Raw genomic sequence first — 111,558 nt, 5'->3', positions numbered from 1 at the left:
TTGCCGGCGCCAGCCTGCAGGTGGAGCCGGGCGACCGCATCTCGCTCGTCGGCCGCAACGGCTCGGGCAAGTCGACGCTGATGAAGATCGCCGCCGGCCTTGCCGAGGCGCAGTCCGGCGAGGTCTTCCGTCATCCTTCCGCGACGATCCGCTACCTGCACCAGGCGCCGGATTTCGACGGCTACGACACGGTCGCGGCCTATGCGGAGGCGGGCCTCGGGCCGAGCGACGATCCCTATCGCGTCACCTATCTGCTCGAACATCTCGGGCTCACCGGCAGCGAGGATCCGAAATCGCTGTCGGGCGGCGAGGCGCGCCGGGCGGCGCTGGCCCGGGTGATGGCGCCGGAGCCGGACATCCTTCTCCTCGACGAGCCGACCAACCATCTCGACCTTCCGACCATCGAATGGCTGGAAGGCGAGTTGCAGTCCACCCGCTCGGCTCTCGTCGTCATCTCGCACGACCGCCGCTTCCTCGAAAAGGTGTCGAACGCCACCGTCTGGCTCGATCGCGGCCAGTCGCGGCGGCTCAACCGCGGCTTCGGCCATTTCGAGGCTTGGCGCGACGAGGTGCTGGAGGCCGAGGAGCTGGAGCAGCACAAGCTCGGCAAGGCGATCGAGCGCGAGGAGCACTGGCTGCGTTACGGCGTCACCGCCCGCCGCAAGCGCAACATGCGCCGCCTCGGCGCACTGCATGATCTGCGCGCCCGCTATCGCGGCCACAAGGGGCCGCAGGGCAGCGTGCAGGCCAGCGCCTCGGATGCGCAGGAATCGGGAAAACTGGTCATCGAGGCGGAGAAGATCACCAAGGCCTACGGCGAGCGCAGCATCGTTGCGCCGTTCTCGATCCGCGTCCACCGCGGCGATTGCATCGGCCTTGTCGGCCCGAACGGCGCCGGAAAGACGACGCTGCTCAAGATGCTGACCGGGCAGCTGGCGCCCGACAGCGGCACCGTCAAGCTCGGCACGAACCTGGAGATCGCCACGCTCGACCAGCGCCGCGAGGACCTCAACCTCGACGACACGCTCGCCCATTACCTCACCGACGGGCGCGGCGAGACGTTGCTCGTCAACGGCGAGCAGCGGCACGTCACCGGCTACATGAAGGAGTTCCTGTTCCAGCCCGAGCAGGCCCGCACGCCGATCCGCAACCTCTCGGGTGGCGAGCGCGCCCGCCTGATGCTGGCGCGCATCCTGTCGCGGCCGACGAACCTCCTCATCCTCGACGAGCCGACCAACGACCTCGACATCGAGACGCTTGACCTCCTGCAGGAGATCGTCGCGGGCTTTGCCGGAACCGTGCTGCTCGTCAGCCACGACCGCGACTTCCTCGACCGCACCGTCACCTCGACCATCGCGCCCGCCGACCCGGAAAACCCCGATGGTCGCTGGATCGAATATGCCGGCGGCTATTCCGACATGATGGCGCAGCGCCGCGGCGCGATCGAGGAGAAGCGCAAGGCGGAAAAGGCCGAGAAGGCGAAGGCGGCCGAAACGTCCGCTGCGGTCCCGGCGGAGAACAAAGGCAAGGCGAAGCTCTCCTACAAGCAGAAGTTCGCGCTGGAGAACCTGCCGAAGGAAATGGAGAAGGTGGAGAAGGAGATCGCCGTCCGCGAGGCGAAGATGGCCGATCCCGCCCTCTTCACCAAGGATCCCGCCACCTTCAACAGGCTGGCGGCGGAGATGGAAAAGCTGCGCCATTCCCTGACGGCGATGGAAGAGGAATGGTTGGAACTGGAGATGCTGCGCGAGGAACTGGAAGGCTGAAAAGCCCGAGGGCGCGGGGTTTCAGCGGGTGTTCCATCCGAAACAGCGCCGCGCCCGGCAATATGGGACAGTCTGATCACTGGATGAGAGGAGCTCATCCTGTAACCCGGAAGAGATCAGGAGAGTCCCATGCGCAAGTTCGTCATTTCCGCCGTCGTCGCCGTCGTCGCCGCTGTTTCCTTCGCCGCCCCGTCCCAGGCCGGCTATTACGGTTATGGCCACAAGAGCTACGGCTGGAAGAGCTACGGCCACGGCCATCACGGCTACAAGAAGCATTACCGTGTCAAGCGCCACCATGGTCACTACGGCCATCGTTGGGGCGGCCATTGGGGCGGCAAGGTGTACTACAAGAAGCGCTACTACAGCTACTACTGAGCAGCCGTCTTCCTTCAGGAAGCAAGGCCCGGATGCCTGTCGCATCCGGGCCTTGCCCGTTTCCGGCAGTGGATTGATTCGTGGCGCAAGGAGCGCTATTTAAATCGCTCGTGGTGATTTGGCCGGCCGGCTTGCAGCCACGTTAAACAAGTCGCTAAAGGGCCGCGCGAGGAAAAACCTTCCGTGGACCGGTTGCGACACTGTTGCGGCCGGTTTTGTTTTTTCGATCGAGTGAGACATGCCCATCAAGATTCCCGATACGCTTCCCGCCTTCGAAACCCTCGTTCACGAGGGCGTGCGGGTGATGACCGAGACGGTGGCGATCCGGCAGGACATCCGCCCCTTGCAGATCGGGTTGCTCAACCTCATGCCGAACAAGATCAAGACGGAAGTGCAGATGGCCCGCCTCGTCGGCGCCTCGCCGCTGCAGGTCGAGCTGTCGCTGGTGCGCGTCGGCGGCCACCGCGCGAAGAACACGTCGGAAGAGCACCTGCTCGCCTTCTACGATACGTGGGAGGAGGTGCGGCACCGCAAGTTCGACGGTTTCATCATCACCGGCGCGCCTGTCGAGACGCTCGACTACGAGGACGTCACCTATTGGGACGAGATGAAGCAGATCCTCGACTGGACCGAGACCAACGTGCATTCGACGCTGAATGTCTGCTGGGGCGCGATGGCGGCGATCTACCATTTCCACGGCGTGCCGAAGCACACGCTGGAGGAAAAGGCCTTCGGCGTCTACCGCCATCACAACCGCAAGCCTTCGTCGGTCTACCTCAACGGGTTCTCCGACAATTTCGAGGTGCCGGTCTCGCGCTGGACGGAGATCCGCATCGAGGACATCCGGGCCGTGCCGGAACTCGACATCCTGCTCGATTCCGACGAGACCGGCGTCTGCCTCGTGCAGGAGAAGGCCGGCAACCGCCTCTATATCTTCAACCACGTGGAATATGATTCCACCTCGCTTGCCGACGAATATTTCCGCGATGTCTCGGCCGGCGTGCCGATCAAGCTGCCGAAGAACTATTTCCCGCACAACGATCCGTCGCTGCCGCCGCAGAACCGCTGGCGCGGCCATGCGCATCTGCTCTTCGGCAACTGGATCAACGAGATCTACCAGACCACGCCCTACGATCTGGAAAAGATCGGAACAGGAGCCTGACCCGTGAGCCGTGTCGTCATTCGCCCGCTGCATGAAGATGATGAAGGCGAATGGCGCCGCCTGTGGACCGCCTATCTCGCCTTCTACGAGACGGTGCTGCCGGAGGAGGTCTATGCCACCACCTTCGCCCGGCTGACGGGCGAGGCCGCGGAAGGCGAATATCGCGGCCTCCTCGCCACGCTCGACGGCAAGCCCGTCGGCCTTGCGCACTACCTCTTCCACCGTTCCTGCTGGACGATCGGCAATGTCTGCTACCTGCAGGATCTCTTTGCCGATCCCGACGTGCGCGGTTCCGGCATCGGCCGGGCGCTGATCGAGGGCGTCTATGCCAAGGCGAGGGAGGCGGGCGCGCCGGAGGTCTACTGGATGACGCAGGCGTTCAACGCGACGGCGCGCCGGCTCTACGACCGCATCGCCGACGAGACCCCCTTCATCATCTACCAGAAATCCTTCTGAGTTCGGATTTCGAAAAAGTATGACTTTTCCTGTTGCGAGTGACGAGGAATTGCAGCAGGTTGCCCGGAAAGATCGGCCGACGGAGGAGTGGAGCGTGGGTGCGGAAAATGAAGTGTTCGGCCGTCTGGGGACCGGCGAAGCGGTCGAGCGCGTCACGATCGCCGGCGGCGGGCTGACTGCCCGGGTGCTCACCTGGGGTGCCGTCATCCAGGACCTGCGGCTCGAGGGGCATGATGCGCCGCTCGTGCTCGGCTTCGAGGATCTTCCGTCCTATCTCGACCACTCCCCCTATTTCGGGGCGACGCCGGGCCGTTGCGCCAACCGCATCGACGGCGGCCGCTTCTCGATCGACGGCGCGGATTTCCAGCTCGAATGCAACGAGCGCGGTGTCACGCACCTGCACGGAGGCAGCGACGGCGTCGGCCGGCAGAACTGGCAGATCGCCGCGCAGGGCGCCGACTTCGTCACCCTGGCGCTGACCGACCCTGCCGGCCGCGCGGGGTATCCCGGCAATTGCGCCCTGACCTGCACCTATCGGCTGCCGGGCGACGGCGTCCTGTCCGTCCTCTACGAAGCCGCCACGGATGCGCCGACCCCCGTCAACCTTTGCCAGCACAGCTATTTCAACCTCGATGGCAGCGCCGATGCCCTCGGCCATGAGATTCGCCTCAAGGCGGAGCACTACCTGCCCGTCGACGGGAACCTGATCCCGACCGGCGAAATCCGGCCCGTCGACGGAACCCCCTTCGATCTTCGGCAATGGACGCCGCTGCGCCGGCAGACGGAGGAGGGCGGGATCGCCTTCGATCACAATTTCTGCCTCTCGCCGGGCCGGCAGGCGAAACGCCCGGTCGTCGAGGTCCGTAGCCCGCTTTCGGGGGTCTCGCTGGAGGTGTCGACCACGGAGCCGGGCGTACAGTTCTATACCGGCGCGAAGGTCAGGCCGCCGGTCCTGGGGCTCGACGGCCGCAGCTATGGCGCCTTTGCCGGCTTTTGCCTGGAAACGCAGGTCTGGCCTGATGCCGTCAACCACGGCGATTTCCCCGCTGCGGTGCTGCGTCCCGGCGAGACGCTGCGACAGGAAACGGACTACGCCTTCCGCAAGGGCTGACCTTCGCGAACGGCATTGCCGCAACGCAACAGAATCGAAACCTTTGTAGTGGACAAACTGTTCCATGAGCCTGGAATGATACCGGGACGTGCGGGAGCGAACGCGCCAGGACAGCGCCGGTCGCCCAGGAGCGTATCCGCCTTTCTTTGAATCGCGAAAACGCTCCAACCTTTTGTTTGTCGCAACTCCGCATGCAAAACCGCTTCGCGCCTTTGCCGGAATTGCTTTAGTGGGACCCTGTCCATGAAAATTTCGGATCTCTCCATTTCCCGGAAAGTCGGCCTTCTCGTGTTCCTGATGGGCATTGCCGCCGGCACCATCGCCGTCGTCGGCGGGGGCGGGCTCAGTTCACTCGGCTCGGCGCTTCAGGATACCGGCGCGCGCGAGGAGGTGGCCCGCGAGGCCATGGACCTGCGCATCGATGTCATCGCCATCAGCCGCATGACCTACCAGCTGGCGATCGCGCCGGAAAAGGCGGCGGACTTTGCCGTCGAGACGGAAAAGCGCGCCAAGGAAATGCTCGATCGCCTGCCGAAGATCGCCTCGACGGCCGATGCCAACGAGCAGAAGCTGCTCGATGGTGTCCGCGCGTCGCTGACGCCCTATTTCGAGGATATCCGCGCCATGGTGGCGATTGCTGGCTCATCGCAGGGCCAGGGCCGCGCCGTGATCCTCGCGGCGCTCGACAAGGCTCTGGAGGGCCAGAAGGCCGTTACCGCCGCGCTCAAGGAATATACGACCTACTCTGCCGAAACGCTGTCGCAGTCGCGCGCCGTCGCCATCTCGCGCTCGACGACGACGCAGGCCGTGCTGCTGGCGACCGCCTTCACCTGCATCGTCGCGGGCATGCTGCTCAGCATGCTGCTGGCGCGCAACGGCATCGTACGCCCGATCCAGCGCCTGACCGGCGTGATGTCCAACCTTGCCGCCGGCAAGCTCGATGACGCGATCCCCTATACCGAGCGCAAGGACGAGATCGGCGCCATGGCGCGTACGCTAGACGTCTTCCGCGCCAACGAGATGCAGATGCGCGAGATGGAGGCGCAGGAAGCGGCCCTTCAGGCGCAGAGCAAGGACCTGCAGACGAACATCAGCTCGATCGTGGCGGCCGCTGCCGCCGGTGACTTCTCCCGCCGCATCACCAAGGCCTACGAGGACGAGGACCTGCGCCGCTTCGCCACGAGCGTCAACGAGCTTGTCGAGAATGTCGACCGGGGCGTCAGCGAGGTGCGCCGCGTGATCGCCTCGCTCTCCCATGCCGACCTGACGCAGGAAATGGCCGGCCACTTCCAGGGCGACTTCGCCGAGCTCCAGGCGAACGTCAACGGCGCCATGCTGACGCTGCGCAGCACCATGACCGGCATTCTTTCCACCGCCGGCACCATCACCGGCAATTCGCGCGAGCTTTCCGCCGCCGCCGACCAGCTCGCCCACCGCACGGAGCAGCAGGCTGCCTCGCTGGAGGAAACCGCCGCCGCGCTCGAGGAAATCACCACCACGGTGAAGACCTCGACGACCCGCGCGCTCGAAGCCTCCGAGATCGTGCGCGAGGCGAAGGACAGTGCCGAGAAGTCCGGCGACATCGTCCAGAACGCCATCGACGCCATGGGCCGCATCGAGCAGTCCTCGCAGAAGATCAACCAGATCATCTCGGTCATCGACGAGATCGCCTTCCAGACGAACCTCCTGGCGCTGAATGCCGGTGTCGAGGCCGCCCGTGCGGGCGAAGCCGGCCGCGGCTTTGCGGTCGTCGCCCAGGAGGTGCGCGAGCTCGCCCAGCGCTCGGCCAATGCCGCCAAGGAGATCAAGACGCTGATCAACGCTTCGGCGGGCGAGGTGAAGGGCGGGGTCGCGCTGGTGCTGTCGACCGGCGACGTGCTCTCGGAGATCAAGGACCTCGTCAACCGCGTCAACGACCACGTCGTCTCGATCACCCGCGCGGCGCAGGAACAGTCCGCAGCGCTCGGCGAGATCAACACGGCCGTCAACCAGATGGATCAGATGACCCAGCAGAACGCCGCCATGGTGGAGGAGACGACGGCTGCCAGCCAGGTGCTCGCCAGCGAGGCCGCCCAGCTCCAGGCCGCGCTGTCGCAGTTCCATATCGGCGAGGAGCGCGGCAGCGCCGCCTACCAGCGCCGGGCCGCGTAGGGCACATTTATACCGCATGGCGAAGGGCCAGCGGCCGGAGCCGGCCGCTGGCCCTTCTTCCTTTGATCAGAACGAGCCCTTCAGGCTGCTCTGGAGGGCATCGATGATCCGCTGTTTCAGCTCGGCATGGATGTCCGCCCGGGTGCGGTTGCCGGGGTCGTCGCAGATCGGGTCCACCTCACCCAAGGATTTCAGCAGGTCGGCGCCACCCTCCTTGCATTCCGGCAGGAAGCTGAAATGCACGGCCTCCGCCACCGCCGCATAGGAGGCCTGCGGCACCAGCGCCGCCAGCCTGTCCGCGATCACCGCTTCGGGGATCGCGTCCGCATTGCCGAGATTGATGAAGGCGAGCGGGATGTCGATCGCCTTCAGGCTGTCCGCGGCATAGGCCTGGGCCAGCCCCGGGTCCACCGCGACCACTGCGCGCACCCGCGCATCCCGGTTCGACTGCTCGAAGCGGGCCTTGTCGAGCCTGCGCAGGTCGACCTTCTCCACCGCCACGGGCTTGTCGTCGACATATCCCCGGCCGCCGGAGAACCAGGCGCAGTCCCACTTGCCGTAGTCGTCGCAATAGCGGGCATAGGCTTCGAGATCCGCCCGTGCGCCGGCGATCTCCATCGCCGCCGCGCCGCCGAGCGAGAAGCCGACGACGCCCACGCGTGCCGGATCGATCGTCGCCCGCCAGGCGGCGTCCTGCGAAAAGGCGTCGATCAGGGCGGAGAGGTCGGCGGTGCGCTCCCAGAGTCTTGGCGTTGCGGCCGGCGTCGAATCGCCGCTCGTCGTGCCGGGATGGTTCGGCCCGGCGACGACGAAGCCGGCCTCGGCCAGCGCCGTCGCAAGCCAGCTCATGCCCTCCACCCGGCTGCCCGAGCCATGCGAGAGCAGCACGAGCGGAAAACGCCCTTCGGCGACGGGCGCGTCGCCATGCGCCGGTGCGCCCTTGAACAGCCGGTTGTCGCCGATGAAGAGCGGCGCGCCGCCGGCCTTGGCCGGATACCAGACCGTGACGTCGATATCGCGCCCGCGCTCCGGTGCGAAGACGGTGATCGTGCGGACGCCGACCTCGGCGGCATGGGCGGGTGTGGCAGCCACACTGGCAAGGAGGAAGGCGGAAAACAGGGAAAGGATGGACATCGGAACCTCGTTCGGTAGGACTTGACCGGCAGATCCTCGCCGCGACCTGCCCTTCGTCGCGTCCTCGATCGTGTTTGAGGTCGCCCTTGATCGCGATCGGGATCATGATGCCGGCCAACGCCAACCGATCCGTGCTGCCCCGTGCTCTTCGTTCCCCTGCCTTTCGTCGTCGCCCTCCTGCTGCTCCTGCGTTTCGTCGCGCTCCTGCGCCAGCAGGAAGGCGGCAACCGGCCGTTCCTCGCCTTGATCGGGCTCTGCATCCTGCAATCGATCGCCGTCGGCCTGCGCTGGGGCTATGACGTGACGGCAGTGCGTTATGTCCTGCCCGTGCTGGCGGGCGGCCTGCCGCCGCTGGTGCTGGCGAGCTTCCAGAGCCTCATGCATCGCGACCGGGCGGATCTTCCCTGGTTGAACGCCGCGCCGCCGGTGGCGATCCTCGCCCTTCTGGTGCTGGCGCCCGATCTCATCGACGGTGCGCTCGTCGTCATCTTCGTCGGCTACGCCGTCATCCTCCTGCGGCTCGCCAATGCCGGCCCCGATGGGCTGGACGAGGCCCGGCTCGACGGCGCCGCGGGGGCACACAAGGCGCTGCTCATCGCCGCCGGCTCGCTCTGCCTCTCGGCGTCCCTCGACATCGCCATCGCGCTGGATTTCGAGTGGAGCCGGGGCGAGAACGTGCCGATGATCGTCAGCAACGCCAACCTGCTCAGCCTCTTCCTGGCCGGCCTCACCGCGGCGGTCGCCGCGCGCGCCCGCGCCGTGCCTGCTCCGCCGGAGGAGGGCGACCGGGATGATTCGATGGCGGAACGGGATCGCGACGTGCTGGAGCGGGTCGACCGGCTCCTTGCCGACCAGAAGCTCTTCCGCGACGAAAACCTGACGCTCGCGCGCCTCGCCCGGCGGGCAGGCGTGCCGGCCCGGCAGATTTCCGGCGCGATCAACCGCCTGACCGGCAGGAACGTCTCGCAATACATCAATGATTTCCGCATCGCGGAGGCCTGCCGGCTGCTGCGCGGCACCGACATGCCCGTGACCTCGGCCATGCTCGAATCCGGCTTCCAGACCAAATCGAACTTCAACCGCGAATTCCGCCGGGTCACCGCCATGAGCCCCGCAACCTGGCGCGCCGAAAACCGCCCGCCCCCGTCTTGAGTGGGAATCCCCGCCGCAGAAACACAAAAGCCCCGGCGAACCGAGGCTTCGAGGTCTGGAAGAATGGAGCGGGTGAAGCGATTCGAACGCTCGACCCCAACCTTGGCAAGGTTGTGCTCTACCCCTGAGCTACACCCGCTCATCGTCGACGGCCTGGGGTAGTCGGTGGCCGAAGGTCGCTGCGTTGCGGCGACGGGCGGTATATGGCCCAAGGCTTTTTCAAATGCAACAGGGAAATGTCAGATTTTGGAGAAAAAAATCCGGAGACTTTCAAAGTCCCGGATTTTCAGGCGGTTGCGCTTGTGCGGTCGAAGCCCTATCAGCGGATGGACGTCAATTGAGCCGGGACAAGCAGGAAAATGACCGAAGCGCAGCCGAAGACCGACAGGGATCTCTTCCAGTTTCTCGACGATCTGGGCATTGCCCACAGCACGAAGGAGCACGCGCCGGTCTTCACCGTCGCCGAATCGGTGGCGCTGCGCGACGAGATTCCCGGCGGCCATACGAAAAACCTCTTCGTGAAGGACAAGAAGGACAATTATTTCCTGATGACCGTCGAGGAGCATGCGACGGTGGACCTGAAGACCGTGCATTCGGTCATCGGTGCCGCGAGCCGCGTCTCCTTCGGCAAGCCGGAGAAGCTGATGGAGTATCTCGGGGTCATTCCCGGCGCCGTCACGGCCTTCGGGGTGATCAACGACACGGCGGGCAAGGTGAAGATCATCGTCGATTCGGACCTGATGGCCTTCGACACGATCAACGGCCACCCGCTGCGCAACGATGCGACGACCTCGATCGGTTCGAAGGATCTCCTGCGCTTCATCGAGGCGACCGGCCACGAGCCGCTTGTCTTGAAAGTCACGGCCTGACATACGATCTGGGGCACAGACACGACATCGAGGCGCTTGGCGCCACAGGAGAGACCCATGAGTGCAGGCGACAATCCCTACGCATCGTCCTATGGCGGCCAGATGAACGTCTCGGCGAGCTTTGGCGGCGCGGCACCGGCGGATGATCTCATCAAGGACACGACGACGGCGAATTTTTCCCGCGACGTGCTGGAGGCCTCGCGCCAGCAGCCCGTGCTCGTCGATTTCTGGGCGCCCTGGTGCGGCCCCTGCAAGCAGCTCCAGCCGATCATCGAGAAGGTCGTGCGTGAAAGCGCGGGCCGCGTGAAGCTCGTCAAGCTCAACATCGACGACCATCCCTCCATTCCCGGCCAACTCGGCATCCAGTCCATCCCCGCGGTCGTCGCCTTCGTCGGCGGCCGGCCGGTCGACGGCTTCATGGGCGCGGTGCCGGAAAGCCAGATCCGCGACTTCATCGACAAGGTCGCAGGTCCCGCCGGCGCCGACGAGAAGGCCGAGACCGAGGCGCTGCTTGCCGAGGCGAAGACCCTGTTCGATGCCGGCGACCTTGCCGGGGCGGCCGACCTCTACGGCGCGCTGCTGCAGGCCGATCCTGAAAATCCGCAGGCCCTTGCCGGCATTGCCGAATGCATGATCGCCGCCGGCCAGCCGGAAAATGCCCGCCAGATCCTCGGCAACCTGCAAGGCCCCGTCGCGACCGACCCGGCCGTCGCGGCGGTGCTGAAGAAGCTCGACCAGATCGAGGAGGCGCGCAAGCTCGGCGATCCCGCGGCGCTCGAACAGGCGCTGGCGCTTGATCCGGACGATCATGCGGCGCGGCTGAAGCTCGCCAAGATCCGCAATGTCGAGGGCGACCGCCAGGCGGCGGCCGATCACCTGCTCTTCATCATGAAGCGCGACCGCGCCTTCGACGACGATGGCGCGCGCCGCGAGCTTCTGCAGTTCTTCGACGTCTGGGGCCCGAAGGACCCGGCGACGATCGCCGCGCGGCGCAAGCTGTCGTCGATCCTGTTCTCCTGAGCCTTTTTCCGGGAGAACGGCGCGGCATCCCTTGAGAAATGCCGCGCCTACCCCACATTCGAGGGGAAGCGCGTTGACGCGGGGCGGGAGACGGATCGCCGCGCCTTGCGCAATGGGAAGGCACTGTCATGCATGTGGGAAATGCGCGTTATCTGAAGCCGGAGGACCTGCCTGAGGCCATCCCCGTCTTTCCGCTGACGGGCGCCCTCCTCTTGCCCGGTGGGCAACTGCCACTCAACATCTTCGAGCTGCGCTACCTTTCCATGTTCGACGATGCGCTCGCCACGCACCGGCTGATCGGCATGGTGCAACCCGTCTTCGGCGCCGACCGGGTGGATGATGCCGCGACCGAAACGCCGGCCCTCTGCCAGGTCGGCTGCATCGGCCGCATCACCTCCTTCGCCGAGACAGGGGACGGCCGCTATATCGTCTCGCTCACGGGCGTCTGCCGCTATCGCCTGCTCGAGGAGATCGGTGGCGACAAGTCCTATCGCAGTTTCCGCATCGCTCCCTTCATCACCGACCTTTCGGCACGCGACGACGAGCAGAGCGTCGACCGCGAGGCGCTGCTCGCCGCCTTCAAGGCCTATCTCGACGCCAACAAGCTGGAGGCCGACTGGGAGAGCGTGGAGCGTGCCAGCAATGCGACGCTCGTCAACTCCATGGCGATGATGTCGCCCTATGGTCCGGCGGAAAAGCAGGCGCTGCTGGAGGCGCCGGATCTCAAGACGCGGGCGGAAACGCTGATCGCCATTACCGAGATCGTGCTGGCGCGCGGCTATGGCGACGTCGACACGATGCTGCAATAGGGCGGGCGTGATGAACTCCAGCACCAGCCGCGTCGATCCCAAGCTGCTCGAACTCCTCGTCTGTCCGCTGACCAAGGGGCGGCTGACCTATGACGCGGCCACGGGCGAACTCGTTTCGGAAAAGGCCAGGCTCGCCTATCCGATCCGCGACGGCATCCCGATCATGCTGATTTCCGAGGCGCGCGAAATCAAGGACTAGGCTGCGGCCTGCCTGCAAAGCGTAAACATTTGAGCTGAGCGAGGGTGGGACACAGCTTCGCCGTGCCTTGTCAATCAGATCGGCTGCCCGACCAGCATGCGCGGATGCCCGCTGCCGGCCGTGCCTTCCGCCTGGCGGATAAAGAAGGACTTCAAGCCCGGCAGGCGATCGACGACGCCGAGGCCGACATCGCGCAGCACGCGTAGCGGCGTCGCATCGTTGGAGAACAGGCGGTTCAGCACATCCGTGGTGATTCCCATGCGCACCGTGTCGAAGCGGCGCCAGCGCTCGTAGCGCTCGAGCACGGAGATCGCGCCGATATCGAGGCCGAGGCGGTCGGCCTCGACGATGGTTTCGGCAAGCGCCGCCACGTCCTTGAAGCCGAGATTGAGGCCCTGGCCGGAAATCGGGTGGATGCCGTGCGCGGCGTCCCCTGCGAGCGCGAAGCGCGGCGCGACGAAGGCGCGGGCGAGCGTCAGGCCGAGCGGGAAGGCACGGCGGCCGCCGACGACCTTCAGCGCGCCCAGCTTGTGGCCGAAGCGGCGCTCCAGCTCCTCCTCGAAGACGAGATCGTCGCTTTCGACGAGGCGGCGGGCATCCTCCGTGCGCTCGGTCCAGACGAGCGAGGACCGGTTGCCGGCCAGCGGCAGGGTGGCGAAGGGACCGGCGGGCAGGAAATGCTCCTCCGCCGTGCCTTCATGCGGGCGTTCGTGCTCCACCGTCGTGACGATGCCGGACTGGCCGTAGTCGAAGCGCACGGTCTTGATGCCGGCCATGTCGCGCAGTTTCGAGCGCACGCCGTCGCAGGCGACGAGGAGGCGGGTCCGGCATTCGGTTCCGTCGGAGAGGCGGACCGTCGTGGCGTGCTGGCCGGTCACAAAACCCTCCGCCGACGTCGCCCAGCGCACGGGAATGCCGAGCGCCTCGGCCTGGCGCAGCAAGCTGCTCGTCACCGCGCGGTTGGGCACCATATGGGCGAAGGGCTGGCCGTCGTCACCGGAGCCGGCGCCCTCGAAGGTGAGGAAGACGGGGCGCACGGGATCGGCCGTGCGCGAATCGGTGATGACCATGCGGCGGATCGGCTCCGCCTCGGGCGCGATCTCGTCCCAGACGCCGACGACATCGAGCAGGTTGCGGGCGGCCGCCACGATCGCGAAAGCGCGCTCGTCCCTCTGCCAGGCCTGTTCCGGCGCGCTGTCGACCACGGTGACGGCGAGGTGCGGGGCGGCCTTCTTGATGGCGACGGCCAGCGACAGGCCGACATAACCACCGCCGGCGACAAGAACGTCGAGCATGGTTGCTTCGGGCATGGTGCACTCCTGGCCGCTTGAGGTCTTCTGCCCCTCTATATAGAGGAGGAGGAACCGTATTCCTACCGTCGGAGCCACGTCCAAATGTCGCGTCAACCTGCGAAGAACCCCGCCATGGATGTCCTTCTGGAGACATTGGACCTGGAGCGGCTGGAAAGCCGGCTGTTCCGCGGCAAGAGCCCGCAGGTCGGCTGGCAGCGGGTGTTCGGCGGGCAGGTGATCGGCCAGGCGCTGGTCGCAGCGACCCGGACGGTGGAGAAGGCGGGGCGTTTCGTGCATTCGCTGCACGCCTATTTCGTGCGGCCGGGCGATCCCTCCGTGCCGATCATCTACGATGTGGAAAACATCCGTGACGGCGGCTCCTTCGCCACGCGCCGCGTCGTCGCCATCCAGCACGACAAGCCGATCTATTTCATGACGGCATCCTTCCAGGACGAGGAGGACGGTTTCGAGCACCAGACACCGATGCCCGACGTGTCGCAGCCGGAAGACCTGCTCGGCGAGGCCGAGCTGAAGGAGCGCTTCATGACCGAGGCGCCGGAGCATATCCGCGCCTACTGGCAGCGCCCGCGGCCGATCGAGCTGCGGCCGGTTTCGCTGACCCATTATTTTTCGGGGGATAAGCTGGAGCCGCGGCAGAACATCTGGGTGCGCACCACCGGCCCGGTGCCGGCGGAGCGTCACCTGCAGGCCGCCGTGCTCGCCTATCTCTCGGACATGACGCTGCTCGATACCTCGCTCTTCGCACACGGCACCTCGGTGCTCGACCGCTCGCTGCAGGTCGCGAGCCTCGACCATGCCATGTGGTTCCATCGCCCGCCGGTTCTCGACGACTGGCTGCTCTACAGCCAGGACAGCCCTTCGGCCTTTGGCGGGCGCGGCATGACCCGCGGCGCGATTTTCACCCGCAACGGCACCCTCATTGCCTCCGTCGCCCAGGAAGGGCTGATTCGGAAAAAGGCAATTGTCTAATTTTTACGCATTATTTTATTGTCGCCTATTTTTTGATCATGTGCGGTGATGATTTTTTGCACCGCAGCATGAGCGCCATTTTTATCCTTTTTATTTCAGAAGCTTAGCCGATCCGTTCGAATCTGGCACGCCCCTTGAATGTGTAGTTCCCAGTCGTGGTGGACGTGATGTCGCCAACGATGAGGAGAGATGGCCCCGGCTGGGGACAAGCACGAAGGATGGGAAACCAGATGAAAATTGTGATGGCCATTATCAAGCCGTTCAAACTCGATGAGGTGCGAGAAGCCCTCACCGCTGTCGGCATCCAGGGCCTGACCGTGACCGAGGTAAAGGGGTACGGGCGCCAGAAGGGGCATACGGAAATCTACCGCGGCACCGAATATGCCGTCAGCTTCCTGCCGAAACTGAAGATCGAGATCGCCGTGCCTGGCGATGTCGTCGACAAGGCCGTCGAGGCGATCGCGTCCGCCGCCAAGACCGGCCAGATCGGCGACGGCAAGATCTTTGTCTACTCGATCGACCATGCCGTGCGCATCCGCACCGGCGAAACCGATTCCGAAGCGCTCTAAGCAAACGGCAGATCAGGGAGCATTCTTACATGTCGTCTAATTCGATCCTCAACACATTCGCCCGCGTCGGTGCCGTCGCGGCAGGCCTGCTGGCGCCGGTGACGGCCCTTGCGCAGGAAGCGACGGAAGCGGCAACCGAAGCCGCACCGGCCGCAGCCGAGGCCGCGATCAACTCCGGCGATACCGCCTGGATGCTGACCTCGACCGTTCTCGTCCTCTTCATGATCCTGCCGGGCCTCGCCCTCTTCTACGGCGGCCTGGTGCGCAGCAAGAATATGCTGTCCGTCCTCATGCAGTGCCTGGTCGTCTCCGCCGCGATCATGATCGTCTGGGTGGTCTACGGCTACAGCCTCGCCTTCTCCAATGGCGGCGGCCTCAACACCTTCATCGGCGGCTTCGAGAAGCTGTTCCTTTCCGGCGTGACGGCCGACAGCGTCTCTGGCTCGATCCCGGAATATGTCTTCATCGCCTTCCAGATGACGTTTGCCTGCATCACGCCGGCGCTGATCGTCGGCGCCTTCGCCGAGCGCATCAAGTTCTCCGCCGTCGTGCTGTTCTGCATCCTGTGGGTGACCTTCGTCTACTTCCCGATGGCACACATGGTGTGGTCGGGTGACGGCGCCCTGATGTGGGACTGGGGTGCGATCGACTTTGCGGGCGGCACCGTCGTTCACATCAATGCCGGCGTGGCGGGCCTCGTGGGCGCGATCATGGTCGGCAAGCGCACCGGCTTCGGCAAGGACATGATGGCGCCGCACTCGATGACGCTGACCATGGTCGGCGCTTCCATGCTGTGGGTCGGCTGGTACGGCTTCAACGCCGGCTCGGCAGCCGCGGCAAACGGCGTTGCCGGCCTTGCGATGATCAACACCTTCACCGCCACCGCCGGCGCGGTCGTCGCCTGGTGCGTGATCGAAACCTTCGGCCGCGGCAAGGCCTCCATGCTGGGTGCGGCATCGGGCGTCATCGCCGGCCTCGTCGCCGTCACGCCGGCCGCCGGTGCCGTTGGCCCGATCGGCGCCATCTTCCTCGGCGCGATCGCCTCGGCGCTTTGCTACTTCTTCGTCTCCGTCGTCAAGAACAAGTTCGGCTATGACGACACCGCGGACGTCTTCGGCGTTCATGGCATCGGCGGCATCGTCGGCGCCATCGGTTCGGGCATCTTCGCGGCCTCCTCGCTCGGCGGCGTCGGCTACGCGGAAGGCATCGGCATGGGCGGCCAGGTCTGGATCCAGATCAAGTCCGTCATCGTCACCATCCTGTGGTGCGGCATCGGCTCGGCGATCCTCTACAAGATCGTCGACATGATCGTCGGCCTGCGCGTCACCGTCGAATCGGAACGCGAAGGCCTCGACCTCTCGTCCCACGGCGAAGCGGCCTACCACTCCTAAGCTGCCTGCGGCGGCTCCCAGCGGCCGCCGCCAAACATCCCGTCGCGGCCATAGGAAATCTATGCCGCTCCTGGCCCGGACCTGCGTGTCCGGGCCCTTTTCGTTTACCGGGCAGAAACCATGCCGCGGGGCTGCATGGTTAACACGCCATTAAGGCTTCCTTCGTAGGGTTCGCAGTCAGGCACAGTCCGCGATTCGGCGGAAAAGGTGCGATTTCTTGCGTGGACCATAGGCTGTAACCATGAGCAGAAGCATTTCGGCAGGACTGGACAACCGTCACGACCGCTTCGTTCTGTCGGCATTCGTCTGGCGGCAGGTGCAGATCCTTCTCGGGATCTGCGTCTTCCTCGGCCTTGCCTTCGCCATTGCCGCGCTCTCCACCTGGAATGTCTCCGACCCCAGCCTCTCCTATGCCTCCAGCGGCGAGCCGGCCAATATCCTCGGCTATCCGGGCGCTGTCTTCGCCGATATCTTCATGCAGTTCTTCGGGCTCGCCAGCGTCATCGCGCTGCTGCCGGTCGTCGCCTGGGGCCTGGCGCTGATCAGCGGCCGACGCTTCAACCGGGTGCCGCAGCGCGCCGGCGCCTGGCTCGGGGGAGCGATCCTCGCCTCCGCGGCGCTCGCCTGCGTGCCCGGGCCTGTCACCTGGCCGCTGCCGACCGGTCTCGGCGGCGTCTTCGGCGACATGATCCTGCGCTTTCCCGCGCTCTTCACCGGCGCCTATCCGACCGGCCTCTTCGCCAGCATCCTCGGCGGCATCATCGCCATTCCCGCCGCTTGGCTGATGGTCTTTTCCGCCGGCCTGATCGGCTCGGTGGCGATCGACGACGAGGAGGATTTCGCGCCCGTTCCCACGCCGAGCCGCGCCCGGACCATCGCCGAGGAAGAGGACGACGACGAGCGGGAAGGCCCGCTCACCGTCCTTGCCGGCGCCATGACCCATGCCTGGTACACCGGCCAGGCGCGGTTCCGCCGCGTCTTCGGCCTTGCCAACCAGCGCCGCAAGGCGCGCGGCATCGAGCAGCCCTACGATTTCAACGAGGACGAGTTCGGCACGCTGAACGAGCCGGCCCGCGCCCGCACGCCCTCCCGCTCCGCCGATCGCGTCGAGCCCTCCCTCGATGGCCGCCGCGCCGTCGCCGCTCCGCCGATGGTTGACGATGACGACGACCTGCCCTTCGACATGGACGAACCGATCGCCCGCCCGAACGGTCTCCTGCCGGACGACGACATGGACGACATCGCCGCCGACTGGGCGCCGCGCCGCGCGCCGGCCCGCCCGCCCATGCCGGCAACGACCGCGCGCGTCGTTCCCGCCGCCGCCCGGCCGAAGCCCGGCCAGCGCATCGAACGCGAGGCGCAGACCTCTTTCGTCGGTCCCGATGGCTTCGCCCTGCCGCCGATCCATCTGCTCGCCGAGCCGAAGGGCCAGGTGCGCGACATGACCCTTTCGGCCGACGCGCTGGAGCAGAACGCCCGCATGCTGGAGGGCGTGCTGGAGGATTTCGGCGTCAAGGGCGAGATCATCCATGTCCGTCCCGGCCCGGTCGTCACGCTCTACGAGCTGGAGCCGGCGCCCGGCATCAAGTCCTCCCGCGTCATCGGTCTTGCCGACGACATCGCCCGTTCGATGAGCGCGATTGCCGCCCGCGTCGCCGTCGTGCCGGGCCGCAACGCCATCGGCATCGAACTGCCGAACCAGAGCCGCGAGACGGTCTACCTGCGCGAACTCATCGCCAGCCGCGACTTCGAGACCTCGAAGGCCAGGCTCGCTATGGCGCTCGGCAAGACGATCGGCGGCGAGCCGGTCATTTCCGACATCGCCAAGATGCCGCACCTGCTCGTCGCCGGCACCACCGGCTCGGGCAAGTCCGTCGCCATCAACACGATGATCCTGTCGCTGCTCTACCGCCTGAAGCCGGAACAGTGCCGCCTGATCATGATCGATCCGAAGATGCTGGAACTCTCCGTCTACGACGGCATCCCGCATCTGCTCTCCCCCGTCGTCACCGATCCGAAGAAGGCCGTCGTCGCCCTCAAGTGGACGGTGCGCGAGATGGAGGAGCGCTACAAGAAGATGTCGAAGATCGGCGTGCGCAACATCGACGGCTTCAACAGCCGCGTCGAGCAGGCGCTGGCCAAGGGCGAGCAGATCAGCCGCACCGTGCAGACCGGCTTCGACCGCCAGACCGGCGAGGCGATGTACGAGACGGAGGAGTTCGATCTCCAGCCGATGCCCTATATCGTCGTCATCATCGACGAGATGGCCGACCTGATGATGGTCGCCGGCAAGGACATCGAAGGCGCCGTGCAGCGGCTTGCCCAGATGGCGCGTGCCGCCGGCATCCATGTCATCATGGCGACGCAGCGCCCCTCCGTCGACGTCATCACCGGCACGATCAAGGCCAACTTCCCGACGCGCATCTCCTTCCAGGTGACGTCGAAGATCGACAGCCGCACCATTCTCGGCGAACAGGGCGCCGAACAGCTGCTCGGCATGGGCGACATGCTCTACATGGCCGGCGGCGGGCGCATCCAGCGCGTGCACGGCCCCTTCGTCTCGGATGGCGAGGTGGAAGCCGTCGTCGCGCATCTGAAGACGCAAGGCGCGCCGCAATATCTTGACGCGATCACCGAGGACGATGACGATGACGGCGAGGGGGGCCATGGCCCGGCCGGAACCGCCAATCTCGACGATTCGGATGATCCCTACGACCAGGCGGTGGCTGTCGTGCTGCGCGATGGCAAGGCGTCGACCTCCTATATCCAGCGCCGCCTCGGCATCGGCTACAACCGCGCCGCCTCGCTGATCGAGCGCATGGAGAAGGAAGGGCTGATCGGCCCGGCCAACCACGCCGGCAAGCGCGAGATCCTCGTGCCGACGGAGGATGAAATTTCGGGGCGCTGACCGGGAACGGGCGCGCCTCCTGCGGCGTTTTCACCGGCAAGTCTCGCGTCAGGGCGAAACGCCATTATGGCGCCGCGTTTGGCCCGCATGAGAAACGCATGAAGGAGACCGACATGATCCGATCCGAGAACGGCCGCGCGACCGGAACGCTGACGCGCCGTAGCTTCACCTGCCTGATGGCCTTCACGCTGGCCGCCGGCCTTTCGGCGCTTGCCCCCACCGACGCCTCCGCGCAGGCGAGCGGCGCCGCCCAGAAGATCGCCGATCACTTCGCCTCGGTGAAGACGATGATGGGCGAGTTCGTGCAGTTCGGCCCGCGCGGCGAGCAGACAGGCGGCAAGTTCTACATCTACCGTCCCGGCAAGATCCGCTTCAACTACGAGGAGCCCTCGCCGATGCGCGTCATCGCCGACGGCAAGGCCGTCGTCATCGGCAATCGCAAGCTGAAGACCTGGGACCTCTATCCGCTCTCCAAGACGCCGCTCAACCTGCTGCTCGGCGAGAAGATCGACCTTTCCGCCAAGATGGTGCGCAGCGTGAAGGAAGAATCGGACCTGACGACGATCGTGCTCGGCGACAGGAACATGTTCGGCGATTCGACCATCACCATGATGTTCGATCCCAAGACCTACGACCTGCGCCAGTGGACGATCACCGACGCGCAGGGCAAGGACACCTCTGTGATGATCTTCAACGTCAAGACCGGCGTGAAGCTCGACGACAAGGTCTTTTCCATTCCTTACGACGAAGTGCGCAACAAGGGCGGTTAATTCGGTCCAAGGGCCTTTTCCGTTTCGCCCTTCATGCGCTAAGACGCCCCGACCGGCCCGTGAAAACGGGCCGGGTGTTTTTGAGGGCGATGGCATGGCACTTTCGATTGCGACCTGGAACATCAACTCCGTGCGGCTGCGCATGCCGCTCGTCGAGCATTTCCTGAAGACCTTCTCGCCGGACATCCTGTGCCTGCAGGAAACCAAGTGTCCGAACGATCTCTTTCCGTCCAAGCCGCTGAAGGCGCTGGGCTACGAGCATATCGTCATGCACGGCCAGAAGGGCTATCACGGCGTCGCCACCGTCTCCCGCCTGCCGCTGACCGAACTCGTCGAGCGGCGCGACTATTGCGGCGTCGGCGATGCGCGCCATGTCTCGGTGCTCTTCCATCACCGGGGTAAGTCGATCCGCCTGCACAATTTCTATGTGCCGGCCGGCGGCGACGAGCCGGATCGTTTGATCAACCCGAAATTCGGCCACAAGCTCGATTTCATCGAGGAGATGAAACTGCTGCACGCCGAGGCCGAGGCCGGCATTTCCTCGATCCTCGTCGGCGACCTTAACATCGCCCCGCTGGAGCACGACGTCTGGTCGCACAAGCAGCTCCTCAGGATCGTCAGCCACACGCCGATCGAGACGGAAGGCCTCATCGACGTCATGACCAAGGGCGCCTGGGTCGACCTCATGCGCCGCAAGGTGCCTGCCCACGAAAAGCTCTATACGTGGTGGAGCTACCGCTCGGCCGACTGGGTCGCCGCCAACAAGGGGCGCCGCCTCGACCATATCTGGTCCTCCGCTGACCTGGAGCCGCATCTCAGCAACATCGCGGTCATCCGCGAGGCGCGTGGCTGGGAACGGCCGTCCGACCATGTGCCGGTGATTGCGGAATTCGATTTTTAAGGGATTGCCCCTCACCCTAACCCTCTCCCCGCAAGCGGGGAGAGGGGACCTGCCTCACAAACGGGTATTTGTTGGGGAAATCGGTGCGGCATATCCCTTCGCCCCGTTTACGGGGAGAAGGTGGCCGGCAGGCCGGATGAGGGGCCTGCCTCAGGCAAACCGCCCGGCAAGCCCCCGCATCTGGCTGATCATCGCCGAAAGGTTTTCGCGGATGCGTGCGTCCACGAGAATGGCAACGTCGGGATATTCCTCCAGCATGCGGCGGAAGAGTGGGCGGTTGATACGGATGACCTCGCTGTCTTCCGTCGCCACGGCCGTATATTTGCGCTCCACGGCGGAAATCATCGCGAGCTCGGAAAGCAGCGTGCCGGCGCCGGCCGTGCCCTCGTCGCGCGTCGTTCCGTCCCGGAGCGTCGAGGTGAGCCGGAACGACCCATAGGCGACGACGAAGCCGCAATCGGCCGAGGTGCCCTCGCGAAACAGCGTCTGCCCCTCCACCAGCCGCCGGCGCTCGGCGCCGAAGGCCATCAGCCGCAGCTTGTCGTCGGCGAGGCCGGCGAAGAGCGGCACGCGGGAAAGAAGGGCGATGTCGTCGCTGAGACCCACGGCGGGCGTTCCTCAAAAGCACGTCCAGGAAAAGTGTAAAGCGGTTTTCCGTTCGGAGTTGCGTGAAAAGCTAAGGTACGATCTTGTAACCGCCGTTCTCTGTCACGAGAATCTCCGCATTGGAAGGGTCCCGCTCGATCTTCTGGCGCAGGCGATAGACATGGGTCTCCAGCGTGTGGGTCGTGACGCCGGAATTGTAGCCCCAGACCTCTTCGAGCAGCACGTCGCGCGTCACCACCTTCTGGTCGGCGCGGTAGAGGTAGCGGATGATCGCCGCCTCCTTCTCCGTCAGGCGGATCTTCTGGCCGTTTTCCAGCGTCAGCAGCTTCTGGCCGGGCTTGAACGTATAGGGGCCGACGGTGAAGGTGGCGTCCTCGCTGCTCTCGTGCTGGCGCAGCTGGGCGCGGATGCGCGCAAGCAGCACGGCAAAGCGGAAGGGCTTGGTCACGTAGTCGTTGGCGCCGGCCTCGAGGCCCAGGATCGTGTCCGAATCGGTGTCGTGCCCGGTCAGCATGATGATCGGCGCCTTGAAGCCGCCCTTGCGCAGCAGCTTCACGGCTTCGCGACCGTCCATGTCCGGCAGGCCGACATCCATGATCAGGAGGTCGATCTGATTGGCGCGGGCGGTCTGTATGCCCTTGCCGGCGGTGGTTTCCTCGAGCGTCGAGAACTCCTCGTAGAGCGAAAGCTGCTCGACGAGCGTCTCGCGCAGGTCGTTGTCGTCATCGACAAGAAGGATTGTGCGGGATGTCATGCTTTACCTCTCGGCATTCCTCTGGAAAGTAAGGGAATTGGGACTTTTGGCAAGCCCGCCCATGGCTTAGCCAGTCAGGTTACCACAAGGCGCGAATATGGCGGAGCGACATGAGCCGGATCACATCTGCTGAACATTGCGTGAAGACGATCCTGGTGCGCCCGGCGCCGGGCAGGAAGAGCCGCGCCATCGTCCAGGTCGGCCCCCTGCGCCTGCCCGCCGCCATCGGCCGCTCCGGGCGAACCAGCCGCAAGCGCGAGGGCGACGGCGCGACGCCGATCGCCGCCATGCCGCTTCTCTCCGGCTTCCTGCGCGGCGACCGGCTGCCCCAGCCGCAAAGCGCCCTGCCGCTCCGGCGCATCCGACCCGCCATGCTGTGGTGCGACGCGCCGAAGCATCCGTCCTACAACCGTCTTGTCCGCGCGCCCTTCAAGCCGAGCCATGAGGAGATGCAGCGCAAGGACGAGCTCTACGACATCTGCCTGGTGCTCGACTGGAACGTGACCGCGCGCCGCCGCCATGCCGGCTCGGCGATCTTCTTCCACCTCATCCGCCCCGGCTATGAGCCGACGGCCGGCTGCATCGCCCTTGCACAACGTGACATGCTGCGCATCCTGCCGCATCTGCGGCGCGGCACGGTCGTGCGGGTGCTCTGAGGATTTTACCGAGGTGGGCTGAAATGCTGCGATGCGGAACCTATATCAGCCTCGACCGTCGCCGGGCTTCAAGGCGCCACGGGAAACCCGCCCGGGTTCAAGCACGCCATTTTTTCACGGAGAGATTCTGATGAGCGATCAACCGACAATCCTGTTTCACGACGGCAACAGCATTCCCCAGGTCGGCCTCGGCGTCTGGCAGACCCCGAACGACACGGCCGTGACCGCGGTCAAGGCCGCGCTTGACGCCGGCTATCGCCATATCGACACGGCCGCGATCTATGAGAACGAAGCGGGCGTCGGCGAGGGCATCCGCGCCTCCGGCATTGCCCGTTCGGAGATCTTTCTCACCACGAAGCTCTGGAATTCCGACCAGGGCTACGATGCGACGCTGAAGGCCTTCGACGCCAGCCTGAAGCGGCTCGGCACCGACTATGTCGATCTCTACCTCATCCACTGGCCGGCGCCGAAGCGCGATCAGTATGTCGACAGCTGGAAGGCCTTCATCCAGCTCCAGAAGGAAGGCCGCGCCCGCTCGATCGGCGTGTCCAACTTCTATCCGGAGCACCTGCAGCGCCTGATCGACGAGACCGGCATCACCCCGGTGATCAACCAGATCGAGCTGCATCCGGACTTCCCCCAGAAGGAGGCCCGCGCCTATCACGACAAGCACCGGATCGTCACCCAGTCCTGGAGCCCGCTCGGCCAGGGCACGCTGCTGGAAAACCCGGTCGTCGCCAAGGTCGCGGCAAAACACGGCCGCACGCCGGCGCAGGTCATCACCCGCTGGCACATCGACAACGGGCTGGTGGTGATCCCCAAATCCGTGACGCCGTCGCGCATCGTGGAGAATTTCAAGGTATTCGACTTCAAGCTCGACGACGAGGACATGGCGACCTTCGCGAGCCTCGAAAAGGACGGCAAGCGCATCGGTCCCGATCCGATGACGGCGACGTTCTAAGCCAGCCAAACCGCAAAACCTCTCCTCCGTCATGCTCGGGCTTGACCCGAGCATGACGTGGAGGGTGGGGTGACGGGCGTCGCTGATACGCGCTGATGGCTGCATTGGGGCGGCTTGGCCGCCCGTTTCGTCTATGGCAGCGTCCTCGGCGTCACGAAGCTTTCGAGCCGGCCTGCTCCGGGCGCAATGTCCGTCCACGTCTCGATGTCGAAAGCGATGACGGCAAGCCCCGCCGTCGGGAATTTTGTCCGTAGCCGCGCCAGCGCCGTTGCCTCGCCCTGCGGCGCGAGCAAGGCCGCCACATCCTCGAAACCCGGATTGTGACCGATGACGAGCAGCGTCTCGCTCTCCGCCGGCGCTTGCCGGATCGCCGCGAGGACGGCCGCCGGTTCGGCTTCGTAGATCGACGCCACCGTGCGGGACGGGCAAGGCTTTGCGAGGGCCGGCGAGACGAGGGCCCAGGTTTCCTGCGTGCGCCGGGCCGAGGAGACCAGCGCGAAATCCGGCTCAAGGCCTTCCGACACAATATAGGCCCCCATGCGCGGGGCATCGCGGCGGCCGCGATCGGCGAGGGGGCGGGCGTGGTCTTCGACGCCCTCGGGCCAGGCGGACTTGGCGTGGCGGAGGAGGAGAAGGCGTTTCACGGGAATCTCTCCTTCAAACGAGAAGGCCGGGAGCATGCTCCCGGCCCTCTATCACGATGGCGATGAAGCCGTGATCACTTCCAGTCGCGGATATCGACGAAGTGGCCGGCGATCGCGGCGGCGGCGGCCATGGCGGGCGAGACGAGATGCGTGCGGCCCTTGAAGCCCTGGCGGCCCTCGAAGTTGCGGTTCGAGGTGGAGGCGCAGCGCTCGCCCGGCTTCAGGCGGTCGTCGTTCATGGCGAGGCACATGGAGCAGCCCGGCTCGCGCCAGTCGAAACCGGCTTCCTTGAAGATCCTGTCGAGGCCTTCGGCTTCCGCCTGCTCCTTCACGAGGCCGGAGCCCGGGACGATCATGGCATCGACGGTGGAGGCGACCTTCCTGCCCTCGACGACGGCGGCGACGGCGCGCAGGTCCTCGATGCGGCCATTGGTGCACGAGCCGATGAAGACACGGTCGATGGCGATGTCGGTGATCTTCGTGCCCGGCTTCAGGCCCATATAGTCGAGCGCGCGCCACTTGGAGGAGCGCTTGGTCTCGTCCTCGATATCGTCGGGGTTCGGCACGACACCTTCGACGGAGACGACGTCCTCCGGCGAGGAGCCCCAGGAGACGATCGGCGGCAGGTTGGCGGCGTCGAGCACGACGACGCGGTCGAAATGCGCGCCTTCCTCGGTGTAGAGCGTCTTCCAGTAGTCGAGCGCCATCTCCAGCGCCTTGCCCTTGGGCGCGCGCGGCTTGTCCTTGATGTATTCGAAGGTGGTCTCGTCCGGCGCGATGAGGCCGGCGCGGGCGCCGCCTTCGATCGTCATGTTGCAGATCGTCATGCGGCCTTCCATCGAGAGCGAGCGGATCGCCTCGCCGGCGAACTCGATGACGTGGCCGGTGCCGCCGGCGGTGCCGATCTCGCCGATGATGGCAAGGATGATGTCCTTGGCCGTCACGCCTTCGGGAAGCTTCCCGTCGACGCGCACCAGCATGTTCTTCGCCTTCTTCTGGATCAGCGTCTGGGTGGCGAGGACATGCTCCACCTCGGAGGTGCCGATGCCGTGCGCCAGCGCGCCGAACGCGCCGTGCGTGGAGGTGTGGCTGTCGCCGCAGACGATGGTCATGCCCGGCAGGGTAAAGCCCTGCTCGGGGCCGACGATGTGCACGATGCCCTGGCGCACGTCCTTTTCGGAATAGTATTCCACGCCGAAATCGGCGGCGTTCTTGGCGAGCGCCTCGACCTGGATCCGGCTTTCCTCGTTCTTGATGCCCTGATGGCGGTCCGGCGAGGTGGGAACGTTGTGGTCGACGACGGCGAGCGTCTTTTCCGGCGCGCGCACCTTGCGGCCGGCCATGCGCAGGCCCTCGAAGGCCTGCGGCGACGTCACTTCGTGAACGAGGTGACGGTCGATGTAGAGAAGACAGGTTCCGTCTTCCTGGCGGCTGACGATATGGTCGTCGAAAATCTTGTCATAGAGGGTACGGGGTGCGCTCATGGCTCTTCATCCGCTTGGCATGTTTAGGGTACAGGAATTTGGCGAGCGCGTGGCTCGCAGGATCGAGAGCGATCAGGATAGGCGGCTGATAAGCGCGCCGAAGACACGCGCAAAGAAGCGTGCCGGCAGGCGCTTGTGATCCTGCAGCACGACGACATGCTTTTCCGTGCATCCGAACTTGGATTCCATGCCCCGCATATAACGATTTTTTGACGGCACGGCAAGTTGATGCGCGGCGACCGTCTGATCATCCGTGCGCGCAGGGATCACGTCCGCCGGAGACGTCTTTCCAGCGCCCGCAGGGCCAGGGAAAGGCCGATCGTCAGGATGAGGTAGACATAGGCGACGATGGAATAAGTCTCGAAGAAGCGAAACGAGCCCGACGCGTAGACCTTGCCCATCTGGGTGATGTCCGCGACGCCGAGCACGGAGACGAGCGAGGAATCCTTCACCATCGCCACGAAGTCATTGCCGAGCGGCGGCAGGATGACGCGCACGGCCTGCGGAAAGACGACGAGGCGGAAGCGCTGGAAGCGCGACAGGCCGAGCGCCTTCGCGGCCTCGATCTGCCCCTTGTCGACGGACTGGATGCCCGCGCGAAAGACCTCGGCGATGAAGGCGGAATAGCCGATCATCAGCGCGATGATCGCCCGCCACATCAGCGAGAGGTCGCGCACCTGCACCGGTTCCAGGTAGCCGGCGGCAAGGAGCGGGCCGATCGCGAAGTTGATCACCGCCACCAGCGCCGGGGCGCCGACGAAGGCGATGTAGAAGAGCAGGACGAGCACCGGCACGCCCCGGATCACCTCCGTGTAGAAGCGGGCGATCTGGCGCAGCACCTTGCTTTCGGAGAGCGCCATCAGGGCGACGGCGAGGCCGAGCAGGGTGGCGAGCAGGAAGGCGACGAGGGTCACGAAGATCGTCACCCACAGTCCCTTCAGCACGACGCTGAACACCTGCCTGTAGAGGTCATTGGCAATGATGACGCCGGCAAGCGCCAGCGCGATGACGCTGAGGGCGACCAGCCACCAGGGATAGTCGCCCTTCGCCGTATCAGGGGAAGCGGGAGCCATGACTGCCCGTCACTCACCCATCTTGTAGTCGAGGAACCACTTCTTGTTGAGGCTTTCCAGCGTGCCGTCCGCCGTCAATGCCGCGATCGCCGCGTTGACCGGGGCGACGAGATCGGAGCCCTTCGGGAAGATGAAGCCGAAGTCCTCGGTGCCGAGCGGCCCGCCGACCACCTTGAGCTTGCCGCCCGAGGCGTCGACATAGCCCTTGGCCGCGACGCTGTCGGTAAGCACCAGGTCGACGTCGCCGGCCTGCAGCGCCTGCACGGTCGCGCCGAAGGTTTCGAACAGCTTGATGCGCGGGTTCTGCTCGTTGCCGTCGAGGATTTCATAGACGGCGGTGTAGAAGGGCGAGGTGCCGGGCTGGGCGGCGATCAGGCCGTCGTTCAGCGCCGCGAAGGATTTCGCGTCGTTGAAGCGCTCCTCGTCGCCACGCACCAGCATGAACTGCTGCGAACGCATGTAGGGGTCGGAGAAGTCGACCTTCTCCTTGCGGTCGTCCTTGATGGTGATGCCGGTCATGCCGATATTGTACTGGTTGTCGGAGACCGCCTGGATCATCGTGTCCCAGCTGGCGTTCTGGTATTCGACCTTGAAGTTCAGCCGCTTGGCGATCTCGTTCATCGCGTCATATTCCCAGCCGATCTGCTCGCCCGACTTCGGATCGACGAATTGCAGCGGCGGATAGGCGTTTTCCGTAACGACGACGACGGTCTTGCCGCCGAGGTCGGGCAGGTCCGTGGCAAAGGCGAGAGCGGGCATGAGGGCGGCGGCGGCAAGGCCTGCGAGAACGGCGCGGCGGGAAAACATCGAAACAGGCTCCTGAAATTGTGGCGGCGGAACACTCTCACAGGTTCAGGCAGGGAGGCAAGCACGGCGCTTGCGTGCAAAGGCTTTTCCGTAAAACAAAAAAGCCGCCGGCAAGGCCGACGGCTTCTTCGAATGGATGCGGCTGCCGGATTATTCGGCGGCGGCTTCCGCGGCCTTTGCGGCCTCGGCAGCTTCTGCTGCGGCCTTTTCAGCGGCGAGCGCCTGGGCGGCTGCCACCTTCTCGGCCTCGAGACGTGCCTTTTCCTCGGCAATAGCCTGACGCTCGGCATCGTTCAGCTTGCGGGCGCGCGTGCCGGTGTTCTCGACGATACGAGCCGACTTGCCGCGGCGATCGCGCAGGTAGTAGAGCTTGGCGCGGCGGACCTTGCCGCGGCGCACGACGTCGACGCTTTCGACGAGCGGCGAGTAGATCGGGAAGACGCGCTCGACGCCTTCGCCGTAGGAGATTTTGCGAACGGTGAAGCTCTCGTTGAGGCCGCCGCCGGAACGGGCGATGCAGACGCCTTCATAGGCCTGCACGCGGGTACGCGAACCTTCCGTGACGCGCACGTTGACGCGGACGGTGTCGCCCGGGGAGAATTCCGGGAGGGTGCGCTTGGCTTCGATCTTCGCGGCCTGTTCGGCTTCGAGCTGCTGGATGATGTTCATCGGTCTAACCTTCTGGTTCTTCTGAAACAGCCAGAGCGCTCGACGGTCACCTTCCGGGGCATGGCCTCTAAGGTTAGTCCGTTGCCGGACGGAGCGGATTCGCCATTCTTTGATTGCAGGTCGGCGGGAGTAATCCCAAATCCGTGCGGGCCAATACACCAAACGAACCGGCTTGTCATCCCCTAAAGCACATCGCGACCTTTCCGATACCCTCCTTGCGCTTCAGGGCCTTGGTTTTTCGCATGCCGCTGTCGCAAAACCGCTGCGCATTTTTGCGCGACATGCCGCAACGGCAAAAGAAACCGCGCCGGAAGGGCGGTTCTTCGGGCCTTGCCGCCCTTCCGGCGCCACGCTATCACGCGCTTGAGGAGGGCGCGGCCACAGCCGCCGTGCCAGGGGAGCATCATGACCGTTGTCGACGCCATCTTTCTGTTCATCGCGGGCTTCCTCTCCGGCGTGGTAAACGCCATCGCCGGCGGCGGCACGTTCCTGACCTTCGGCGCGATGACACTGACCGGCCTGCCGCCGATCGTCGCCAACGCCACCTCTTCGATCACCCAGTTTCCCGGCTACGTCACCTCGACGCTCGCCTATGCCAAGGAAATCCGCGCCGACTGGAAGGAAGCGCTGCTGCTCGGCGCGCTGTCGCTTGTCGGCGGCCTTGCCGGGGCCATGCTGCTGCTCTCGCTCTCCAATCCCTCGTTTCGTGCGCTGGTGCCGTGGCTCCTGCTGGCGGCGACCGCGATCTTTGCGGCCGGACCCTATCTCAAGCCCAGGACGCTGAGCCCGGAAAAGCCGATCTCGCCGCTCGGCCTTGCCCTCCAGGGCATCACCTCGATCTATGGCGGCTTTTTCGGTGCGGGCATGGGCATCATGACGCTCGCCGTGCTGGGCCTCACCAAAGGCGGCGACTATCACAGGCTGAACGCGCTGAAGAATTTCGTCGCCGTCGTCATCGCGGCCATGGCGATTGTCGTCTTCGCCAGCGGCGGCGTGGTCGGTTGGCCGCAGGCGGCGGTCATGGTGCCGGCGGGCGCGATCGGCGGCTATGCCGGCGTCTGGGCGGCGCGGCGCGTGCCGCAGCCGGTCATCCGCGGCCTAGTGGTCGCGGTCGGCCTCGCGCTGACGGTCTATTATTTCGTGACAGGCTGAGCGGGGAGAAGGTCGGGCCGACGCGCGCGCGTCAACTGTTCCGCCTCCTCGCGCCGCCATTTCTCGATCGCCGCGTGGTGGCCGGAGGTGAGAACGCCAGGGATCTCCATGCCTTCCCAGACCTGCGGGCGGGTATAGTGCGGGTGCTCCAGCAGCCCGCCCTCGAAGCTCTCGTGTTCGCCCGAAAGCGCATTGCCCATGACGCCCGGCAGGATGCGCACCACGGCGTCGAGCAGGATCATCGCCGCCGGCTCGCCGCCGGAGAGTATGTAATCGCCGATCGAGACCTCTTCGAGCTGCCGCCCGTCGATGACGCGCTGGTCAACGCCCTCGAAGCGGCCGCAGACGATGACGGCGCCGTCGCCTGCCGCCAGCTCCCGGACGCGGGCCTGCGTCAACGGGCGCCCGCGCGGGCTCATCAGCAGGCGCGGGCGGCTGTCGCCTTCAGAGGCGTGGTCGATGGCGCGGGCAAGCACATCCGGCTTCAGCACCATGCCGGCGCCGCCGCCGGCCGGCGTGTCGTCCACCGTGCGGTGGCGATCGGTGGTGAAATCGCGGATCTGCACGCAGTCGAGCGCCCAGTCGCCGCGCGCGAGCGCCTTGCCGGAGAGCGACTGCCCGAGAAACCCCGGGAACATCTCCGGATAGAGCGTCAGGATGGTGGCGCGGAAAGCCACGTCACTCTCCGCCGTCGTCTTGCGGCGGACGGCGGCGCCGGCTGCCCGGGCCATCGTTTCCGTCATCCTCCAGGCCGGCGGCGACGGCGTCGATCAGAAGGCGCCCGCCTTCGAGGTCGATCTCCAGCACGGCCGCTTCGGAGAAGGGAATGAGCACGGGCCGCTTGCCCGGCCCCTTGAGTTCGAGAAGGTCGCCCGCGCCGAAATCGAAGATGCCCGTCACCTTGCCGTGGCTGCGGCCGGCGGTATCGACCGCTTCCAGCCCTTCGAGGTCGGCATAGAAGAATTCGTCCTCGTCCAGTTCCTCGTCCGGCAGGTTGTCACGTTCGATATAGAGGTCGGTGCCGGTAAGCGCCTCGGCGGCATTGCGGTCGTTGATGCCGCGAAAGCGCACCACGACGACATTCTTCGCCTCGCGCACTTCGAGCACCTCGAAGGAGCGGCCGTCCTCGGTATGGAGATGGCCATAGTCGCCGATCGCCGTCGGGTCGATCGTATAGGATTTCACGCGGACCTCGCCGCGCAGGCCCTGTGCCGCGCCGACGGTGCCCATGAGGACGGGATTTTCCAGTTTCGCCATGGTTCGGTTCCGTGTGTTTCGGGACGCCTAGGCTTTATTATGTTCATGCCAAGGCTCCAAATGAAAACGGGCGGCATGAAACACGCCGCCCGTTTTCTGGAAAAGCCGCGAAGGATTATTCGCCGGCGGCGGCAGCAGCGGCGTCTTCTTCCTTCTGCTTCTTCTCGGCAGCGCGCTCGAGGGCCTTCTTGCCCGGCTTTGCCTTTTCCGGGTTGTTGCGGGCGTCGCGCTTCACGACGCCGGCTTCATCGAGGAAGCGGGCAACGCGGTCGGTCGGCTGGGCGCCCTTGGCGAGCCATTCCTTGGCGCGGTCGGCGTCGATCTGCACGCGGCCCGCGTCGTCCTTGCCGAGCATCGGGTTCCAGGAGCCGAGCTTTTCCAGGAAACGGCCGTCGCGCGGCGAGCGGGCATCGGCAACGACGATCTGGTAGTACGGGCGCTTCTTGGAGCCACCGCGGGCGAGACGGATTTTCAGGGACATGTCATTACTCCTTGGATGTGACGTGAGCCGCTTTTCTCAAGCGGTGTTCTGGTTTGCGCCGCTGTGCTCAGCGGCAATGGCTTCATGGTGCCGGATCACCTCGCGGATGATGAAGTTCAGGAACTTCTCCGCGAAATCCGGATCCAGATTGGCATCCTTCGCCAGGCGGCGAAGGCGTTCGATCTGGTATTCCTCGCGCGCCGGGTCGGCCGGCGGCAGTTCATGCGTCGCCTTGAGCACGCCCACCGCCTGGGTACAGCGGAAGCGTTCGGCGAGCATATGCACAAGGGCAGCGTCGATATTGTCGATCGATTGCCGGTATTCCCCCAATTGCTGCTTGACCTTCGGATCGATCGTCATGCCGCGTCCCCTCACTTCTTCTTCGGCAGGCCGGGAAGGCCCGGAAGGCCGCCGAGACCGGGCAGGCGTCCGCCGCCGAGGCCCGGAAGGCCGCCACCGCCAAGGCCCGGCAGGCTGCCCGGCTTGATGCCGGCCGCTTCCGCCTGCTTGGCGAGCGCCTCAAGCTGCTTCGGATCCATCTTGGACAGGTCGGGCATGCCGCCCATGCCGCCGCCAAGGCCCATCTTGCTGGCAAGGCCGCCCATCATCTGCTTCATCATGCCGCCCTTCTTGCCGCCCATCATCTTCATCATGTCCGCCATCTGGCGGTGCATCTTCAGAAGCTTGTTGATGTCGCTGGCATCGGTGCCGGAGCCGGCGGCGATGCGCTTCTTGCGGGAATGCTTGAGCATGTCGGGATTGGCGCGCTCGGCCTTGGTCATCGAGTTGATGATGGCGATCTGGCGGCCGAACAGCTTGTCGTCGAGGCCGGCGGCGGACATCTTGTCCTTCATGCCGGCCATGCCGGGCATCAGCCCCATGATGCCGCCCATGCCGCCCATCTTCTGCATCTGGCGCAGCTGGTCGGCAAGGTCGTTGAGGTCGAACTTGCCCTTGGCCATCTTGGCGGCCATGGCGGCCGCCTTCTCGGCGTCGATGTTCTCCGCCGCCTTCTCGACGAGCGAGACGATGTCGCCCATGCCGAGGATGCGGTCGGCGACGCGGCGGGGGTGGAATTCCTCCAGCTCGCCCATCTTCTCGCCGACGCCGATCAGCTTGATCGGCTTGCCGGTGACGGCGCGCATGGAAAGGGCCGCGCCGCCGCGGCCGTCGCCGTCCATGCGGGTGAGGACCAGGCCGGTGATGCCGACGCGGTCGTCGAAATTGCGGGCGAGGTTGACGGCATCCTGACCGGTCAGCGCATCGGCGACGAGCAGGATCTCGTGCGGATTGGACTTCCGCTTGATCTCCGCCATCTCGATCATCAGCGGTTCGTCGATATGGGTGCGGCCGGCGGTGTCGAGGATGACGACGTCATGGCCGCCGAGCTTTGCGGCCTGCACGGCGCGGGCGGCGATATCGGTCGGCGACTGGCCGGCGATGATCGGCAGGGTATCGATGCCGGTCTGTACGCCGAGCTGGCGAAGCTGCTCCTGCGCGGCCGGGCGGCGCGTGTCGAGCGAGGCCATCAGGACCTTCTTCTTGTCGCGCGTCTTCAGCCGGTTGGCGATCTTGCCGGACGTCGTCGTCTTGCCGGAGCCCTGCAGGCCCACCATCATGATGACGACGGGGGCGGCGGCGTTGAGGTCGATGGAGACGCCTTCGGAGCCGAGCATCGAGACCAGCTCGTCATGCACGAGCTTGACGACCATCTGGCCGGGCTTGATCGACTTCAGGATTTCCGCGCCGACGGCCTTTTCGCGCACGGCATCGGTGAAGGAGCGCACCACTTCCAGCGCCACGTCCGCTTCGAGAAGCGCACGGCGGACCTCGCGCAGCGCCGCCGAGACATCGGCCTCGGAGAGCGCGCCACGGCCTGTCAGTCCATTGAGAATGGAGCCAAGGCGGTCCTGGAGTGTTTCAAACATCACGTCTTCCTTCTTGTTTCCACGTCTGGCGGAAACATCGGTTCCATCCGCGCCAAAAACAAGACGCAAAGCCGAAAAGCACCCGAGGGCGCATCGCGCTGTCGGGTGTTGACCTCCGGGATCTCTTTATACCTCAATGGGTCCCGGTCGGCGGCTTCAAGCATCGTCACTTGTCGCGGATGCGGCGGCTTAAACAGCAAAGGGGCCGGAAAGTCAAGGACGCACCGGATCATGCCGGCGCGCGCTGCTCGAGAGGAGTTTCGCTCATGTACATTGCAGGCTTGGTAATCCCCGTGCCCGCGGAAAACAGGCAGGCCTATCTCCGGTGGGCGGAAAACAGCGCGGCGATCCTCAAGGATTATGGATGCCTGGAGATCGTCGAATCCTGGGAGGACAACGTGCCCGATGGCGCTCACACCGATTTCCGCCGCGCCGTCGACGCGAAGCCGGGCGAAAAGATCGTCTTCACCTGGCAGGTCTGGCCCGACAAGGCGACGCTCGATGCCGCCGAGGCGAGGTTGCGCACCGACCCGCGTACGAAAGCGATACCGGCGGACGTTCCCTTCGATTCAAGGCGCCTGATCCTCGGCTGCTTTGCGCCGATCCACACGATGGGCCGGACGTAAAATTCATGCGAGTCTGCGTCGGCGCATTGCAGTGCGACGGCGCGCGACCTATCTTTCGCCGATGAACCGTCGGACGTTCCTCAAATGGTCGGGCATCGGTGCGCTGGCGACGCTCGCCGGCGGGGGCTTTGCGAGCCGCAGCCTTGCCGCCAAGCGCTATTATGACGGGCCGCTCAGCGACCATTTCGACGGCACGCATTTCTTCAACCCGAACGGCGAGGAGCCGAACAGCTTTTTCGAGCTGATGCGCTGGCAGTTCGGGGGCGGGCGCTCTGCCTGGCCGCTCGACTGGCCGAGCCCCTTTCCATCAGCCGTGCCGGAAGCGCGTATCGCCGGCGGTCGCCTCGTCGTCACGCTGGCGGGCCATGCGGCGCTGCTCATCCAGACCGCCGGCCTCAATATCCTGACCGATCCGGTCTGGAGCGACCGCGCAAGCCCGTTCACCTTCGCCGGGCCCAAGCGGGTCAACCCACCGGGCATCTGCCTTGTCGACCTGCCGAAGATCGACCTCGTGCTCGTCACGCACAATCATTACGATCATCTCGACCTTGCGACGCTGAAAGCGCTCGCCGAACGGGACGATTGCCGGATCGTCACGCCGCTCGGCAATGATCGCATCATCGTGCCGACGGTCGACAGGGCGCGCATAACGACCATGGACTGGGGTAGCGCGCTGACGGTGGCTGACGGGGTGACGCTCCATTGCGAGCCCTGCCACCACTGGTCGGCGCGCGGGCTCGGTGACCGGCGCTTGGCGCTCTGGTCCGCCTTTCTCATCGAGACGCCGGGCGGAAAGATCTACCATGTCGGCGATACGGGCTTTCACCAGGGCATCAACTACCGGGCGATCCGCGAGAAACATGGGCCGATCCGCCTCGCCAACCTGCCGTTCGGTGCCTATGAACCGCGCTGGTTCATGCGTCCGCAACACCAGAACCCGGACGAGGCGGTTCAGGGCATGGTGGCCTCCGGTGCGGCCTATGTGGCCGGCCACCATTGGGGCACCTTCCGGCTGACGAACGAGGCGATCGACGAACCGCTCGCCGCGCTGGAAGCGGCGCTCGATGCGGCCGGCATCGCCCGCGAACGGTTTCGCGCGCTGCGGCCGGGCGAAGTGTTCGATGTTCCCGCTGCCGCGGTCTGAGCAAGGCACTGGAAATCCGCGGGACTTTCCGCCATATACGGCCGCAACGGGCGCGTTCGGCCCGGATGGGCAGAGTGTAATGACAAAGACGGTCGATTTCGCGAAGATGAACGGACTGGGAAACATGATCCTGGTCGTGGACATGCGCGGCCGCAGCGATGCCGTGACGCCGGAAGCGGCGATCGCGCTCAACGCCGATCCCGCCACCCGCTTCGACCAGATCATGGCGATCCACGATCCGCGGGTCGATGGAACGGACGCCTTCATCGACATCCTCAATTGCGATGGCTCCAAGGCGCAGGCCTGCGGAAACGGTACGCGTTGCGTCGTGCAGGCGCTCGCCGCCGAAACGGGCAAGAAGGTCTTCACCTTCCAGACCGTCGCCGGCATCCTGAATGCCGTAGAGCACGAGGACGGCACGATTTCCGTCGACATGGGCAGGCCGGTCTTCGACTGGAACCGCATCCCGCTCGCTGAAGAATTCTTCGACACGAGCCGGATCGAACTGCAGATCGGGCCGATCGACGCGCCCGTGCTGCATTCGCCGGCCGCCATGTCGATGGGCAATCCGCATGCCGTCTTCTGGGTCGACCGCGATCCGATGAGCTTCGAACTCGAACGCTTCGGCCCCCTGCTGGAAAACCATCCGATGTTCCCCGAAAAGGCGAATATCACGCTGGCGCAGGTGACGTCCCCCACCTCCATGACGACCCGCACCTGGGAGCGCGGCGCCGGCCTGACGCTCGCCTGCGGCTCGGCTGCCTGTGCTGCCGGCGTTTCCGGCGCGCGCACGGGCCGCACAGGCCGCAAGGTCGCGATTACCGTCGCCAGCAGCCCGAACCGCGGCGTGCTCACCATCGAATGGCGCGGGGACGATCACGTCGTCATGACCGGGCCGGCCGAATGGGAGTGGTCGGGCATGCTCGATCCTTCGACCGGCGCCTTCCGCCGGGATGACGCCGAGGCGGCCGCCCTTTGAGCGGCGTTGCGGTCATAACCTTCGGCTGTCGGCTCAACACCTACGAATCGGAAGTGATGCGCGCCGAGGCCGAGAAGGCGGGGCTGAACAATGCCGTGCTGGTGAACACCTGCGCCGTGACGGGCGAGGCCGTGCGCCAGGCGCGCCAGGCGATCCGCCGGGCCCGGCGGGACAATCCGCATGCCCGCATCATCGTCACCGGCTGCGCGGCGCAGACGGAGAAGCACACCTTTGCCGACATGCCGGAAGTCGACGCGGTGCTCGGCAACGAGGAGAAGCTGAAAAGCGCCGCCTACCGCGCGCTGCCGGATTTCGGCGTTTCGTCGGAAGAGAAGCTGCGCGTCAACGACATCATGAGCGTGCGCGAGACCGCGCCGCAGATGGTGAAGCTGATCGACGGCCATGTGCGCGCCTTCGTGCAGGTGCAGAACGGCTGCGACCACCGCTGCACCTTCTGCATCATCCCCTATGGCCGGGGCAATTCCCGCTCCGTGCCGATGGGCGCGGTGGTCGAACAGGCGCGAAAACTCACCGAGAGCGGCTACTGCGAGATCGTGCTGACCGGCGTCGACGCCACCAGCTACGGCGCGGACCTGCCGGGCCGGCCGAGCCTCGGCTCTCTCGCCAAGACGCTGCTGAAGCAGGTGCCGGACATCCGGCGTCTTCGCCTCTCCTCGATCGACAGCATCGAGGCGGACGACCACCTCTGGGACCTCGTCGCCGACGAGCCGCGCTTCATGCCGCATCTGCATCTGTCGCTCCAGCATGGCGACGACCTGATCCTCAAGCGCATGAAGCGCCGCCATTCCAGCGCCGACGCGCGGGCCTTCTGCGGGCGGGCGCGCGCGCTTCGCCCGGATGCCAGTTTCGGCGCGGACATGATCGCCGGTTTCCCGACCGAGACGGAAGACATGTTCGCCAATGCGGCGCGGCTTGCGGAAGACTGCGGCATCGCCCATCTGCACGTCTTTCCCTACAGCCCGCGCCCCGGCACGCCGGCCGCGCGCATGCCGCAGCTCGATCGCGCTTTGGTCAAGGACCGCGCCAGCCGCCTGCGCGAGACTGGAAAACGGCTCGCCGAGGCCCATCTCGATTCCATGATCGGAAAGCGGGAGATGATCCTCGTCGAGAACAACGGCCTTGCCCACACGGAAAACTTCACGCTCGTCGATGCCGCGGGCCTCAAGCCCCGCGACCTTGTGCCGGTCACGATCACCGGCCACAATGGAAAACACCTGACGATGCGGCCCGAAACCGCCCTCTCGCATAACTAGCGGACACATCCTTCATGGCCCTCGGCTTCATCAAGAAGATCTTCACCTTCGGAAAAGACACCGCCCCCGAGCAGAAGCCGGAGGCGGAAGCGCCGGCCGTCGAGCCGAAGGTCGCCGAGGTCGTGCCTGAACCGGTCGCGGAAAGCCCGGAACCTGCCGTCGTGGGGGAGCGGGACGCGCTGCTCGACGAGGCGGAGGCCGCCAATCCCGAAGCCGCGCAACATGTGCCCGACGAAGCCGAGCCGGACATCTATCCGCTGCCGCACGCTCCGGATCTGCCCGTTGCGGAAGACCCGGTCGCGCCCGCCGAGATGGAGACTGCCGGTGGTCCGGCGGATGACGTGCCGGCGTCCGAGATGGCGGAGGATGTTGTCGAGGAAGAGCCCGCCGCTCCCGTCGAGGAGATCGTCGAGGCGCAGCCCGTAGCGGCGGTGGAAGAGGTTGCCGAGCCGGAGGACGAATTCGTTCCGGCCGAAGAAGCGGCGCCTGCCGAGGCGGAGGACCCGGTCCTCGAAGAGGCGATCCGCAGCGAGCCGAAGGCCGAGGCGCCCGCCCTGCCGAAAGGGTTTGCGACGGCAGCGCGCGAACCTGTCTTGGACGTCCCGGCGCCGCAGGTCAAGCGCACCTGGTTCCAGCGCCTGCGCGAGGGGCTTGCCCGCACCTCCTCGCAGCTCACCGGCCAGATCACCAGCCTCTTCACCAAGCGCAAGCTCGACGACGATACGCTGCAGGACCTCGAGGACCTGCTGATCCAGGCCGATCTCGGCGTGGAGACGGCGCTGCGCATCACCGACACGCTCGCCTCCGAGCGCTATGGCAAGGACGTCACGGGCGCGGATGTGTCGCGCATCATGGCGAGCGAGATCACCAAGGTCCTCGGTCCCGTCGCCAAGCCGCTGGCGCTCGACCTCAACCACAAGCCGCATGTCATCCTCGTCGTCGGCGTCAACGGCACCGGCAAGACGACGACGATCGGCAAGCTCGCGGCCAAGCTCTCGGGCGCGGGCCTGAAGGTGATGATGGCGGCGGGCGATACGTTCCGTGCGGCGGCCATCGAGCAGCTGAAGATCTGGGCGGAGCGCACGGGCTCCGACATCGTCTCCTCGAAGCTCGGCGCGGATGCGGCGGGGCTCGCCTATGAAGCCTATGAGCAGGCGAAGCTGAAGAAGAGCGACGTCTTGATCATCGACACGGCCGGCCGCCTGCAGAACAAGACGGAGCTGATGGCGGAGCTGGAGAAGATCGTGCGCGTGCTCGGCAAGCTCGATCCGGATGCCCCGCACACGGTGCTCCAGACGCTCGATGCGACGACCGGGCAGAATGCCATGAACCAGGTGGAGATTTTCCGCAATGTCGCGGGCGTGACCGGCCTGATCATGACAAAATTGGACGGTACGGCCCGCGGCGGCATCCTTGTGGCGATTGCCGCCAAGCACAAGCTGCCGGTCTATTTCATCGGCGTCGGGGAGGGGATCGACGATCTCGAACCCTTCGAGGCGAAGGATTTCGCGGAAGCGATCGCAGGAGTTGAGGCATGAGCAAGGCAACGCTGGACGCCCCGGCCAAGGCGGAGGAGAAGATCAGCCCGCTCCTCAAGATGGTGCTGGAGCTCGGGCCCCTCGTCGTCTTTTTCTTCGCCAATTCCCGCGGCGAGTGGCTGGCCGCGCAGTTTCCGGTTCTGGCCGAAATGGGCGGACCGATCTTCATCGCTACGGGCCTCTTCATGGCGGCGACGGCGATCGCCCTCGTCGTCTCCTGGATCCTGACGCGCACCCTGCCGATGATGCCGCTGATCTCCGGCATCGTCGTCTTCGTCTTCGGCGCGCTGACGCTCTGGCTGCAGAACGATACCTTCATCAAGATGAAGCCGACCATCGTCAATTCGCTGTTCGGCGTGATCCTGCTCGGCGGCCTTCTCTTCGGCAAGTCGCTGCTCGGCTACGTCTTCCACGCCGCCTTCAGGCTCACCGACGAGGGCTGGCGCAAGCTCACGCTGCGCTGGGGCCTGTTCTTCGTCTTCCTCGCGGTGCTGAACGAGGTGGTGTGGCGCTCCTTCTCGACGGATTTCTGGGTGGCCTTCAAGGTCTGGGGCACCATGCCCATCACCATTCTCTTCACGCTGTCGCAGATGCCGCTGATCATGCGCCACTCCGTCGAGCAGCCGGAAGAGGGCAAGGTGCCCTGAGGCGCGTCATCGTCCTGTCACCGAATCTTGGGTGAACCGTCATCCTCCCGTTACCGGACTGACATGCCCGGGACTCATGGTCTGCCCGTCGATTCGCGGGCTTGGCCGGAGGTGGCATGGCGATTGTTCCCGAGACGCTGACACGGCGCTCGTTCCTTCTCACCGCAGGGGCAGGTGCGCTCGCGGCCTCCTCGGCGCTGGCCGTTCCCTACTATGCGCGGCGCCATGGCAGCCCGGTCTTTTCGCACGGCGTGCAGTCGGGCGATGTCGATTGCTCCTCCGGTATGGTCTGGGCGCGGGTGGACCGGCCGGCGGAGGTGACGCTGGAATATTCGACCACCGAGAGTTTCCTGAATGCCTCCCGCCTGCCTGTCGGGAAGGCGACGATCGCGTCCGACAACACGGTCAAGGCGATGCTGCAGGGTCTCCTGCCGGACCAGGACATCTTCTATCGCTTCACCGCCAGCGATCCCTATTCCAGCCATCTCGTCTCCGAGCCGGTCGTCGGGCGCTTCCGCACCGCGCCGATGCGCAGGCGCTCGGTGCGTTTCGTCTGGTCGGGCGACACCGCCGGGCAGGGCTGGGGCATCGACGATGTCGGCATGAAGACCTATTCGACCATGCTGCGGCACGAGCCGGATTTCTTCATCCATTCCGGCGACACTGTCTATGCCGACGGTCCGATCCCCGACGAGATCCGGCTGCGGGATGGCGGGATCTGGAAGAACCGCATCGTCACCGACGAGAAGCGCAACGTGGCGCGCACGCTGGACGAGTTTCGCGGCCAGTGGAAATACAATCTGCTCGACGAGCACCTTCTGTCTTTCAACACGCAATGCCCGACCTTTTTCCAGTGGGATGACCATGAGGTGCTCAACAACTGGTCGGAATCGAGTGACCTTTCCGGCGACCGGCGCTATCCGGAAAAGGAGATCGGCGTCTACGAGGCCCGCGCCCGGCGCGCCTTCCACGAGATGACGCCGATCCGCTATTTTCCAACCGAGCCCGGCCGCATTTTCCGCAAGATCGCCTACGGGCCGCTGCTCGACGTCTTCTTCGTCGACCTGCGCTCCTATCGCAGCCCGAACCGGGGCGGTACGGAAAACGGCCTGTTCGGCTGGCGGCAGGCGGATTGGCTGCGGCGGGAACTGGCGGCTTCGCGCGCCGTGTGGAAGGTCATCGCCTGCGACATGCCGCTCGGCCTCGTCATCTGGGACGACTATGCCAACAGCCTCGGTTACGAGGGTGTCGCCGATGGCCTCAACGGCCCGCCGGCGGCGCGCGAGCGGGAGATCGCCGATCTCCTCTCCTTCATGCGTGACAATGCGGTCCACAACGTCGTCTGGCTGACGGCGGACGTGCACTATACGGCCGCGCACCACTACGATCCGTCTCGGGCGAAATTCCAGGAGTTCCATCCGTTCTGGGAATTCGTCTCGGGGCCGCTGCATTCCGGCACCTACGGGCCGAAACCGCTCGACATGACCTTCGGGCCGGAGGTGCGGTTCATCAAGTCGTCCAGGGGCGGCATCGACAGCAACCTGCCGCCCTCGGCCGGCCTGCAATTCTTCGGCCTCGTCGACATCAACGGGACGAGCGAGGAAATGACAGTGCGCCTGATGGACCGGGAAGACCTTGAACTCTGGAACATCACGCTGCCGCCGGTGCGCGCCTCGTGAGGCCGGGCCCTGCGCGGCGCGGGCAACAGAGTTGCGCCCCGCCTCTTTCGCATTTGCGGAAAAACATGTAAGAGCCCGGCCATTGAAGACGGCGCCCCCCTATACCGCGCGCCCCGAACCTCAGAGATTAAACCATGTCCATCCGCAATATCGCGATCATCGCGCACGTCGACCATGGCAAGACCACGCTTGTCGACGAGCTCCTGAAACAGTCTGGCTCGTTCCGTGAAAACCAGCGCGTCGCCGAACGCGTGATGGACTCGAACGATCTCGAAAAGGAACGCGGCATCACCATTCTCGCCAAGGCCACCTCGGTCGAGTGGAAAGGTCACCGCATCAACATCGTCGACACACCCGGCCACGCCGACTTCGGCGGCGAGGTGGAACGAATCCTCTCGATGGTGGACGGCGCGATCGTCCTCGTCGACTCGTCGGAAGGCCCGATGCCGCAGACGAAGTTCGTCGTCGGCAAGGCTCTCAAGGTTGGTTTGAAGCCGATCGTCGCGATCAACAAGATCGACCGCCCGGACGGCCGCCACGAGGAAGTGCTGAACGAGGTGTTCGACCTCTTCGCCAATCTCGACGCCACCGACGAGCAGCTTGACTTCCCGATCCTCTACGGCTCGGGCCGCAACGGCTGGATGAACGTCAACCCGGAGGGCCCGACCGACGAAGGCATGGCCCCGCTGCTCGACCTCGTCTTGAAGCATGTGCCGGAGCCGACGGTTGCCGAAGGCCCGTTCCGCATGATCGGCACGATCCTCGAAGCCAACCCCTTTCTCGGCCGCATCATCACCGGCCGCATCCATTCGGGCTCGATCAAGCCGAACCAGACCGTCAAGGTTCTCGGCCAGGACGGCCAGCTCATCGAAAACGGCCGCATCTCGAAGATCCTCGCCTTCCGCGGCATCGAGCGCACGGCGATCGAAGAGGCCCATGCCGGCGATATCGTCGCCATCGCGGGCCTCACCAAGGGCACGGTCGCCGACACGTTCTGCGACCCCTCGGTTTCTGAAGCCTTGAAGGCGCAGCCGATCGACCCGCCGACCGTCACCATGTCCTTCATCGTCAACGATTCGCCGCTCGCCGGCACCGAGGGCGACAAGGTGACGAGCCGCGTCATCCGCGACCGCCTGTTCAAGGAAGCCGAAGGCAATGTCGCGCTGAAGATCGAAGAGTCGGGCGACAAGGATTCGTTCTTCGTCTCCGGCCGCGGCGAATTGCAGCTTGCCGTCCTCATCGAAACCATGCGCCGCGAAGGCTTCGAGCTTGCCGTGTCGCGTCCGCGCGTCGTCATGCACAAGGACGAGGCGACCGGCCAGATGCTGGAGCCGATCGAGGAAGTCGTCATCGACGTCGACGAGGAGCATTCCGGCGTCGTCGTGCAGAAGATGTCGGAGCGCAAGGCCGAGATGGTCGAGCTACGCCCCTCCGGCGGCAACCGCGTCCGCCTCGTCTTCTTCGCGCCGACCCGCGGCCTCATCGGCTACCAGTCGGAGCTTCTGACCGACACGCGCGGCACGGCGATCATGAACCGCCTGTTCCACGACTACCAGCCCTACAAGGGCGAGATCGGCGGCCGCGTCAACGGCGTGCTGCTCGCCAACGAAGCGGGCGAGGCCGTCGCCTACGCGCTGTTCAACCTGGAAGACCGCGGCCCGATGGTCATCGACGCGGGCGAGAAGGTCTATATGGGCATGATCGTCGGCATCCACACGCGCGACAACGACCTTGAAGTAAACGTGCTGAAGGGCAAGAAGCTCACCAACATCCGCGCCGCCGGCAAGGACGAAGCCGTCCGCCTGACGCCGCCGATCAAGATGACGCTGGAGCGCGCGCTCTCCTGGATCCAGGACGACGAACTCGTCGAAGTCACGCCGAAGTCCATCCGCCTGCGCAAGCTCTATCTCGACCCGAACGACCGCAAGCGATTCGAAAAGCAGCGCTCGGCCGGCGCGGCATAAGCGAAACGCATCCGAAGCGGAATATTTTCGAACCCCGGTCCCCTCACAATGGGCGCCGGGGTTTTTCATGTGTGTGTCATCGTTTTACGACTTGTGACGTTTGTTAAAAAAGCGTTAACTTTTCCGTGCGCCGCCCGGAACTCGCCTGTGGGCAAGGGAAGCCTCCGCGCCCTTGCGGGATTCCGGTGGAATCGGCGCCGGAATATGAGTCGTGTTATGAAGACACTGTCGATCGATGTGCGGCGCGCCGAGCCGCAGGACGCACGCGCGATATCCGAGACGCATCGGGTATCGTGGCTGCAGGCCTATGGCGGCCTCATTCCGCACAAGCCGCTTATCCAGATGGTCGACCGCCGGGGCGAGAGCTGGTGGCGCAAAGCAACGCGCGGTCCCGCGACCTTGCTGGTGCTCGACGTCGCCGGCACGGTGGCGGGTTATGCCACGCTCGGCCTCAACCGCGCCCGGGCGCTGCCGCAGGAAGGCGAGATCTACGAACTCTACCTGCGCCCGGAATACCAGGGCATCGGTCTCGGCCGCCTGCTCTTCGGCGAGGCGCGGCGGCTCCTGAAGTCGCTGGGCTGCGAGGGCCTGATCGTCTGGTGCCTGGAGGACAGCGAGCACGCCGAACGCTTCTTCCGCTCCGCCGGCGGGCGCGACATTGCCGAGGGCATGGAGAATTTCGGCGACAAGGAGCTGAAGAAGCTCGGCTTCATCTGGCCCTAGCGGATTTCGTGCACGCCTATTCGACAGCGGCAGGCAGGTGGCGCACCGGCTCGCCGGCCAGTTTCCCCCGCAGTCCATGCCATTGCGGCTCGTTCAGGCCGCAGGCGAAATCGTGCGCCTCTTCGTCCGCCACCTTGCGGGCGAGCGTGTTGGCGTCCTTGTTCTCCAGGGCGTCGATATAGCCGACGACGCAGCTCGTCGGGTTTTCCGCCGTCGCGATCGTCGAGACGACAAGGACCTGGCCGTAGCGCGTGTCGGTGTCGCTCGTCGTTTCCGGGTCGGAGACGAACCAGCGCACGATGGTCGCCACCGGCCTTCCCGCCGCGATGCGCCATTCGATCTTGGCGTTGGTGTGGTTGAACGGGCCGAAGCTCTCGAAGGCCTCGTCGAGCCAGGCCTTGCTGATCGGGCCGTAGGCCTGGCTCTGGCGGAGGTCGCCTTCCTTGAAATAGACCGCGAGATCCTTGTAACCGGCGCATTCAAGGGTGACGCTCGGGCCCTCGTCCTCCTGCGAAAGCGTCTTGCAGGCATCGAGGTTACGCTCGGAATAGGCGCTCTCGTTGGCCTTGGCGGCCGAGGCGGCGAGGGCGGCGGCAAAGAGAAGGGGCATCAGGCGCATGATCATCCTCCAGTCTTCAAGGAGACGGGGAAGGCGCGCCGTCTATTCGCCTCCGGCGAAAGTCATGTTGCGCTGCAATGGGATTCGCATTAGGAAGCCCGCGAACAGAACCATTCCACCTGAGGGAGCCCCCCATGCGTATCGATGCGATTTCCGTTGGCAAGAACCCGCCGGATGACGTGAACGTCATTGTCGAGGTGCCGGTCGGCGGCCATCCGATCAAGTACGAGATGGACAAGGAAGCCGGCGCGCTCGTCGTCGACCGTTTCCTCTATACGCCGATGACCTATCCCGGCAACTACGGCTTCGTGCCGCACACGCTCTCGGAAGACGGCGACCCGATCGACGTCCTGATCGCCAACACCCGCCCGCTCGTTCCGGGCTGCGTCATCAATGTGCGCCCGATCGGCGTCATGGTCATGGAAGACGATGGCGGCAAGGACGAGAAGATCATCGCCGTTCCGGTGCCGAAGCTGACGCGCCGCTACGACAAGGTCGAGAACTACACTGACCTGCCGGAGATCACGCTGAAGCAGATCGAGCACTTCTTCGAGCACTACAAGGATCTGGAGCCCGGCAAGTGGGTGAAGATCGCCGGCTGGCAGGACGTTACCGTCGCCAAGAAGATGATCCTGGAGGCCGTCGAGCGCTATCAGGCGAGCAAGAAGTAGGCGCTTCAATGCGCTCCGGCGCGCTCGAGCCTTGAAACGATATCCTCCGGGTCGCCGTCGATCCGGAGGATTTTCTTTCTCTGGGTGTCGCCGCTGACAAGACTCACGGCGGACTTTGCAACGCCGGCAGCCTTGGCGATCAGCGCCACCAGCGCCTTGTTTGCCTTGCCCTTGTCCGGCGGGTCGCTGACGCGGGCCTTGAGGTAGCGTTCGCCGTCGGCGCCGGTTTCCCAGCCGTCGATTGCATCGCGGCCGCCGTTCGGCGTCAGCCGCACCGTCAGGCGCACATGGTCGCCATGGCGGCGGAGCGCAGCGCCCGCCTGCTCGGTCACGGCGCCAGGAGGGCCGGTGCCAGCACGCTGCGGATCACCTGCTCCAGGAAGAACAGGATGACGAGCACGACGAGCGGCGAAAGGTCGACGCCGCCGAAATTCGGCAGGACGCGGCGGATCGGGCGGTAGATCGGCTCGGTCAGCTGGTAGAGCGAGCGACCGATGGTGGCGATCACCTGATTGTTCGCGTTGATGACGTTGAAGGCATAGAGCCAGGAGAAGATCGCCGAGGCGATCACCAGGAACCACGCTATGCTGATGATGAACAATAGGGTGTTGATGACCGCTATCATTGATGTCTCCAATTGGTTTCGTCTCGACATGTAGCCATTGCGCGCCCTGCCAGCAAGGCCGGGTGCCGGGCGGTGCGGCAACATGTTTAATGGCGCGGGGCCTGACGCCGCCGCGGCAAGCGTCCTTACGCCTCGTGGAAGATGCGCTCGAGGAAGGACGTCATCCAGAGGCGGAGCGCCGCATCGTGCAGGAGGCGCCCGTCGAGATGGGCACGGCCGACCTGCGCGCCCGGCAATTCGAAACGGTGCGCGCCGCGCACCACCCAGCGGTGCATCATGGCGAGCGTCAGTTCGCCGTGGAACTGGATGCCCCAGGCATTGTCGCCGTAGCGGAAGGCCTGGTTCTCGTAGTGATGGCCGGTGGCGAGCAGCGTCGCGTCCCGCGGCAGGTCGAAGCCTTCGCGATGGAACTGGTAGACCATGTCCGGCCAGGGCATCAGCGCCGCGCCTGCCTTCGTCGCCGCCAGCGGATACCAGCCGATCTCCGTCCAGCCCTCCGCATGGCCGAAGACCGTGCCGCCGAGGTTCTTCACCAGCATCTGCGCGCCGAGGCAGATGCCGAGGAAGGGGCGGTTCTCGGAAAGCGGCACGGAGAGCCAGTCGATCTCCGCGCGCACATAGGCCTCGTCGTCATTGGCGCTCATCGGCCCGCCGAAGACGACCGCGCCCGCATGGTGGGACAGCGTGGCGGGCAGCGGATCGCCAAGCACGGGACGGCGGATATCCAGCGCATGGCCCATCGCCTGGAGGATCTGCCCGACGCGGCCGGGACTGGAGGTCTCCTGGTGCAGGACGATCAGGACGGGGCGCTTGAGGCGCGGCTTGCGGGGAAAATCGAGCATGGCTCAGCCTTCGTCCGGTTCCTCCGGGCCCGTTGCGGCGCCCACCCGTTCGGCCACTTCCTGCCGCTTCATGATGCGCTCCCGGCCGGAGACGCCAAGCAGGTCCGCGATGCGCCAGATGGCGTGGTCCTCCATCTCGCTACGCTCGCCGTCGGCATAGACGATCTCCCAGAGCAGGCCGATCAGATCGACGCGCTGCTCCTCCGAAAGCTGGCGCTTCAGCTCCGAGGTGAAGCGGAAGAAATCGATCGCCTCGCTCTCGGCATCGGTGCCGGCGGCGACCAGCGCCTCGAGCTCGGTCTCGTCGAGGCCGTAGAAATCCTTCAGGCGGACCCGCAGCGCCTTCTTCTCGACGTCGAGGATCTTGCCGTCCGCTTCCATCACCTGGATGCAGAGCGCCATGACGGCGACCCGCGGATCGTCGGCGGCAAAGGCCGGTCTGTCACCACCGGAAAGGCTCGCCAGAAACTGCTGCAAGCGTTCGAACATTCAGTGTCGCCCCGTTCCTCAAGCCCTGGAATATTGCCGTTTCTTTCCGATCTTTGAAACCGACGCCGAAGCGACTTCGCTTCAGCTGGAAATGCTCTAGAACAAGCGGAAGCCGCTTGTCCCGTCCCGTTTGACCGCGCCTTCCTTGACGCCCGGATCGTCGGGCAGGCCGAAGAAGGGACGCTCTTCTTCCTCCGGGACCACCGCCTCCTTGATCGTTTCCGGCGTTACGTCCTTCACCGGCGCGGCCTCCACCACCGTGGCGACGACAACGGGCTTTTGCGCGACTTCCACCGTCTCGACCTTCGCCACCTCTTCAACCGGCGTGGCGGGCCTGCTCTCGATGGCGAGCGGCGGCAGGGTGCGGATGGCCTCGTCGACGGCGGCGGTCGAGCCTTCCTCGATCGGCCCGTCGAGCGGGCTGACGGGCGTCTTCCACTCGAAGGCGTCGAGGCGGCCGGTGACCGGCGAGACGGCCCGCCATTCCGGCGCCGTGATGCCGTCGGCCGTCCAGGCTGGATCGCGCGGTGCCTTCAGCGCCTGGTTCATCCAGTGGCGGATGCGGCCCTGGTCGCCCGTCTCGGCATCCTCGATGTCGGCGAGCAGCAGGAACGTGCTTTCGCGGGGCGACAGGCGCGCGGCGGCCTCGGCCTTGCTGCGGGCACGCGCGAAGTCGCGCGTTTCCAGCGCGGCTTCCGCCACGGCATGGAGCGCTTCGGCATTGTTCGGGCGCATCGCCTCGAGCTTTTCCGCCCGCTTCAGGCGGTCGGTCGCCGAATCGCCGCTGCGCGCGCGGACATAGAGCTTCGCGACATCGCCATGGGCCGTCGCCTTCCAGAGTTTTTCCAGGATGGCGGCGGCCTTGCGCAGGTTGTCCTCGCGCAGATAGGCCTTGGCAGCAATGAGGCCGGCGGGCACGAAGGTCTCGTCGAGCTTCAGCGCCTGCTGGGCGTCCTCGCGCGCGCCCTTCGGGTCGGCGTCGAGCCTTGCGGCGGCGCGGGCGGTGAGCAGCACGACCTTGCGGCGGGCATGCGTCTTCTTCTCCTCGGCCGAGCCGGAGCGGCCGTCGCCGAGAAGCTTCAACGCCTCGTCCCAGTCTCCGGCCTCGGAACGGTATTCCAATGCGGCTTCCGCCGCCCAAGGAAGCTGCGGCGCCTTTTCCGCGGCGCGTTCGGCATATTGCCGGGCCGCCTCGTTGGCGCCGAGCCGGCGGGCCTCCAGATAGAGGCCGCGCAGGCCGAGTTCGCGCGTTTCCGGATCGTCGGCCATCAGCTCGAATTTCCGGCGCGCGTCGTCGTAGCGGCCCTCGATCATCGCCGCCTGCGCTTCGAGCAGGTGGATGAGCGGCTCCTGGTCGGCGCTCAGAAGCCCCTTGGTGCGGCCCAGCATCTTCCGCGCGCCGGCGGCATCGCCGGCGCCGGCGGCGATCAGGCCGGTGGAGAGCGCCTGGTAGCCGCGGTCGCGCTTGCGGGCGCGGAAATAGCGCTGGATCGAGTGCGGCGAGGTCCAGACGACGCGCACGATCCACCAGGAGAACATCACGGCGGCGACCAGCGAGACGACGAGCGTGGCGGCGACCATCAGGCTCATGTCGGCCCGCTGGCCCTGCCAGATGATGGAGAGCTCGCCGGGGCGGTCGGCAAGCCAGGCGAAGCCGGCGGCAAGCGCGAGGACGAAGAGGGCGAAGACCAGAATGCGAATCATGAAGCCTCTCTCCTCAGCCCTGGTTGCCGGCGGTGCCGGTCGTGGTGCCGCCGGTCGTGCCGCTCAAGGCGCCGGAAACGACGGCGCCGATCAGGTCTTCCACGCTGACACGTTCGTCGAGCTTGCGCTTGTAGTCCGCCGCCGCGGCCTGGCCTTTCTCCGGCAGGGTCTGCCATTCGATCTGCGCGCCCTTGAAATCGCCGTTCTGCAGCTTGTTCTCGATGCGCGCGACCACCGCTTCCGGCGTATCGCCCTCGATGCTGCCGACAGGGCGCACGCGGATCGCCGAGGCGGCGCTCGCCATCAGGCGGTTGAAGATGCCCTGGTCGCCCTCCGGCTGGTGCACGGCGTCGAGAATGGCGTCGGCCGTCGCCTGGAAATCGCGCACGAGATCGGAGCGCGACGGCACGCCGACGGCGGCGTGTTCCCGCAGGCCCGGGAGGGAAGGATCCTCCGGCGAAATGCTGGCAAAGGCTTCCAGTTCGGCGAGATAGGGGCCGCCGCGGTCGATCGCCGTCTTCAGTGCGCTGGCGGCCACGGCCCGCGCCATTTCGATGTCGCTGCGCGGCTCGTCGAGCTTCTGCTCGGCGGCGGCAATGCGCTCGGTGAGCTGGCTTTCCGTCGTGCTGACCGCCTCGGTGGTGCGCGCGATGGCCTCGCGCAGCGCCGCAAGTTCCGTGGTCAGTCGCGCCACGTCGCCTTCGAGCTTGCTGACGGCTTCCGGGTTTGCAGCGGTGGCGCCCGCGCTTTCGCCTGCTGATTTTTCCAGTGCGGCGATCCGCGTCTCGATCGGCTGGAGGTCGACCGGGCTTGCGGCCGAGGTTTCGGCCAAGGTCTCGGACAGCCGCGTCTTCAACGCCTCCACCTCGTTCGTCAGGGTGGAAACGGCGTCGGATTCGCCCGCGCGGTCGGGCTCCAGCGTCGGCAGGTAGCCGCCATATTGCAGGCTTCCGGCGCCCAGGAGCGCGATCAGGCCGCCAAGGATGCCGGCCGCCAGCGTGCCGGCATTGCTGCGTTGCGGTGCCGGCGGTGTCGCGGCGCGCACCGGTTCCTCATAGGTCGTGCGTGCGGGCTCGACCGGCTCGGCCTTTTCCTCGGCGGGCTCGGCGGCGGTTTCGCCTGCCGCAGGTTCCGCCGTCACGGTTTCGGAGGCTTCCGAGGCCTGGCTTTCCGGCGTTTCGGCTTTTGCCGCTTCCTCGGCCGCCAGCGCCTCGTCGCTGACGGAAGCGGGGGTCGCCTCCAGGTCGATCGTCACGGGTTCTTCACCGGTCTTCTTGCGACGGGACGGGGTTTCCGGTTCCATGGCGACCTCCTCGCATTCATGTGCATTGCACTAAACCTAGACAGCGAAGCCAGCGAGGGAAAGACCCTTGCGGCAAATTCATCCGCCGTAGCCTGCCCCTAGAGCAGGTCCAGCAGGCTTTCCTCGTTGGGGGCGGAGGCGACGACGGTGGATGTGGCGAAGCGCTGCGGCACCGCCTTCGCGACATTCGCGCTCATGCAGAGCATCAGCGTCGACAGGAAGCGCTCGGGAATCTCCACGAGCGGGGAAAGCTTGAAGAAGGCCCGCGCGCTTTCGCCGGAATAGAACAGCACGGCATCCGGCACCGGCTTGAGAAGCGCGGTCTCCGTCTCCGTGCGCCGGGGGACGACGGGCACCATGCGGTAGGCTTCCACGGTGCGCAGCGGAATGCCGGCTTCGGTGAGGCGCGTTTCGAAGCCGCGGGCGCGCGGCACGCCGGCGAGATAGAGGATCGGTTCGGCCGGCATGCCGAAATCCCGGCAATGCGCGACGATCATGTCGGCGAGGTCCCTGCCGTTGCCGCCCGGGGTGAGCACGGTGCGGAAGCCTGCCGCACTGGCGGCGTTCGCCGAGGCCTGTCCGACCGAGAAGACCGTGGTCAGGAGGTGACGGTCGAGCGTATCGCCAAGATGGCCGAAGAGACGCGCCACCTCCGCACTGGTGATGGCGATGGCCGAATGCCGCTCCGCGAGCGCCGCCTTCACCGCGTCAAGATCGTGCTGGGGCCTCGACAGCGGCAGGCGGGCGGTCTCGTGGCCCAGCGCCGCGAGCTTGCGGGCGGTGCGGGCCGCCGTCTGTTCCGGGCGAAGGATGAGGACACGCACGCGGTTCAGCCCCAGCTTTCAAAGAAGCCCGCTCCCGCCTTCTCGCGGATCGCCTGTCCCGCCGCCTCGCCGAGCCGGCCGGCCTCGCCTGCCGGGCCGCTCGCCTCAATCTCGTGGTACCGGCTCCCGTCCGGCGTCAGGATCATGCCGTGGAACTGGAGATGCTCGCCCTCGACCGTCGCATAGCCGGCGATCGGCGTGCGACAGGAGCCGTCGAGCGTGGCAAGGAAGCCGCGCTCGCAGGTGACCGCCGCGCGCGTCACCCGGTCGTCGATGGCGGCGAGCAGGTCTTGCGTGCCCTTGTCGCCGACGCGGCTCTCGATACAGATCGCGCCCTGCGCCGGGGCGGGCGGGAAGGAGACGGGATCAAGGATTTCCGTCGGCACGTCGAGCTTGCCGAGGCGCTTCAGGCCGGCATAGGCGAGCAGCGTCGCATCCGCCTGGCCTTCGGCGAGCTTGCCAAGGCGGGTATCGACCTGGCCGCGGAAGACGATGACGTTGAGATCGGGCCGAAGATGCCGGATGAGTGCCTGGCGACGCAGCGAGGCGGAGCCGACGGTCGCGCCCTGCGGCAGGTCGAGGAGGCGGGCGACGCTGCGGCCGATGAACGCGTCGCGCACGTCCTCGCGCGGCAGGAAGGCGGAGAGGTGCAGACCTTCCGGCAGCTTCGTCGGCATGTCCTTTGAGGAGTGCACGGCAAAATCGAGCTCGCCGGAGGAAAGCTGCGCCTCGATCTCCTCGGTGAACAGGCCCTTGCCGCCGATCAGCGCCAGCGAGCGGTCGGTTATGCGGTCGCCCTTGGTCGAGAGCACGACGATCTCGAACATGTCTTCCGGCAGGCCATGCGCCGCCATCAGGCGCGAACGGGTCTCGTAGGCCTGGGCGAGCGCCAGCGGGCTGCCCCGCGTGCCGATCCTGAAAGGTTTTGTTTGCATCCGCCTTGATCCGTTGTTACCGGGATGTCTCGTAACCGGGTTTCCGGCCCATCGCAATCAATTCCCAAGTGCTACATGTCGTCCCATCTGACCATCCTGGGCATCGAAACGAGCTGCGACGAGACCGCTGCGGCCGTGGTCGCGCGCGATGCGGAGGGCAGGGGCGAGATCCTGGGCGAGGTGGTGCTGAGCCAGCTCGAAGAGCACAGCGCCTATGGCGGCGTGGTGCCGGAGATCGCCGCACGCGCCCATGTGGAAGCGCTCGACAGCCTGATTTCCGAGGCGCTGCTGCGGGCGGGGCGCTCACTTGACGATGTCGATGCCATTGCCGCGACGAGCGGGCCGGGGCTGATCGGCGGGCTCATCGTCGGGCTGATGACCGGCAAGGCGATCGCCCGGGCGACGGGCAAGCCGCTCTATGCCGTCAACCATCTGGAAGGCCATGCGCTGACGGCGCGGCTGACGGACGGGCTCTCCTTTCCCTATCTCATGCTGCTCGTCTCCGGCGGCCATACCCAGCTCGTCCTGGTGCGCGGCATCGACGACTACGAGCGCTGGGGCACCACGACCGACGACGCGCTGGGCGAAGCCTTCGACAAGACGGCCAAGCTGCTCGGCCTGCCCTATCCCGGGGGGCCGGCGGTGGAGCGCATGGCGAAGACGGGGAATCCGGAGCGGTTCACCTTCCCGCGGCCGCTCGTCGGCGAGGCGCGGCTCGATTTCTCCTTTTCCGGCCTCAAGACGGCGGTGCGGCAGGCTGCGCAGTCGATCGAGCCGGTGACGGAGCAGGACATCGCCGATATCTGCGCCTCCTTCCAGCGCGCCGTCTCGCGCACGCTGAAGGATCGCATCGGCCGCGGCCTCGAACGGTTCCGCACGCTTTTCCCGGATGTCGAGACGCCGGCGCTGGTCGTTGCCGGCGGGGTGGCGGCCAATGCGGAGCTGCGCGCGACCCTGCAGGTGCTGTGCGACAAGCAGAAATTCCGCTTCATCGCCCCGCCGCTGGCGCTGTGCACCGACAATGCATCCATGATCGCCTGGGCGGGGCTGGAGCGCATGGCGGCCGGCTTTGCGCCCGATGACCTTGCCGTCGCGCCGCGCTCGCGCTGGCCGCTCGACCGCGAGGCGGCGACGATCCTGGGATCCGGCAAGCGGGGAGCCAAGGCATGAGCACCACTCCGAGGATCGCCGTCATCGGCGCGGGTGCCTTCGGCACGGCGCTGGCGAGCGTGGCCGCGGCAAGCGGCGGCGATGCCACGCTGATCGGCCGCGATGCGGTGGCCGTCGACCTGATGCGCGCCTCGCGGCGCAACGAAAAGGCGCTTCCCGGCATCGACCTGCCGCCGACCCTTTCCTTCAGCGCCGATGCGGAGGCGATCCGCGGCGCCGGCATCGTTCTGTTCGCCATGCCCTCGCAGGCCCAGCGCGCGGCGGCACGCTCCCTTGCGGCCCTGCTGGCGCCGGGCATGGCCGTGGTGATCTGCGCCAAGGGCATGGAAAAGGGCACCGGACGGCTGCTGACGGAGGTTCTGGAAGAAGAGCTTCCGGGCCGCGAGATCGCAGTGCTCTCCGGCCCCGGCTTTGCCGCCGACATCGCGAAGGGCCTGCCGACGGCGATGGTGATCGCCGCGCGCACGGCCGAGACCGGCGCCTTGCTGGCGCAGGCCCTTTCCGGGCCGACCTTCCGGCTCTATCCCTCGACCGACCGCATCGGCGTGCAGCTCGGCGGCGCGCTGAAGAACGTGCTGGCGATCGCCTGCGGCATCATCGAGGGGGCCGAGCTTGGCGATTCGGCACGGGCGGCGCTGATTTCGCGCGGGCTTGCGGAACTGTCGCGCTTCGTCGCGGCCCATGGCGGGGAGGGCACCACGGTCACGGGGCTCTCCGGCCTCGGCGATCTCGTTCTGACGGGAACGAGCCACCAGTCGCGCAACCTGCGCTTCGGCATCGCGCTCGGCCGCCATGGCGATGCCGCCGGCTGGTCGGGCGATCTGGTGGAGGGCGCCTTCGCCGCCTCGGTCGCTTCCAGCGTCGCGGCTGAAAAGGGCATCGACATGCCGATCACCGATGCGGTCGCCCGCATCATCGATGGCAGTCTCGACGTGAAGACCGCCATCGGGCAGCTGATGACGCGCCCGATCACCCAGGAATGACACAGCGGCCAGGAACAGAAGGAAGGATCGTTTCATGCATTTCGCATTTCTCTGCCAGGACAAGCCCGGCGCGCTGCAGGTGCGCCTCGATACGCGCCCGGATCACCTCGCCTACCTGAACGGCCTCAATGCGGACGGCAAGCTCGCCTTCGCCGGCCCCTTCCTCGGCGATGACGGCAAGCCGACCGGCAGCCTCGTCGTGGTCAAGGCCGAGACGATCGAGGAGGCACGCCAGATCGCGGAGAACGATCCCTATGCCAAGGCCGGCCTCTTCGCTTCTGTCGAGGTGAAGGCCTGGAACTGGGTCTTCAACAATCCGGAGGCCTGATCCGCATGGCACACTGGCTCTACAAGTCCGAACCCTTCAAGTTCTCCTGGGAGAAGCTGAAGTCGAAAGGGGCGGCCGGCGAGGAATGGGACGGCGTGCGCAACTACCAGGCGCGCAACAACATGCGGGCCATGAAGATCGGCGACAAGGGCTTCTTCTACCACTCCAACGAGGGGCTGGAGATCGTCGGCATCACCGAGGTCTGCGGGCTGTCGCATCCCGATTCGACGGCCGGCGAGGACCCGCGCTGGGATTGCGTCGACATCCGCGCCGTGTGCGACATGCCGAGGCCCGTCTCGCTGAAGGACGTCAAGGCCAATCCGAAGCTCGCCAACATGTCGCTCGTCACCTCCATGCGCCTTTCGGTGCAGCCGGTGACCGAGGAAGAGTGGATCGAGGTCTGCCGCATGGGTGGTCTCGACAAGCCGCCGCGCTGATGGTTCGGCGCCGTATCGCGCGTTCGGGAAACCGGCGCCATGGAGCGATGCTCCGGTGAAGACGGATCCCGAGGTCTTCATCCGCGACAATACGGGCGTGCTCTCCCCGCCGCATGTGCCGGAGGTGACGCTGCATCTTGCCACCGAGGCGCATGACCTCTGGCTGAAGACCGAGGAGGAGCTGGAGGAGATCGGCCTGCCGCCGCCCTTCTGGGCCTTCGCCTGGGCGGGCGGGCAGGGGCTTGCCCGCCATGTGCTGGACCATCCGGCACTGGTGGCCGGAAAGTCGGTGCTGGATTTTGCCAGCGGTTCCGGCCTTGTCGGCATCGCGGCGCGGCTTTCGGGCGCTGCGCCGGTGCTTGCTGCGGATATCGATCCCTGGAGCAAGACCGCGATCCGCCTGAACGCCGCCCTGAACGGCGTCGACCTTGCCCATACGGCCGAAGACATGGTCGGCCGGGACGAGGGCTGGGATGTCGTGCTGGCCGGCGACGTCTTCTATGACCGCGGCTTTGCGGACGTGCTCATTCCCTGGTTCTCCGCCCTTGCTGCCCGGGGCGCCCTGGTGCTCGTCGGCGATCCCGGCCGGGCCTATTGCCCGCGCGAGCGCATGGAGGCGCTCGCCACCTACACGGTGCCGGTGACGCGGGCGCTGGAGGACAGCGAGGTCAAGAAGACGACGGTCTGGCGCTTCGGCGCGAGCCCGGCAAAAGCGTGAGGCTTTTTCCCGCTATCAAAAGCCGGGGCGGATGACGCAGACGCCGGCTTCCCACGAACATCCGTCCTGGCCCGGCGTCACCACGATGACCTTCGGCCCGCGGTTTTCGACGAAGGGGGCATCGATCAGGTCGTCGTAATAGCGATCCCGGTCGATATGGAAATAGATGCCGTTGCCCGGGTCGCGATAGGCCGAGAGGGCGCCGCCATAGAAATTGCGGTCCTTGCGCCAATGGCGATCGTGATGCCGCTCCACCCGGCGGTCGTCGCGGTAGCGCTCGCGCGGGCGCCAGTCGCGGTGCTCGCGCCGCTCGATGCTGCGGCCGATGAAGCTGCCGTTCGACCAGTCCGCGTCGGAATTGTCCGACCAGCCGATATCGGGGCTGCGGTCGCGGGCCGCGGCGGCCGTCATGCCGCCGGCTGCGAGGGCGACCGCAAGCGCTAGAACTTTGGTCGCATGGGACGCTGAAAACAGAGTCATTCTGTCCTGCCTTCCGGATTACGCTTAACAGATCCTTAACGGCAAGATGGGGCAGCGGCCGGCAAAAGTCACGGATTTGGTTATGAATTTTCCCGTTATCGTTAATTGGCGGACCGCGTCCCGGGATGGCACAAAAGCGGCAGGCCGCTTAATCGATTAAATTCATTTTGCACTGCAATGAGGCTTGTGGTTCCGCTTTCCGGTGATTAAACGTCGCAATCACTGCATTGTGCACAACATACTGCAATTCCGGAGAAAATTTGTCCAGTTTATGGCTCTCCGGGGTTCCGTGAGGTTCAGATGGCGAATGTCACTCGAAGCCGGCCGCTCTCGCCGCATCTCCAGGTCTACAAGCCGATCCCGACGATGGTCATGTCCATCGTGCATCGCATAACCGGTGCCGCCCTTTACTTCGGCACGGTGCTCGTTGCCTGGTGGCTAATCGCCGCCGCCTCGGGCGAGGCCTATTTCGACTGGGTCAACTGGTTCTTCGGCACGCTGATCGGCCGCCTCGTGCTCTTCGGCTATACCTGGGCGCTGATGCAACACATGCTGGGCGGCCTTCGCCACTTCATGTGGGACATGGGCCACGGCTACGAGAAGCATTTCGCCACCAGGCTCGCCCTTCTGACCCCGGTCGTCTCCGTCGCCCTGACGGTGCTGATCTGGATCGTCGGCTATCTGGCCCGCTGAGGAGAGTTTCATGGATATGCGCACCCCTCTCGGCAAGGTTCGCGGCCTCGGCTCGGCAAAGGACGGTACGGAGCATTTCTGGCGCCAGCGCCTGACGGCCGTCGCCAACGTTCCGCTTCTCCTGTTCTTCGTCGGCTTCCTGATCTGCTATAACGGCGCTTCCTATGCGGAGGTGACGGCAGCGCTGTCGCACCCGATCGTCGCCGTCCTCATGGGCCTCGTTGTCGTCTCCGGCCTCATCCACATGAAGCTCGGCATGCAGGTCATCATCGAGGACTACGTGCATGCGGAAGGCGTGAAGATCGCGCTCCTCATGCTCAATACCTTCTTCGCGATCCTGGTCGGCGGACTCTGTCTTTTCGCCGTCCTCAAAATCGCTTTCGCAGGATAATCCATCATGGCAGCGATCTCCTCCCCGGCGGCCAACGGCAAGGCCTATAATTACGTGGACCATTCCTTCGACGTGATCGTCGTCGGCGCCGGCGGCGCGGGCCTGCGCGCCACGCTCGGCATGGCCGAGCAAGGCCTCAAGACGGCCTGCATCACCAAGGTCTTCCCGACGCGTTCGCACACCGTCGCCGCCCAGGGCGGCATCGCGGCCTCGCTCAGGAACATGACGCCGGACAGCTGGCAGTGGCATCTCTACGACACCGTCAAGGGTTCCGACTGGCTCGGCGACGTCGACGCCATGCAGTATCTCACCATGGAAGCGCCGAAGGCGGTCTATGAGCTGGAGCATTACGGCGTGCCCTTCTCGCGCAACGAAGAGGGCAAGATCTACCAGCGCCCGTTCGGCGGCCACATGCAGAACTATGGCGAGGGCCCGCCGGTGCAGCGCACCTGCGCGGCCGCCGACCGTACCGGCCACGCCATCCTGCACACGCTCTACGGCCAGTCGCTGCGCAACAATGCGGAATTCTTCATCGAATATTTCGCGCTCGACCTGATCATGTCGGCCGACGGCCGCTGCACCGGCGTCGTCGCCTGGAACCTCGACGACGGCACGATCCATCGCTTCGCGGCCAAGATGGTGGTGCTGGCGACCGGTGGTTACGGCCGCGCCTATTTCTCGGCCACCTCGGCCCACACCTGCACGGGCGACGGCGGCGGCATGATCGCCCGCGCCGGCCTGCCGCTGCAGGACATGGAGTTCGTGCAGTTCCACCCGACCGGCATCTACGGCGCCGGCTGCCTCATCACCGAGGGCGCCCGCGGCGAAGGCGGCTATCTTGTCAACTCGGAAGGCGAGCGCTTCATGGAGCGTTATGCGCCGTCGGCGAAGGACCTCGCTTCGCGCGACGTCGTCTCGCGCTGCATGACGATGGAAATCCGCGAAGGCCGCGGCGTCGGCAAGAACAAGGACCACATCTTCCTGCATCTCGACCACCTCGATCCGGCGGTTCTGCACGAGCGCCTGCCCGGCATTTCCGAGAGCGCGAAGATCTTCGCCGGCGTCGACGTGACGCGCGAGCCGATCCCGGTCCTGCCCACCGTCCACTACAATATGGGCGGCATTCCCACGAATTACTGGGGCGAGGTGCTGAACGCCGACGGCCAGAACCCGGAGCGCATCGCGCCCGGCCTGATGGCGGTTGGCGAGGCGGGCTGTGCCTCGGTGCACGGCGCCAACCGCCTCGGCTCCAACTCGCTGATCGACCTCGTGGTCTTCGGCCGTGCCGCCGCGATCCGCGCCGGCCAGGTGATCGACCGCAACGAGGCGGTGCCGGCGCTCGACATTGCCGCCTGCGACCGGATCATGGATCGCTTCGATCGCCTGCGGAACGCCAATGGCGGCACGCCGACGGCAGTGCTGCGCGACAAGATGCAGCGCACCATGCAGGAAGACGCCGCCGTGTTCCGTACCCAGGAATCGCTGGAAAGCGGCTGCAAGCGCATGACGGCGATCTGGAAGGAAATGCCGGACATCAAGGTCACCGACCGTTCGATGATCTGGAACTCCGACCTCGTCGAGACGCTGGAGCTGGAGAACCTGATGGCGAACGCCATCACCACCGTCTACGGCGCCGAGGCCCGCAAGGAGAGCCGCGGCTCGCATGCCCGCGAGGACTATGCGACCGGTCCGCTCGGCGGCCGCGACGACGTCAACTGGCGCAAGCACACGCTCGCCTGGGTGAACGAGGCGGGCGACGTGACGCTCGACTATCGCCCTGTTCATACCGACCTTATCGCGGACGGGATCGATCCCAAGAAGATCGAGCCCAAGGCCCGCGTCTACTGATCCCGAGGAGAACAGGACATGGTTGAACTCGCTCTCCCGAAAAACTCGCAGCTGACCGAGGGCAAGGTCTGGCCGAAGCCGGCCGGCGCCACCAACACCCGTGAGTTCCGCATCTACCGCTGGAACCCCGATGACGGCAAGAACCCGTCGGTCGACACGTTCTACATCGACGTCGACGACTGCGGCCCGATGGTGCTCGACGCGCTGCTCTACATCAAGAACAAGATCGACCCGACGCTGACGCTGCGTCGCTCGTGCCGCGAGGGCATCTGCGGCTCCTGCGCCATGAATATCGACGGCACCAACACGCTCGCCTGCACCAAGGGCATGGACGAGATCAAGGGTGCGGTGAAGGTCTATCCGCTGCCGCATATGCCGGTCGTCAAGGACCTCGTTCCCGACCTCACGAACTTCTACGCCCAGCACCGCTCGATCGAGCCCTGGCTGAAGACCGTGTCGCCGACGCCGGCGAAGGAGTGGAAGCAGAGCCATGAGGATCGCCTCAAGCTGGACGGCCTCTACGAGTGCATCCTGTGCGCCTGCTGCTCGACCTCCTGTCCGAGCTATTGGTGGAACGGCGACCGCTATCTCGGCCCGGCGGTCTTGCTCCAGGCCTATCGCTGGCTGATCGACAGCCGCGACGAGGCCACCGGCGAGCGCCTCGACAATCTGGAAGACCCCTTCCGTCTCTACCGCTGCCATACGATCATGAACTGCGCCCAGGCCTGCCCGAAGGGCCTCAACCCGGCCAAGGCGATCGGCGAAATCAAGAAGATGCTGGTCGAGCGCCGGCTCTGACCCATATGATGGACATTCACGAAACGTGAGGAGGCGGCCCGACTATTCGGGCCGTTTCGTCTTGATTCGTGCGGGCGATTCACGTTAATTCGGCGGGAATTGCTGCACGGCAGCAGTATCGGGCAGATATCGGGAGTAACGACATGCGGATTCACCATGTGGCAGGCGGGCTGATGATGGCGCTTGCTCTGGCCGGTTGCCAGCGAACCTCGATGGACAGCGTCAATACGCAGCAGAACATCACGCCGCTGGAGGCCCAGCCGATCGGCACCGTCTCCTCCAGCCAGTTGCCCGACCCCACGACCGACACCTCGCAGTTCCCGGAAAAGCCGGCGACCGACACGGCGATGGCGACGACGGGCACCGGAACGGGCGATACGGCAGCGGCGACGGCGCTCGACGTCACCAAGGAATCCATGGTCGGCAACTGGCGGGTGGCGAGCGGCCCGTCCTCCTGCGACATGTTCCTGACGCTCACCAATCTCGGCAGCGGCTCGCGCGGCGGCACGCGCGGTTGCGCGGGCGAACTGACGACGATGGGCTCCTGGGAGGTCGCCGGCAAGCAGGTCGTGCTGAAGGACCGCAACGGCAACGCCATCGCCCGGCTTTACAAGACGGCCGATGCCCGTTTCGACGGCTCGACCAATTCCGGCCAGCCCGTCAGCCTTTCACGCTGATCCCGTCCTTTCGACACCGACACGGATAAAAGCCGCCCATGGGCAAGGATTGGGACAGCGGGTCGACCCATCCGGATCACGGCGTTTCGGATAGGCTGCAGGCCCTTGTCGCGAGCGGCGAGCTGAAGCCGGATCCGGCGCAGAGGGCCATGGCCGCGCGCTTCGACAGGCTGCTGCTTGACCTTCACGCCCAGCGTCCGGCGCGCAAGTCGAGCGCGCTCGGCTGGCTCTTCGCCTCCCGCAAGCCCGCGACGGTCAGCGCCCCCAAGGGGCTCTACATCCATGGCGGCGTCGGGCGTGGCAAGACCATGCTGATGGACATGTTCTTCGAGCTGGCGCGGGTCAAGCGCAAGCGGCGGGCGCATTTCCATGAATTCATGGCCGATGTGCACGAGCGCATCCACAAGCACCGCCAGAAGCTGAAGGCCGGCGAGACGAAGCAGGCCGATCCCGTGCCGCCGGTGGCGGAAAGCCTCGTCGAGGAGGCGCGCCTCCTCTGCTTCGACGAGTTCTCCGTGACGGATATCGCCGATGCGATGATCCTGTCGCGTCTCTTCGGAGAGCTTTTCCAGCGCGGCTGCATCCTTGTTGCGACGTCCAATGTCGAGCCGGACAACCTCTACAGGGACGGCCTCAACCGCAGCCTCTTCCTGCCCTTCGTCGATCTCCTGAAGCGCCATGTCGAGATCGTGCCGCTCGATTCCCTGACCGACTATCGCATGGAGAAGGACAGCGGCCTGCCGGTGTTCCGCCATCCGCTCGGCGTCGAAGCCGACATGGCGATGGAGGCGGCCTGGCGGCGCGAGACCGTAGGCAGGCCGGCGGCGGCCAAGACGATTGCCTTCCGGGGCCGCAGCATCCCCGTGCCGCGGGCGGCGGGGCGCGTTGCGCGCTTCTCCTTCTCCGACCTTTGCGAAAAGCCGCTGGGCGCGGCCGACTATCTCGAAATCCTCGCGCATTACGACACGCTCTTCGTCGATCACATTCCCCTGCTCGGCGCGGAGAAGCGCAACGAGACGAAACGCTTCATCAATCTCGTCGACACGATCTACGATCATCGCGCGCGGCTCTTCGCCTCCGCGGCGGCGGCGCCGGAAAACCTGCTTGTCACCCGCAAGGGCACGGAAGGTTTCGAGTTCGACCGCACGGTCTCGCGCCTCATCGAGATCCGCAGCACGGAATATCTTGCCGATCACAAGGCCCGCTACGAAGAGGATGTGACGAAAGCGTGACGGAAATTCTTACGTTTACGTAAGATATTTTGTATCTAACCGATTGAAAAACTTCGATCCGAAAGTATGTGTTGAATTTTTAGGCGGACAAGCGTAAGCCCTTGCGCCGAAAGGTCCCGCAATTGCGACATTGGGGGCCTGTTGATCGGAGCAAGAGGAAGCTTTCATGGCCCGCAAGAAGATCGCACTTATTGGTTCTGGAATGATCGGTGGCACGCTGGCGCATCTGGCCGGCCTGAAGGAACTGGGCGACATCGTCCTCTTCGACATTGCCGACGGCATTCCGCAGGGCAAGGGCCTCGATATCGCCCAGTCCTCGCCGGTCGAGGGCTTCAACGCCTCGCTGACGGGCGCCAGCGATTACGCCGCCATCGAAGGCGCGGACGTCTGCATCGTCACCGCCGGCGTTGCCCGCAAGCCCGGCATGAGCCGCGACGATCTTCTCGGCATCAACCTCAAGGTCATGGAACAGGTCGGCGCCGGCATCAAGAAATATGCCCCGAACGCCTTCGTCATCTGCATCACCAACCCGCTCGACGCGATGGTCTGGGCGCTGCAGAAGTTCTCGGGCCTGCCGAAGAACATGGTCGTCGGCATGGCCGGCGTGCTGGACTCGGCCCGCTTCCGCCTCTTCCTCTCCGAAGAATTCAAGGTCTCCGTCCAGGACGTCACCGCCTTCGTTCTCGGCGGCCACGGCGACACGATGGTGCCGCTTGCCCGCTACTCCACGGTCGCCGGCATCCCGCTGACCGACCTCGTCAAGATGGGCTGGGTCACCAAGGAACGCCTGGAAGAAATCATCCAGCGCACCCGTGACGGCGGCGCCGAGATCGTCGGCCTGCTCAAGACCGGCTCGGCCTACTACGCCCCGGCCGCTTCGGCGATCGAGATGGCCGAGTCCTACCTGAAGGACAAGAAGCGTGTCCTGCCCTGCGCGGCCTATCTTTCAGGCCAGTACGGCGTGAAGGACATGTATGTCGGCGTACCCACCGTCATCGGCGCCGGCGGCGTCGAGCGTATCGTCGAGATCGACCTCAACAAGGCCGAGCAGGAAGCCTTCGACAAGTCCGTCGGCGCCGTTGCCGGCCTTTGCGAAGCCTGCATCAACATCGCGCCTTCGCTGAAGTAATCCCGGTATCCAGACAGGATTTTCCCCATGAACATTCATGAATATCAGGCCAAGGCTCTGCTCAAGAGCTTTGGCGCTCCGGTCGCCGAAGGCGTCGCGATCTTCTCCGCCGACGAGGCGGAGGCGGCTGCGAAGTCGCTTCCCGGCCCGCTCTACGTGGTCAAGAGCCAGATCCATGCAGGCGGCCGCGGCAAGGGCAAGTTCAAGGAGCTCGGTCCCGATGCCAAGGGCGGCGTCCGCCTCGCCTTCTCGGTGGAGGAAGCCAAGGCCCACGCCAAGGAAATGCTCGGCAACACGCTCGTCACCGCGCAGACCGGCGAGGCCGGCAAGCAGGTGAACCGCCTCTATATCGAGGACGGCGCCGACATCGACCGCGAACTCTATCTCTCGCTGCTCGTCGACCGTTCCGTCGGCCAGGTCGCCTTCGTCGTCTCGACGGAAGGCGGCATGGATATCGAGGCCGTCGCCCATGACACGCCGGAGAAGATCGTCACCGTCGCGATCAACCCGGAAACCGGCGTCACCGCCGACAACCTGGCGACGCTGACCGCAGCCCTGAAGCTCGAAGGCGAAGCCAAGGCCGACGCCGAAAAGCTCTTCCCGATCCTCTACAAGGCCTTCGTCGAGAAGGACATGAGCCTGCTCGAGATCAACCCGCTGATCGTCATGAAGAACGGCCGCATGCGCGTCCTCGACGCCAAGGTCTCCTTCGACGGCAACGCGCTGTTCCGCCACGACGACATCCGGGCGCTGCGCGACGAGACCGAAGAGGACGCCAAGGAGATCGAGGCTTCCAAGTGGGACCTCGCCTATGTGGCGCTTGACGGCAATATCGGCTGCATGGTCAACGGCGCGGGCCTTGCCATGGCGACGATGGACATCATCAAGCTCTACGGCAAGGAGCCGGCGAACTTCTGCGACGTCGGCGGCGGCGCGGGCAAGGAGAAGGTCGCGGCAGCCTTCAAGATCATCACGGCCGACCCGAAGGTCGAGGGCATCCTCGTCAACATCTTCGGCGGCATCATGAAGTGCGACGTCATCGCCGAAGGCGTGGTCGCAGCCGTGCAGGAAGTCGGCCTCAAGGTTCCGCTGGTCGTTCGTCTCGAAGGCACGAATGTCGAGCTTGGCAAGAAGATCCTGAACGAATCGGGCCTGGCGATCACCGCCGCCGACGATCTGGACGACGCCGCCAAGAAGATCGTTGCCGCGGTCAACGGCTAACTGAAGGACCTGACCTCATGTCGATTCTCGTCAACAAGAACACCAAGGTCCTCGTTCAGGGCCTGACCGGCAAGACCGGCACCTTCCACACCGAGCAGGCGCTCGCCTACTACGGCACGCAGATGGTCGGCGGCATCCACCCGAAGAAGGGCGGCGAAACCTGGACCGGCTCGAAGGGCGAAAGCCTGCCGATCTTCGCCTCCGTCGCCGAGGGCAAGGAAAAGACCGGCGCCGACGCCTCCGTGATCTACGTTCCGCCGGCAGGCGCCGCGGACGCGATCATCGAGGCGATCGATGCGGAAATCCCGTTCATCACCTGCATCACCGAGGGCATCCCGGTCGCCGACATGGTGCGCGTCAAGGCGCGCCTCGACCGTTCCTCCTCGCGCCTGCTCGGCCCGAACTGCCCGGGCATCCTGACGCCGGAAGAGTGCAAGATCGGCATCATGCCGGGCTCGATCTTCCGCAAGGGTTCGGTCGGCATCGTCTCGCGCTCCGGCACGCTGACCTATGAAGCCGTGTTCCAGACCTCCAACGAAGGCCTCGGCCAGACCACGGCCGTCGGTATCGGCGGCGACCCGGTCAAGGGCACCGAGTTCATCGACGTCCTGGAGATGTTCCTCGCCGACGACGCCACGACCTCGATCATCATGATCGGCGAAATCGGCGGCTCGGCCGAGGAAGATGCGGCGCAGTTCCTCATCGACGAGGCCAAGAAGGGCCGCAAGAAGCCGATGGCCGGCTTCATCGCGGGCCGCACGGCCCCGAAGGGCCGCACCATGGGCCATGCCGGCGCCGTCGTTTCCGGCGGCAAGGGCGATGCGGAATCCAAGATCGCGGCGATGGAGGCGGCGGGCATCCGCGTTTCGCCTTCGCCGGCCCGTCTCGGCAAGACGCTGGTCGAAGTCCTCAAGGGCTGAGAAACGAAAATGGGGTGGGCCGGCTGAAAATGCCGGCCGATCCGTCTCTTCCCGGCGTCATGCCGGGCGGCAAGCCGGGGGAAAGCCCGGTCAACACGATCGTTCGGGAGGCGGGCGCGGCGCCCGCGAAACACCATGGCACGACAAGACGCCAACGAACAATTCCTGGCCACGTCCTTCCTCGACGGGGCGAACGCAGCCTATATCGAGCAGCTCTACGCGAAGTACGAGGCCGATCCCGCCTCGCTCGGCGAGGAATGGCGGGCCTTCTTCAAGGCCCTCGAAGACCAGCCCTCCGACATCGTGAAGGCCGCGAAGGGCGCCTCGTGGAAGCGCGCGAACTGGCCGATTGCCGCCAATGGCGAGCTCGTTTCGGCGCTCGACGGCAACTGGGGCGTGGTCGAGAAGGTGCTGGAGAAGAAGGTGCAGGCGAAGGCCGAGGCCGTCGCCGCCCAGACCGGCGCGCCCGTCAACCAGGCCGACGTCAACCAGGCGACGCGCGATAGCGTGCGCGCCATCATGATGATCCGCGCCTACCGCGCGCGCGGCCACCTGCACGCCAAGCTCGACCCGCTCGGCCTTGCCGTTCCCGTCGAGGATTATAACGAGCTCTCGCCCTCGAACTACGGTTTCGAGGAGAAGGATCTCGACCGCAAGATCTTCATCGACAACGTGCTTGGCCTCGAATATGCGAGCGTGCGCGAAATGGTCGAGATCCTGGAGCGCACCTATTGTTCGACGATCGGCGTCGAGTTCATGCATATCTCCAACCCGGAAGAGAAGGGCTGGATCCAGGAGCGCATCGAAGGCCCGGACAAGGGCGTCGACTTCACGCCCGAGGGCAAGAAGGCGATCCTGCAGAAGCTGATCGAGGCGGAAGGCTTCGAGCAGTTCATCGACGTCAAGTACAAGGGCACCAAGCGCTTCGGCCTCGACGGCGGCGAATCCCTCATCCCGGCGCTGGAGCAGATCATCAAGCGCGGCGGCCAGCTCGGCCTGAAGGAAATCGTGCTCGGCATGGCCCACCGCGGCCGCCTCAACGTGCTCACCAACGTGATGGCAAAGCCCCACCGCGCCGTCTTCCACGAATTCAAGGGCGGCTCCTACGCGCCGGACGACGTGGAAGGTTCGGGCGACGTGAAGTACCACCTCGGCGCTTCCTCGGACCGCGAGTTCGACGGCAACAAGGTGCACCTGTCGCTGACCGCCAACCCCTCGCACCTTGAAATCGTCAACCCGGTCGTCATGGGCAAGGCCCGCGCCAAGCAGGACCAGATGGCGACGGTCTTCGAGGGCGACATCATCCCGCTGCGCGAGCGTGTCAAGGTCATGCCGCTGCTCTTGCATGGCGATGCGGCCTTCGCGGGCCAGGGCGTCGTTGCCGAAATCCTCGGCCTTTCGGGCCTGCGCGGCCACCGCGTCGCCGGCACGGTGCATGTCATCATCAACAACCAGATCGGCTTCACCACCAACCCGGCCTTCTCGCGCTCCTCGCCCTATCCGTCGGATGTGGCGAAGATGATCGAGGCGCCGATCTTCCATGTGAACGGCGATGATCCGGAAGCGGTGACCTACGCGGCCAAGGTTGCGACCGAATTCCGCATGAAGTTCCACAAGCCGGTCGTTCTCGACATCTTCTGCTACCGCCGCTTCGGTCACAACGAAGGCGACGAGCCGGCGTTCACGCAGCCGAAGATGTACAAGGCGATCCGCGCCCACAAGACCGTGGTCAACCTCTACGGTGCGCGCCTTATTGCCGAGGGCGTGATCAGCGAGGGCGAATTCGAGAAGATGAAGGCCGACTGGCGCGCCAACCTCGAGACGGAATTCGAGATCGGCCAGTCCTACAAGCCGAACAAGGCCGACTGGCTGGACGGCGTCTGGTCGGGCCTGCGCTCGGCCGACAACCAGGACGAACAGCGCCGCGGCAAGACGTCCGTGCCGATGAAGCAGCTCAAGGAGGTCGGCCGCAAGATCGCGACGATCCCGGAAGGCTTCAAGGCCCACAAGACCATCCAGCGGTTCATGGACAACCGCATGCAGATGGTCGAGACGGGCGAGGGCATCGACTGGGCGATGGCGGAAGCGCTCGCTTTCGGCACGCTCTGCGTCGAGGGCACGAAGATCCGCCTTTCCGGCCAGGATTGCGAACGCGGCACCTTCTCGCAGCGCCACTCGGTGCTCTACGATCAGGAGACCGAGGATCGCTACATCCCGCTCGCCAACCTCTCGCCGACCCAGGCGCGCTACGAGGTCATCAACTCGATGCTCTCGGAAGAAGCGGTGCTCGGTTTCGAATACGGCTATTCGCTGGCCCGTCCGAACGCGCTGACCCTCTGGGAAGCCCAGTTCGGCGACTTCGCCAACGGCGCGCAGGTCGTCTTCGACCAGTTCATCTCTTCGGGCGAGCGCAAGTGGCTGCGCATGTCCGGCCTCGTCTGCCTCCTGCCGCACGGCTATGAGGGCCAGGGTCCGGAGCACTCCTCCGCCCGCCTCGAGCGCTGGCTGCAGATGTGCGCCGAGGACAACATGCAGGTCGCCAATGTCACGACGCCGGCGAACTACTTCCACATCCTGCGCCGCCAGGTGAAGCGCGACTTCCGCAAGCCGCTGATCATGATGACGCCGAAGTCCCTGCTGCGCCACAAGCGCGCCGTCTCCTCGCTTTCGGAAATGGCGGGCGAAAGCTCGTTCCACCGCCTGCTCTGGGACGATGCCGAGGTCATCAAGGACGGCCCGATCAAGCTGCAGAAGGACGCCAAGATCCGTCGCGTCGTGATGTGCTCGGGCAAGGTCTACTACGACCTCCTCGAAGAGCGCGAGAAACGCGGCATCGACGACGTCTACCTCCTGCGCCTGGAACAGCTCTATCCGTTCCCGGCCAAGGCGCTGATCAACGAATTGTCGCGCTTCCGCAATGCCGAGATGGTCTGGTGCCAGGAAGAGCCCAAGAACATGGGCGCCTGGGCCTTCATCGACCCCTATCTCGAATGGGTGCTCGCCCATATCGACGCCAAGTACCAGCGTGTGCGCTATACCGGCCGTCCGGCCGCCGCCTCGCCGGCGACGGGCCTGATGTCGAAGCACCTTGCGCAGCTCGCCGCCTTCCTCGAAGACGCGCTGGGCGGTTGATCCGCCCGGCAGTTTTTCGCGCAATTCCGGACGGAAAACCGCTTCACACTTTTCCTGGAATTGCTTCAGTAACCGCGACAAAGATATAACGAACGGAACTCAACTCATGGCTACCGAAATCCGCGTCCCGACTCTGGGCGAATCCGTCAGCGAAGCGACCGTCGGCACCTGGTTCAAGAAGGTCGGCGACGTCATCAAGGCCGACGAGCCGCTCTGTGAGCTCGAAACCGACAAGGTGACGATCGAAGTGCCGGCGCCGGCCGCCGGCGTGCTGTCGGAAATCACCGCCGCTGCCGGCGACACGGTCGCCCCGGGCGGCCTGCTCGGCCAGATCTCCGAAGGCGCATCCGCCGGTGCCGCGGCGCCGGCCGCCGCCGAAAAGGTGGAGAAGGCCGCTGCTGCCGCGCCCGCCGCCGAGGCCAAGCCCGCTGCCGGTGCCTCGGCCATGCCGGCCGCTCCGGCCGCTGCCAAGATGCTCGCCGAAAACAACCTCTCGGCCGATCAGGTCGACGGGTCCGGCAAGCGCGGCCAGGTGCTGAAGGGCGACGTCATCGCCGCCGTCGCCAAGGGCATCACGGCCTCCACGGCCGCTGCCGCCGAGCCGGCCAAGGTCGTCGCCCGCGCGCCGTCCTCCGAGGCCGATGCGCCGCGCGAAGAGCGCGTGAAGATGACGCGCCTGCGCCAGACGATCGCCAAGCGCCTGAAGGACGCCCAGAACACCGCAGCCATGCTGACCACCTACAACGAGGTGGACATGTCGGCCGTGATGGACCTGCGCAACCGCTACAAGGACCTCTTCGAGAAGAAGCACGGCGTCAAGCTCGGCTTCATGGGCTTCTTCACCAAGGCCGTCACCCACGCGCTGAAGGAGCTGCCGGCGGTCAATGCCGAGATCGACGGCACGGACATCATCTACAAGAACTACTGCCACATCGGCGTCGCCGTCGGCACGGACAAGGGCCTCGTCGTCCCGGTCGTGCGCGATGCCGACCAGATGGGCATTGCCGCGATCGAGAAGGAAATCGGCCGCCTCGGCAAGGCTGCCCGGGACGGCGAACTCTCCATGGCCGACATGCAGGGCGGCACCTTCACCATCTCGAACGGCGGCGTCTACGGTTCGCTGATGTCCTCGCCGATCCTCAACGCCCCGCAATCCGGCATCCTCGGCATGCACAAGATCCAGGAGCGTCCGGTCGTCGTCGGTGGCCAGATCGTCATCCGCCCGATGATGTATCTCGCGCTCTCCTACGACCACCGCATCGTCGACGGCAAGGAAGCCGTGACCTTCCTCGTGCGCGTCAAGGACAGCCTGGAAGATCCGGAACGCCTCGTTCTCGATCTCTGAGCGGAGACCCCCATGGAGGCGGCAGCGTCAGCGTCTTCGCCCATGCTCGTGCTTCTGGCATTGAGCGTGGCGCTGCTCGTCTTCCATATCGGGCTCCAGGGCATGCTCTCGACACGGGAGCTTGGCTCCGTCTGGAATGCCGGCCCGCGCGATGAGCCGCGGCAGCCGGCCGGCCTGGTCGCCGGACGCGCCGCGCGCGCGTCGGCGAATTTCCGGGAGACCTATCCGGCCTTCGTCGCGCTCGCCCTGGCGCTTGCCATCGCGGGCGACCCGGCGGGCTGGGGGCTTGCCGGCGCATGGTTGTGGTTCGTCGCCCGGCTCGTCTATCTTCCGCTCTATCTTGCAGGCGTACCCTATATCCGCTCGCTCGTCTGGACCGTCGCTTTGGTGGGGCTCGCGGTCATGGCGGGCGCGATCATCCTCCAGGAGGCAGGCATTCCATGAGCAACTATCTCCTCGAACTCGCCTCGCTGATGGCGATCTTCGCCTTCGCCATCGTCTCGCCCGGCGCGGATCTCGCCATGGTGATGCGCCAGTCGATCGTGCATGGGCGGCGTGCGGCGATCGTCACGTCCTTCGGCATCGGCACGTCGCTGATGTTCCATGTCGCCTACACGATCCTCGGCCTCGGCCTCCTCATTTCCCAGTCGATCTACCTCTTCAACATCGTGAAGTGGTGCGGCGTCGCCTATCTCGTCTACATCGGCATCAAGGCGCTCAGGGCCGGCAAGGCCGACATTTCCGTCGAGACGGTGAAGGGCGGCGAAGACGGCAAGGGCGGGCAATCGGCATTGCGCGCCTTCGGCCTCGGCTTCCTCGCCAATGCGCTGAACCCCAAGCCGGTCTTCTTCTTCCTGTCGATTTTCTCCACGGTCGTCAGCGCCCATACGCCGATCGCCATCAAGTTCGGCTACGGCCTCGTCATGGCCACCTGCCTCATCGTCTGGTTCGTCGGCGTCTCGCTCTTCATGACGACGCCGAAGATGCGTGCGGCCTTCGCGCGCATGAGCCAGTGGATAGACCGGGCGAGCGGCCTCGTCTTCATCGCCCTCGGCATCAAGCTCGCCACGGAAAAGGCCCACTGAGCGATGCGCGCCGTCCTCGTCCTTGCCGGATTTCTTGCCGCAACCGCCGCCTCGGCGGCGGAGTGCCGGCAGGACCGCGCGCGCTATGCGGATCGCGACGGGGCCTATGAGCTCACCTTCGAGCCTGTCGGTTCCGACGCGGCCGCGACGAGCCATCATTTCAAGCTGAAGATCCTGGCGAGCGGCGTGGTGCTCGACGGTGTCGTCATGCCGGGCGATCCCGCCCGCTCGAACGGCATGGTCATGCACGATTGCCCCGAAGGCGACGTGACCGGCGAGGAGATCGCCGCCTGTACCGTCTGGGAGGGCGTGATCTACGCGCTCGACGGCGCCGGCGATGCCGGCCTCCTGCCGGAGGAGGGGGCTGCGGCGGCCGAAACCCTGCTTCTTTCCGGCTTCGGGCCGTCGGTGCGCTATTCGACGCTGTGGGACGACGGCAAGGCGACCGTGGCGCCCTGGGACGTCTTCAGGCGGAAAGGATGCGCGCCATGACGGAGGCTCCCGTTCTTCTCGTCACCGGCGGCAGCCGCGGCATCGGCGCCAGCGTCTGCCGCATGGCGGGTGCCGCCGGCTGGCAGGTCGCTGTGAACTATGCCGCCAATCGCGACGCGGCCGAGGCCGTTGTCGGCGACATCCGGGCGCTCGGCGGCTCGGCGATCCCGGTCGGCGGCGATGTCGGGACGGAACTCGGCCTCGCCTCCATCTTCTCCGCCATCGACGGCACGTTCGGCCGGCTCGACGGGCTCGTCAACAATGCGGGCATCATCGCGCTGCCGCAGCGCGTCGACGAGATGTCCGCCGAGCGTCTGGAGCGCATGTTCGCCGTCAACGTGATGGGCTCGATCCGCTGCGCCCAGGAGGCCGTCCGCCGCATGTCGACGCGCCACGGCGGCAAGGGCGGTTCCATCGTCAACATCTCGTCGGTCGCCGCCCTCCTCGGCGCTGCCGGCCAATATGTCGACTATGCCGCCAGCAAGGGCGCCATCGAGAGTTTCACCGTCGGCCTCGCGCGCGAGGTCGCCGCGGAGGGCGTGCGCGTCAATCTCGTGCGCCCCGGCATCATCGATACCGACATCCACGCTTCCGGCGGCCTGCCGGACCGGGCGCGCGACATGGCGTCGCTCATCCCGATGCAGCGGCCGGGCACGGCCGATGAAGTCGCCCATTCCATTCTCTATCTTCTCTCCGATGCGGCGTCCTATGTGACGGGTGCCGCCCTCAACGTCAGCGGCGGGCGCTAGCCCCCCGCGCAGGAAGGACTTGTCATGGCATATGATCTCATCGTTATCGGTTCCGGCCCCGGCGGCTATGTCTGCGCCATCAAGGCGGCCCAGCTCGGCCTCAAGGTCGCGGTCGTCGAAAAGCGGGCCACCTATGGCGGCACCTGCCTCAATGTCGGCTGCATCCCCTCCAAGGCGCTGCTGCATGCCTCCGAGACCTACAGCCATGCCGCCCACGGTCTGGACGCGCTCGGCATCGAGGGCGTCAAGCCGGTGCTGAACCTTTCCAAGATGATGGGGCACAAGGATGCGACGGTGAAGTCGAATGTCGACGGCGTCGCCTTCCTCTTCAAGAAGAACAAGATCGACGGCATCCAGGGCACCGGCAAGGTGCTCGGCGCGGGCAAGGTCTCCGTCACCAACGACAAGGGCGAGGAACAGGTCCTCGAGACGAAGAACATCGTCATCGCCACGGGCTCCGACGTCGCCGGCATTCCGGGCGTCCCGGTCGAGATCGACGAGACGGTCATCGTCTCCTCCACCGGCGGCATCGCGCTCGACAAGGTGCCGGGCCACCTCATCGTCGTCGGCGGCGGCGTCATCGGCCTCGAGCTCGGCTCCGTCTGGGCCCGCCTCGGCGCCAAGGTCACCGTGGTCGAATATCTCGACACCATCCTCGGCGGCATGGATGGCGATGTCTCCAAGCAGTTCCAGCGCATGCTGGTCAAGCAGGGCATGGAGTTCAAGCTCGGTGCCAAGGTGACGGGCGTCGAGAAGGCGGGTTCCGGCGCCAAGGTGACCTTCGAGCCGGTCAAGGGCGGCGAGGCCGCCACGATCGAAGCCGACGTCGTGCTGATCGCCACCGGCCGCAAGCCCTATACCGACGGCCTCGGCCTCAAGGACGCCGGCGTCGCGCTGGACAATCGCGGCCGTGTCGAGATCGACAACCACTTCCAGACCAACGTCGCCGGCATCTATGCCATCGGCGACGTGGTGCGCGGCCCGATGCTCGCCCACAAGGCGGAAGACGAGGGTGTCGCCGTTGCCGAAATCCTCGTGGGCCAGGCCGGCCACGTGAACTACGACGTCATTCCGAGCGTCGTCTACACGCAGCCGGAAGTCGCCTCCGTCGGCAAGACGGAAGAGGAACTGAAGGCCGCGGGCATCGCCTACAAGGCCGGCAAGTTCCCCTTCACCGCCAACGGCCGCGCCCGCGCCATGCTGGCGACGGACGGCTTCGTCAAGGTGCTGGCGGACAAGGAGACGGACCGCGTGCTCGGCGTGCACATCGTCGGCTTCGGCGCCGGCGAGATGATCCACGAGGCGGCCGTGCTGATGGAATTCGGCGGCTCCTCCGAAGACCTCGGCCGCACCTGCCACGCGCACCCGACCATGTCGGAAGCCGTCAAGGAAGCCGCGCTCGCGACCTTCTTCAAGCCGATCCACATGTGATCCGGTCAGGCGGCTGCGACAACCGGCCGCCTGTCTTCGCCCGGCGAAGAGGCGCACCATGGAGGCCTTAAAGGATGGCCTTCATGTCCCCCGTTTCGAGACCGGTCTCGCTTCCGCATCCGCTTCTGCCTGCCGCCGACTGGGCGGATCGCTTCACGCTGGGCCTGCCCGTCGACAACCTCACGGCGCGCGAGGCGGCGCGGCTGGCGCTCGAACACCCGCCGGCCTGGGTGCGCCGGCTCATGGCGCTGCGCAATGCGCTCGTCCGGCCGTTCGGCCTGAAAGGGGCGGCCGGGAAGGTCGTGCCGTCGGAGACGGAGATCGGCGGCTTTCCGATTGTCAGCGCGAGCGACGACCGGGTTGTGCTCGGCTTCGACGACAGGCATCTCAATTTCCGCATCGTCATCGATGTCCGGCGGGACCGGCCGAGCGGCCAGACGCTCAGCGTGATGACGCTCGTCCACCGCAACAACCTGCTCGGCCGGCTTTATCTTGCCGCCGTCATGCCGTTCCACAAGCTGATCGTCCGCACCATGCTGGCCGGTATCGGCCGCAGGATTTCACGCACGCGGGAGCCATGAGGCTCAGGGCACGACGGTGACGGTGAAGCCCTGCTTGCGCAGCAGCTCCACGACCCCTTCCGGGCCGGCAAGATGCAATGCGCCGACCGCGACGAAGACGTTGCCGCCGGCGAGGATCGGCGCGGCGCGCTCCGCCATCGTGTGGTTGCGGTCGATGATGATGCGCTGCTCGAAATCGGCATAGGCCTCGGCGTCCGCGTCCGTCTCGGGCGCGGCGGCGCGCATCATCGGCATGATCATGCCGGTATCGCCGGAAAGATAGAGCTGGCTCATCGTCTCGATGACGTCCTTCAGCGTGTCGCCGAGTTCCAGGGTCTGGACGAGGCCCTGGACCTGCGGTTCGAGCGGCAGGGAATCGAGGGCGGAAATCTGCTCGACGAGCGTTTCCAAACCCTTCAGCGTCTTGCCCTCGGCAAGCGCGTCCTTGGCGAGGCGCTGGTCGAGGAAGGCGGCGCCGGCCGTCTTGCGGGCGATCTCGCAGGCCGGCAGCGCCACGAAGCTCGCGATCATCCAAGGCTTCATGCGGCCGACCGCGGCGAGCGAGAGCCCGCGGCGCTTCAGGCCTTCGGCCAGTTTCTCTGCGCCCTCCTCGTCGAGGAAGTCGGTGATGGACCTGCCGTCGGTGAACATGGTGAGGTCGGGACGGGTGAGCATCGCCGCGCCGGCCTTCTTCTCGTCCGCGATCTCGTCTGATTCGACCACGATCGTTGCGGCTTCGGCAAAGGCGGTGCGTGCCGCCTCCGGCATGGCGAGCACGCGCGGGTCCGTCACATGCATGGTGCCGAGCAGCCAGGAGGCGGGCTGGCTGTCCTTCTCAATCTTCCAGAAGATGCCCTTGCCGTTCGGCACGCCATCGGCCTCGGCCCGCAGTTTGGCATAGCCGGCCGGATCGTCCTTTTCGAATTTTTCCAGGAGATTGATGCCGCCGCAGACGGGCGGCTCCTGCGCGCTAGCCGGCGAGAGGGCGGCAAGCACGAAGAGGAAGGAGAGCGCGACCAGCACATGGATGGCGGCCAGCCCCCAGAGGCCGGCATCGGCCAGCCGGTCGGCAAGCGCCGGGCGCTGTCTGCGAAGAAGGACTGTCATGGTCGAACTCCCTGTCTTTTCGGCAGCCCTGAAACGCGTCGCGATCCTCTGGATTCGCCCCCTGCGCTTCAGGGCCTTGATTTTACGCCTGTCGTTCTCGCAAAACCGCTGGGCACTTTTGTGTGCGACAAGCTCTAGTCCGGTTGCCCTCACAATCCCTTAACGTGCTACGCCTCGGGCCTCATGCCCGCGGATGGGCGCGGTCGTAGATTTCGAGCAGCCGGGCGGAATCGACGCCGGTATAGACCTGCGTGGTGGAAAGGCTGGCATGGCCGAGCAGTTCCTGGATGGTGCGCAGGTCCCCTCCGCCGGCCAGCAGGTGCGTGGCGAAGGAATGGCGCAGCGCATGGGGCGTCGCGCTGTCCGGCAGGCCGAGGGCACCGCGCAGCTTCTGCATCTCGCGCTGGATGATTGCCGGTTGCAAAGGGCCGCCTCGCGCGCCGCGGAAGAGCGGCTTGTCCTCCGCAAGCGGGAAGGGGCAGAGCTTTATGTAGTCCTCGACGCCGGCAAGGGCCGGGGCGATCAGCGGCACAATGCGGGTCTTGTCGCCCTTGCCGGTGATGCGCAGCGCGGTCGGCGCGCCGGCGAAATCGGCCGGCGTCAGCGACAGCGCCTCGGAAATGCGCAGGCCGCAGCCGTAGAGGAGGGTCAGGACAGCGGCGTTGCGCAGGCGGATCCACGGTTCCTCGGCCAGTTGTTCATGGGCATCGACGACGGCGATCGCCTGCCGGTCGGAGAGCGGCTTCGGCAGCGATTTCGGCTGTTTCGGCGAGCGCACCGCCGAAGCGCCGGCGGCATTGGCGAGGCCCTTGCGCTCCAGGTGGCGCAGGAACGAACGCAGGCCCGCAAGGCCGCGGCTGAGCGTGCGCGCACCCGCGCCGTCGCGGCGCCGGGCGGCGAGGAAGCCGCGCAGGTCCGCCGGCCGCAGGTCGCCGATGTCCTTGAGGCGCGCCGGGGCGGCAAGGTGCTGCGTCAGGAAGGCGAGGAACTGGCGGGTGTCGCGCTCATAAGCGTCCAGCGTGTTGTCGGAAAGCCGCCGTTCTTCCGCGAGCGCGGCGAGCCAGCCCTGGCGCTCGGCCATCAGTGTCGGGTCGGCGATGATGAGGAGATCGGTCATGTCCTGCCCTTTGGCGTTTGCCGGAGCATGGGCGATTTCCGCTTAAGGTTTTGCTAACGTTCCCGTCGAGGCCGGGCAAAGCGGCCCGCCTTCCTCTCGACACGGTGGCTGGTATAGAGAGGGTCTTCCTCCATTGCGGGACCATCATGCTTTTGCGTTCCATGTCTGCCGAAAACTACCGTTCGCTGCGCTCGATCCGCATGGATCTCGGGCGTGTGAACCTGTTCGTCGGCGAGAACGGAGCGGGGAAATCGAACCTCTACCGCTCGCTCCAGCTGGTCCAGGCCGCGGTGCGCGGTAGCTTCGCCCATGAGATCGCGGCGGAAGGCGGCATGGCCTCGGCGCTCTGGACGGGCAGGCGGCGGGCGAACGAGCCGGTGCGCATCCGCCTCGAGACCGAACTTCTCGACGAGGACCGTGCGATCACCTTCCGCTACCGCGTGGAGGCCGTCCAGCGCCCGCCGAAAGCCGCCGCGGGCTTTGCCTTCGAGCCGCAGGTCAAGGCGGAGGAACTGACCATCGAGACCGGGCGGCGACCGGTGACGGTGATGAAGCGCGCCGGGCCGGGCATCATGGTGCGCGACGAGACCGGCCGCATGGTCGAGCATCCAGAACAGGCGCTGACCTCGGAGACGGCCATCGCTCTGCTCGGCGATGCCGGGCACTATCCGGAGATCGGCACCTTCCGTCGCGCCGTCTCGCAATGGCGCTTCTTCCATGGTTTCCGCTCCGACCGCGATTCGGCCCTGCGCCAGCCCTGCCTTGCCGTCACCGCGCCGCTGCTCGATCAGGACGGGGCGAACATGGCCGCCGTCTTTGCGACGCTCACCTGGACGCGCGAGGATACGCTCGATCTCGACCGGGCGGTGGCGGACGCGTTCGGCGGGGCGCGGCTTTCCGTGCCGGAGCCGGAGGAGTTCGCCTCCTACGGGCTGGTGTTCCCACAGTTTCCCCAGCGCGTCTTCCAGCCGCGCGAGCTTTCGGACGGGCAGATCCGCTTCCTGGCGCTCGCCGCGGCCCTTCTCTCCTATCGCACGCCGCCGCTGATCGCGCTCAACGAGCCGGAAGCAAGCCTCCATCCGGACATGCTGGCACCGCTTGCCGACATGATTGCGCGGGCCGCGCAGTCGAGCCAGCTCTGGATCGTCACCCATTCCGAGCGGCTGGCGCAGGAGGTGGAGACACGCTGCGGCGTGCGTGCGAAGCGCGTCGTGCGCAATGACGGGGCGACCTGGATCGACGGCATGCGGCTGACGGGCGAAATGGCCGGGGACGACGAATGAGGACGGCGGCGATCTTTGCGGTTTTCTTCGCGTCGCGGCGGGGGCATCTTCGCGCCTGATGACCAGCGATTCGACCGACCTTTTCGGGGAAAAACTTTTTCCGCGCACGGTGCCCGTGATGGTGCCGGTGCCGACGCCCTTGCCCTATTCCTATTCGGTGCCGGAGGGCATGGCGGTGGAGCCGGGCTCGATCGTGCAGGTGCCGCTCGGGCCGCGGCTGGTGCCGGGCGTCGTCTGGGACGGCGGCGATGACGGCAAGGTCGATCCGAAGAAGCTGCGGCCGATCGAGAAGGTGTTCGACTGCCCGCCGCTTTCCAGGGAGATGCGCGATTTCCTCGACTGGGTCTCCGCTTACACGGTGACGCCGCCGGGCCTCGTCGCCCGCATGGCGCTGCGTGCACCCACCGCCTTCGATCCCGAACCGATGATCGAGGGGCTGCGCTTCACCGGCCACCGGCCGGAGCGGCTGACGAGTGCGCGCGAGCGCGTGCTGGAACTGGTCGAGGGCGGCATACCGTGGACGCGGTCCGGCCTTGCGCATGCCTCCGGCACCTCGACCAGCGTCATCGACGGGCTGGTGAAGCAGGGCACGTTCGAGACGGTCTTCCTGCCGCCGCCGCCGGTGGTGGCGGCGCCGGACCCCGATTACGTTGCGCCGCGGCTCGAAGGGCCGCAGACGGAGAGTGCGGCGGAACTGGTCGAGAGCGTGCGGAAGGGCGAATTCTCCGTCTCGCTGATCGACGGCATCACCGGATCGGGCAAGACGGAGGTCTATTTCGAGGCGATCGCCGAGACCTTGCGGCAGGGCCGGCAGGTTCTGATCCTCCTGCCGGAAATTGCGCTGACGGCGAGTTTTCTGGAGCGGTTCCAGGATCGTTTCGGCGCCAAGCCGGCCGAATGGCATTCCGATCTCGCCCCGCGCATCCGCGAAAAGGTCTGGCGGCAGGTGACGACGGGGGATGTCCGGGTCGTGGCCGGCGCGCGCTCGGCGCTCTTCCTGCCGTTCGAAAATCTCGGCCTCGTCATCGTCGATGAGGAGCACGACCCGGCCTACAAGCAGGAAGACCGCGTCTTCTACAATGCGCGCGACATGGCGGTGGTCAGGGCGCGCATCGGCGACTTTCCGGCCGTGCTGGTCTCGGCGACGCCTTCGGTGGAAAGCCGGGTCAACAGCGATGTCGGCCGCTATCGCAAACTGCACCTGCCGACGCGCTACGGCGATGCGGCGCTGCCGGACCTGCATCTCGTCGACATGCGGCGGCACCCGCCGGCCCGCGGCGGCTTCCTGTCGCCCGTCATGCTGCGCGGCATCCAGCGCACCATCGAGAAGGGTGAGCAGGCGCTGCTCTTCCTCAACCGTCGCGGCTATGCGCCGTTGACGCTCTGCCGCGTCTGCGGCCATCGCTTCCAGTGCCCGCAATGTTCAAGCTGGTTGGTCGAGCACCGGTTCCGCGGGCAGATCCAGTGCCACCATTGCGGCTATGCCGAGCGCACGCCCGAAGCCTGCCCGGAATGCGGCACCTTCGACCACCTCGCCGCCTGCGGCCCGGGGGTGGAGCGCATCGCGGAGGAGGTGGAGCGGCATTTTCCCGAGGCGCGCACCATCGTGCTCTCCTCCGACCTGATGGGCGTGAAGCGGCTCAGGCTGGAGCTGGAGGCGATCGCCCGCGGCGAGGCGGATATCGTCATCGGCACGCAGCTCGTCGCCAAGGGGCACAATTTCCCGCTGATGTCGCTGGTCGGCGTGGTGGATGCGGATCTCGGGCTTTCCAACGGCGATCCACGGGCGGCCGAACGGACCTTCCAGCTGCTTTCGCAGGTGACGGGGCGTGCCGGGCGCTCGGGCCTGAAGAGCCACGGCCTCATCCAGACCTACCAGCCGGCCCATCCCGTCATGCAGGCCATCGTCTCCGGCGATGCGACGGCGTTCTATGACCGCGAGATCGGCGAGCGGGAGAAGGCATTGCTGCCGCCGTTCGGCCGGCTCGCCTCGGTCATCGTCTCGGCCGATACGCGCGGCGAGGCGGAGGCGCATGCGCGGGGGCTGCGGCAGGCAGCACCGCAGGTCTCCGGCATCTCGATCCTCGGTCCGGCGGAGGCGCCGCTGGCGCTGATCCGCGGCCGCCACCGCTTCCGCCTCCTGGTGCATGGCCGGCGGGGCAGTGACATGCAGGCCTTCCTGCGCGCCATGCTGGCCAACGGGCCTAAGGAGCGGGCCTCGCTGCAGGTGCAGCTCGACATCGATCCGCAGAGTTTCCTCTGACATGGGTGGTTAACAAAGAGTTGTGCGAACTTTCCCGGTGCGCTTCTGCCCGTCGCGGGCCTGTGCGATAGAGGGCGGCGGGCAGGCAAGGAGAGACGCCGAGATGGAATTCTACATCCCCACCGAGACGGGCGAGCTCCTGGCGTTCTGCGCCGCCATCGCGACCGTGCTCTTCGGCCTCTTCGCCCTCTTTGCGCCCGGCACGGCCTTGAAGCTCGCCGGGCTCCAGATCCGGGACGGCACGCGGGAAGGATATGCCTTCGCCCGCTCGGCCGGTGGCTTTTATGCGGGGATCGCCATCGTCGCGCTGCTGATGGCGCAGAGCTGGATCTACATGGCCATCGGCGGCGGTTTCGCGCTGGCTGCGTTCGGCCGCATCCTGTCGCTGATGTCGGACGGTTCCTTCACGCTCAAGAACCTTGCCGTGCTCGGCGCGCAGGCGGTGCTTGCCGCACTGCCGCTCGGCTACGCCTTCGGCTTCCTGTGACCGGAAAACCGGCTTCCGGCCTCCATAAACACCAGAACAGAGTGCGCGCAGGCAACTTTTGCCCCGACTGTGGCCGACTTATGGCGCATTCCTGCGTCCGGCGTGTTGCGAGTCCCGGTTTCGTATGCTAGACGAACCGCGAAATTCAGAAAAAGCGGGCGCCAAAGCCTGTAGGGACTGAAGATTACCGCAACGATTTCAATTGGTTAGGACCGTAGCTTCGCTACTGCCCGACCTCTTGAATGAAAAGAAGAGAAGCTTGTGCCCGTGGCAGACACATCCCAGCTTGTTTCCGGTGTTGCAGAAAGATACGCGTCTTCGCTTTTCGACCTCGCTCAGGAAGCCGGTTCGGCTGACAGTGTCGGTGCCGATCTTGCCCGTTTCCAGGCACTGATCGACGAAAGCGACGACCTGAAGCGGCTGATCCTCAGCCCCGTCTTCTCCGCCGAAGATCAGACCAAGGCCATTGCCGCCGTTGCCGCCAAGGCCGGCATCACGGGTCTCGTGGCAAACTTCCTCAAGGTGGTTGCGTCAAATCGCCGCCTCTTCGCCGTCCCCGGCATGATCAAGGCCTACCGCGCCATCGCGGCCCGCGCCCGCGGCGAAATCACGGCCGATGTCACCTCGGCCCATGCGCTGACCGCAGCGCAGGAAACAGAATTGAAGGCGGCGCTGAAAGGCGTCACCGGCAAAGACGTGGCGATCGCCGTCACCGTCGACCCGTCCATTCTCGGTGGTCTGATCGTCAAGGTCGGGTCCCGCCAGATCGACACCTCCCTTCGCACCAAACTCTCTACCCTTAAGCTTGCACTGAAAGAGGTCGGCTGATGGATATCCGCGCCGCGGAAATTTCCGCAATTCTCAAAGATCAGATCAAAAATTTCGGCAAAGAGGCGGAAGTCTCGGAAGTCGGCCAGGTGCTCTCCGTCGGTGACGGCATCGCCCGCGTTTACGGCCTCGACAATGTCCAGGCCGGTGAAATGGTGGAGTTCCCCGGCGGCATCCGCGGCATGGCGCTGAACCTGGAAAGCGACAATGTCGGCGTCGTTATCTTCGGTTCCGACCGTGACATCAAGGAAGGCGACACCGTCAAGCGCACCGGCGCCATCGTGGACGTGCCGGTCGGCCCGGAACTGCTCGGCCGCGTCGTCGACGCGCTCGGCAACCCGATCGACGGCAAAGGCCCGATCAATGCCAAGCAGCGCGCCCGCGTTGACGTCAAGGCTCCGGGCATCATCCCGCGCAAGTCGGTGCATGAGCCGATGTCGACCGGCCTCAAGGCCATCGACGCCCTCATCCCGGTCGGTCGCGGCCAGCGCGAGCTGGTCATCGGCGACCGCCAGACCGGCAAGACCGCCATCATCCTGGACACGATCCTGAACCAGAAGGCGATCCACGACAACGGCCCGGACGGCGACAAGCTGTACTGCGTCTATGTCGCCATCGGCCAGAAACGTTCGACCGTAGCCCAGTTCGTGAAGGTGCTCGAAGAGCGCGGCGCGCTGCAGTACTCGATTATCGTTGCTGCAACCGCCTCCGACCCGGCCCCGATGCAGTATCTCGCACCGTTCGCCGGCTGCGCGATGGGCGAATATTTCCGCGACAACGGCATGCATGCCCTCATCGGCTACGACGACCTGTCCAAGCAGGCCGTTTCCTACCGCCAGATGTCGCTGCTGCTGCGCCGCCCGCCGGGCCGCGAAGCCTATCCGGGCGACGTCTTCTACCTGCATTCGCGTCTGCTGGAACGCGCGGCAAAGCTCAACGACGAGATGGGCGCTGGCTCGCTGACGGCCCTGCCGGTCATCGAAACCCAGGGCAACGACGTTTCGGCGTTCATCCCGACCAACGTGATCTCGATCACCGACGGCCAGATCTTCCTTGAAACGGACCTGTTCTACCAGGGTATCCGCCCGGCCGTTAACGTCGGTCTGTCGGTGTCCCGCGTGGGCTCCTCCGCACAGATCAAGGCGATGAAGCAGGTCGCCGGCTCGATCAAGGGCGAGCTTGCCCAGTATCGCGAAATGGCCGCCTTCGCCCAGTTCGGCTCGGACCTCGATGCCGCAACGCAGCGCCTGCTCAACCGCGGTGCACGCCTGACCGAACTCCTGAAGCAGCCGCAGTTCTCGCCGCTGAAGACGGAAGAGCAGGTCGTCGTGATCTTCGCCGGCGTCAACGGCTATCTCGACAAGCTGCCGGTCGCCCAGGTCGGCAAGTTCGAGCAGGGCCTGCTCGGCTACATGCGCTCCGAGGGCAAGGCGATCCTTGATACGATCCGCACCGAAAAGGCGATCAGCGACGACACCAAGGGCAAGCTCAAGGCTGCTCTCGATGCCTTCGCCAAGAGCTTCGGCTGAGACCTAACGGTTCGAGCCCTGCGCGCCGCCGGCGCGCAGGCAGCCCGGGAACTTTGATTGACGCATGATCCGCTGAGGAGACCTCTCCCGGATCGTGTTACAGGACGGAAAACGGATGCCTTCACTTAAGGATCTGAAAAACCGGATCGCCTCCGTCAAGGCGACGCAGAAGATCACCAAGGCGATGAAGATGGTCGCCGCGGCAAAGCTTCGGCGTGCCCAGGAAGCGGCCGAGGCCGCCCGGCCCTATTCGCAGCGCATGAGCGCCGTTCTCGCCAACATCGCCCAGGCCGTCGGCCAGGACGATTCGGCGCCGCGTCTGATGACCGGCACGGGCAAGGACCAAGTTCACCTGCTCGTCGTCTGCACGGCCGAACGCGGCCTGTGCGGCGGCTTCAACTCGCAGATCGCGCGCCTTGCGCGTGACCACACCCGCAAGCTTCTGGCGAGCGGCAAGACGGTCAAGATCATCTGCGTGGGCAAGAAGGGTTTCGATATCCTGCGCCGTGAATTCGCGTCGCTGATCATCGACCGCGTCGATCTGCGCGAAGTCAAGCGCATCGGCTTTGCCAATGCAGACCAGATCGGCCACAAGGTCATCGGCCTGTTCGAGCAGGGCGAATTCGACGTCTGCACGCTGTTCTATTCCGAGTTCAAGTCGGTCATCTCGCAGATCCCGACCGCGCTCCAGCTCATCCCGGCCTCCGCTCCGGTGGTCGCTGCCGAGACGACAGGTGCCAACGCGATCTACGACTACGAGCCGGATGCCGGCGCGATCCTCGGGGACCTCATCCCGCGCAACATTTCCGTCCAGATCTTCCGGGCCCTGCTCGAGAACGTCGCCGGCGAAATGGGCGCCAAGATGAGCGCCATGGACAACGCGACCCGCAATGCTGGTGAGATGATCAACAAGCTGACGCTCAACTACAACCGTCAGCGCCAGGCTCAGATCACCAAGGAACTCATCGAAATCATCTCGGGCGCTGAAGCGCTCTAAGGACCAGGACAAAGAGGGTAAGAGACATGGCTAAGGCAGCTACCCCGAAGGAAACCGCCGCAGTGGAAAAGAAGCCGGCAGCGCGCAAGCCGGCAGCGAAGACTGCTGCTGCAACCAAGGCGGCGGCTCCGGTCGCAGCCCGCGCGACCGGTCGCGTTACCCAGGTTATCGGCGCCGTCGTTGACGTCGCCTTCGACGGCGACCTGCCGCTCATCCTGAACGCGCTGGAAACCGACAACAACGGCAACCGCCTCGTTCTCGAAGTCGCTCAGCACCTCGGCGAAAACACGGTTCGCACGATCGCCATGGACTCGACCGAAGGTCTCGTCCGCGGCCAGCCCGTGACCGACACCGGCGCCCCGATCTCCGTTCCGGTCGGCGACGAGACGCTCGGCCGCATCATGAATGTCATCGGCGAGCCCGTCGACGAAGCCGGCCCGCTCGTCACCAAGGCGAAGCGCGCCATCCACCAGGATGCTCCGGCCTATGTCGAGCAGTCCACGGAAGCGCAGATCCTCGTCACCGGCATCAAGGTCGTCGACCTGCTGGCGCCCTACGCGAAGGGCGGCAAGATCGGCCTCTTCGGCGGCGCAGGCGTCGGCAAGACCGTTCTCATCATGGAACTGATCAACAACGTCGCCAAGGCGCACGGTGGTTACTCGGTGTTCGCGGGCGTCGGTGAACGTACCCGCGAAGGCAACGACCTCTACCACGAGATGATCGAATCGGGCGTGAACAAGCACGGCGGCGGCGAAGGCTCCAAGGCTGCCCTCGTCTACGGCCAGATGAACGAACCGCCGGGTGCCCGCGCGCGCGTTGCGCTGACGGGTCTGACGATCGCCGAAGACTTCCGCGACAAGGGCCAGGACGTTCTGTTCTTCGTCGACAACATCTTCCGCTTCACGCAGGCCGGTTCCGAAGTGTCGGCTCTGCTCGGCCGCATCCCGTCGGCCGTGGGCTATCAGCCGACGCTCGCCACCGACATGGGCGCGATGCAGGAACGCATCACCACCACGACCAAGGGCTCGATCACCTCGGTCCAGGCCATCTACGTTCCGGCCGACGACTTGACCGACCCGGCGCCGGCAACCTCGTTCGCCCACCTGGACGCAACGACCGTTCTGTCGCGCTCGATCGCCGAAAAGGGCATCTACCCGGCCGTGGATCCGCTCGACTCGACCTCGCGCATGCTCGACCCGATGGTTGTCGGCGAAGAGCACTACGAAGTCGCCCGCAAGGTCCAGACGACCCTGCAGCGCTACAAGGCGCTGCAGGACATCATCGCCATCCTCGGCATGGACGAACTGTCGGAAGACGACAAGCTGGCCGTTGCCCGCGCCCGCAAGATCGAGCGCTTCCTGTCCCAGCCGTTCTTCGTGGCCGAAGTCTTCACCGGCTCGCCGGGCAAGCTCGTCGCGCTCGAAGACACGATCAAGGGCTTCAAGGGCCTCGTCAACGGCGAGTACGACCACCTGCCGGAAGCTGCCTTCTACATGGTCGGCTCCATGGAAGAAGCCGTCGAGAAGGCCAAGAAGCTGGCTGCCGAAGCGGCTTAACAGCGAATAGGAAATAGGGAGTAGCGAATAGGGAAAATGCGAACCTCGAATACGAATTCTATTCGCTATTCGCTATTCGCTATTCGCTAAGATGGTCATGGCAACAGAATTCAACTTTGAACTCGTTTCCCCCGAGCGCCTGCTGGTTTCCGGCAGCGTCAGCGAGGTCGTCATCCCGGCGACCGAGGGCGAGATGACCGTCATGGCCAACCACGCGCCGACCATGACGACGATCAAGCCGGGTATCGTCACCGTGAAGTTCGCGGACGGCAAGAAGGACCGCTACGTGGTCTTCGGCGGGTTCGCCGACATCGTCCCGACAGGCTGCACGCTGCTGGCCGAATCGGCCGTGCACGTCGACGACTTCAAGAACGAAGACATCGTTCGCCGCATCGAAGCCGCCCGTGCCGAGCTGAGCCATGCCAAGTCGGACGACCAGAAGTTCGGCATAGAGACCTATCTCGCCGAACTCACCACGCTGCAGGGTATCGTCGTACCGGCCTGATCGCGGTACGCGTTTGCGCCTGCCAAACCCGCCGTTCCGGCGGGTTTTTTGTTGCCTTCATTTCACTGCTTGCGAAGAAGGTCCTCTTTACCCTATCCGCAACATTGCGTACCCGACCGGAACGCCAGGTTGTGGTAATTTGCTGTTTCTTTACGACGCCGGGCGAGAGTGGCGCGCAAGGCGTGCGCCATGAGGGCGGACCAACGCATCAGGACGAGCAGGATGAGCAGCAAGATCGTACCCGTCATCATGGCCGGCGGTAAGGGCACCCGTCTCTGGCCGCTGTCGCGCGCCTCCGCGCCGAAGCAGTTCCTCGAATTCCTCGGGGAAACCACGCTCTTCCAGAAAACGCTGGCGCGCGTCGCCGATGCGGGGCTCTATGCGGCGCCGATCGTCGTCACCAACAGCGACTTCCGCTTCCTCGTCGCCGAACAGGCCCGCGCGGCCGGCGTCGCGCTCACCTCGATCCTGCTCGAGCCCGTCGCCCGCAACACGGCGCCGGCGCTTGCCGCCGCCGCGACCTTCATCGCGCGCCATCACGGCGACGACGCGATCATGCAGGTGCTTGCCTCCGATCACGAGATCGATGCCAACGCCACCTATTTCGATTGCATCGCCAGGGCGGCTGCCGCCGCGAGGGCCGGCCGCCTCGTCACCTTCGGCATCACGCCGAGCGAGCCCGCGACCGGCTACGGTTACATCGAGATCGGCGAGGACCTCGGCAATGGCGCCAATGCGGTGCGCCGGTTCGTCGAGAAGCCGGATCACGAAAGGGCGACGGCCATGCTGGCGGCCGGCGGCTATCTCTGGAATTCCGGCATGTTCATGCTGCCGGTCGGGCTCTTCCTGCGCGAACTGCGGCAATATGCGCCGGACGTGCTGGAGGCGGCGGGCGAAGCGGTCGCCAAGGCACAGCACGACCTCGACTTCGAGCGGCTCGACGAGGCGGCCTTTTCGCGCGCGCCCGATATCTCCGTCGACTATGCCATTTTCGAGAAGACGCCGATCGCCGCCGTCGTGCCCTCGCCGATCACCTGGTCCGATCTCGGCAGCTGGGATTCGGTGTGGAAGACCGGCCGGCAGGACGAGGCCGGCAACGTCGCCGACGGCAGCACGACGGTGCTCGACACGCGCAACTCGCTGATCATCTCGCGGGACATCCACGTCGCCGTGCAGGGCCTCGACAATGTCGCCGTCATCGCCAGCGAGGACGCCGTCTATGTCGGCCGCATGGAGGACAGCCAGAATGTCGGCAAGCTGGTGAAGCATCTCGCCAGCCTGCCGAAGACGGCGAAGCTGACCGAGACGCACCCGACCTCCTACCGGCCCTGGGGCGGCTATACCTCGGTGCTGAACGGCGAGCGTTTCCAGGTCAAGCGCCTGTTCGTGACGCCCGGCAAGCGGCTGTCGCTGCAAAAGCACCACCATCGCTCGGAACACTGGATCGTCGTACGGGGCACGGCCGAGGTGACGATCGGCGACAGGACGATCCCGCTCCGCGAGAACGAATCCGTCTACATTCCGCAGGGCGAGGTGCATCGCCTCGCCAATCCGGGAAAAATCCTGCTCGAACTGATCGAGGTGCAGACCGGCTCCTATCTTGGCGAAGACGACATCATCCGCATCGAGGACGAGTTCGGGCGGGGGTGATGATCCCTAAATCAGGTCCGCGCCCGCAAGGGTCACCCTGAGGGCGGTCAGCCGGCCGGTGGCGTAGCAGGTCGTGTCGATGCAGATGCGGCCCTTGCCGAAGACCGGCTCGCGCCCCGCCGTATGGCCATGGATGACCGTCAGCGGCAGGCCGGGACCCTCGCTGAGGAAGGGCTCGCGGATCCAGATGAGGTCATGATCCTCCTGTCGGGCGAGCGGAATGCCGGGCATGATGCCGGCATGGACGAAGAGCCGGTCGCCGCTCATCAGCGCGATCGGCATGTTTTGCAGGAAATCGATATGGTGCTGCGGGACCGCGCGGCGCAGGGCCGCGCCGAGCGTGTGCACCGCCTCGCCGGGGTCGGTATAGTCCGCAAGGTCCAGCCCGTAGGAGCGCAGCGTCGCGTCGCCGCCGTAGTCCAGCCAGCGCAGGTGCTGGTGCGGATTGAAGATGAATTTCAGGAACGTGTCGTCATGGTTGCCGCACAGCGCGATGCGCTCGATGCCGTCGCCATGGTCGGGCTTCGCCAGATGCTCGATCACCGCCCGGGAGGCCGGGCCGCGGTCGACATAGTCGCCGAGATAGAGGAGGAGCGGCCGCTCGGCCATGCGGGACGCGGCGTCCGTGCGGATCCTGTCCTCAAGCGCCAGCAGGGCGTCGAGGCAGCCATGAACATCGCCGATGGCGTAGATGAGCGGCCGGTCGGCGGCAAGCGTGAGGCGCTGGCGGAGCATGGGCTGGGCAGGGAGGCTCATGGTCCTGTCATAGCGGGGATGGGCCGGAGAGGGAACCGGCAAGTGGCGCATCAGCGTCGGCTAATGCGGCAAAAGCGAGAGTCTGGGGCATTCCTGGTGAACCGGAGTCCATCGGGAATGCTCTAACGTCCCCGCCCCGGCGGGCATCGCCCGCGGGCGCGGCATTCCGCGTCGATCCAGATGCCGGCCTTTCGCCGCATGGCGTCCTCCTGGGTGGCGGCAAGCCGCGGCGTGGCGGCCGAGGCCGCACCGGTCGCGACGAGCGTTTCGGCGAGATCCTTGCCGCCGGCCGAGCAGGTGAGAAAGGACACACCGGAAAACCGGATATTCTCTTCGCAGGTCAGTCTCTTGCCGGCGACCAGCCGCCTGAGGGCGATGCGCGCCTGCTGGCCGCAGATAGCGACCGTGCCGTCGGCATCGCGGCAGAACCGCTTCGGATCGACCGGCACGGCGTCCGTCAGCACATAGAGCCGGCCACCGTCCGCGAAGGAGGCGCTGTCGAAGACGGTGACGCGGGCGGACGGGTGAAGGCGCAGCGGCAGCACGATCGGCTCCACGGCCAGCCGCTCATAGGCCTGCGTCTTGCGGTCGATGCGCACGGGCTTGTCGGTCCAGATCGGATCGTCCGAAACCGGGCCGGATTCGAGGCCGGCAGCCTGGGCGGAGGCCGCCGAGAAGAGGAGGGCAAGCACCTGTGCCCACCGGGTTCGCTTTGTCGGTCTTTTCATGGCAAGCTCCATCTCCCGGCGCATCACAGCTTGTCGGGCAGCGGCAGCCAGCGGCCGCGGTCGAAATAATCCGGCAGGTAGGTGCCGCGGGTTCGCGTGCGGTCCGGCGTGATGATGAAATTGTAGCGCGGCGTTTCACTGAACTCCTTCTTGAGCTGGATGCGGTTGCCGAAGCGGATGATGTCGAATTCCTTGAGGGCGCGGATATCGGCGAAGATGTCGGGCGCCTCTTCCCAGCGCACCTCGTCGAGGAAGACCTCGATCGCCGCGATGACGGCATCCGTCACGCGGTTCTGCGTCGCCGTGTTCTCGATGTTGAGCTTGATGCGGAAGGAGGAGACGCGGGTTTCCGCATTGCCCCGGATCGACAGGAAGGCGGAGGAGGACGGGTTCGTGCCGTCGCTCGCGTCGGGGAATTCGCGGTAGGACTGGCATTCCCAGCTCTGCTGGTCGAACAGTCCGGCCTTCCAGCCGGCCGTCTCGAAGCCGCTGCGGCGCAGCGCATCGCAGAGCATTTCCGGCGCCTTGCGGATGGTGCGGACGAACCGGGTCTGCATCGGGGTGACGGGCGTCAGGAGCCGTTCCGGGATGAGACCCCTGGGGCGCGGCACGCGGTTGCCCTTCAGCTCATAGGGGCGCAAGTCGCGCGTCTGCGGCGTCACGGCGACGGGATCGTAGCCGAAGCGGGCGAGCAAGCGGTTGAGATTGCGGTAGTCGTTGGCCAGGAGCACGGTCGCGCCGATCGCTCCGAGCAGCACGACGGCCAAAAGCCCGAAGACAACCAAGCCGGATCTGCCTTGCTTCCGCTCCGTCATGCCGAACCGCGCCGTTGCCCGTGTCGATGCGGTGGTGCCGGGCCCATTCGGGGCCGGATCCATCGATCTCCCGCTCCTGATAGGCTACTCCCCGGATGCCTGCAAGCGCGGGAGCCTTACGGCCCGGCGCGGCTGGCGAGCAGGCTGTCGTGCAGCCGGAGCGCTTCGGGCGGCGAGGTGCGGAATTTCGGCAGGCCGAGATGATAGCCGTAGCCGGTGACGAGGCGCGTCTCCCCGAGCTGCACCAGGGCGCCTTCGGCAAGCGCGGCGGCAAGGAGATCGAGGCTGCCGAGCGCCACGCCGTCGCCGCTGAGGGCCGCGTCGACAGCGAGCGCATAGGTGGAGAAGGTGAGGTGCGGCCGCGGCGGCGCCTTGCGCAGCGCCTGCGGCGCGACCCGCTCCAGCCAGGGCCGGAAGGAGATCCAGTTGGCATTGAAGCGCTCGTAGTCGATGAGGTCGAGGGCGATAAGATCGGCCGGGGCAATGGCGGCGGCATCGAGGCCCTTGCGGGCGATATAGTCCGGCGAGGCCACCGGGGCGAGCGTTTCGGCGAGAAGCGGCGTCAGCGTCCAGCGGGGGTGCTCGCCGGCGCTGTAGAGGATGACAAGGTCGTTGTTCTCGGAGGCGAGGTCGGCCGGGCTGTCCGACGTGACGAGGCGGAGCGCGACGTCGGGATTGTCGCGGGAGAAATCGCGCAGGCGCCGGCCGAGCCAGAGATGGGAGACAGACCCGCTGGCGGCGAGCGAGATGCTCTGTCCCGCGCCGGTGCGGAACGGCTCCAGGCTTTCCTCCAGATAGTCAAGCGAGGCGCGCACGCGCTGGAACAGCCTTTCGCCGCGCGGCGTCAGGGCCAGGTTCTTGCCGCTGCGGGCGAAGAGCTGCGTGCCGAGATGATCCTCTAGCCCCTTGATGCGCCGGCTGACGGCCGCCTGGGTGATGTTCAGCTCCCGCCCGGCGCGCGAAAAGTTCATGTGCCGGCAGGCGGCGTCGAAGACACGGAAAGCTTCGAGGGGAATACGGGCGAGCATAGCGTCCTTCATGATCTGAGGTTATCAAAAAGACTGAAGAATCCAAGGATTTGAAAATCTGAAATTGTGATGCACGGTTCGGCAAATCCGTTCGGGAGGTTCCGTGCCGTTCACAACGTCTTTCGTGCCCGAGATTCGTTTCGGCGAAGGGGTCTATGAGACCATCGCCGCATGCGCCCGTGCGCTCGGTGCCCGCTCCGTGCTCGTCGTCATCGACGGGTTCCTTGCTGCCGGCGGGCTCGGCGGGCGCCTGGCCGACCAGTTTGATGCCGAGGGCGTGGCGGTGGAATTCTTCTCCGGTTTTGCCGGCGAGCCGAAGCTGGCCGCGGTCGAGGCCGCCACGGCAGCGGCCAGCGGCAAGGACCTCGTCGTCGGTCTCGGCGGCGGGTCGGCGCTCGATATCGCCAAGATCGCGGCTTGCGTGGCGGCGGGCGCGGACGGCCCGATGCACTATGCGCTTGCCGCCCACCCTTTGCCGGGCAGGCCGCTGCGCAAGATCCTGGTGCCGACGACGGCGGGCACCGGCTCGGAAACGTCGGCGACGACCATCTTCACCGGGCCGGAGGGCAAGAAGCTGTGGATCTGGGGGCCGGAGACCAAGGCGGACCTCGTGCTGCTCGATCCGGCGCTGACCGTGACGCTTTCGGCAAACCTTACCGCCTGGTGCGGGCTCGACGCCTTCGTGCATGCCTTTGAGGCGGCGACCAACCGCAACGCCCATGCCGGCGCCGCGCTCTATGCCCATGCCGCCCTCGGCCTCCTCGTGGAGGCGCTGGAAACGGCGGTCAAGAACCCCGCGGACAGGGAGGCGCGCGGCAAGGTGCTGCTCGGTGCCTGTTATGCCGGTATCGCGATCGACAATTGCGGCACGGCGATCGCCCATACGATCAGCCATGCGCTCGCCGGCCTTGCGCCGGTGCATCACGGGCTCGCCACGGCGCTCGGCTTCGAGGCGACGCTCGCCTGGCTCGTCGAGGCCGACACGCCCGACCTTGCCGCGGCGGCGCGGGCCTGCGGCCTGCAGGATGCGGCGATGCTGCCCGGCTTCGTCGCCGGCCTGATGGACCGTTGCGGCATCGTCCGCGCCCTGCCGGCCGCCTTTGCCGCCTTCACCGCCGAAGACCTCGCCCGTGAGATGCGCGCGCCGGAGAACCAGCCGATGCGCCGTTCGACGATCCGGGCTGTTTCGGATGCCGATATCGATGCCTTCGCCGCCAGCATGATGGCGCTGCCCCGGACGCTCTGAGGACGACCATGACCGAACAGCACAGCCGCGCCTATTGGGAAGAACGCCTTGCCGGCCTCTCGCTTGCCCGCGGGCATTTCATCGATGGCAGGGTGCAGCCTGCCGTTTCCGGCCGGACTTTTACCCGCACGCGGCCCATGGACGGCCAACCCGGCGCCGTGCTGGCGCGCGGCGATGCGGCCGATGTCGACTTTGCCGTGGCTTCTGCCCGCAAGGCCTTTGCCAGTGGTGTGTGGCGTGGCAAGGAGCCGCTGGAGAAGAAGCGGATCATGCTGCGCTGGGCGGAGCTGATCCGGATCCATGGCGAAGAGCTGGCGCTTCTCGAAACGCTCGATGTCGGCAAACCGGTGCAGGCCTCGCTCGGCGTCGACGTGCGCCTGTGCGCCGAGGGCATCCAGTATTACGGCGAGATGATCGACAAGATGTATGACGAGATCGCCCCGACCGGGCCGAAGGCGCGCGCGCTCGTCCGCAAGGTGCCGCTCGGTGTCGTCGCGGCGATCACGCCGTGGAACTATCCGATGATCATCGATGCCTGGAAGCTCGGGCCGGCGATCGCGGCTGGCAATTGCGTGGTGCTGAAGCCGGCCGAGCAGTCCTCGCTCTCGGCGCTTCGGCTCGCCGAGCTTGCCGTCGAGGCGGGCCTGCCCGCCGGCGTCTTCAACGTCGTCACGGGTTTCGGCGAGGAGGTCGGCAAGCCGCTCGCGTTCCACGCGGATGTCGACATGGTCGCCTTCACCGGCTCGACCGAGGTGGGCAAGCTGATCATGGGCTACGCCGCGCAGTCGAACCTCAAGCGCGTGGCGCTGGAACTCGGCGGCAAGTCGCCGCTCGTCGTCTTTGCCGATGCCGATCTCGACGCGGCGGCGAGCGCGGCCGCCTGGGGCTGTTTCTACAATTCCGGCGAGACCTGCCATGCCGCGACCCGCCTTCTCGTGCAACGCCCGGTGCAGGATGCGCTGATCGAGAAGATCGAGGCGGTGGTGAGCCGAGAGATCGTGCTGGCGCATCCCTTCGAGCCTTCGGCGCAGATCGGTGCGTTGATCGAGACGGAGCACATGGACAAGGTCCTCGGCCTCGTCGCGGCGGGGGAGGCGGACGGCGGGCGCCGCGTCTTCGGCGCAGAAAGGGTGCTGTCCGAGACGGGCGGCTGCTATGTCTCGCCGGGTGTCATCACGGATGTGACGAACGACATGCGCATCGCCCGGCAGGAGATCTTCGGCCCTGTGCTTGCGGCCATCGCCTTCGACACGGAGGAGGAAGCGCTCGCAATCGCCAATGACACCATCTACGGGCTTGCCGGCGCCGTTTTCACCCGCGACATGGACCGGGCGCACCGGTTCTCCGAGGGCATCCATGCCGGCACGGTCTGGATCAACACCTACGACATGTCGAATTTCGCGACGCCCTTCGGCGGCTTCAAGCAATCGGGTTTCGGCCGCGACCGCTCGGTGCATGCGATCGACAAATATTGCGACTACAAGACAATCTGGCAGCAGTTCGGTTGAAGGCTCAAGTCCAGGGGAGGAGCGCATGAGCAGGATCGTTTCCATCGGCATCAGCCATCACCGGCTGCCGCTCGATCCGCCGTTCAAGGCAAGCTGGGATGGTCGCCCGCGCCGGCATTTCGACGCGACGATCGTGCGCGTGCGCGACGAGGAAGGTCGCGAAGGCATTGGCTCCGGCGACCTAATGAAGGGGTTCGAGGGCCATGAGGATTTGTTCATCGGTGCGGACCCGCGCCATCTCGAACGGCACTACGAGGTGCTCTCGCACATCAATTTCCACTATGGCCGCTGCTGGCCGCTCGATCTGGCGCTCTGGGACCTTGCGGGCAAGGTGACGGGCGAGCCGGTCTGGCGCATGCTTGGTGGCCGTGCCGACCGGGTGCGGCTCTATGCGTCCTCCGGCGTGCTGCGAGAACCCGCCGCCATGGCCGACCAGGCCGAGCGCTACATCGCGGAAGGCTTTCCGGCGATGAAGGTGCGCTTCTCCTCCTCCGCCGGCGGGCGCAACGGCTGGCGCGAGGACGTGAAGGCGCTGGAGGCGATCCGCGCCCGTGTCGGCGACCGGCTGGAGCTGATGGTCGACTGCAACCAGGGTTGGCGCATGCCCTGGGACACGACGCTCTCCTGGACCTTCAAGGATGCGCTCGTCGTCGCGCGTGAGCTGGAACGGCTCGGCATCTACTGGATGGAGGAGCCGCTGCACCGCTCCGATCGCAAGGGCATGAAGGCGTTGAAGGAGGCGACGAGCGTGCGCATCGCGGGCGGGGAGATGACGCGCGAGCTCTATGAGTTCCGCGACATCATCGAGGAACGCGCCTTCGACGTGATCCAGCCGGACGTGGCGCTGGTCGGCGGCATCACGGGATGCCGGCGGCTCGCCTTCCAGGCGCGCGAGGCGGGCGTCGCCTTCACCCCGCATTCCTGGACGAACGGCATCGGCGTGCTCGCCAATGCGCATCTGACGGCGGGGGCGGGCGACGCGCCCTTCCTCGAATATCCCTATGACGGGCCGGAATGGAGCGAGGCGCGCCGTGACTACCCGCTGCAGGCGCCGCTGCGGCACGAGGACGGCTGGCTTGTGCTGGGCGAAACGCCCGGCCTCGGCGTGGCCCTCGACGAGGACCGGCTTCGCGCGACGCGGCTCGGCTGAACCGCTTCACTTCGTCTCCCTCCGCATTCGACCCTTGACATCCGCCCCGGGGAGGCCGACTTCACGGGGGACACGGACGCGAAGGAGACGAGCCATGAGCGAGGCAGCCCGCACGACGATCGACCAGGCGGAAGTCGACCGCTTTTCGGCGATGGCGGCCGAGTGGTGGGACCCGGCCGGGAAATTCCGGCCCTTGCACAAGTTCAATCCGGTCCGCCTCACCTATATCCGCGATCTCGTGTCCGGTCAGTTCGGCCGCGACCCCGCGGCGCATCGCCCGCTCGAGGGCCTGCGCATCCTCGATATCGGCTGCGGCGGCGGCCTGCTCTCCGAGCCGATGGCGCGCATGGGGGCGGATGTGCTCGGGGCGGATGCCTCGGAAAAGAACATCGGCATCGCCAAGGCCCATGCGGCAGGCAGCGGCGTTCCGGTCGATTACCGGGCGGTGACCGCCGAGGCACTGGCGGAAGCCGGCGAGACCTTCGACGTCGTGCTCAACATGGAAGTGGTCGAGCACGTCTCCGACGTCGATTTCTTCCTCACCACCTGCGCCTCCATGGTGCGTCCCGGCGGCATGATGTTCGTCGCCACGATCAACCGCACGCTGAAGGCGGCGGCGCTGGCGATCTTCGCGGCGGAAAACGTGCTGCGCTGGCTGCCGCGCGGCACCCATCAATATGAAAAGCTGGTGCGCCCGGAGGAGATCGAGAAACCGCTGACGGCCTCGGGGCTGATGGTGACCGATCGCACCGGCGTGTTCTTCAACCCGCTGTCCAACCAGTGGAACCTGTCGAAGGACATGGACGTCAACTACATGATGGTGGCGCGCCGCGCCTCCGCCTGAAGCCGGCCCGCGGGAAGCTCCGGTCAGGCCTTCAACGTCTTCGCGACGGCAAGCAGGTCCTGCTGCCCGGCCGCGTTGCGCGCGGCGATCGCCTTCACGCTTTCGCGGTCGATGCCGACGGTGTTGCCGTCGGGGCAAAAAGCCGTCTTGAAGGTGAAGGCGCGGGGCGACGGGCCGCGATCGGCAAGATGCTCCAGCCGCTCGGCGCCATCGGCCCAGAGAGGCCGGACGCCTTCCGCCACCCACCAGAGCACGAGGGCAGGCCAGGCCTGCCGCTGGTTCCAGTTGCGGGCGTGTTTCAGGGCGTCGGCGTGCACACCGTTATAGGTGAAGGCCATCAGCGCCTCGAGCCCGCTCCACAGCGAGAGCGAGGAGGGAGCATCCGCAAAGCCGCTGCCGGTAATGAAGCGGGGATAGACCTTCTCGCCCCAGCTTTCCGGTCCCGGCTCGCCGTCATAGCCGGAACGGCCGACGAACCCCTCCGCCCGGCTCGCCGCCTCGAAATTCAGCGGTTCGCGCAGGCGAAAGCCTTCGACGCGCGGGCTATCGTAGTCGTCGACATGCAGGCCGAAATTGTAGATCGCGAGATGATGGCCGCGCATCAGTTGGTTTCGTCGGGCAGGACGGGAAGCGGCGCGACCTCGACGCCCTCCTCCAGCAGCTCGCGCACCTCGTCCGCCGAGGCCCGGCCGATCAGGCCGCGCTGCTCGGCCTCGCCGTAATGGATCTTGCGCGCTTCTTCCGGAAAGCGCTCGCCGACATCCTCCGAATTGGCGCGGATGGTCGAGACGATCTCCCGAAGCTTGTTCATCATCTCCTTCTGGCCGGCCTGCACCACGAGCTCCTGGCGGCGCTCCTTCTTGCGGGCGGTCGAGACGGAGGGCGCCATCAGGCGCTTGGCGACATGGGCGGAGCCGCAGGTGGGACAGGAGACGAGCGCCCTCTTCTGCTGGCGGTCGAAATCGTCCGCAGAGCCGAACCACCCTTCGAAGGCGTGCCCGTTGTCACAGGAAAGCTCGTAGCGGATCAAGCGGCAACGCCTCCCTTCGCGGGCGCCTGTGCCGTTTCCAGCGTGAAGGTGCGCCCGTTGCGCAGGTTGGGGATCTTGTCGTGCGCGGCCTTGACGGCGGCATTGTCGACCTCGGCGAGCACGACGGCCTCGCCCGTGCCGCCGGCGCTGGCCAGGACGCGGCCCCACGGATCGATGATCATGGAATGGCCAAAGGTCTCGCGGCCGTCCTCATGCATGCCGGCCTGCGCGGCGGCGATGATGTAGACGCCGTTCTCGATGGCGCGGGCGCGCAGCAGCGTTTCCCAATGGGCTTCGCCGGTCTGGCGCGTGAAGGCGGCGGGAACGGAGATGATCTCGGCGCCGGCCTGGGCCTGCACCTTGAAGAGCTCGGGGAAGCGCACGTCGTAGCAGATGGCAAAGCCGAGCCGTGCGAAGGGAAGGTCCGCCATGCGCGCGACGGCGCCCGGCGAATAGACCGCACTTTCGCGCCAGCTCTCGCCATTGTCGAGATCGACGTCGAACATGTGGATCTTGTCGTAGGTGCAGACCTGTCCGCCATCGGGGCCGAACAGGAAACCGCGATTGGCGACCTTGCCGTCGGCAAGCGCGATGGCGGTGGAGCCGACATGCACGTGGATGGCGAGCTCGGCGGCAAGTTCGGCCGCGGCGGCGACCACGAGATCGTCGGCCTCCGTGCGCAGGATGGCGCGCAGCCCCGCGCGGTCGCGCTGGAGCGCGCCGGTCATTTCCGGCGTCTGGACATAGACGGCGCCCTTGGCGGCCGCCTCGCGCACGAGGCGCCGCATCGTCTCCACGTTGCGGACGGGATCGGTCCCGGAGCACATCTGGAGGGCGGCGATCGTGACGGTCATGGCGAACTCCTCAGGCTACGAGCAGGGCGTCGAGTTCGCCGGCGCGCTCCAGGGCGTGCAGGTCGTCGCAGCCGCCGACATGGCGTTCGTCGATGAAGATCTGCGGGAAGGTGCTGCGGCCGTTGGCGCGCTTGATCATCTCCTGGCGGATCTCCGGCGCATAGGTCGCGTCGTGCTCCTGGTAGGCCACGCCCTTGGTTTCGAGAAGTTTCTTGGCGGCGCTGCAATAGCCGCAGAACTGACGCGTATAGATGACGACCGAAGCCATATTCTCCTGCTCCAAAGCTTGGAAAACCTTGTCTTTCATATAGGTCCGGGAAGCGCCCTTGCAAAGGTCAAAACGGTGATGTCGGCGGCGCCTGCCCGTTTCAGCGCGCGCGTGACGGCCGAAACGGTGGCCCCGGTCGTATAGACGTCGTCGACGAGCACCACGCGGCGGCCGAACAGCGCCTCGCGGCCCTCCGGCGTGACGGTGAAGGCGCCGCGCACGTTCTCCTCGCGGGCGCGGGGTCCGAGGCCGATCTGGCGGCGGGTGCGTTTCGTGCGGCGCACGGCATCGACGAGAACGGGCCTGCCGGAAAGCCCGCCGAGCGCGCGGGCAAGCTCCGACGACTGGTTGAACTTGCGCCAGAGGAGGCGGAAGCGATGCAGGGGAACGGGGACGATGGCGTCCGCGACCTCCACGGTGCCGTCGCCGGCGCGCAGCATCCATCCGGCCATCATCGGCGCGAGATCGGTGCGGTCGCGGTACTTCAGCGCATGGACGAGCACGCGGGCAAGGTCGTCGTAGAGCGCGACGGAGCGCAGCCGGTCGAAAGGCGGCGGGTTGGCGATGGCGTCGGCGCTGAGGATGCCAGGGCCGAGATCGTGCGAGAAGGGCGTGCCGAGCACCTCGCAATAGGGGCGTTCGATCAGGGCGAGCTTCGACCAGCACCGCGGGCAGAGGCCTGCACGGCTGCCGAGCAGCACGCCGCAGCCTGCGCAGGCCGGTGGATAGACGAGGTCGAGGGCGCTGCCCGCAAGGCCGCGCAGCCGGCGGGCAAGGGCCTGCCGGAGCGGGACTGCCGGTGCTGCCTCGGCCTCGATTTCGCCCATGCGGTTGACAATAGTCGGTCCAAGCGGCCAAAGCGAATGGAATTGCGAACCGGACCCCTCCCATGGAAACGCTCTTCGACCAATCCCTGATCGACACGAACCGGCGGCGCGCGCTTGCCGGCCAGCCGGCGGATTTCCTGCTCGACGTGGTGGCGCGCGAGCTTGCCGAGCGCCTCAGCGTCATCGAACGCCGCTTCGAGCGGGCCGTCGAGCTGCACGGCCACACCGGTGCCGCCGCGCGGGCGATCGTCGCGACGGGCAAGGTGGACGGGATGGAGCGGGTGGAAAGCGACGCGCGGTTCGCCGCGCCGGGCGAGGCGCTGACGGTGTCGCCGCTCGAAACGGTGCCGCTGGAGCCGCAGTCGGCCAACCTCATCGTCTCGCCGCTGGCGCTGCACCTCACCAACGACACGCCGGGCGTCTTCGTGCAGATCCGCCGTGCGCTGAAGCCGGACGGGCTGTTCCTTGCGGCCATCCCCGGCAGCGGCACCCTGCAGGAACTGCGCGAGGTGCTGCTTGCGGCGGAAAGCGAGGTCACGGGCGGGGCGAGCCCGCGGGTCATTCCCTTCCCGGATGTGCGCGATGTCGGCGCGCTTCTCCAGCGCGGCGGCTTCGCCCTGCCGGTGACGGACCGGGAGACCTATACGGTGCGTTACGATTCGATCTTTCCGCTGATGAAGGACCTGCGGGCCATGGGCATGGCCAATCCGCTCGCCGGCCGCAGCCGCCGGCCGCTCACGCGCGGCGTCCTCCTGCGCGCGGCGGAGCTTTATGCGGAGCGCTTCTCCGATCCGGACGGGCGCATCCGTGCGAGCTTTTCGGTCATCTATGTTTCAGGCTGGGCGCCGCACGAAAGCCAGCAGAAGCCGCTGAAACCCGGCTCGGCGACGATGCGCCTCGCCGATGCCCTGAAGCAGGGCGGCGGCACCTGATTTATTCTGTACCGGCGGAGTCGATGGTGTTGGTGATGGTGCCGAAGGTGTCCGAAAGGCTGTTGCTGAAGGCTTCGAGGCCGGCCAGCAGGCCGATCGAGATGAGCCCGAGCAGGAGCCCGTATTCGACAGCCGTGCCGCCGGTGCGGTCGGAGCAGAATGATTTCAGTGATTTCAGCACCATTCCACGCTCCCGCGCCCTCGCGCATCGTTGTTTCTGCTCAACAGCCGTTGTTTCCACCGGTGCCGTTGACGATGCAGACGGCGCCCGGCATTTCCTGCAGGACGCTGCGGCGCACCGTATAGCGCTTTCTGCCGTCCGACGGGATCGATCCCGTCGAGATCATGTCGAATTCATCCGGCACATTTGCCATCATGCGCTTGTCGGTCTTTGCGGAAAGAACCGGGGTCAGGACGAGCGCAAGCGCGATGACAGCCGTGCCGAAGAGCAGGGCGAGGTTGAGCGCGCCGGTCCGGGTATCGCCGGCCGACGTGAAATCCTTCTCCTGAACGGCTTTCCAGAAGTCTTCGTCACGCATCACAGGGTCTCGTAGGCATTGCAACGTTCAAGACCGATCATTGAACGAGGGTGCTAAACGATTGCTTAACGGAGCATGGAAAATGCTGGGTAAATTCTCGCCAGGCCTTCAAAGAAGGTCCATCAGGAAGGGGATGAGCGGTTCGTCGGCCGGGGGCATCGGATAGTCGCGCAGCGCCTTCGACCGCACCCACTTGATCGCCTGCCCCTCGCGGCCGTGCGCGGTGCCCTCGAAGCGGCGGCAGATGTAGAGCGGCATCAGGAGATGGAAGTCGTCATAGGTATGGCTGGCAAAGGTCAGCGGGGCGAGGCAGGCCACCTTCGTGCGGATGCCGAGTTCCTCGTCCAGTTCGCGGATCAGCGTCTCTTCCGGCGTTTCGCCCTGCTCCACCTTGCCGCCGGGAAACTCCCACAGGCCGGCGAGCGATTTCCCCTCCGGGCGCTGCGCCAGCAGAATGCGGCCATCGGCGTCGACGAGCGCGCAGGCGGCGACGAGCAGGATGCGGCGGGGTTTCGTTTCGATCTCGCTCATGCCGCGGCAGGCCCCCGGTAGCTGTACTGGTAGACGTCCTTGAAGCCCGCGCGGCGATAGAGCGCGATGGCGGCGGCATTCTCGGCCTCGACCTGCACCCAGGCCTGGCGTGCGCCCTTGAGCTTTGCCCAGCGCAGCGCGGCATGGAGGACGGCGGTGCCGAGACCGCGGCCGCGCCTTTCCTCCGCGACGCCAAGCTGGAGGATGCCGACGAGGTCGTTGTCATGTACGGCGATCGCCACGGCCGTCGGGCCGAAATCCGGCTCCTCGAAGATGAACAGCCCGGTTTCCGGCTTGATGGCGTTGATGATCTCGGTGAGGCCGGGCTTCAGCGCCGGGTCGTCGCCGGCAACGCGGATACGCGCATCGACGAACCTGCCGACGTCGCGGCTCGGCAGATGGTCGAGCCCCTCGTCACGCGGCAGCGTGGCAAGGTCGGCCGTCATGACGATGGTGCGGCCCGCTTCCGTCCAGCCGGCATCGTCCATGTGGGCGACAAGTTTCGGCGGGGTCAGCGGCGTCTGGCGCACTAGCAGCGGGCGACCGTAGTCGGAAAACTTCTTGGCCGCCTTTTCCAGGCGGATATCGATGTCGCGCGTGTCGGACGGGTCGAGCGGGTTCACCGAGTTCAGCCGGCGCGAGGGATGGCCGGCGGTCAGCCGAAAGAGCCAGCTTCCGTCGTAGTGCACGGAGGCGGCCGGCCAGGCGCGGAAACCGACGGCCTCAAGCCGGCGGACTTTGGGAAGATCGCTCATCGTGGTTCGTTCGGAGGGCGTCACGCGCGCCGGGCCTCTGTTCTCGTGTCTTTACCAGCAAATGCTGCGCGTATCTGCTGGAGCGGCATCAGCTGCGGTAGTCGCCGTTGATCTCGACATATTCCTTGGTGAGGTCGCAGGTCCAGACCGTCGCCTTGCCGGTGCCGAGGCCGATCTCGACGCGGACAGGGATGTCCTCGCGCTGCATGACGGCGGTGGCCGCCTCTTCGGAATAGGCGGGGTCGCGCTCGCCGTCGACGGCGACGCGGACGTCGCCGAACCAGATGGCGAGGCGGTCGCGGTCGGCCATCTCGCCGGATTTGCCGACGGCCATGACGACGCGGCCCCAGTTGGCGTCCTCGCCGGCAACGGCGGTCTTGACCAGCGGAGAATTGGCGATCGACAGGGCGATGCGCTTGGCCGCCGCGTCGTTTTCGGCGCCCTCGACGGTGATTTCCACCATTTTCCGTGCGCCTTCGCCATCGCGTACGACCTGGAGCGCAAGGTCGCGCAGGAGATCGTTGAGAGCGGCGCGGAAACCGTCGAGCGCGGCATCGTCGGCCGTCACCGGCGCCTGGCCCTCGGCAGCGCCGGTCGCAAACAGCATCAGCGTGTCCGAGGTCGAGGTGTCGCTGTCGACGGTGACGGAATTGAAGGTCGGACCGACGCCGGCCGAGAGCAGCGATTGCAGCACCGATGCGGGAATGCTTGCGTCGGTGACGACGAAGGAGAGCATGGTCGCCATGTCCGGCGCGATCATGCCGGCGCCCTTGGCGATGCCGTTGATGCGGACGGTGACGCCGCCGAGTTCGGCCGTGCGCGTGGCGACCTTCGGATAGGTGTCCGTCGTCATGATGGCCTTGGCGGCCTCGAACCAGAAGTCCTCCGTGCCGGAGGCGGCGAGGCTGTCGAGCACGCCGGAGAATTTCGTCGCGTCGAGCGGCTCGCCGATGACGCCGGTCGAGGCAAGGAAGACCTCGCCTTCGCTGCAGCCGACGGCCCTTGCAGCGGCTTCCGCGGTCATCTGCGTCGATTCGCGGCCCTTGCGGCCGGTGAAGGCATTCGCATTGCCGGAATTGACCACCACGGCGCGGGCAACGCCGCCCGGAAGATTGGCGCGGCAGAAATCGACCGGCGCGGAGGGGCATTTCGAGCGGGTGAAGGCGCCTGCGACCGCCGCGGGGCGGTCGAACACCATCATCAGCACGTCCGTCCGGTTCTTGTACTTGATCCCGGCGGCGGCGGTCGCCATGCGCACGCCGCGCACCGGCGGCATGTCGGCATAGGTTTTGGGAGCGAGCGGGGAGACGGAACCGGACATCGTGCTTTCCTGTTTCAAGAAAGGCCCGGCAGTCGCCGGGCCGTTGTCGATTACTGCTGGCCTTCGGTTGCCGGCGCGCCTTCGCCTTCACCTGCCGCTTCCGGCTTGTTAACCGCGTCATAGGCGGTCTTCAGCGCGGCGTCCTGGATGTCAACGGGGGCTGCCGCCTTGGCCTTTTCCAGGAGCTCCAGATACTTGTCGCGCATGACGAGCTGGCGAACCTGGCTTTCGACCTGGTCGAGCGCCGGGGGCTGCTGCTTGCGCTTGTCCTCGACCTTGATGACGTGGAAGCCGAACTGGCTCTTCACCGGTTCCTTGGAATAGGCGCCCTTCTCCAACGCGAAGGCGGCCGTCTCGAATTCCGGAACCATGCGGCCCTTGCCGAAATAGCCGAGGTCGCCGCCTTCGGACTTGTTCGGGTCGGTCGACTTTTCCTTGGCGATCTCGACGAAGTCCTTGCCGGCATCGAGTTCGGCGATCACGGCCTTGGCCTCGTCCTCGGTCTTGACGAGGATGTGGCGGGCGCGGATTTCATCCTCCGGCTCAATGGCGGCGACTTCCTTGTCGTAGCGTGCCTTTACCTCTTCCGGGGTCACGGCGTCGACGACGTGCTTCTTGAAATAGGCGTTGTGCAGCTCGCGATCGGTGAGGAAGGCGAGGCGCTGCTTGAAGTCGGGCGTATCCTGCAGGCCTTCCTTGCCGGCGTCGGCGGCGAGCAGCTTCACGTCGATGATCGAGGAGAGGGCGGCGACGCGCTTCTGCTCGTCCGGCAGGTTGGCGAGCTGCGGGTCGAGGCCGGCAATGGCGAGCTTCAGCTCCGATTCGTGGATCTCGACCGTGCCGACCTTGGCGATGACCGGGTCGGCCGCCGCATCCTGTGCGCCGGCGCTGGTGCTTGCGGCGGCAATCGCGATCAGGGCGACTGCTGCGAGCTTGCTGTACTTGAACATATCGAAAAAGACCTTTCACATCCTCGCCGGAATCGGGCCGATATCCGGTGCCAGACGGCTCAACACCACCAGAATGTGGCAGTTGTGCAACCGCCTGAGCCGTTGACATCATTCGACCCCCCTCTTATCTGTCACGCAATCCCGCGTCCAGAACAGTTTCCGGGCGTCTCAAGGCTTTGCGCGCAAATATCGTGCGACCTGTCACGCGCCGGGTGCCACAAAGAAAGGACCATCCTGATGGTCAGCCTCGGCGGCCTAGCCCGCAAGTTGTTCGGTTCCTCGAACGATCGTCGCATCCGCTCCTACAAGCCCCGCGTCGATGCCATCAACGCGCTCGAACCCGAGATGAAGGCGCTTTCCGACGAAGCGCTGCGGGCGAAGACCGCGGAATTCCGCGAGCAGCTCGCCGCCGGCAAGACGCTCGACGATATCCTGGTCCCGGCCTTTGCCGTCGCCCGCGAAGCGGCCTTCCGCGTCCTTGGCCTGCGTCCCTTCGACGTCCAGCTGATCGGCGGCATGATCCTGCACGAGAAATCGATCGCCGAGATGAAGACCGGTGAAGGCAAGACGCTCGTCGCGACGCTGCCCGTCTATCTCAACGCGCTCGCCGGCAAGGGCGTGCATGTCGTCACGGTCAACGACTACCTCGCCACCCGTGACAGCGCCCAGATGGGCAAGATCTACGGCTTCCTGGGGCTCACCACCGGCGTTATCGTGCACGGCCTCGACGACGACCAGCGCCGCGCCGCCTATGCCTCAGACATCACCTACGCGACGAACAACGAACTCGGCTTCGACTATCTGCGCGACAACATGAAGTACGAGCGCGGCCAGATGGTGCAGCGCGGCCACTTCTTCGCCATCGTCGACGAAGTGGACTCCATCCTCGTCGACGAAGCGCGCACGCCGCTGATCATTTCCGGCCCCCTCGACGACCGCTCCGACCTCTACACGACGATCGACACCTTCATCCCGATGCTGGACGAAGCGGACTACGAGATCGACGAGAAGCAGCGCTCGGCCAACTTCTCCGAAGTCGGCACGGAGAAGCTGGAAGGTCTCCTGCGCCAGGCGGGGCTTCTCAAGGGCGAATCGCTCTACGACGTCGAGAACGTCGCCATCGTCCACCACATCAACAATGCGCTGAAGGCGCACAAGCTCTTCACCCGCGACAAGGACTACATCGTCCGCAACGACGAGATCGTCATCATCGACGAGTTCACCGGCCGCATGATGCCGGGCCGGCGCTATTCGGAAGGCCAGCACCAGGCGCTGGAAGCCAAGGAAAAGGTCACGATCCAGCCGGAAAACCAGACGCTGGCCTCGATCACCTTCCAGAATTATTTCCGCATGTATTCCAAGCTCGGCGGCATGACGGGCACGGCCTCCACGGAAGCCGAGGAATTCGGCAACATCTACGGCCTCGACGTCGTCGAAGTGCCGACCAACCTGCCGATCCAGCGCCTCGACGAGGACGACGAGGTCTACCGGACAGTCGAGGAGAAGTACAAGGCGATCATCCAGGAGATCAAGGACGCCAGGGAGAAGGGCCAGCCGGTCCTCGTCGGCACCACCTCGATCGAAAAGTCCGAATATCTCGCCGAGCGGCTGAAGATGTCGGGCTTCAAGGACTTCCAGGTCCTCAATGCCCGCTATCACGAGCAGGAGGCCTATATCGTCTCGCAGGCCGGCGTGCCGGGCGCCGTGACGATCGCCACCAACATGGCCGGCCGCGGCACCGACATCCAGCTCGGCGGCAACCTCGACATGCGCCTCGAGCGCGAGCTTGCCGAGATGGAGCCGGGTCCGGAGCGCGATGCGAAACGCGAGGCCATCGTCGCCGAGGTGAAGAAGCTGAAGGAGCAGGCGCTCGCCGCCGGCGGCCTCTATGTTCTCGCCACCGAACGCCATGAAAGCCGCCGCATCGACAACCAGCTGCGCGGCCGTTCCGGCCGCCAGGGCGACCCGGGCCGCTCCAAGTTCTTCCTGTCGCTGCAGGACGACCTGATGCGCATCTTCGGCTCCGAGCGCATGGATTCCATGCTGCAGAAGCTCGGTCTCAAGGAAGGCGAGGCGATCGTCCATCCCTGGATCAACAAGGCGCTGGAGCGTGCGCAGAAGAAGGTCGAGGCGCGCAACTTCGACATCCGCAAGAACCTCCTGAAATATGACGACGTGTTGAACGACCAGCGCAAGGTCATTTTCGAGCAGCGCATCGAGCTGATGGACGGCGAGAACCTGTCCGAAATCGTCGGCGACATGCGCCACGAAGTGGTGGAGAACCTCGTCCGCCTGCACATCCCGGAAAACGCCTATGCCGAGCAGTGGGATGTCGCGGGGCTCAAGAAGGGCGTTCTCGAACAGCTCAACCTCGATCTGCCGATCGACGCCTGGGCGGCCGAGGAAGGCATCGACGAAAAGGACATCCTCGAGCGCCTGCACAAGGCGACCGACCAGGCGGCTGCCGACCGTGCGGAGCGCTTCGGCCCCGAGATCATGACCTATGTGGAGCGCTCCGTGCTGCTCCAGACGCTGGATCATCTCTGGCGCGAGCACATCGTCAACCTCGATCATCTGCGCTCTGTCATCGGCTTCCGCGGCTATGCCCAGCGCGATCCGCTGCAGGAATACAAGGCCGAGGCCTTCGAGCTCTTCCAGGCGCTGCTGGCGAACCTGCGCCAGACCGTCACCGCGCAGCTGATGCGCGTCGAACTGGTGCGCCAGGCCGCCGATGCCCCCGTGCCGGTGCCGCCGGAGATGGAAGGCCATCATATCGACGGCACCACCGGCGAGGACGATTTCGGCGAAGGCAACGGCGGCGGCTTCATGGCTGTCGGCGTTTCTCCGGAGGATCGCGATCCGAACGATCCGTCGACCTGGGGCCGCGTGTCGCGCAACGAGGCCTGCCCCTGCGGCTCGGGCAAGAAATACAAGCATTGCCACGGCGCCTTCGAGCAGGCGTGATCGAAAAAATGACGTTGGCGGCTGACCCTGTCCGCCGCCTCCACCCTCCAGCGTCATCCTCGGGCTCGACCTGAGGATTCACGCAGCGTGCACGGCGTTTGTGGCATGGATGGTCGGTCGGGCCCGACCAAGATGGAGGAGAGGGCTCAATCCTCGGTTGGCCTTTTGACTGCCGCGTCCGGGCTGCACTTTCTTTGCGGCCCAACCGTTTGTTAACCCTGATCTGACAAGACTGGCTATCGTTCAGTTCTGCGTTGCGTACGGGTTCCTGTGTTGATGGCGGTCATTCAGTCGGCGGAGAAATTGCTGCCATCGGCCCTGCGCGGCAAGGCGGAACCGCTCGTGCGCGCGCTCGGAACGATCCTCGTCAGCGACGATCCCCGCAACCTCGCCCAGCGCATGGCGCTCATCACCTTCGCCATCCGCGTCATCAACGCGGCGATCGCCTTCCTCTCGCAGATCGTCCTTGCCCGCGTGATGGGCGAGTTCGAATACGGCATCTTCGTCTTCGTCTGGGCGCTCGTCGTCATCTTCGGCGACCTGTCCTGTCTCGGTATCCACACCACCGTGGTGCGCTTCCTGCCGGATTATGCCGGGCGCAGCGCGCATGCGGAGATTCGCGGCCTCACCTCGACGGCACGTGTCTTCGCTATGCTGTCCTCGACGGTGCTGGCGACTATCGGTCTGCTCGTCCTCTGGGTCTTCCACGAAAGCTTTGCCGATTATTATGTCGTGCCGCTCTTCGTCGGCCTCTTCTGCATGCCGATGATCGCGCTCGGCGATGTGCTCGACAGTACGGCACGCGCTCACAGCTGGGCGGTGGTGGCCCTCAGCCCGACCTATATCATCCGCCCGCTGCTGATCCTCGCCTTCATGGTGCTGGCGGTGTCTCTGGACGCGCCCCATACGGCGCTCACCGCCATGGTCGCCGCGCTCGCCGCCACCTACCTCACCACCGTCGTGCAGTTCTTCAACATCCTGCGCCGGCTCAGCAGGCGTTACGTCAAGGGGCCGCGCAAGCTGGAATTCGCCCTCTGGATCAAGGCGGCACTGCCGATCTTCCTGATCGAGGGGTTCGGTTTCCTGCTCACCAATTCCGATGTCATCGTCGTCGGCCTCTATCTCGACCCGGAAAGCGTCGCCATCTACTTCGCCGCGGCAAAGACCATGGCGCTCGTCCATTTCGTCTTCTTCTCGGTGAAGGCCGCCGCCGCGCCGCGCTTTTCCGCGTTGTTTGCCGCCGGCGACCGGGTGGCGCTGGCGCGCTTTGCCGGCGAGACGGTGCGCTGGAGCTTCTGGCCGTCGCTGGTAGTCGGGCTCGGCGTGCTGGCGCTCGGCCATTTCCTGCTGTCGCTGTTCGGTGCCGCCTTCACGGCGGGCTACAGCCTGATGTTCATCCTCTTCGCCGGCATTCTCGCCAAGGCGCTGATCGGGCCGGGCGAGGTGTTGCTCACCATGGCCGGCCAGCAGAAACTCTGCGTCGTCGTCTATGCCGTGGCGCTGGCGGCGAACATCAGCTTCAACGTCACGCTCATTCCGCTCTTCGGCCTGACGGGCGCGGCCGCCGCCACCACCGGCGCCATGATCGTCGAGGCGATGCTGCTGCACCTCGTCGTGCGCCGGAAACTCTCCATCATTCTCTTCGCCTTCGCCAATCCGGTGAAGGCAAGCCTTGCCAACGGGATGGACCGCCATGACCGATAGCTACGGCTTCGACCACACGATCGCGGCAGGACGCGCCCAGGCCGCCATTCCGCCCGCCCTGCCGCATGCCCCGCCGGCCGACCAGCGCATCGCTGTCGGCCGCCTCGGCCGGTCGCTGGCGCTCTATCCGGCGACGGCCGGCTATGAGCTGCAGCAGGAACTCGATTTCCTGTCGAACCGCGTCATGGAGCCGAACGTCTTCTTCTCCGGCCGCTTCCTCGCGCCCGCCATGCCGCGCCTCGAGGATCGCACGGTGCGCCTTTCGGTGCTGCGCGACGAGAATGCCGGGCGCAGCCGCATGCGTTTCCTCATGCCGTTCTCCATCGAGAAGCCGGGCTTTTCCATCGGCTCCAGCATTCTGCGCGCCTGGTCGAACCCGTTCGGGCCGCTCGGCACGCCGCTCGTCGATGCCGAGGATGCCGCCGAAACGCTCGACAATGTGCTCGAGGCCCTTGGCGGCACCGGCAGCGGCCTGCCGGGCATCCTCGTCCTGCCGGACCTGCGCCTCAACGGCGCCTTCGCGCAGCTGATGCGCGCGGTCGCCATCGGCCGCAACCTTCCCGTCACCGTCACCGATACCTATCGCCGCCCGATGCTGGAGAGCCTGCTCGACGGCCAGACCTATCTGCAGCGGGCCATCTCGCCGGAGCATTTCCGCGAATTGCGCCGGCAATGGCGCAAGCTCGATGCGATGGGCGCACTTTTCTACAACGTCGCCCGCCAGCCCGCCGACATCCGGCTGCGCATGGAGGAGTTCCTGCTGCTCGAAGCCTCGGGCTGGAAGGGCCGCGGCCGCACGGCGATGATCAACGACCGCTATCGCGCCGCCTTCGCCCGCGAGGCGATCAGCAACCTTGCCGAGACCGACGGCGTGCGCATCCATACGCTCGACCTTGACGGCCGTGCCATCGCCTCGATGATCGTCTTCATGATGGGCGGCGAGGCCTATACGTGGAAGACGGCCTATGACGAGGAGTTCGCGAAGTTCTCGCCCGGCAAGCTGCTCGTGGCGGAGCTGACGGAGTGGCATCTCGACGACGCCAATATCGCCCGGTCCGATTCCTGCGCGGTGCCGGATCATCCGGTCATGAGCCGCTTCTGGGAGGAGCGCGAGGACATGGGCACGCTCGTCGTCGGCCTGCAGCAGAACCGCGACCGGGACGTGCGCCAGGTGGCGACGCAGCTTCACCTTTATCGCAACACGCGCAATGTCGCGCGGCTGCTGCGCGAGAAGATCCGCGCGCTCGCGCGCCGCTGAGGCCATTCCGGCCCGGGCGGCAGCCCAATATTTTAAAGCGCCAAGGAACTAGGCGGCGAACGGCGTTTCCTCCGCCGCCCGCTTGCGCAGGAGGTGGCGGATGACCTTGCCGGAGGTCGTCAGCGGCAGAGCATCGACGAAATCCACCTCGCGCGGATATTCGTGCATGGAGAGCCGCGATTTCACCCAGTCGCGGATATCGCTCGCCAGGGCGTCCGAGGGTGCGTTGCCGGGGCGCAGCATCACATAGGCCTTGACGATCTCCGTGCGCACCGGATCGGGCTTGCCCACGGCGGCGGCAAGCTGCACGGCCGGGTGGCCGGCCAGGCAATCCTCGATCTCGCTCGGCCCGATGCGGTAGCCGGAGGAGGTGATGACGTCGTCGTCGCGGCCGAAGAAGGTGACGTAGCCTTCCTCGTCCATGCGGCCGAGATCGCCGGTCGTCATCCAGTCGCCAATGAATTTTTCCGCCGTTGCCTTCTCGTTCTTCCAGTAGCCGAGGAACATGACGGGATCGGGCCGCTGCACCGCGACCTGGCCGACGGTGCCGCGCGGCATTTCCCGGCCGTTCGCATCGATGATGGCCACCACATGGCCGGGCACCGGCTTGCCGATCGGCCCCGGCCGCGACACACCGAGCCTGCCGATCGAGCCGAGCACGATGTTGCACTCGGTCTGGCCGTAGAACTCGTTGATGGTGATACCCAGCGTGTCACGCACCCATTCCCAGGTCTCGCGGCCGAGCGATTCGCCGGCCGAGCCGATTGTGCGCAGGTTGAGCCGGTATTTTTCGCGGGGATTCTCCACCGTTTTCATCAGCCGCAGCGCCGTCGGCGGGATGAAGGCATTGCGCACGTCCATGTCCTGCATGATCCGATAGGCCATGTCGGGGTCGAATTTCTGGCCCGGCGAGGAGACGACGGGCACGCCGAGCAGCAGCGCCGGCAGGAGCACGTTGAGAAGTCCGCCTGCCCAGGCCCAGTCGGAGGGTGTCCATATGCGGTCGCCCGGCTGCGGCAGGAATTCGTGATGCATCTGGAAGCCCGGCACATGGCCGAGCAGCACGCGATGGCCGTGCAGCGCGCCCTTCGGCGGCCCCGTCGTGCCCGACGTGTAGATCATCATCGCCGGATCGTCCGGGCCGCTGTCCACGGCCGCGAAGGGGCCGGCATGGCGGACGATGAGGTCCTCGAAGGACTTTGCCGTGGCGCCTGCAGCCGGCTCGGTGGCGATCACCAGATCCAGCGTCGGCAGCTCCGCCCGGATCGGCTGCAGGCGCTCCAGGCCGAAACGATTGGTGACGATCGCCTTCGCCTCGGCATTCTTCAGCCGGAACGAGAGGGCATCGGCGCCGAAGAGCAAGGCGAGCGGCAGGGCGATGGCGCCGAGCTTGTAGATCGCGAGATGCGATATGACCGTCTCGAAGCCCTGCGGCAGCAGGATCGCGACGCGGTCGCCGGCCTTCACCCCTTCCGCGGCAAGGCCAGCGGCGAAGGCATCCGACCGGGCGGCGAGCTCGCCATAGGTGAGTGAGAGCGGCGGGGCGTCCGGCAGGAAATGCTGGAGGCAGACCCGGTCCGGCGCGTGCGCCGCCCAGGCATTGGAAACCGCGGTGCCTATGTTGAAGCGCTCGGGGATCTGCCAGCGGAAGTCCCGGTACAGCGCATCATAGGTCGATCTCTCGGCGAGCATCCGGCGTCACTCCAGTTTGCTGCATTGCACCTAGCATTCCGGAGGGGCCGCCGGCAATGGCGGCTTTTCGCGGGCGTCAGAGCCAGGAGAGGCGGTTGTCCACCTCGCTGACCTCCTTGACGGAGGCGGCGATCGCGACGGCCCGGTCCGCCTCTTCGGCAGAGCCGACGCTTCCGGAAAGGATGATCCGCCTGCCCTTGCAGGTCACCCTCACGTCGGAGGCATCCACATCGCCGGCGATGGACAGCGCGTCCGCCACCCTGGTCTCGAGCCAGGCCGGGTGCGGTCCGTCGAAATGCTCGGGCTGCTCGCCCTTGAAGGTACCTTCCTTGAAGACCATGTCGCGCTCCTCTTCCTCGGCGTCCGCTTGAAAACGCGGAATGAACGAATTTGTTCTTCTATGGCTGAAGGAAAGACAGGTGTCGTCGCATGTCGACGACCTTGCCCCCGACATGGTTGAGACCCAAGAGCGTGCACATCGCTCTCGGGTCCCCCTCCGCAACCACATCCGGGGGTGTCTGTCGTTGCACCGGATAAATGCGGCCGTGCAAAATTTGTTCCCGCTAAAAAGCAAATTTTTTGAAGGACTAGGCGGCGATCCGGATCGATGATTTGCGCGCAGCCGACCGTTGAG

General features: G+C 65.9%; 113 protein-coding genes, 1 tRNA gene and 1 riboswitch (1 of these 115 only partly in view). Of the genes, 69 read left to right on the top strand and 45 right to left on the bottom strand.

Annotated features, from left to right (window positions below):
- The 6 genes from AABF56_RS17880 to AABF56_RS17855 all read left to right on the top strand — a co-directional run.
- A protein-coding gene (locus AABF56_RS17880) for an ABC-F family ATP-binding cassette domain-containing protein (protein ID WP_272807004.1) crosses the window boundary here: on the top strand, positions 1-1,766 show its 3' portion. Its footprint begins 61 nt before the window's first position; 1,766 of the gene's 1,827 nt are visible here — the last part of the coding sequence; the start codon falls outside the window, past its left edge; it ends in the stop codon at positions 1,764-1,766.
- A gap of 129 nt (positions 1,767-1,895) precedes the next feature.
- On the top strand, positions 1,896-2,141 hold the full coding sequence (locus AABF56_RS17875; protein WP_244769253.1) for a hypothetical protein: 246 nt from the start codon (positions 1,896-1,898) through the stop codon (positions 2,139-2,141).
- Positions 2,142-2,241: 100 nt separating this feature from the next.
- Positions 2,242-2,319: riboswitch (SAM riboswitch) on the top strand.
- Positions 2,320-2,379: 60 nt separating this feature from the next.
- Complete coding sequence (metA, locus tag AABF56_RS17870; RefSeq protein WP_272807003.1) at positions 2,380-3,303, top strand: homoserine O-acetyltransferase MetA; 924 nt, start codon at positions 2,380-2,382, stop codon at positions 3,301-3,303.
- A gap of 3 nt (positions 3,304-3,306) precedes the next feature.
- A complete protein-coding gene (locus tag AABF56_RS17865) occupies positions 3,307-3,759 on the top strand; it encodes a GNAT family N-acetyltransferase (RefSeq protein ID WP_244769255.1) in 453 nt (150 codons plus the stop codon).
- A 94-nt stretch (positions 3,760-3,853) separates the two neighbouring features.
- On the top strand, positions 3,854-4,870 hold the full coding sequence (locus tag AABF56_RS17860) for an aldose epimerase family protein (RefSeq protein WP_272807002.1): 1,017 nt from the start codon (positions 3,854-3,856) through the stop codon (positions 4,868-4,870).
- A 243-nt stretch (positions 4,871-5,113) separates the two neighbouring features.
- Entirely contained in the window at positions 5,114-7,021 is a 1,908-nt protein-coding gene (locus AABF56_RS17855; RefSeq protein ID WP_272807001.1) for a methyl-accepting chemotaxis protein, read from the top strand.
- Between the two features lie 66 nt (positions 7,022-7,087).
- On the opposite strand, the gene AABF56_RS17850 is transcribed toward AABF56_RS17855, so the two are convergent.
- On the bottom strand, positions 7,088-8,155 hold the full coding sequence (locus AABF56_RS17850) for an alpha/beta hydrolase family protein (RefSeq protein WP_272807000.1): 1,068 nt from the start codon (positions 8,153-8,155) through the stop codon (positions 7,088-7,090).
- A 141-nt stretch (positions 8,156-8,296) separates the two neighbouring features.
- Between AABF56_RS17850 and AABF56_RS17845 the strand changes: the two genes are divergently transcribed.
- On the top strand, positions 8,297-9,307 hold the full coding sequence (locus AABF56_RS17845; RefSeq protein WP_272806999.1) for a helix-turn-helix domain-containing protein: 1,011 nt from the start codon (positions 8,297-8,299) through the stop codon (positions 9,305-9,307).
- Between the two features lie 64 nt (positions 9,308-9,371).
- Here AABF56_RS17845 and AABF56_RS17840 read toward each other — a convergent pair.
- Positions 9,372-9,446 (bottom strand) — tRNA-Gly (locus AABF56_RS17840).
- Between the two features lie 220 nt (positions 9,447-9,666).
- Here AABF56_RS17840 and AABF56_RS17835 point away from each other — a divergent pair.
- From AABF56_RS17835 to AABF56_RS17820, 4 genes are all read left to right on the top strand, one after another.
- A complete protein-coding gene (locus tag AABF56_RS17835; protein ID WP_272806968.1) occupies positions 9,667-10,176 on the top strand; it encodes a prolyl-tRNA synthetase associated domain-containing protein in 510 nt (169 codons plus the stop codon).
- A 57-nt stretch (positions 10,177-10,233) separates the two neighbouring features.
- Entirely contained in the window at positions 10,234-11,196 is a 963-nt protein-coding gene (gene trxA, locus AABF56_RS17830; RefSeq protein WP_272806967.1) for a thioredoxin, read from the top strand.
- Positions 11,197-11,324: 128 nt separating this feature from the next.
- A complete protein-coding gene (locus AABF56_RS17825; protein WP_272806966.1) occupies positions 11,325-12,005 on the top strand; it encodes an LON peptidase substrate-binding domain-containing protein in 681 nt (226 codons plus the stop codon).
- Between the two features lie 10 nt (positions 12,006-12,015).
- Positions 12,016-12,204 (top strand): Trm112 family protein, encoded by a 189-nt coding sequence (locus AABF56_RS17820; protein ID WP_272806965.1) that lies wholly within the window; start codon positions 12,016-12,018, stop codon positions 12,202-12,204.
- A 74-nt stretch (positions 12,205-12,278) separates the two neighbouring features.
- Here the strand turns inward: AABF56_RS17820 and AABF56_RS17815 are convergent, their stop codons facing one another.
- Entirely contained in the window at positions 12,279-13,499 is a 1,221-nt protein-coding gene (locus AABF56_RS17815) for a ubiquinone biosynthesis hydroxylase (RefSeq protein WP_272807530.1), read from the bottom strand.
- A gap of 99 nt (positions 13,500-13,598) precedes the next feature.
- On the opposite strand from AABF56_RS17815, the gene tesB reads away from it, so the two are divergent.
- The 6 genes from tesB to AABF56_RS17785 all read left to right on the top strand — a co-directional run bounded on the left by tesB (position 13,599) and on the right by AABF56_RS17785 (position 21,025).
- Positions 13,599-14,486 (top strand): acyl-CoA thioesterase II, encoded by an 888-nt coding sequence (gene tesB, locus AABF56_RS17810; RefSeq protein WP_272806964.1) that lies wholly within the window; start codon positions 13,599-13,601, stop codon positions 14,484-14,486.
- 218 nt (positions 14,487-14,704) lie between these two features.
- The gene (locus tag AABF56_RS17805) at positions 14,705-15,055 is read left to right on the top strand and encodes a P-II family nitrogen regulator (protein WP_064331794.1); all 351 of its coding nucleotides are present in this window, start codon (positions 14,705-14,707) and stop codon (positions 15,053-15,055) included.
- Between the two features lie 29 nt (positions 15,056-15,084).
- On the top strand, positions 15,085-16,446 hold the full coding sequence (locus tag AABF56_RS17800; RefSeq protein ID WP_272806963.1) for an ammonium transporter: 1,362 nt from the start codon (positions 15,085-15,087) through the stop codon (positions 16,444-16,446).
- A 241-nt stretch (positions 16,447-16,687) separates the two neighbouring features.
- Positions 16,688-19,354, top strand: a complete 2,667-nt coding sequence (locus tag AABF56_RS17795; protein WP_272806962.1) for a DNA translocase FtsK — start codon at positions 16,688-16,690, stop codon at positions 19,352-19,354.
- Positions 19,355-19,467: 113 nt separating this feature from the next.
- A complete protein-coding gene (locus tag AABF56_RS17790; protein ID WP_398431313.1) occupies positions 19,468-20,124 on the top strand; it encodes an outer membrane lipoprotein carrier protein LolA in 657 nt (218 codons plus the stop codon).
- Between the two features lie 94 nt (positions 20,125-20,218).
- Positions 20,219-21,025, top strand: a complete 807-nt coding sequence (locus AABF56_RS17785; protein WP_272806961.1) for an exodeoxyribonuclease III — start codon at positions 20,219-20,221, stop codon at positions 21,023-21,025.
- A 150-nt stretch (positions 21,026-21,175) separates the two neighbouring features.
- Here the strand turns inward: AABF56_RS17785 and AABF56_RS17780 are convergent, their stop codons facing one another.
- Positions 21,176-21,631: a cyclic nucleotide-binding domain-containing protein gene (locus tag AABF56_RS17780; protein WP_272806960.1), complete on the bottom strand. Its 456-nt coding sequence runs from the start codon at positions 21,629-21,631 to the stop codon at positions 21,176-21,178.
- Between the two features lie 70 nt (positions 21,632-21,701).
- The gene (locus AABF56_RS17775) at positions 21,702-22,385 is read right to left on the bottom strand and encodes a response regulator transcription factor (RefSeq protein ID WP_024271121.1); all 684 of its coding nucleotides are present in this window, start codon (positions 22,383-22,385) and stop codon (positions 21,702-21,704) included.
- Between the two features lie 110 nt (positions 22,386-22,495).
- On the opposite strand from AABF56_RS17775, the gene AABF56_RS17770 reads away from it, so the two are divergent.
- Together AABF56_RS17770 and AABF56_RS17765 are read left to right on the top strand one after the other, a co-directional pair.
- Entirely contained in the window at positions 22,496-23,041 is a 546-nt protein-coding gene (locus AABF56_RS17770) for a L,D-transpeptidase family protein (RefSeq protein ID WP_272806959.1), read from the top strand.
- A 130-nt stretch (positions 23,042-23,171) separates the two neighbouring features.
- On the top strand, positions 23,172-24,002 hold the full coding sequence (locus AABF56_RS17765; RefSeq protein ID WP_272806958.1) for an aldo/keto reductase: 831 nt from the start codon (positions 23,172-23,174) through the stop codon (positions 24,000-24,002).
- 131 nt (positions 24,003-24,133) lie between these two features.
- On the opposite strand, the gene AABF56_RS17760 is transcribed toward AABF56_RS17765, so the two are convergent.
- From AABF56_RS17760 to rplS, 6 genes are all read right to left on the bottom strand, one after another.
- Positions 24,134-24,682 carry a SixA phosphatase family protein gene (locus tag AABF56_RS17760; RefSeq protein WP_272806957.1) on the bottom strand — a complete coding sequence of 183 codons (549 nt, stop codon included), beginning with the start codon at positions 24,680-24,682 and terminating at the stop codon, positions 24,134-24,136.
- Between the two features lie 38 nt (positions 24,683-24,720).
- Positions 24,721-26,130, bottom strand: coding sequence for a 3-isopropylmalate dehydratase large subunit (gene leuC, locus AABF56_RS17755; protein WP_272806956.1), 1,410 nt, complete (start codon positions 26,128-26,130; stop codon positions 24,721-24,723).
- Between the two features lie 72 nt (positions 26,131-26,202).
- Positions 26,203-26,400 carry a hypothetical protein gene (locus AABF56_RS17750; RefSeq protein ID WP_272807547.1) on the bottom strand — a complete coding sequence of 66 codons (198 nt, stop codon included), beginning with the start codon at positions 26,398-26,400 and terminating at the stop codon, positions 26,203-26,205.
- The gene (locus AABF56_RS17745; RefSeq protein ID WP_272806955.1) at positions 26,397-27,203 is read right to left on the bottom strand and encodes an amino acid ABC transporter permease; all 807 of its coding nucleotides are present in this window, start codon (positions 27,201-27,203) and stop codon (positions 26,397-26,399) included. The genes AABF56_RS17750 and AABF56_RS17745 overlap by 4 nt, the downstream gene beginning before the upstream one ends.
- Before the next feature lie 9 nt (positions 27,204-27,212).
- Positions 27,213-28,010, bottom strand: coding sequence for a transporter substrate-binding domain-containing protein (locus tag AABF56_RS17740; protein WP_272806954.1), 798 nt, complete (start codon positions 28,008-28,010; stop codon positions 27,213-27,215).
- A 150-nt stretch (positions 28,011-28,160) separates the two neighbouring features.
- Positions 28,161-28,679, bottom strand: a complete 519-nt coding sequence (gene rplS / locus AABF56_RS17735; RefSeq protein ID WP_244769288.1) for a 50S ribosomal protein L19 — start codon at positions 28,677-28,679, stop codon at positions 28,161-28,163.
- Between the two features lie 405 nt (positions 28,680-29,084).
- Between rplS and AABF56_RS17730 the strand changes: the two genes are divergently transcribed.
- Positions 29,085-29,831 (top strand): sulfite exporter TauE/SafE family protein, encoded by a 747-nt coding sequence (locus AABF56_RS17730; RefSeq protein ID WP_272806953.1) that lies wholly within the window; start codon positions 29,085-29,087, stop codon positions 29,829-29,831.
- Here AABF56_RS17730 and trmD read toward each other — a convergent pair.
- The 5 genes from trmD to ffh form a co-directional block, all read right to left on the bottom strand.
- Positions 29,813-30,508, bottom strand: coding sequence for a tRNA (guanosine(37)-N1)-methyltransferase TrmD (gene trmD / locus AABF56_RS17725; protein ID WP_272807529.1), 696 nt, complete (start codon positions 30,506-30,508; stop codon positions 29,813-29,815). The two genes, AABF56_RS17730 and trmD, sit on opposite strands and share 19 nt — an antisense overlap.
- 1 nt (position 30,509) lies before the next feature.
- Complete coding sequence (rimM, locus tag AABF56_RS17720; protein WP_272806952.1) at positions 30,510-31,088, bottom strand: ribosome maturation factor RimM; 579 nt, start codon at positions 31,086-31,088, stop codon at positions 30,510-30,512.
- A 115-nt stretch (positions 31,089-31,203) separates the two neighbouring features.
- Complete coding sequence (gene rpsP, locus AABF56_RS17715; protein ID WP_272806951.1) at positions 31,204-31,569, bottom strand: 30S ribosomal protein S16; 366 nt, start codon at positions 31,567-31,569, stop codon at positions 31,204-31,206.
- A gap of 36 nt (positions 31,570-31,605) precedes the next feature.
- Positions 31,606-31,929 carry a chorismate mutase gene (locus tag AABF56_RS17710; protein WP_064331777.1) on the bottom strand — a complete coding sequence of 108 codons (324 nt, stop codon included), beginning with the start codon at positions 31,927-31,929 and terminating at the stop codon, positions 31,606-31,608.
- Between the two features lie 11 nt (positions 31,930-31,940).
- Complete coding sequence (gene ffh / locus AABF56_RS17705) at positions 31,941-33,497, bottom strand: signal recognition particle protein (RefSeq protein WP_272806950.1); 1,557 nt, start codon at positions 33,495-33,497, stop codon at positions 31,941-31,943.
- 266 nt (positions 33,498-33,763) lie between these two features.
- On the opposite strand from ffh, the gene AABF56_RS17700 reads away from it, so the two are divergent.
- The 9 genes from AABF56_RS17700 (at position 33,764) to AABF56_RS17660 (ending at position 44,071) form a co-directional block, all read left to right on the top strand.
- Positions 33,764-34,123, top strand: a complete 360-nt coding sequence (locus AABF56_RS17700) for a DUF1428 domain-containing protein (protein WP_272806949.1) — start codon at positions 33,764-33,766, stop codon at positions 34,121-34,123.
- Between the two features lie 61 nt (positions 34,124-34,184).
- Complete coding sequence (locus tag AABF56_RS17695; protein WP_272807528.1) at positions 34,185-35,267, top strand: MBL fold metallo-hydrolase; 1,083 nt, start codon at positions 34,185-34,187, stop codon at positions 35,265-35,267.
- Positions 35,268-35,346: 79 nt separating this feature from the next.
- Positions 35,347-36,246 carry a diaminopimelate epimerase gene (dapF, locus tag AABF56_RS17690; protein ID WP_272806948.1) on the top strand — a complete coding sequence of 300 codons (900 nt, stop codon included), beginning with the start codon at positions 35,347-35,349 and terminating at the stop codon, positions 36,244-36,246.
- Positions 36,243-37,520 (top strand): tRNA (N(6)-L-threonylcarbamoyladenosine(37)-C(2))-methylthiotransferase MtaB, encoded by a 1,278-nt coding sequence (mtaB, locus tag AABF56_RS17685; RefSeq protein ID WP_272806947.1) that lies wholly within the window; start codon positions 36,243-36,245, stop codon positions 37,518-37,520. Before dapF ends, mtaB begins: the two co-directional genes overlap by 4 nt.
- Before the next feature lie 14 nt (positions 37,521-37,534).
- Complete coding sequence (ftsY, locus tag AABF56_RS17680) at positions 37,535-39,058, top strand: signal recognition particle-docking protein FtsY (RefSeq protein WP_272806946.1); 1,524 nt, start codon at positions 37,535-37,537, stop codon at positions 39,056-39,058.
- The gene (locus AABF56_RS17675) at positions 39,055-39,705 is read left to right on the top strand and encodes a septation protein A (RefSeq protein WP_272806945.1); all 651 of its coding nucleotides are present in this window, start codon (positions 39,055-39,057) and stop codon (positions 39,703-39,705) included. The genes ftsY and AABF56_RS17675 overlap by 4 nt, the downstream gene beginning before the upstream one ends.
- 116 nt (positions 39,706-39,821) lie before the next feature.
- Complete coding sequence (locus tag AABF56_RS17670; protein WP_272806944.1) at positions 39,822-41,384, top strand: alkaline phosphatase D family protein; 1,563 nt, start codon at positions 39,822-39,824, stop codon at positions 41,382-41,384.
- A 134-nt stretch (positions 41,385-41,518) separates the two neighbouring features.
- Entirely contained in the window at positions 41,519-43,348 is a 1,830-nt protein-coding gene (typA, locus tag AABF56_RS17665) for a translational GTPase TypA (RefSeq protein ID WP_272806943.1), read from the top strand.
- A gap of 216 nt (positions 43,349-43,564) precedes the next feature.
- Positions 43,565-44,071, top strand: coding sequence for a GNAT family N-acetyltransferase (locus AABF56_RS17660; RefSeq protein WP_244769301.1), 507 nt, complete (start codon positions 43,565-43,567; stop codon positions 44,069-44,071).
- Between the two features lie 16 nt (positions 44,072-44,087).
- On the opposite strand, the gene AABF56_RS17655 is transcribed toward AABF56_RS17660, so the two are convergent.
- Positions 44,088-44,690, bottom strand: coding sequence for a hypothetical protein (locus AABF56_RS17655; protein WP_272806942.1), 603 nt, complete (start codon positions 44,688-44,690; stop codon positions 44,088-44,090).
- Positions 44,691-44,824: 134 nt separating this feature from the next.
- Between AABF56_RS17655 and ppa the strand changes: the two genes are divergently transcribed.
- On the top strand, positions 44,825-45,361 hold the full coding sequence (ppa, locus tag AABF56_RS17650) for an inorganic diphosphatase (RefSeq protein ID WP_064331766.1): 537 nt from the start codon (positions 44,825-44,827) through the stop codon (positions 45,359-45,361).
- Positions 45,362-45,366: 5 nt separating this feature from the next.
- Here ppa and AABF56_RS17645 read toward each other — a convergent pair whose 3' ends face one another.
- The 8 genes from AABF56_RS17645 to hemC all read right to left on the bottom strand — a co-directional run bounded on the left by AABF56_RS17645 (position 45,367) and on the right by hemC (position 52,083).
- Positions 45,367-45,693: a DUF167 domain-containing protein gene (locus AABF56_RS17645; RefSeq protein ID WP_244769303.1), complete on the bottom strand. Its 327-nt coding sequence runs from the start codon at positions 45,691-45,693 to the stop codon at positions 45,367-45,369.
- On the bottom strand, positions 45,690-45,986 hold the full coding sequence (locus tag AABF56_RS17640) for a YggT family protein (protein ID WP_133034532.1): 297 nt from the start codon (positions 45,984-45,986) through the stop codon (positions 45,690-45,692). Before AABF56_RS17640 ends, AABF56_RS17645 begins: the two co-directional genes overlap by 4 nt.
- A gap of 125 nt (positions 45,987-46,111) precedes the next feature.
- Positions 46,112-46,828 (bottom strand): glutamine amidotransferase, encoded by a 717-nt coding sequence (locus AABF56_RS17635; protein ID WP_272806941.1) that lies wholly within the window; start codon positions 46,826-46,828, stop codon positions 46,112-46,114.
- A 3-nt stretch (positions 46,829-46,831) separates the two neighbouring features.
- A complete protein-coding gene (locus AABF56_RS17630; protein ID WP_244769305.1) occupies positions 46,832-47,317 on the bottom strand; it encodes a tellurite resistance TerB family protein in 486 nt (161 codons plus the stop codon).
- A gap of 96 nt (positions 47,318-47,413) precedes the next feature.
- Entirely contained in the window at positions 47,414-49,021 is a 1,608-nt protein-coding gene (locus tag AABF56_RS17625) for a heme biosynthesis protein HemY (protein ID WP_272806940.1), read from the bottom strand.
- A 13-nt stretch (positions 49,022-49,034) separates the two neighbouring features.
- Positions 49,035-50,324 carry a COG4223 family protein gene (locus tag AABF56_RS17620; RefSeq protein ID WP_272806939.1) on the bottom strand — a complete coding sequence of 430 codons (1,290 nt, stop codon included), beginning with the start codon at positions 50,322-50,324 and terminating at the stop codon, positions 49,035-49,037.
- 98 nt (positions 50,325-50,422) lie between these two features.
- Positions 50,423-51,148 (bottom strand): uroporphyrinogen-III synthase, encoded by a 726-nt coding sequence (locus tag AABF56_RS17615; protein ID WP_272806938.1) that lies wholly within the window; start codon positions 51,146-51,148, stop codon positions 50,423-50,425.
- Positions 51,149-51,153: 5 nt separating this feature from the next.
- Positions 51,154-52,083: a hydroxymethylbilane synthase gene (gene hemC / locus AABF56_RS17610; RefSeq protein WP_272806937.1), complete on the bottom strand. Its 930-nt coding sequence runs from the start codon at positions 52,081-52,083 to the stop codon at positions 51,154-51,156.
- A 75-nt stretch (positions 52,084-52,158) separates the two neighbouring features.
- Between hemC and tsaD the strand changes: the two genes are divergently transcribed.
- The 5 genes from tsaD to AABF56_RS17585 are packed head-to-tail and all read left to right on the top strand — an operon-like array spanning position 52,159 to position 55,719.
- Positions 52,159-53,253 (top strand): tRNA (adenosine(37)-N6)-threonylcarbamoyltransferase complex transferase subunit TsaD, encoded by a 1,095-nt coding sequence (gene tsaD / locus AABF56_RS17605; RefSeq protein ID WP_272806936.1) that lies wholly within the window; start codon positions 52,159-52,161, stop codon positions 53,251-53,253.
- Positions 53,250-54,236, top strand: coding sequence for an NAD(P)H-dependent glycerol-3-phosphate dehydrogenase (locus AABF56_RS17600; protein WP_272806935.1), 987 nt, complete (start codon positions 53,250-53,252; stop codon positions 54,234-54,236). The genes tsaD and AABF56_RS17600 overlap by 4 nt, the downstream gene beginning before the upstream one ends.
- A gap of 34 nt (positions 54,237-54,270) precedes the next feature.
- Complete coding sequence (locus AABF56_RS17595) at positions 54,271-54,564, top strand: YciI-like protein (protein WP_050745545.1); 294 nt, start codon at positions 54,271-54,273, stop codon at positions 54,562-54,564.
- Positions 54,565-54,569: 5 nt separating this feature from the next.
- Positions 54,570-55,001, top strand: a complete 432-nt coding sequence (locus AABF56_RS17590) for an EVE domain-containing protein (RefSeq protein ID WP_272806934.1) — start codon at positions 54,570-54,572, stop codon at positions 54,999-55,001.
- A 55-nt stretch (positions 55,002-55,056) separates the two neighbouring features.
- Complete coding sequence (locus AABF56_RS17585) at positions 55,057-55,719, top strand: class I SAM-dependent methyltransferase (protein ID WP_272806933.1); 663 nt, start codon at positions 55,057-55,059, stop codon at positions 55,717-55,719.
- Positions 55,720-55,734: 15 nt separating this feature from the next.
- On the opposite strand, the gene AABF56_RS17580 is transcribed toward AABF56_RS17585, so the two are convergent.
- Positions 55,735-56,199, bottom strand: a complete 465-nt coding sequence (locus AABF56_RS17580; protein WP_272806932.1) for a hypothetical protein — start codon at positions 56,197-56,199, stop codon at positions 55,735-55,737.
- A 300-nt stretch (positions 56,200-56,499) separates the two neighbouring features.
- On the opposite strand from AABF56_RS17580, the gene sdhC reads away from it, so the two are divergent.
- From sdhC to AABF56_RS17495, 17 genes are all read left to right on the top strand, one after another.
- Positions 56,500-56,892, top strand: coding sequence for a succinate dehydrogenase, cytochrome b556 subunit (gene sdhC, locus AABF56_RS17575; protein WP_272806931.1), 393 nt, complete (start codon positions 56,500-56,502; stop codon positions 56,890-56,892).
- A 10-nt stretch (positions 56,893-56,902) separates the two neighbouring features.
- Positions 56,903-57,283 (top strand): succinate dehydrogenase, hydrophobic membrane anchor protein, encoded by a 381-nt coding sequence (gene sdhD, locus AABF56_RS17570; protein WP_272806930.1) that lies wholly within the window; start codon positions 56,903-56,905, stop codon positions 57,281-57,283.
- Between the two features lie 6 nt (positions 57,284-57,289).
- Positions 57,290-59,131 (top strand): succinate dehydrogenase flavoprotein subunit, encoded by a 1,842-nt coding sequence (gene sdhA, locus AABF56_RS17565; protein WP_244769318.1) that lies wholly within the window; start codon positions 57,290-57,292, stop codon positions 59,129-59,131.
- An 18-nt stretch (positions 59,132-59,149) separates the two neighbouring features.
- A complete protein-coding gene (locus AABF56_RS17560; RefSeq protein WP_244769319.1) occupies positions 59,150-59,929 on the top strand; it encodes a succinate dehydrogenase iron-sulfur subunit in 780 nt (259 codons plus the stop codon).
- A 143-nt stretch (positions 59,930-60,072) separates the two neighbouring features.
- Complete coding sequence (locus AABF56_RS17555) at positions 60,073-60,606, top strand: protease inhibitor Inh/omp19 family protein (RefSeq protein ID WP_244769320.1); 534 nt, start codon at positions 60,073-60,075, stop codon at positions 60,604-60,606.
- Between the two features lie 38 nt (positions 60,607-60,644).
- Positions 60,645-61,838, top strand: coding sequence for a cell division protein ZapE (gene zapE, locus AABF56_RS17550; protein WP_272806929.1), 1,194 nt, complete (start codon positions 60,645-60,647; stop codon positions 61,836-61,838).
- A gap of 166 nt (positions 61,839-62,004) precedes the next feature.
- A complete protein-coding gene (mdh, locus tag AABF56_RS17545; RefSeq protein ID WP_244769322.1) occupies positions 62,005-62,967 on the top strand; it encodes a malate dehydrogenase in 963 nt (320 codons plus the stop codon).
- A 27-nt stretch (positions 62,968-62,994) separates the two neighbouring features.
- Complete coding sequence (gene sucC, locus AABF56_RS17540) at positions 62,995-64,188, top strand: ADP-forming succinate--CoA ligase subunit beta (RefSeq protein ID WP_244769323.1); 1,194 nt, start codon at positions 62,995-62,997, stop codon at positions 64,186-64,188.
- 17 nt (positions 64,189-64,205) lie between these two features.
- Positions 64,206-65,108, top strand: coding sequence for a succinate--CoA ligase subunit alpha (gene sucD, locus AABF56_RS17535; protein WP_244769324.1), 903 nt, complete (start codon positions 64,206-64,208; stop codon positions 65,106-65,108).
- A 135-nt stretch (positions 65,109-65,243) separates the two neighbouring features.
- Positions 65,244-68,240, top strand: a complete 2,997-nt coding sequence (locus tag AABF56_RS17530; RefSeq protein WP_272806928.1) for a 2-oxoglutarate dehydrogenase E1 component — start codon at positions 65,244-65,246, stop codon at positions 68,238-68,240.
- Between the two features lie 106 nt (positions 68,241-68,346).
- Complete coding sequence (gene odhB, locus AABF56_RS17525; protein WP_272806927.1) at positions 68,347-69,585, top strand: 2-oxoglutarate dehydrogenase complex dihydrolipoyllysine-residue succinyltransferase; 1,239 nt, start codon at positions 68,347-68,349, stop codon at positions 69,583-69,585.
- Positions 69,586-69,597: 12 nt separating this feature from the next.
- Positions 69,598-70,029 carry an MAPEG family protein gene (locus tag AABF56_RS17520; RefSeq protein ID WP_272806926.1) on the top strand — a complete coding sequence of 144 codons (432 nt, stop codon included), beginning with the start codon at positions 69,598-69,600 and terminating at the stop codon, positions 70,027-70,029.
- Positions 70,026-70,670, top strand: a complete 645-nt coding sequence (locus AABF56_RS17515) for a LysE family translocator (RefSeq protein ID WP_272806925.1) — start codon at positions 70,026-70,028, stop codon at positions 70,668-70,670. Before AABF56_RS17520 ends, AABF56_RS17515 begins: the two co-directional genes overlap by 4 nt.
- Positions 70,671-70,673: 3 nt before the next feature.
- A complete protein-coding gene (locus tag AABF56_RS17510) occupies positions 70,674-71,162 on the top strand; it encodes a hypothetical protein (protein ID WP_272806924.1) in 489 nt (162 codons plus the stop codon).
- A complete protein-coding gene (locus AABF56_RS17505) occupies positions 71,159-71,911 on the top strand; it encodes an SDR family oxidoreductase (RefSeq protein WP_244769330.1) in 753 nt (250 codons plus the stop codon). The genes AABF56_RS17510 and AABF56_RS17505 overlap by 4 nt, the downstream gene beginning before the upstream one ends.
- A 24-nt stretch (positions 71,912-71,935) precedes the next feature.
- Entirely contained in the window at positions 71,936-73,342 is a 1,407-nt protein-coding gene (gene lpdA / locus AABF56_RS17500; protein WP_272806923.1) for a dihydrolipoyl dehydrogenase, read from the top strand.
- 83 nt (positions 73,343-73,425) lie between these two features.
- Positions 73,426-73,923: a DUF2867 domain-containing protein gene (locus AABF56_RS17495; protein WP_272806922.1), complete on the top strand. Its 498-nt coding sequence runs from the start codon at positions 73,426-73,428 to the stop codon at positions 73,921-73,923.
- 3 nt (positions 73,924-73,926) lie between these two features.
- Here the strand turns inward: AABF56_RS17495 and AABF56_RS17490 are convergent, their stop codons facing one another.
- Both AABF56_RS17490 and AABF56_RS17485 read right to left on the bottom strand, forming a co-directional pair.
- Entirely contained in the window at positions 73,927-75,009 is a 1,083-nt protein-coding gene (locus tag AABF56_RS17490) for a TraB/GumN family protein (RefSeq protein WP_272806921.1), read from the bottom strand.
- Between the two features lie 181 nt (positions 75,010-75,190).
- Positions 75,191-76,126, bottom strand: coding sequence for a tyrosine recombinase XerC (locus AABF56_RS17485; RefSeq protein ID WP_272806920.1), 936 nt, complete (start codon positions 76,124-76,126; stop codon positions 75,191-75,193).
- 146 nt (positions 76,127-76,272) lie between these two features.
- Between AABF56_RS17485 and AABF56_RS17480 the strand changes: the two genes are divergently transcribed.
- From AABF56_RS17480 to AABF56_RS17440, 9 genes are all read left to right on the top strand, one after another.
- On the top strand, positions 76,273-77,409 hold the full coding sequence (locus AABF56_RS17480; protein WP_272806919.1) for an AAA family ATPase: 1,137 nt from the start codon (positions 76,273-76,275) through the stop codon (positions 77,407-77,409).
- Between the two features lie 58 nt (positions 77,410-77,467).
- On the top strand, positions 77,468-79,672 hold the full coding sequence (locus tag AABF56_RS17475; protein WP_272806918.1) for a primosomal protein N': 2,205 nt from the start codon (positions 77,468-77,470) through the stop codon (positions 79,670-79,672).
- 103 nt (positions 79,673-79,775) lie between these two features.
- Positions 79,776-80,159, top strand: coding sequence for an AGROH133_08824 family phage infection protein (locus AABF56_RS17470; RefSeq protein ID WP_272806917.1), 384 nt, complete (start codon positions 79,776-79,778; stop codon positions 80,157-80,159).
- Between the two features lie 261 nt (positions 80,160-80,420).
- Positions 80,421-80,987, top strand: a complete 567-nt coding sequence (locus tag AABF56_RS17465; protein WP_244769338.1) for a F0F1 ATP synthase subunit delta — start codon at positions 80,421-80,423, stop codon at positions 80,985-80,987.
- The gene (gene atpA / locus AABF56_RS17460; protein ID WP_244769339.1) at positions 80,987-82,516 is read left to right on the top strand and encodes a F0F1 ATP synthase subunit alpha; all 1,530 of its coding nucleotides are present in this window, start codon (positions 80,987-80,989) and stop codon (positions 82,514-82,516) included. The genes AABF56_RS17465 and atpA overlap by 1 nt, the downstream gene beginning before the upstream one ends.
- Before the next feature lie 115 nt (positions 82,517-82,631).
- Positions 82,632-83,513 carry a F0F1 ATP synthase subunit gamma gene (locus tag AABF56_RS17455; RefSeq protein ID WP_272806916.1) on the top strand — a complete coding sequence of 294 codons (882 nt, stop codon included), beginning with the start codon at positions 82,632-82,634 and terminating at the stop codon, positions 83,511-83,513.
- Between the two features lie 26 nt (positions 83,514-83,539).
- Positions 83,540-85,069, top strand: coding sequence for a F0F1 ATP synthase subunit beta (atpD, locus tag AABF56_RS17450; RefSeq protein ID WP_272806915.1), 1,530 nt, complete (start codon positions 83,540-83,542; stop codon positions 85,067-85,069).
- A gap of 97 nt (positions 85,070-85,166) precedes the next feature.
- Complete coding sequence (locus tag AABF56_RS17445) at positions 85,167-85,574, top strand: F0F1 ATP synthase subunit epsilon (RefSeq protein ID WP_272806914.1); 408 nt, start codon at positions 85,167-85,169, stop codon at positions 85,572-85,574.
- Positions 85,575-85,796: 222 nt separating this feature from the next.
- Positions 85,797-87,224, top strand: coding sequence for a mannose-1-phosphate guanylyltransferase/mannose-6-phosphate isomerase (locus AABF56_RS17440; RefSeq protein ID WP_272806913.1), 1,428 nt, complete (start codon positions 85,797-85,799; stop codon positions 87,222-87,224).
- 6 nt (positions 87,225-87,230) lie between these two features.
- On the opposite strand, the gene AABF56_RS17435 is transcribed toward AABF56_RS17440, so the two are convergent.
- The 4 genes from AABF56_RS17435 to AABF56_RS17420 form a co-directional block, all read right to left on the bottom strand.
- Positions 87,231-87,980: a metallophosphoesterase family protein gene (locus AABF56_RS17435; protein WP_272806912.1), complete on the bottom strand. Its 750-nt coding sequence runs from the start codon at positions 87,978-87,980 to the stop codon at positions 87,231-87,233.
- 122 nt (positions 87,981-88,102) lie between these two features.
- Entirely contained in the window at positions 88,103-88,708 is a 606-nt protein-coding gene (locus AABF56_RS17430) for a thermonuclease family protein (RefSeq protein WP_272806911.1), read from the bottom strand.
- A 23-nt stretch (positions 88,709-88,731) separates the two neighbouring features.
- Entirely contained in the window at positions 88,732-89,493 is a 762-nt protein-coding gene (locus AABF56_RS17425) for a DUF6030 family protein (RefSeq protein ID WP_272806910.1), read from the bottom strand.
- A 146-nt stretch (positions 89,494-89,639) separates the two neighbouring features.
- The gene (locus AABF56_RS17420) at positions 89,640-90,563 is read right to left on the bottom strand and encodes a LysR substrate-binding domain-containing protein (protein WP_272806909.1); all 924 of its coding nucleotides are present in this window, start codon (positions 90,561-90,563) and stop codon (positions 89,640-89,642) included.
- A 91-nt stretch (positions 90,564-90,654) separates the two neighbouring features.
- Here AABF56_RS17420 and AABF56_RS17415 point away from each other — a divergent pair, with 91 nt between their 5' ends.
- From AABF56_RS17415 to ubiG, 4 genes are all read left to right on the top strand, one after another.
- Positions 90,655-91,797, top strand: coding sequence for an iron-containing alcohol dehydrogenase (locus AABF56_RS17415; protein ID WP_272806908.1), 1,143 nt, complete (start codon positions 90,655-90,657; stop codon positions 91,795-91,797).
- An 8-nt stretch (positions 91,798-91,805) separates the two neighbouring features.
- Entirely contained in the window at positions 91,806-93,305 is a 1,500-nt protein-coding gene (locus AABF56_RS17410) for an aldehyde dehydrogenase (RefSeq protein ID WP_272806907.1), read from the top strand.
- 25 nt (positions 93,306-93,330) lie between these two features.
- On the top strand, positions 93,331-94,455 hold the full coding sequence (locus AABF56_RS17405; RefSeq protein WP_272806906.1) for a mandelate racemase/muconate lactonizing enzyme family protein: 1,125 nt from the start codon (positions 93,331-93,333) through the stop codon (positions 94,453-94,455).
- A gap of 94 nt (positions 94,456-94,549) precedes the next feature.
- Positions 94,550-95,299: a bifunctional 2-polyprenyl-6-hydroxyphenol methylase/3-demethylubiquinol 3-O-methyltransferase UbiG gene (ubiG, locus tag AABF56_RS17400; RefSeq protein ID WP_272806905.1), complete on the top strand. Its 750-nt coding sequence runs from the start codon at positions 94,550-94,552 to the stop codon at positions 95,297-95,299.
- 23 nt (positions 95,300-95,322) lie between these two features.
- On the opposite strand, the gene AABF56_RS17395 is transcribed toward ubiG, so the two are convergent.
- Genes AABF56_RS17395 through AABF56_RS17375 form a run of 5 tightly spaced genes read right to left on the bottom strand, consistent with a single transcriptional unit; the run spans position 95,323 to position 98,278 of the window.
- On the bottom strand, positions 95,323-95,901 hold the full coding sequence (locus AABF56_RS17395; RefSeq protein WP_272806904.1) for a DUF3291 domain-containing protein: 579 nt from the start codon (positions 95,899-95,901) through the stop codon (positions 95,323-95,325).
- A complete protein-coding gene (locus AABF56_RS17390) occupies positions 95,901-96,329 on the bottom strand; it encodes a DUF1178 family protein (RefSeq protein ID WP_272806903.1) in 429 nt (142 codons plus the stop codon). The genes AABF56_RS17395 and AABF56_RS17390 overlap by 1 nt, the downstream gene beginning before the upstream one ends.
- Positions 96,326-97,183: a carbon-nitrogen hydrolase family protein gene (locus tag AABF56_RS17385; RefSeq protein WP_272806902.1), complete on the bottom strand. Its 858-nt coding sequence runs from the start codon at positions 97,181-97,183 to the stop codon at positions 96,326-96,328. Before AABF56_RS17385 ends, AABF56_RS17390 begins: the two co-directional genes overlap by 4 nt.
- Positions 97,184-97,193: 10 nt before the next feature.
- Positions 97,194-97,451, bottom strand: a complete 258-nt coding sequence (gene grxC, locus AABF56_RS17380) for a glutaredoxin 3 (protein WP_272806901.1) — start codon at positions 97,449-97,451, stop codon at positions 97,194-97,196.
- 35 nt (positions 97,452-97,486) lie between these two features.
- A complete protein-coding gene (locus tag AABF56_RS17375) occupies positions 97,487-98,278 on the bottom strand; it encodes a ComF family protein (RefSeq protein WP_272806900.1) in 792 nt (263 codons plus the stop codon).
- A gap of 62 nt (positions 98,279-98,340) precedes the next feature.
- Between AABF56_RS17375 and AABF56_RS17370 the strand changes: the two genes are divergently transcribed.
- Positions 98,341-99,210, top strand: a complete 870-nt coding sequence (locus AABF56_RS17370) for a methyltransferase domain-containing protein (protein ID WP_272806899.1) — start codon at positions 98,341-98,343, stop codon at positions 99,208-99,210.
- Position 99,211: 1 nt separating this feature from the next.
- On the opposite strand, the gene AABF56_RS17365 is transcribed toward AABF56_RS17370, so the two are convergent.
- From AABF56_RS17365 to AABF56_RS17340, 6 genes are all read right to left on the bottom strand, one after another.
- A complete protein-coding gene (locus tag AABF56_RS17365) occupies positions 99,212-99,394 on the bottom strand; it encodes a Flp family type IVb pilin (protein ID WP_244769355.1) in 183 nt (60 codons plus the stop codon).
- A gap of 37 nt (positions 99,395-99,431) precedes the next feature.
- Positions 99,432-99,749 (bottom strand): hypothetical protein, encoded by a 318-nt coding sequence (locus AABF56_RS17360; RefSeq protein ID WP_244769356.1) that lies wholly within the window; start codon positions 99,747-99,749, stop codon positions 99,432-99,434.
- 108 nt (positions 99,750-99,857) lie between these two features.
- On the bottom strand, positions 99,858-100,280 hold the full coding sequence (mutT, locus tag AABF56_RS17355; protein ID WP_272806898.1) for an 8-oxo-dGTP diphosphatase MutT: 423 nt from the start codon (positions 100,278-100,280) through the stop codon (positions 99,858-99,860).
- Positions 100,277-101,035, bottom strand: a complete 759-nt coding sequence (locus AABF56_RS17350; RefSeq protein ID WP_244769358.1) for a GNAT family N-acetyltransferase — start codon at positions 101,033-101,035, stop codon at positions 100,277-100,279. Before AABF56_RS17350 ends, mutT begins: the two co-directional genes overlap by 4 nt.
- Before the next feature lie 88 nt (positions 101,036-101,123).
- Entirely contained in the window at positions 101,124-102,356 is a 1,233-nt protein-coding gene (argJ, locus tag AABF56_RS17345; protein WP_272806897.1) for a bifunctional glutamate N-acetyltransferase/amino-acid acetyltransferase ArgJ, read from the bottom strand.
- A gap of 50 nt (positions 102,357-102,406) precedes the next feature.
- Positions 102,407-103,306, bottom strand: coding sequence for a peptidylprolyl isomerase (locus AABF56_RS17340; protein WP_272806896.1), 900 nt, complete (start codon positions 103,304-103,306; stop codon positions 102,407-102,409).
- Between the two features lie 237 nt (positions 103,307-103,543).
- On the opposite strand from AABF56_RS17340, the gene secA reads away from it, so the two are divergent.
- The 3 genes from secA to AABF56_RS17325 all read left to right on the top strand — a co-directional run bounded on the left by secA (position 103,544) and on the right by AABF56_RS17325 (position 109,232).
- The gene (gene secA / locus AABF56_RS17335) at positions 103,544-106,270 is read left to right on the top strand and encodes a preprotein translocase subunit SecA (protein WP_272806895.1); all 2,727 of its coding nucleotides are present in this window, start codon (positions 103,544-103,546) and stop codon (positions 106,268-106,270) included.
- Positions 106,271-106,546: 276 nt separating this feature from the next.
- Positions 106,547-107,974 carry a lipopolysaccharide biosynthesis protein gene (locus AABF56_RS17330; RefSeq protein ID WP_244769362.1) on the top strand — a complete coding sequence of 476 codons (1,428 nt, stop codon included), beginning with the start codon at positions 106,547-106,549 and terminating at the stop codon, positions 107,972-107,974.
- A complete protein-coding gene (locus AABF56_RS17325) occupies positions 107,964-109,232 on the top strand; it encodes a GNAT family N-acetyltransferase (RefSeq protein WP_272806894.1) in 1,269 nt (422 codons plus the stop codon). The genes AABF56_RS17330 and AABF56_RS17325 overlap by 11 nt, the downstream gene beginning before the upstream one ends.
- A 48-nt stretch (positions 109,233-109,280) precedes the next feature.
- Here the strand turns inward: AABF56_RS17325 and AABF56_RS17320 are convergent, their stop codons facing one another.
- Both AABF56_RS17320 and AABF56_RS17315 read right to left on the bottom strand, forming a co-directional pair.
- The gene (locus tag AABF56_RS17320) at positions 109,281-110,924 is read right to left on the bottom strand and encodes an AMP-binding protein (protein ID WP_272806893.1); all 1,644 of its coding nucleotides are present in this window, start codon (positions 110,922-110,924) and stop codon (positions 109,281-109,283) included.
- Positions 110,925-111,000: 76 nt separating this feature from the next.
- On the bottom strand, positions 111,001-111,264 hold the full coding sequence (locus AABF56_RS17315; protein ID WP_244769365.1) for a BON domain-containing protein: 264 nt from the start codon (positions 111,262-111,264) through the stop codon (positions 111,001-111,003).
- Between the last annotated feature and the right edge of the window lie 294 nt (positions 111,265-111,558).

It is taken from the genome of Shinella sp. WSC3-e (genome assembly GCF_945994535.1).
Classification (GTDB): Bacteria; Pseudomonadota; Alphaproteobacteria; order Rhizobiales; family Rhizobiaceae; genus Shinella; species Shinella yambaruensis.
The sequence above is the reverse complement of the archived record's forward strand: the minus strand, read 5'-3'. Positions and strand labels throughout refer to the sequence as shown.

Bases quoted from the DNA above. Each gene is read 5' to 3' on its own strand.
- tesB (WP_272806964.1), top strand. From the start codon at position 13,599: ATGTCGCGTCAACCTGCGAAGAACCCCGCCATGGATGTCCTTCTGGAG.
- AABF56_RS17445 (WP_272806914.1), top strand. From the start codon at position 85,167: ATGGCAACAGAATTCAACTTTGAACTCGTTTCCCCCGAGCGCCTGCTG.
- AABF56_RS17815 (WP_272807530.1), bottom strand. From the start codon at position 13,499: ATGCTCGACGTTCTTGTCGCCGGCGGTGGTTATGTCGGCCTGTCGCTG.
- AABF56_RS17435 (WP_272806912.1), bottom strand. From the start codon at position 87,980: ATGAGCCTCCCTGCCCAGCCCATGCTCCGCCAGCGCCTCACGCTTGCC.
- atpD (WP_272806915.1), top strand. From the start codon at position 83,540: ATGGCTAAGGCAGCTACCCCGAAGGAAACCGCCGCAGTGGAAAAGAAG.
- AABF56_RS17660 (WP_244769301.1), top strand. From the start codon at position 43,565: ATGAAGACACTGTCGATCGATGTGCGGCGCGCCGAGCCGCAGGACGCA.
- AABF56_RS17485 (WP_272806920.1), bottom strand. From the start codon at position 76,126: ATGACCGATCTCCTCATCATCGCCGACCCGACACTGATGGCCGAGCGC.
- zapE (WP_272806929.1), top strand. From the start codon at position 60,645: ATGGGCAAGGATTGGGACAGCGGGTCGACCCATCCGGATCACGGCGTT.
- ppa (WP_064331766.1), top strand. From the start codon at position 44,825: ATGCGTATCGATGCGATTTCCGTTGGCAAGAACCCGCCGGATGACGTG.
- sdhA (WP_244769318.1), top strand. From the start codon at position 57,290: ATGGCAGCGATCTCCTCCCCGGCGGCCAACGGCAAGGCCTATAATTAC.
- AABF56_RS17325 (WP_272806894.1), top strand. From the start codon at position 107,964: ATGACCGATAGCTACGGCTTCGACCACACGATCGCGGCAGGACGCGCC.
- AABF56_RS17740 (WP_272806954.1), bottom strand. From the start codon at position 28,010: ATGTTTTCCCGCCGCGCCGTTCTCGCAGGCCTTGCCGCCGCCGCCCTC.
- AABF56_RS17695 (WP_272807528.1), top strand. From the start codon at position 34,185: ATGAACCGTCGGACGTTCCTCAAATGGTCGGGCATCGGTGCGCTGGCG.
- AABF56_RS17315 (WP_244769365.1), bottom strand. From the start codon at position 111,264: ATGGTCTTCAAGGAAGGTACCTTCAAGGGCGAGCAGCCCGAGCATTTC.
- sucD (WP_244769324.1), top strand. From the start codon at position 64,206: ATGTCGATTCTCGTCAACAAGAACACCAAGGTCCTCGTTCAGGGCCTG.
- AABF56_RS17760 (WP_272806957.1), bottom strand. From the start codon at position 24,682: ATGCTCCCGGCCTTCTCGTTTGAAGGAGAGATTCCCGTGAAACGCCTT.
- AABF56_RS17505 (WP_244769330.1), top strand. From the start codon at position 71,159: ATGACGGAGGCTCCCGTTCTTCTCGTCACCGGCGGCAGCCGCGGCATC.
- AABF56_RS17775 (WP_024271121.1), bottom strand. From the start codon at position 22,385: ATGACATCCCGCACAATCCTTCTTGTCGATGACGACAACGACCTGCGC.
- AABF56_RS17330 (WP_244769362.1), top strand. From the start codon at position 106,547: ATGGCGGTCATTCAGTCGGCGGAGAAATTGCTGCCATCGGCCCTGCGC.
- AABF56_RS17375 (WP_272806900.1), bottom strand. From the start codon at position 98,278: ATGGGCGAAATCGAGGCCGAGGCAGCACCGGCAGTCCCGCTCCGGCAG.
- AABF56_RS17625 (WP_272806940.1), bottom strand. From the start codon at position 49,021: ATGATTCGCATTCTGGTCTTCGCCCTCTTCGTCCTCGCGCTTGCCGCC.
- AABF56_RS17555 (WP_244769320.1), top strand. From the start codon at position 60,073: ATGCGGATTCACCATGTGGCAGGCGGGCTGATGATGGCGCTTGCTCTG.
- AABF56_RS17670 (WP_272806944.1), top strand. From the start codon at position 39,822: ATGGCGATTGTTCCCGAGACGCTGACACGGCGCTCGTTCCTTCTCACC.
- secA (WP_272806895.1), top strand. From the start codon at position 103,544: ATGGTCAGCCTCGGCGGCCTAGCCCGCAAGTTGTTCGGTTCCTCGAAC.
- AABF56_RS17765 (WP_272806958.1), top strand. From the start codon at position 23,172: ATGAGCGATCAACCGACAATCCTGTTTCACGACGGCAACAGCATTCCC.
- AABF56_RS17350 (WP_244769358.1), bottom strand. From the start codon at position 101,035: ATGAGCGATCTTCCCAAAGTCCGCCGGCTTGAGGCCGTCGGTTTCCGC.
- AABF56_RS17790 (WP_398431313.1), top strand. From the start codon at position 19,468: ATGATCCGATCCGAGAACGGCCGCGCGACCGGAACGCTGACGCGCCGT.
- AABF56_RS17495 (WP_272806922.1), top strand. From the start codon at position 73,426: ATGTCCCCCGTTTCGAGACCGGTCTCGCTTCCGCATCCGCTTCTGCCT.
- AABF56_RS17370 (WP_272806899.1), top strand. From the start codon at position 98,341: ATGGAAACGCTCTTCGACCAATCCCTGATCGACACGAACCGGCGGCGC.
- AABF56_RS17820 (WP_272806965.1), top strand. From the start codon at position 12,016: ATGAACTCCAGCACCAGCCGCGTCGATCCCAAGCTGCTCGAACTCCTC.
- sdhD (WP_272806930.1), top strand. From the start codon at position 56,903: ATGGATATGCGCACCCCTCTCGGCAAGGTTCGCGGCCTCGGCTCGGCA.
- rpsP (WP_272806951.1), bottom strand. From the start codon at position 31,569: ATGTCCCTGAAAATCCGTCTCGCCCGCGGTGGCTCCAAGAAGCGCCCG.
- AABF56_RS17430 (WP_272806911.1), bottom strand. From the start codon at position 88,708: ATGAAAAGACCGACAAAGCGAACCCGGTGGGCACAGGTGCTTGCCCTC.
- grxC (WP_272806901.1), bottom strand. From the start codon at position 97,451: ATGGCTTCGGTCGTCATCTATACGCGTCAGTTCTGCGGCTATTGCAGC.
- mutT (WP_272806898.1), bottom strand. From the start codon at position 100,280: ATGAGCGAGATCGAAACGAAACCCCGCCGCATCCTGCTCGTCGCCGCC.
- dapF (WP_272806948.1), top strand. From the start codon at position 35,347: ATGACAAAGACGGTCGATTTCGCGAAGATGAACGGACTGGGAAACATG.
- AABF56_RS17620 (WP_272806939.1), bottom strand. From the start codon at position 50,324: ATGGAACCGGAAACCCCGTCCCGTCGCAAGAAGACCGGTGAAGAACCC.
- AABF56_RS17590 (WP_272806934.1), top strand. From the start codon at position 54,570: ATGGCACACTGGCTCTACAAGTCCGAACCCTTCAAGTTCTCCTGGGAG.
- AABF56_RS17440 (WP_272806913.1), top strand. From the start codon at position 85,797: ATGAGCAGCAAGATCGTACCCGTCATCATGGCCGGCGGTAAGGGCACC.
- ffh (WP_272806950.1), bottom strand. From the start codon at position 33,497: ATGTTTGAAACACTCCAGGACCGCCTTGGCTCCATTCTCAATGGACTG.
- leuC (WP_272806956.1), bottom strand. From the start codon at position 26,130: ATGAGCGCACCCCGTACCCTCTATGACAAGATTTTCGACGACCATATC.
- ftsY (WP_272806946.1), top strand. From the start codon at position 37,535: ATGGCCCTCGGCTTCATCAAGAAGATCTTCACCTTCGGAAAAGACACC.
- AABF56_RS17420 (WP_272806909.1), bottom strand. From the start codon at position 90,563: ATGAAGGACGCTATGCTCGCCCGTATTCCCCTCGAAGCTTTCCGTGTC.
- AABF56_RS17520 (WP_272806926.1), top strand. From the start codon at position 69,598: ATGGAGGCGGCAGCGTCAGCGTCTTCGCCCATGCTCGTGCTTCTGGCA.
- sdhC (WP_272806931.1), top strand. From the start codon at position 56,500: ATGGCGAATGTCACTCGAAGCCGGCCGCTCTCGCCGCATCTCCAGGTC.
- rplS (WP_244769288.1), bottom strand. From the start codon at position 28,679: ATGAACATCATCCAGCAGCTCGAAGCCGAACAGGCCGCGAAGATCGAA.
- AABF56_RS17795 (WP_272806962.1), top strand. From the start codon at position 16,688: ATGAGCAGAAGCATTTCGGCAGGACTGGACAACCGTCACGACCGCTTC.
- AABF56_RS17640 (WP_133034532.1), bottom strand. From the start codon at position 45,986: ATGATAGCGGTCATCAACACCCTATTGTTCATCATCAGCATAGCGTGG.
- AABF56_RS17630 (WP_244769305.1), bottom strand. From the start codon at position 47,317: ATGTTCGAACGCTTGCAGCAGTTTCTGGCGAGCCTTTCCGGTGGTGAC.
- AABF56_RS17600 (WP_272806935.1), top strand. From the start codon at position 53,250: ATGAGCACCACTCCGAGGATCGCCGTCATCGGCGCGGGTGCCTTCGGC.
- AABF56_RS17470 (WP_272806917.1), top strand. From the start codon at position 79,776: ATGGAATTCTACATCCCCACCGAGACGGGCGAGCTCCTGGCGTTCTGC.
- hemC (WP_272806937.1), bottom strand. From the start codon at position 52,083: ATGCAAACAAAACCTTTCAGGATCGGCACGCGGGGCAGCCCGCTGGCG.
- metA (WP_272807003.1), top strand. From the start codon at position 2,380: ATGCCCATCAAGATTCCCGATACGCTTCCCGCCTTCGAAACCCTCGTT.
- AABF56_RS17395 (WP_272806904.1), bottom strand. From the start codon at position 95,901: ATGCGCGGCCATCATCTCGCGATCTACAATTTCGGCCTGCATGTCGAC.
- trxA (WP_272806967.1), top strand. From the start codon at position 10,234: ATGAGTGCAGGCGACAATCCCTACGCATCGTCCTATGGCGGCCAGATG.
- ubiG (WP_272806905.1), top strand. From the start codon at position 94,550: ATGAGCGAGGCAGCCCGCACGACGATCGACCAGGCGGAAGTCGACCGC.
- AABF56_RS17490 (WP_272806921.1), bottom strand. From the start codon at position 75,009: ATGACAGTCCTTCTTCGCAGACAGCGCCCGGCGCTTGCCGACCGGCTG.
- AABF56_RS17340 (WP_272806896.1), bottom strand. From the start codon at position 103,306: ATGTTCAAGTACAGCAAGCTCGCAGCAGTCGCCCTGATCGCGATTGCC.
- AABF56_RS17875 (WP_244769253.1), top strand. From the start codon at position 1,896: ATGCGCAAGTTCGTCATTTCCGCCGTCGTCGCCGTCGTCGCCGCTGTT.
- AABF56_RS17675 (WP_272806945.1), top strand. From the start codon at position 39,055: ATGAGCAAGGCAACGCTGGACGCCCCGGCCAAGGCGGAGGAGAAGATC.
- AABF56_RS17510 (WP_272806924.1), top strand. From the start codon at position 70,674: ATGCGCGCCGTCCTCGTCCTTGCCGGATTTCTTGCCGCAACCGCCGCC.
- AABF56_RS17410 (WP_272806907.1), top strand. From the start codon at position 91,806: ATGACCGAACAGCACAGCCGCGCCTATTGGGAAGAACGCCTTGCCGGC.
- AABF56_RS17515 (WP_272806925.1), top strand. From the start codon at position 70,026: ATGAGCAACTATCTCCTCGAACTCGCCTCGCTGATGGCGATCTTCGCC.
- AABF56_RS17825 (WP_272806966.1), top strand. From the start codon at position 11,325: ATGCATGTGGGAAATGCGCGTTATCTGAAGCCGGAGGACCTGCCTGAG.
- AABF56_RS17580 (WP_272806932.1), bottom strand. From the start codon at position 56,199: ATGACTCTGTTTTCAGCGTCCCATGCGACCAAAGTTCTAGCGCTTGCG.
- tsaD (WP_272806936.1), top strand. From the start codon at position 52,159: ATGTCGTCCCATCTGACCATCCTGGGCATCGAAACGAGCTGCGACGAG.
- AABF56_RS17365 (WP_244769355.1), bottom strand. From the start codon at position 99,394: ATGGTGCTGAAATCACTGAAATCATTCTGCTCCGACCGCACCGGCGGC.
- odhB (WP_272806927.1), top strand. From the start codon at position 68,347: ATGGCTACCGAAATCCGCGTCCCGACTCTGGGCGAATCCGTCAGCGAA.
- AABF56_RS17730 (WP_272806953.1), top strand. From the start codon at position 29,085: ATGACCGTTGTCGACGCCATCTTTCTGTTCATCGCGGGCTTCCTCTCC.
- AABF56_RS17320 (WP_272806893.1), bottom strand. From the start codon at position 110,924: ATGCTCGCCGAGAGATCGACCTATGATGCGCTGTACCGGGACTTCCGC.
- AABF56_RS17385 (WP_272806902.1), bottom strand. From the start codon at position 97,183: ATGACCGTCACGATCGCCGCCCTCCAGATGTGCTCCGGGACCGATCCC.
- AABF56_RS17770 (WP_272806959.1), top strand. From the start codon at position 22,496: ATGAGCCGGATCACATCTGCTGAACATTGCGTGAAGACGATCCTGGTG.
- AABF56_RS17480 (WP_272806919.1), top strand. From the start codon at position 76,273: ATGCTTTTGCGTTCCATGTCTGCCGAAAACTACCGTTCGCTGCGCTCG.
- AABF56_RS17595 (WP_050745545.1), top strand. From the start codon at position 54,271: ATGCATTTCGCATTTCTCTGCCAGGACAAGCCCGGCGCGCTGCAGGTG.
- AABF56_RS17530 (WP_272806928.1), top strand. From the start codon at position 65,244: ATGGCACGACAAGACGCCAACGAACAATTCCTGGCCACGTCCTTCCTC.
- AABF56_RS17800 (WP_272806963.1), top strand. From the start codon at position 15,085: ATGTCGTCTAATTCGATCCTCAACACATTCGCCCGCGTCGGTGCCGTC.
- AABF56_RS17700 (WP_272806949.1), top strand. From the start codon at position 33,764: ATGTACATTGCAGGCTTGGTAATCCCCGTGCCCGCGGAAAACAGGCAG.
- AABF56_RS17835 (WP_272806968.1), top strand. From the start codon at position 9,667: ATGACCGAAGCGCAGCCGAAGACCGACAGGGATCTCTTCCAGTTTCTC.
- AABF56_RS17655 (WP_272806942.1), bottom strand. From the start codon at position 44,690: ATGCGCCTGATGCCCCTTCTCTTTGCCGCCGCCCTCGCCGCCTCGGCC.
- AABF56_RS17745 (WP_272806955.1), bottom strand. From the start codon at position 27,203: ATGGCTCCCGCTTCCCCTGATACGGCGAAGGGCGACTATCCCTGGTGG.
- AABF56_RS17635 (WP_272806941.1), bottom strand. From the start codon at position 46,828: ATGCTCGATTTTCCCCGCAAGCCGCGCCTCAAGCGCCCCGTCCTGATC.
- AABF56_RS17850 (WP_272807000.1), bottom strand. From the start codon at position 8,155: ATGTCCATCCTTTCCCTGTTTTCCGCCTTCCTCCTTGCCAGTGTGGCT.
- AABF56_RS17560 (WP_244769319.1), top strand. From the start codon at position 59,150: ATGGTTGAACTCGCTCTCCCGAAAAACTCGCAGCTGACCGAGGGCAAG.
- lpdA (WP_272806923.1), top strand. From the start codon at position 71,936: ATGGCATATGATCTCATCGTTATCGGTTCCGGCCCCGGCGGCTATGTC.
- AABF56_RS17855 (WP_272807001.1), top strand. From the start codon at position 5,114: ATGAAAATTTCGGATCTCTCCATTTCCCGGAAAGTCGGCCTTCTCGTG.
- AABF56_RS17785 (WP_272806961.1), top strand. From the start codon at position 20,219: ATGGCACTTTCGATTGCGACCTGGAACATCAACTCCGTGCGGCTGCGC.
- rimM (WP_272806952.1), bottom strand. From the start codon at position 31,088: ATGGCGAAACTGGAAAATCCCGTCCTCATGGGCACCGTCGGCGCGGCA.
- typA (WP_272806943.1), top strand. From the start codon at position 41,519: ATGTCCATCCGCAATATCGCGATCATCGCGCACGTCGACCATGGCAAG.
- AABF56_RS17360 (WP_244769356.1), bottom strand. From the start codon at position 99,749: ATGCGTGACGAAGACTTCTGGAAAGCCGTTCAGGAGAAGGATTTCACG.
- sucC (WP_244769323.1), top strand. From the start codon at position 62,995: ATGAACATTCATGAATATCAGGCCAAGGCTCTGCTCAAGAGCTTTGGC.
- AABF56_RS17475 (WP_272806918.1), top strand. From the start codon at position 77,468: ATGACCAGCGATTCGACCGACCTTTTCGGGGAAAAACTTTTTCCGCGC.
- mdh (WP_244769322.1), top strand. From the start codon at position 62,005: ATGGCCCGCAAGAAGATCGCACTTATTGGTTCTGGAATGATCGGTGGC.
- AABF56_RS17710 (WP_064331777.1), bottom strand. From the start codon at position 31,929: ATGACGATCGATCCGAAGGTCAAGCAGCAATTGGGGGAATACCGGCAA.
- argJ (WP_272806897.1), bottom strand. From the start codon at position 102,356: ATGTCCGGTTCCGTCTCCCCGCTCGCTCCCAAAACCTATGCCGACATG.
- AABF56_RS17455 (WP_272806916.1), top strand. From the start codon at position 82,632: ATGCCTTCACTTAAGGATCTGAAAAACCGGATCGCCTCCGTCAAGGCG.
- atpA (WP_244769339.1), top strand. From the start codon at position 80,987: ATGGATATCCGCGCCGCGGAAATTTCCGCAATTCTCAAAGATCAGATC.
- AABF56_RS17805 (WP_064331794.1), top strand. From the start codon at position 14,705: ATGGGAAACCAGATGAAAATTGTGATGGCCATTATCAAGCCGTTCAAA.
- AABF56_RS17405 (WP_272806906.1), top strand. From the start codon at position 93,331: ATGAGCAGGATCGTTTCCATCGGCATCAGCCATCACCGGCTGCCGCTC.